The organism is Actinocorallia libanotica, assembly GCF_039525175.1.
In the GTDB taxonomy this organism is placed as follows: Bacteria; Actinomycetota; Actinomycetes; order Streptosporangiales; family Streptosporangiaceae; genus Actinocorallia; species Actinocorallia libanotica.
Map to the genome: position 1 here is coordinate 142,208 of NZ_BAAAHH010000006.1, position 97,050 is coordinate 239,257.

Annotated in this window: 70 protein-coding genes and 2 pseudogenes; 36 read left to right on the forward strand and 36 right to left on the reverse strand. The window is 68.6% G+C overall.

What is annotated here, in order from left to right; all coding sequences use genetic code 11:
• The first annotated feature begins 43 nt into the window (after nt 1-43).
• From ettA to ABD140_RS10725, 3 genes are all read left to right on the forward strand, one after another.
• Nucleotides 44-1,705 (forward strand): energy-dependent translational throttle protein EttA, encoded by a 1,662-nt coding sequence (gene ettA, locus ABD140_RS10715; protein ID WP_344239426.1) that lies wholly within the window; start codon nt 44-46, stop codon nt 1,703-1,705.
• Between the two features lie 125 nt (nt 1,706-1,830).
• Nucleotides 1,831-2,283 carry an acyl-CoA thioesterase gene (locus tag ABD140_RS10720; RefSeq protein ID WP_344239428.1) on the forward strand — a complete coding sequence of 151 codons (453 nt, stop codon included), beginning with the start codon at nt 1,831-1,833 and terminating at the stop codon, nt 2,281-2,283.
• A 310-nt stretch (nt 2,284-2,593) separates the two neighbouring features.
• On the forward strand, nt 2,594-2,965 hold the full coding sequence (locus ABD140_RS10725) for a hypothetical protein (RefSeq protein WP_344239430.1): 372 nt from the start codon (nt 2,594-2,596) through the stop codon (nt 2,963-2,965).
• Between the two features lie 40 nt (nt 2,966-3,005).
• Here the strand turns inward: ABD140_RS10725 and ABD140_RS10730 are convergent, their stop codons facing one another.
• From ABD140_RS10730 to ABD140_RS10750, 5 genes are all read right to left on the reverse strand, one after another.
• Nucleotides 3,006-3,623 carry a hypothetical protein gene (locus tag ABD140_RS10730; RefSeq protein WP_344239432.1) on the reverse strand — a complete coding sequence of 206 codons (618 nt, stop codon included), beginning with the start codon at nt 3,621-3,623 and terminating at the stop codon, nt 3,006-3,008.
• A 38-nt stretch (nt 3,624-3,661) separates the two neighbouring features.
• Entirely contained in the window at nt 3,662-5,158 is a 1,497-nt protein-coding gene (locus ABD140_RS10735; protein ID WP_344239434.1) for a glycoside hydrolase family 13 protein, read from the reverse strand.
• Between the two features lie 18 nt (nt 5,159-5,176).
• Nucleotides 5,177-5,548 (reverse strand): globin, encoded by a 372-nt coding sequence (locus tag ABD140_RS10740; protein ID WP_344239436.1) that lies wholly within the window; start codon nt 5,546-5,548, stop codon nt 5,177-5,179.
• A gap of 22 nt (nt 5,549-5,570) precedes the next feature.
• Nucleotides 5,571-6,473, reverse strand: coding sequence for a mechanosensitive ion channel family protein (locus ABD140_RS10745; RefSeq protein ID WP_344239438.1), 903 nt, complete (start codon nt 6,471-6,473; stop codon nt 5,571-5,573).
• A gap of 351 nt (nt 6,474-6,824) precedes the next feature.
• Nucleotides 6,825-7,106, reverse strand: a complete 282-nt coding sequence (locus ABD140_RS10750) for a hypothetical protein (protein WP_344239440.1) — start codon at nt 7,104-7,106, stop codon at nt 6,825-6,827.
• 361 nt (nt 7,107-7,467) lie between these two features.
• Here ABD140_RS10750 and ABD140_RS10755 point away from each other — a divergent pair, with 361 nt between their 5' ends.
• Together ABD140_RS10755 and ABD140_RS10760 are read left to right on the forward strand one after the other, a co-directional pair.
• Nucleotides 7,468-9,093: an NsdA family TPR-like regulatory protein gene (locus ABD140_RS10755; RefSeq protein ID WP_344239442.1), complete on the forward strand. Its 1,626-nt coding sequence runs from the start codon at nt 7,468-7,470 to the stop codon at nt 9,091-9,093.
• A 4-nt stretch (nt 9,094-9,097) separates the two neighbouring features.
• Nucleotides 9,098-9,634 carry a GNAT family N-acetyltransferase gene (locus ABD140_RS10760; protein WP_344239444.1) on the forward strand — a complete coding sequence of 179 codons (537 nt, stop codon included), beginning with the start codon at nt 9,098-9,100 and terminating at the stop codon, nt 9,632-9,634.
• A gap of 82 nt (nt 9,635-9,716) precedes the next feature.
• Here the strand turns inward: ABD140_RS10760 and ABD140_RS10765 are convergent, their stop codons facing one another.
• A complete protein-coding gene (locus ABD140_RS10765; protein ID WP_425544100.1) occupies nt 9,717-11,789 on the reverse strand; it encodes a prolyl oligopeptidase family serine peptidase in 2,073 nt (690 codons plus the stop codon).
• 330 nt (nt 11,790-12,119) lie between these two features.
• On the opposite strand from ABD140_RS10765, the gene ABD140_RS10770 reads away from it, so the two are divergent.
• Both ABD140_RS10770 and ABD140_RS10775 read left to right on the forward strand, forming a co-directional pair.
• A complete protein-coding gene (locus ABD140_RS10770) occupies nt 12,120-12,632 on the forward strand; it encodes an HNH endonuclease (RefSeq protein WP_344239446.1) in 513 nt (170 codons plus the stop codon).
• 20 nt (nt 12,633-12,652) lie between these two features.
• A complete protein-coding gene (locus tag ABD140_RS10775; RefSeq protein WP_344239448.1) occupies nt 12,653-12,868 on the forward strand; it encodes an FmdB family zinc ribbon protein in 216 nt (71 codons plus the stop codon).
• Nucleotides 12,869-13,007: 139 nt separating this feature from the next.
• Here the strand turns inward: ABD140_RS10775 and ilvD are convergent, their stop codons facing one another.
• From ilvD to ABD140_RS10790, 3 genes are all read right to left on the reverse strand, one after another.
• Nucleotides 13,008-14,879 (reverse strand): dihydroxy-acid dehydratase, encoded by a 1,872-nt coding sequence (gene ilvD, locus ABD140_RS10780; RefSeq protein ID WP_344239450.1) that lies wholly within the window; start codon nt 14,877-14,879, stop codon nt 13,008-13,010.
• Between the two features lie 157 nt (nt 14,880-15,036).
• Nucleotides 15,037-15,789 (reverse strand): nuclease-related domain-containing protein, encoded by a 753-nt coding sequence (locus tag ABD140_RS10785; protein ID WP_344239452.1) that lies wholly within the window; start codon nt 15,787-15,789, stop codon nt 15,037-15,039.
• Nucleotides 15,790-15,976: 187 nt separating this feature from the next.
• A complete protein-coding gene (locus tag ABD140_RS10790; protein WP_344239454.1) occupies nt 15,977-17,107 on the reverse strand; it encodes a SpoIIE family protein phosphatase in 1,131 nt (376 codons plus the stop codon).
• 160 nt (nt 17,108-17,267) lie between these two features.
• On the opposite strand from ABD140_RS10790, the gene ABD140_RS10795 reads away from it, so the two are divergent.
• The 6 genes from ABD140_RS10795 (at nt 17,268) to ABD140_RS10820 (ending at nt 21,370) form a co-directional block, all read left to right on the forward strand.
• Complete coding sequence (locus ABD140_RS10795; protein WP_344239456.1) at nt 17,268-17,972, forward strand: energy-coupling factor ABC transporter permease; 705 nt, start codon at nt 17,268-17,270, stop codon at nt 17,970-17,972.
• Nucleotides 17,972-18,313 carry a PDGLE domain-containing protein gene (locus tag ABD140_RS10800; RefSeq protein WP_344239458.1) on the forward strand — a complete coding sequence of 114 codons (342 nt, stop codon included), beginning with the start codon at nt 17,972-17,974 and terminating at the stop codon, nt 18,311-18,313. The genes ABD140_RS10795 and ABD140_RS10800 overlap by 1 nt, the downstream gene beginning before the upstream one ends.
• Before the next feature lie 25 nt (nt 18,314-18,338).
• On the forward strand, nt 18,339-19,091 hold the full coding sequence (gene cbiQ, locus ABD140_RS10805) for a cobalt ECF transporter T component CbiQ (protein ID WP_344239460.1): 753 nt from the start codon (nt 18,339-18,341) through the stop codon (nt 19,089-19,091).
• Complete coding sequence (locus ABD140_RS10810; RefSeq protein WP_344239462.1) at nt 19,076-19,825, forward strand: energy-coupling factor ABC transporter ATP-binding protein; 750 nt, start codon at nt 19,076-19,078, stop codon at nt 19,823-19,825. Before cbiQ ends, ABD140_RS10810 begins: the two co-directional genes overlap by 16 nt.
• Before the next feature lie 123 nt (nt 19,826-19,948).
• The gene (locus ABD140_RS10815; protein ID WP_344239464.1) at nt 19,949-20,884 is read left to right on the forward strand and encodes an ATP-binding protein; all 936 of its coding nucleotides are present in this window, start codon (nt 19,949-19,951) and stop codon (nt 20,882-20,884) included.
• Nucleotides 20,885-20,902: 18 nt separating this feature from the next.
• Entirely contained in the window at nt 20,903-21,370 is a 468-nt protein-coding gene (locus ABD140_RS10820) for a ribose-5-phosphate isomerase (protein ID WP_344239466.1), read from the forward strand.
• Here the strand turns inward: ABD140_RS10820 and ABD140_RS10825 are convergent.
• Together ABD140_RS10825 and ABD140_RS10830 are read right to left on the reverse strand one after the other, a co-directional pair.
• Complete coding sequence (locus tag ABD140_RS10825; RefSeq protein WP_344239468.1) at nt 21,367-21,579, reverse strand: hypothetical protein; 213 nt, start codon at nt 21,577-21,579, stop codon at nt 21,367-21,369. The two genes, ABD140_RS10820 and ABD140_RS10825, sit on opposite strands and share 4 nt — an antisense overlap.
• Nucleotides 21,580-21,603: 24 nt before the next feature.
• The gene (locus ABD140_RS10830; RefSeq protein ID WP_344239470.1) at nt 21,604-22,218 is read right to left on the reverse strand and encodes a mycothiol-dependent nitroreductase Rv2466c family protein; all 615 of its coding nucleotides are present in this window, start codon (nt 22,216-22,218) and stop codon (nt 21,604-21,606) included.
• A gap of 124 nt (nt 22,219-22,342) precedes the next feature.
• Between ABD140_RS10830 and pepN the strand changes: the two genes are divergently transcribed.
• Nucleotides 22,343-24,889: an aminopeptidase N gene (gene pepN / locus ABD140_RS10835; protein WP_344239474.1), complete on the forward strand. Its 2,547-nt coding sequence runs from the start codon at nt 22,343-22,345 to the stop codon at nt 24,887-24,889.
• Nucleotides 24,890-24,941: 52 nt separating this feature from the next.
• Here pepN and ABD140_RS10840 read toward each other — a convergent pair whose 3' ends face one another.
• On the reverse strand, nt 24,942-25,703 hold the full coding sequence (locus tag ABD140_RS10840) for a hypothetical protein (protein ID WP_344239476.1): 762 nt from the start codon (nt 25,701-25,703) through the stop codon (nt 24,942-24,944).
• Between the two features lie 151 nt (nt 25,704-25,854).
• Between ABD140_RS10840 and ABD140_RS10845 the strand changes: the two genes are divergently transcribed.
• The 3 genes from ABD140_RS10845 (at nt 25,855) to ABD140_RS10855 (ending at nt 29,728) form a co-directional block, all read left to right on the forward strand.
• Nucleotides 25,855-26,574 carry a L,D-transpeptidase family protein gene (locus tag ABD140_RS10845; protein ID WP_344239478.1) on the forward strand — a complete coding sequence of 240 codons (720 nt, stop codon included), beginning with the start codon at nt 25,855-25,857 and terminating at the stop codon, nt 26,572-26,574.
• 444 nt (nt 26,575-27,018) lie between these two features.
• Entirely contained in the window at nt 27,019-28,245 is a 1,227-nt protein-coding gene (locus ABD140_RS10850) for a serine/threonine-protein kinase (protein ID WP_344239480.1), read from the forward strand.
• Between the two features lie 40 nt (nt 28,246-28,285).
• Entirely contained in the window at nt 28,286-29,728 is a 1,443-nt protein-coding gene (locus ABD140_RS10855; protein WP_344239482.1) for a beta-N-acetylhexosaminidase, read from the forward strand.
• Here the strand turns inward: ABD140_RS10855 and ABD140_RS10860 are convergent.
• Nucleotides 29,691-30,365, reverse strand: a complete 675-nt coding sequence (locus ABD140_RS10860; protein ID WP_344239484.1) for a hypothetical protein — start codon at nt 30,363-30,365, stop codon at nt 29,691-29,693. The genes ABD140_RS10855 and ABD140_RS10860 overlap by 38 nt on opposite strands.
• Nucleotides 30,366-30,529: 164 nt before the next feature.
• On the opposite strand from ABD140_RS10860, the gene ABD140_RS10865 reads away from it, so the two are divergent.
• Entirely contained in the window at nt 30,530-31,045 is a 516-nt protein-coding gene (locus ABD140_RS10865; protein ID WP_344239486.1) for a bactofilin family protein, read from the forward strand.
• A 16-nt stretch (nt 31,046-31,061) separates the two neighbouring features.
• On the opposite strand, the gene ABD140_RS10870 is transcribed toward ABD140_RS10865, so the two are convergent.
• Both ABD140_RS10870 and ABD140_RS10875 read right to left on the reverse strand, forming a co-directional pair.
• On the reverse strand, nt 31,062-31,835 hold the full coding sequence (locus ABD140_RS10870) for a hypothetical protein (protein WP_344239488.1): 774 nt from the start codon (nt 31,833-31,835) through the stop codon (nt 31,062-31,064).
• Between the two features lie 66 nt (nt 31,836-31,901).
• On the reverse strand, nt 31,902-33,470 hold the full coding sequence (locus ABD140_RS10875) for a BCCT family transporter (RefSeq protein WP_344239490.1): 1,569 nt from the start codon (nt 33,468-33,470) through the stop codon (nt 31,902-31,904).
• Between the two features lie 142 nt (nt 33,471-33,612).
• Between ABD140_RS10875 and ABD140_RS10880 the strand changes: the two genes are divergently transcribed.
• The gene (locus ABD140_RS10880) at nt 33,613-36,723 is read left to right on the forward strand and encodes an ATP-binding protein (RefSeq protein ID WP_344239492.1); all 3,111 of its coding nucleotides are present in this window, start codon (nt 33,613-33,615) and stop codon (nt 36,721-36,723) included.
• A gap of 31 nt (nt 36,724-36,754) precedes the next feature.
• On the opposite strand, the gene ABD140_RS10885 is transcribed toward ABD140_RS10880, so the two are convergent.
• The gene (locus ABD140_RS10885; protein ID WP_344239494.1) at nt 36,755-37,597 is read right to left on the reverse strand and encodes an ABC transporter permease; all 843 of its coding nucleotides are present in this window, start codon (nt 37,595-37,597) and stop codon (nt 36,755-36,757) included.
• Entirely contained in the window at nt 37,594-38,577 is a 984-nt protein-coding gene (locus tag ABD140_RS10890) for an ATP-binding cassette domain-containing protein (protein ID WP_344239496.1), read from the reverse strand. The genes ABD140_RS10885 and ABD140_RS10890 overlap by 4 nt, the downstream gene beginning before the upstream one ends.
• A gap of 219 nt (nt 38,578-38,796) precedes the next feature.
• Between ABD140_RS10890 and ABD140_RS10895 the strand changes: the two genes are divergently transcribed.
• The gene (locus tag ABD140_RS10895; protein WP_344239498.1) at nt 38,797-39,924 is read left to right on the forward strand and encodes an HNH endonuclease; all 1,128 of its coding nucleotides are present in this window, start codon (nt 38,797-38,799) and stop codon (nt 39,922-39,924) included.
• A gap of 172 nt (nt 39,925-40,096) precedes the next feature.
• Here the strand turns inward: ABD140_RS10895 and ABD140_RS40095 are convergent, their stop codons facing one another.
• Nucleotides 40,097-40,780 (reverse strand): pentapeptide repeat-containing protein, encoded by a 684-nt coding sequence (locus ABD140_RS40095; RefSeq protein ID WP_425544102.1) that lies wholly within the window; start codon nt 40,778-40,780, stop codon nt 40,097-40,099.
• Nucleotides 40,732-40,875: pseudogene (locus ABD140_RS40100) on the reverse strand (pentapeptide repeat-containing protein); the annotation flags it as partial. The pseudogene ABD140_RS40100 and the gene ABD140_RS40095, both read right to left, overlap by 49 nt.
• On the opposite strand from ABD140_RS40100, the gene ABD140_RS10905 reads away from it, so the two are divergent.
• A complete protein-coding gene (locus tag ABD140_RS10905; RefSeq protein ID WP_344239502.1) occupies nt 40,825-41,610 on the forward strand; it encodes a hypothetical protein in 786 nt (261 codons plus the stop codon). The pseudogene ABD140_RS40100 and the gene ABD140_RS10905 overlap by 51 nt on opposite strands.
• 365 nt (nt 41,611-41,975) lie before the next feature.
• Nucleotides 41,976-43,442, forward strand: a complete 1,467-nt coding sequence (locus ABD140_RS10910; RefSeq protein ID WP_344239504.1) for a tyrosine-type recombinase/integrase — start codon at nt 41,976-41,978, stop codon at nt 43,440-43,442.
• A 135-nt stretch (nt 43,443-43,577) separates the two neighbouring features.
• On the opposite strand, the gene ABD140_RS10915 is transcribed toward ABD140_RS10910, so the two are convergent.
• The 4 genes from ABD140_RS10915 to ABD140_RS10930 form a co-directional block, all read right to left on the reverse strand.
• Complete coding sequence (locus ABD140_RS10915) at nt 43,578-43,799, reverse strand: helix-turn-helix domain-containing protein (protein WP_344239506.1); 222 nt, start codon at nt 43,797-43,799, stop codon at nt 43,578-43,580.
• 3 nt (nt 43,800-43,802) lie between these two features.
• Nucleotides 43,803-44,312, reverse strand: a complete 510-nt coding sequence (locus ABD140_RS10920) for a hypothetical protein (protein ID WP_344239508.1) — start codon at nt 44,310-44,312, stop codon at nt 43,803-43,805.
• Nucleotides 44,313-44,552: 240 nt separating this feature from the next.
• Nucleotides 44,553-46,046, reverse strand: a complete 1,494-nt coding sequence (locus ABD140_RS10925; RefSeq protein WP_344239510.1) for a relaxase/mobilization nuclease domain-containing protein — start codon at nt 46,044-46,046, stop codon at nt 44,553-44,555.
• On the reverse strand, nt 46,043-46,468 hold the full coding sequence (locus ABD140_RS10930) for a plasmid mobilization protein (protein WP_425544101.1): 426 nt from the start codon (nt 46,466-46,468) through the stop codon (nt 46,043-46,045). Before ABD140_RS10930 ends, ABD140_RS10925 begins: the two co-directional genes overlap by 4 nt.
• A gap of 1,026 nt (nt 46,469-47,494) precedes the next feature.
• Between ABD140_RS10930 and ABD140_RS10935 the strand changes: the two genes are divergently transcribed.
• The 3 genes and pseudogenes from ABD140_RS10935 to ABD140_RS40105 all read left to right on the forward strand — a co-directional run bounded on the left by ABD140_RS10935 (nt 47,495) and on the right by ABD140_RS40105 (nt 50,396).
• Nucleotides 47,495-48,940 (forward strand): pentapeptide repeat-containing protein, encoded by a 1,446-nt coding sequence (locus tag ABD140_RS10935; protein ID WP_344239514.1) that lies wholly within the window; start codon nt 47,495-47,497, stop codon nt 48,938-48,940.
• Between the two features lie 161 nt (nt 48,941-49,101).
• Nucleotides 49,102-49,885 (forward strand): annotated as a pseudogene (locus tag ABD140_RS10940) (IS5 family transposase); the annotation flags it as partial.
• Nucleotides 49,886-50,114: 229 nt separating this feature from the next.
• A complete protein-coding gene (locus ABD140_RS40105; protein ID WP_425544104.1) occupies nt 50,115-50,396 on the forward strand; it encodes a hypothetical protein in 282 nt (93 codons plus the stop codon).
• Between the two features lie 203 nt (nt 50,397-50,599).
• Here ABD140_RS40105 and ABD140_RS10950 read toward each other — a convergent pair whose 3' ends face one another.
• Both ABD140_RS10950 and ABD140_RS10955 read right to left on the reverse strand, forming a co-directional pair.
• Nucleotides 50,600-50,797: a DUF397 domain-containing protein gene (locus ABD140_RS10950; RefSeq protein ID WP_344239516.1), complete on the reverse strand. Its 198-nt coding sequence runs from the start codon at nt 50,795-50,797 to the stop codon at nt 50,600-50,602.
• The gene (locus tag ABD140_RS10955) at nt 50,794-51,597 is read right to left on the reverse strand and encodes a helix-turn-helix domain-containing protein (RefSeq protein ID WP_344239518.1); all 804 of its coding nucleotides are present in this window, start codon (nt 51,595-51,597) and stop codon (nt 50,794-50,796) included. The genes ABD140_RS10950 and ABD140_RS10955 overlap by 4 nt, the downstream gene beginning before the upstream one ends.
• Nucleotides 51,598-51,844: 247 nt before the next feature.
• On the opposite strand from ABD140_RS10955, the gene ABD140_RS10960 reads away from it, so the two are divergent.
• Nucleotides 51,845-52,237, forward strand: a complete 393-nt coding sequence (locus ABD140_RS10960) for an ATP-binding protein (RefSeq protein WP_344239520.1) — start codon at nt 51,845-51,847, stop codon at nt 52,235-52,237.
• A 167-nt stretch (nt 52,238-52,404) separates the two neighbouring features.
• On the opposite strand, the gene ABD140_RS10965 is transcribed toward ABD140_RS10960, so the two are convergent.
• The gene (locus tag ABD140_RS10965; protein WP_344239522.1) at nt 52,405-53,193 is read right to left on the reverse strand and encodes a hypothetical protein; all 789 of its coding nucleotides are present in this window, start codon (nt 53,191-53,193) and stop codon (nt 52,405-52,407) included.
• A gap of 752 nt (nt 53,194-53,945) precedes the next feature.
• On the opposite strand from ABD140_RS10965, the gene ABD140_RS10970 reads away from it, so the two are divergent.
• The 6 genes from ABD140_RS10970 (at nt 53,946) to ABD140_RS10995 (ending at nt 74,016) form a co-directional block, all read left to right on the forward strand.
• A complete protein-coding gene (locus ABD140_RS10970) occupies nt 53,946-60,248 on the forward strand; it encodes a protein kinase domain-containing protein (RefSeq protein ID WP_344239566.1) in 6,303 nt (2,100 codons plus the stop codon).
• Between the two features lie 41 nt (nt 60,249-60,289).
• Entirely contained in the window at nt 60,290-63,235 is a 2,946-nt protein-coding gene (locus ABD140_RS10975; RefSeq protein WP_344239524.1) for a DEAD/DEAH box helicase, read from the forward strand.
• Complete coding sequence (locus ABD140_RS10980) at nt 63,235-67,407, forward strand: Eco57I restriction-modification methylase domain-containing protein (protein ID WP_344239527.1); 4,173 nt, start codon at nt 63,235-63,237, stop codon at nt 67,405-67,407. The genes ABD140_RS10975 and ABD140_RS10980 overlap by 1 nt, the downstream gene beginning before the upstream one ends.
• A 120-nt stretch (nt 67,408-67,527) precedes the next feature.
• Entirely contained in the window at nt 67,528-69,387 is a 1,860-nt protein-coding gene (locus ABD140_RS10985; RefSeq protein WP_344239529.1) for an ATP-dependent nuclease, read from the forward strand.
• On the forward strand, nt 69,384-71,249 hold the full coding sequence (locus tag ABD140_RS10990; RefSeq protein ID WP_344239531.1) for a UvrD-helicase domain-containing protein: 1,866 nt from the start codon (nt 69,384-69,386) through the stop codon (nt 71,247-71,249). The genes ABD140_RS10985 and ABD140_RS10990 overlap by 4 nt, the downstream gene beginning before the upstream one ends.
• Before the next feature lie 544 nt (nt 71,250-71,793).
• Complete coding sequence (locus ABD140_RS10995; protein ID WP_344239533.1) at nt 71,794-74,016, forward strand: competence protein CoiA family protein; 2,223 nt, start codon at nt 71,794-71,796, stop codon at nt 74,014-74,016.
• A 63-nt stretch (nt 74,017-74,079) separates the two neighbouring features.
• Here ABD140_RS10995 and ABD140_RS40110 read toward each other — a convergent pair whose 3' ends face one another.
• The 6 genes from ABD140_RS40110 to ABD140_RS11020 form a co-directional block, all read right to left on the reverse strand.
• On the reverse strand, nt 74,080-74,262 hold the full coding sequence (locus ABD140_RS40110; protein WP_425544103.1) for a DUF397 domain-containing protein: 183 nt from the start codon (nt 74,260-74,262) through the stop codon (nt 74,080-74,082).
• Nucleotides 74,246-75,559, reverse strand: a complete 1,314-nt coding sequence (locus ABD140_RS11000) for a hypothetical protein (RefSeq protein ID WP_344239535.1) — start codon at nt 75,557-75,559, stop codon at nt 74,246-74,248. The genes ABD140_RS40110 and ABD140_RS11000 overlap by 17 nt, the downstream gene beginning before the upstream one ends.
• A gap of 51 nt (nt 75,560-75,610) precedes the next feature.
• Nucleotides 75,611-76,723 (reverse strand): DEAD/DEAH box helicase, encoded by a 1,113-nt coding sequence (locus tag ABD140_RS11005; RefSeq protein WP_344239537.1) that lies wholly within the window; start codon nt 76,721-76,723, stop codon nt 75,611-75,613.
• A 5-nt stretch (nt 76,724-76,728) separates the two neighbouring features.
• Nucleotides 76,729-78,612 (reverse strand): DrmB family protein, encoded by a 1,884-nt coding sequence (gene drmB / locus ABD140_RS11010; protein ID WP_344239539.1) that lies wholly within the window; start codon nt 78,610-78,612, stop codon nt 76,729-76,731.
• Nucleotides 78,609-81,758 (reverse strand): helicase-related protein, encoded by a 3,150-nt coding sequence (locus ABD140_RS11015; protein ID WP_344239541.1) that lies wholly within the window; start codon nt 81,756-81,758, stop codon nt 78,609-78,611. Before ABD140_RS11015 ends, drmB begins: the two co-directional genes overlap by 4 nt.
• Nucleotides 81,759-81,830: 72 nt before the next feature.
• Nucleotides 81,831-82,748: a sigma-70 family RNA polymerase sigma factor gene (locus ABD140_RS11020; protein WP_344239543.1), complete on the reverse strand. Its 918-nt coding sequence runs from the start codon at nt 82,746-82,748 to the stop codon at nt 81,831-81,833.
• A gap of 837 nt (nt 82,749-83,585) precedes the next feature.
• Between ABD140_RS11020 and ABD140_RS11025 the strand changes: the two genes are divergently transcribed.
• From ABD140_RS11025 to ABD140_RS11035, 3 genes are read left to right on the forward strand one after another with little or no spacing between them, the layout of a single operon-like run.
• Nucleotides 83,586-85,409, forward strand: a complete 1,824-nt coding sequence (locus tag ABD140_RS11025) for an AAA family ATPase (RefSeq protein ID WP_344239545.1) — start codon at nt 83,586-83,588, stop codon at nt 85,407-85,409.
• Nucleotides 85,406-86,659 (forward strand): McrC family protein, encoded by a 1,254-nt coding sequence (locus ABD140_RS11030; protein ID WP_344239547.1) that lies wholly within the window; start codon nt 85,406-85,408, stop codon nt 86,657-86,659. Before ABD140_RS11025 ends, ABD140_RS11030 begins: the two co-directional genes overlap by 4 nt.
• Before the next feature lie 36 nt (nt 86,660-86,695).
• A complete protein-coding gene (locus ABD140_RS11035; RefSeq protein WP_344239549.1) occupies nt 86,696-88,831 on the forward strand; it encodes a UvrD-helicase domain-containing protein in 2,136 nt (711 codons plus the stop codon).
• 57 nt (nt 88,832-88,888) lie between these two features.
• Here the strand turns inward: ABD140_RS11035 and ABD140_RS11040 are convergent, their stop codons facing one another.
• From ABD140_RS11040 to ABD140_RS11055, 4 genes are all read right to left on the reverse strand, one after another.
• On the reverse strand, nt 88,889-90,544 hold the full coding sequence (locus ABD140_RS11040) for an N-6 DNA methylase (RefSeq protein WP_344239551.1): 1,656 nt from the start codon (nt 90,542-90,544) through the stop codon (nt 88,889-88,891).
• A gap of 889 nt (nt 90,545-91,433) precedes the next feature.
• Nucleotides 91,434-93,422, reverse strand: a complete 1,989-nt coding sequence (locus ABD140_RS11045; RefSeq protein ID WP_344239553.1) for a hypothetical protein — start codon at nt 93,420-93,422, stop codon at nt 91,434-91,436.
• Complete coding sequence (locus ABD140_RS11050; RefSeq protein ID WP_344239556.1) at nt 93,419-94,579, reverse strand: 5'-methylthioadenosine/S-adenosylhomocysteine nucleosidase; 1,161 nt, start codon at nt 94,577-94,579, stop codon at nt 93,419-93,421. Before ABD140_RS11050 ends, ABD140_RS11045 begins: the two co-directional genes overlap by 4 nt.
• The gene (locus tag ABD140_RS11055; RefSeq protein WP_344239558.1) at nt 94,576-95,307 is read right to left on the reverse strand and encodes an NUDIX hydrolase; all 732 of its coding nucleotides are present in this window, start codon (nt 95,305-95,307) and stop codon (nt 94,576-94,578) included. Before ABD140_RS11055 ends, ABD140_RS11050 begins: the two co-directional genes overlap by 4 nt.
• 488 nt (nt 95,308-95,795) lie before the next feature.
• On the opposite strand from ABD140_RS11055, the gene ABD140_RS11060 reads away from it, so the two are divergent.
• The gene (locus tag ABD140_RS11060; protein ID WP_344239560.1) at nt 95,796-96,875 is read left to right on the forward strand and encodes an endonuclease NucS domain-containing protein; all 1,080 of its coding nucleotides are present in this window, start codon (nt 95,796-95,798) and stop codon (nt 96,873-96,875) included.
• Nucleotides 96,876-97,050: the final 175 nt, after the last annotated feature.

The window sequence follows — 97,050 nt, forward strand, 5'->3', positions numbered from 1 at the left end:
GCGGGCGGCGTGGGCAAGAGGTCCGAGCCAATAGGCTAGGGGCATGGCCGAGTACATCTACACGATGCAGCGTGTGCGCAAGGCGCACGGCGACAAGGTTGTTCTGGACGACGTCACGCTGAGTTTCCTGCCCGGGGTCAAGATCGGCGTGGTGGGCCCCAACGGCACCGGTAAGTCGACGCTCCTGAAGATGATGGCCGGCCTGGAGCAGCCGTCCAACGGCGATGCGCGGCTGATGCCCGGTTTCAGCGTCGGCATGCTCCAGCAGGAGCCGCCGCTGAACGAGGAGAAGACGGTCCTGGAGAACGTCCAGGAGGGCGTCGCCGAGACCATGACCATGCTCACGCGGTTCAACGAGATCGCCGAGCAGATGGCCACCGACTACAGCGACGCGCTGCTGGAGGAGATGGGCAAGCTGCAGGAGCAGCTCGACCACCGCAACGCCTGGGACCTGGACTCCCAGCTCGAGCAGGCGATGGACGCGCTGCGCTGCCCCGCGCCCGACCTGCCCGTCACCCAGCTGTCCGGTGGCGAGCGCCGCCGCGTCGCGCTGTGCAAGCTGCTGCTGGAGGCACCCGACCTCCTGCTGCTGGACGAGCCCACCAACCACCTGGACGCCGAGTCGGTGAACTGGCTGGAGTCCTACCTGGAGAAGTACGCCGGGACGGTCCTGGCCGTCACCCACGACCGGTACTTCCTGGACAACGTCGCCACCTGGATCCTGGAGCTGGACCGCGGCCGCTGCTTCCCCTACGAGGGCAACTACTCGACCTACCTGCAGAAGAAGGCCGAGCGCCTCAAGGTCGAGGGCAACAAGGACGTCAAGCGCAAGAAGCGGCTGGAGGAGGAGCTGGAGTGGGTCCGCTCCAACGCCAAGGCCCGCCAGACCAAGAGCAAGGCCCGGCTGCAGCGGTACGAGGAGATGGCCTCCGAGGCCGCCAAGACCCGCAAGCTGGACTTCGAGGAGATCCAGATCCCGCCGGGCCCGCGCCTGGGCGGCACGGTGATCGTCGCCGAGGACCTCACCAAGGGCTTCGACGACCGCCTGCTGATGGACGGCCTCTCCTTCAACCTGCCGCCGAACGGGATCGTCGGTGTGATCGGCCCGAACGGCGTCGGCAAGACGACGCTGTTCCGGATGATCACCGGTGAGCAGCAGCCCGACGGGGGCAAGCTGCGCATCGGCGAGACCGTGAAGATCTCCTACGTCGACCAGGGCCGCGGCGGCATCGACCCGGAGGCCAACGTGTGGCAGGTCGTCTCCGACGGCCTCGACCACATCAAGGTCGGCCAGGTCGAGATGCCCTCCCGCGCCTACATCGCGGCGTTCGGCTTCAAGGGCCCGGACCAGCAGAAGAAGGCCGGCGTGCTCTCCGGAGGCGAGCGCAACCGCCTCAACCTGGCGCTCACCCTCAAGCAGGGCGGCAACGTGCTGCTGCTGGACGAGCCGACCAACGACCTGGACGTGGAGACGCTGTCGTCGCTGGAGAACGCGCTGCTGGAGTTCCCCGGCTGCGCCGTGATCACCTCGCACGACCGCTGGTTCCTCGACCGCATCGCCACCCACATCCTGGCGTGGGAGGGCGAGTCGAACTGGTTCTGGTTCGAGGGCAACTTCGCCGACTACGAGAAGAACAAGATCCAGCGGCTGGGCGCCGACGCCGCCCGCCCGCACCGGGTGACGCACCGCAAGCTCACCCGCTGACCCGGCTTCCGCCGTTCCCTCAGGCCCGCGACGCCCGTCGCGGGCCTGAGGCCTTTCCGGGGGACGCCGCGGACCCCTGTACCATCGAGGCGCCCGACATTTCCCCCATCCCCCGAGGCGAGGACATGGAAGACACCGCGACGCTCCACCGGCCCGAGGCCACCGCGTACCGCCACGTCTACGAGTTCCATGTCAGGTTCGGGGACATCGACTCCCAGATGCACGTGAACAACGTGAAGTTCCTGGGCTATCTGGAGGACGCCCGCCTGGCGATGTTCCACGCCGACCCCGTGCGGGCGGGTCTGGCGCCGGTGCGGGGCATGGTCGTCTCCCGGCACGAGATCGACTACAAGGTGCCGCTGTCCGGCGTCATCCACCCCATCCGCGTCGAGACCTGGGTGACCGAGCTGCGCGCCGCCTCCTTCAAGATCGCCTACGAGGTGCGCGACGCCGACAACCTGTACGCCACCGCCACCTCGACGTTGGTCGCCTTCGACGTCGAGAACGCCCGCCTGCGCCGCTACACCCCCGAGGAGCGCGCCTACATCGCCCGCTTCCTCAAGCCCGCCGACGCCTGACGCCCCCGCACCGCCCACCCGTCCGGCACCCGTTCTCGGAGAAGAACCGTCCGGCACCCGTTCCCGAGGAAGAACTGCCGGGAGGCCGGCGGCGGTCAAGGGACGGCCGCCGTCGGACGCCCGTTCTCCGCAAGGTGGTCCACTGCGCGTCAGCGTGCCCAGGCGGCGCGGCCCGGCCGCGTAGGAGGGCGTTCTGGCGGAGCGGCGGTGTGCCGCTCGTCGACGGTTCCGGCGGATTCTCGTCGCGGGGTCTGGGAGCCCTTGATCGGAGCGGGTAGCGTAGGCGTCCTTACCGGCTACGGGAGGTATCTTGCGCCGCATATCGATGATCGTCCTCCTGGTCTGCGGGATGGTGACGGGCACGGCGGCACAGGCCGGTGCGGCCGGGGTCACCTGCGTTCCCCCCAAGGCGCCCAAGGCGTGCGAGGGCGTGAAGCGGTGCGAGTGGGGCGGCGACCCGGACGCGGTCTGGGTGGAGGTCAAGGGCGGCACCCGCAAGCTGGCCCTGGCCCGGGCCGCCCGGGTGCGGGCCAACGTGAAGGCGGCCGAGGTCAAGCCGCGGACGCTCAGCATCCAGGCCCGCCACGGCAGGAAGAACAAGATCGCGCTCTCCCGGAGCTACCGGCTCAAGGGCAAGCACTGGCACTACTCCGCGAAGAAGAACTGCTGGTACGTGCGGTGACGGCCGGTCCCGTCGGCGCGGGGCCGGCCGCAGGGCCCGGTCAGGGCTCTTCCACCCAGTGCTCCCGCAGGTCGAAGTAGGCGGGCTCGCCCACCTCGCACTCCATGAGCTCCTCCATCACCTCCTTGAGCCGCCCGGTCGGCTCCTTGGCCTCGTTCTCCCTGGCCTCCCGCTCGGAGGTGAAGTAGGTGAACTGGGTGTAGGCGTCCTCCGCGGGATGCATCGCGAGGACCGCCCCGAGCAGGTCCGGCCGCCATGCGCGCATGCCGTCCTCCATGCCGTGCATGAGCTCGCAGACCTTGTCGAAGTCCCGCAGCCGCCCCTGCATCACCTGGACGAACCCGGCGTCGCGGAGGAAGTCCGTCCGCCCCCGGGGGAAGACCTCCACCTGCTCGCAGTCGTGGAAGAGGACCTCGCCGCTGAAGTACTTGGCGGTCTCCATCCACCACCGGTGCTGCTCGGGCCGCTCGCTGTTGCGCCGGGCGGCCTCCACCGACTCGAAGCAGGCGAAGGCCAGGAGGGTGTCGTCCGCTGTGAACCCCGCCGTGCCCATCAGCCAGCCGACCGCCTCGGGAGCCAGGTCCCGCTGCCACCTTTCGAAGGACTCCCGCACGGCCGCGGTGTCGGTGACGTGTCCTTGGATGATCTGTGTGAACATGCGCGTCTCCTCGTCGAGAAGCGGATGACGTCAACTGATCAGGTTCTCAGCCAGACCGCACCACCCCCCGCGACGCGCCCTCCCGCCACCGGTCCGCTGGACAGGAGGACCTCTCCTCGCACCTCCACGGGCCCGTCCCCGAAGTTGACCGCGCAGACGAGATCACCCCGCCGGAAGGCCAGCACCTCGGGAGCGTGCCACTCCTGCCATTCCAGGGTAGGCGGCAGGGTTCCCCGAAGGGTCCGCCGCAGGCCAAGGGCACGTCGATAGAAGGAGAGCATCGAGTCCGGATCCGCCTCCTGGGCCTCGACCGTCAGCGGCCCCCAGTCGGCGGGCTGGGGCAGCCAGGGCTTGCCGGAGGTGAAGCCGTAGGGGGCCTCGGTACCCGACCAGGGCAGCGGCACCCGGCAGCCGTCCCGGCCCATGCCCTTGCCCTGGAAGAAGATCGGGTCCTGGCGCGCCTCGTCGGGGATGTCGAAGACCTCCGGCAGGCCCAGCTCCTCGCCCTGGTAGAGGTAGGCCGACCCGGGCAGCGCCAGGATGAGCATCAGCGCCGCGCGGGCCCGCTCGTCGGTGCCGTAGCGGCTGCGGTGCCGGATCACGTCGTGGTTGGACAGCACCCAGGTGGGCGCCCGGCCGCTGGGGGAGTCCAGGCAGGTGGTGATGATCTCGCGGAACTCCCGGGCCGACCACGGGGCCAGCAGCAGGTGGAACTGGAACGCCTGGTGCAGCTCGTCCGGCCGGACGTACAGGGACAGCGCCTCGGGGTCCTCGGTCCACACCTCCCCGACGGCCATGCGCTCGCCGGGGTAGGAGTCGAGGATGGCCCGCCACTCCCGGTAGATCTCGTGCACCTCGGGCCGCCCGTACATGGGGCTGCCGGGCGCGTGGGTGCCCAGCGCGCCCAGGTCGGGCAGGTCGGGGTGCTTGAACAGCCCGGCCGCCACGTCGATGCGGAACCCGTCGACGCCGCGGTCCAGCCAGAACCGCAGGATGTCCTCGAACTCCGCGCGGACCCCGGGGTCGTGCCAGTTGAGGTCCGGCTGCTCGGGCGTGTACAGGTGCAGGTACCACCGGCCGTCGGGGGTGCGGCTCCAGGCCGGGCCGCCGAAGTTGGACTGCCAGTCGTTGGGGACGTCCGGGTGGTCCCGGAAGTGGTACCGGCCGCTTCCCCTGCCCGTCCGCACCGCCTCGGAGAACCACGGGTGGGCCGAGGAGGTGTGGTTGGGGACGATGTCGATGATGATCCGCAGCCCCAGCCGGTGGGCGTCGGCCACCAGGGCGTCGAAGTCGCCGAGGGTGCCGAAGCGGGGGTCGACGTCGCGGTAGTCGGCGACGTCGTAGCCGCCGTCGGCCAGCGGAGAGGTGTAGAAGGGCGTCAACCACAGCGCGTCGACGCCCAGCTCGGACAGGTACGGAAGGCGGTGGCGCAGCCCGTCGAGGTCGCCCTCCCCGTCGCCGGAGGCGTCGGAGAAACTGCGCGGGTAGACCTCGTAGACCACGGCGTCGCGCCACCAGGGGGTTGTCGTCGTCATGGGTGACGACCTACCCGCTCAGTCCTCGGAGTTCACCAGGCTCTGGGCCGCGCGGTAGAGGTAGGTCCACAGCAGCTCGGCCGCCTGGGGGTGGAGGTCGAGCTCGTCCATGGCGTCGCGCATGTGGCGCAGCCACGCGTCGCGCTCGCGCTCGCCGATGGTGAAGGGGACGTGGCGCATCCGCAGCCGGGGGTGGCCGCGCAGCTCGTTGTAGGTCGTGGGGCCGCCCCAGTACTGCATGAGGAACAGGCGCAGCCGCTCCTCCGCGGGACCGAGGTCCTCCTCGGGGTACATCGGCCGCAGCACGGGGTCGGCTGCCACCCCCTGGTAGAACCGGTGGACCAGTCGACGGAAGGTCTCCTCGCCGCCCACAGCCTCGTAAAAGCTCACCTCTTGGCTCATCGGACCCAGCCTATGCCAGACTGCCCAGCGCCACGCCCGCTTCGTCGAAGGCGCGCTTCACCCGCGCCCGCAGCTCCCGGGTGACCTTGTGCTGCTGGTTGGGCGCCGTCTTGATCGTGATCCGGACGACCATCGCGTCGTTGGTGAGCGACTGCACACCCCACACGGTCGGCTCCTCCAGGATCATCTCCTCCCAGTCCGGGTCGGCGACCAGCACGTCCGCGGTCTCCTGCAGCAGCTTGCGGATGACGTCGACGTCCTGGTCGGCGGCGACGGGCACGTCCAGCAGGGCGCGGCCCCAGTTCTGCGACTCGTTGCCCAGCCGGTTGATCTCGCCGTTGCGCACGTACCAGACCACGCCGTTGACGTCCCGCAGCCGGGTGATGCGCAGGGAGACCGCCTCGACGGTGCCCTTGGCCGAGCCGGTGTCGACCACGTCGCCCACCCCGTACTGGTCCTCCAGCAGCATGAACAGGCCGGCCAGCAGGTCCTTGATCGTGTTCTGCGCGCCGAAGGCGACCGCGGCGCCGACCACGGTGGCTCCGGTGAGGATGGGGGTGAGGTTGAGGCCGATCTCACCCAGCACCGTGAAGAGCGCCACACCGTAGATGACCACGGAGGCGATGCTGCGCAGCACCGAGCCCAGCGTCTCCATGCGCTGCCTGCGCCGCTCGCGCATGAGCACGGTGGCCGTGCCCTCGGGCTTGGCGCGGTTGCGTCCCGGCATGGTGCCCGTGGCGATCCGCCCGGTGATCCGGGTGATCAGCCGGTGGACGTAGTACCGGCACACCATCGCGGCGATGAGGGCCAGGACCGCCCAGATCAGCGCGGTGACGAGCCCGTCCAGCCAGTTGTGGAAGAAGCGGGTGAAGTCCTCGCTGCGGGAGAAGTTCCAGGCCGTCCGGCACGCCACGCTGGGCCGGAGGTCGCAGAGGTCTTTGGGTATGGGTTCGCCGATGGAGAACAGAGACCCTCCCCGGGTCGGCCGGCGGTGTCCGCCGAGGTCGTGCGACTTGGTACGGACAGATCGTATGGGACGGACACGATCGGGTCGTACGGTCGCCACGGCAGAAACCCCTGTCGGCCCGGGGAGGGCACGGGCGCGCACCCGGCCCCCTCCGGCCTGAACGGGTGCGCGCCGGGGACGGTCCGGCGGCTGGTGGGTGGTGGGACGCCGCGGACCGGTCAGGCGTGTTTCGGGCGGGCTCCGCGGAGGCTTCGGCCTCCGCGCCTGGTGCCGGGCTCCCGCGGAACCCGCCCGGGTCTAGACGGTCTTCGGCTCCAGGACGCGGGCCACCTTGCGGGCGGCCGCGTCCGGGTCGTCGACCCTGTGAAGACGCTCTCCCCAGCTCCACCAGAAGTAGTGCTCGGCGGATTCGGGGACGGGAGCGCAGGTGACGTTCTCGGTCAGGCTGGCGGCGTCGGGATTGACGACCCGAAGGAAGGCCGGTCCCGAACGGGTCTGCACCACCCGTGCCACCAGACCGCGTGCGTCCAGGGCGTGGACCAGCTCCTCGAGGTAGGCGATCCGCTCGTTACCGGCCACCTGGCACCCCTCTCGGAACTCGGTTGCGAAAGTTTCGTCGTCGGTTGCTGCCAGCAGAGAATTGCAAGCCCGGCAGGGGCGGTCAAGGCCGGGCTTCCGAGCCCCGGAAGGGTTTTCTCCGCCCCAGTGGAACGTTCTTCATCCCGGGTGCCACGATCCTGGTCTGCGGGACGGGTTGTTGCTCCTGATGGGATCCTGATTCTTGATAGACGGTTGGCCGGGCGCGATACGCAGGGTTACGTTGTGAGCGCCGTAACAAGGAATTACGGCGACTGACCGAGAAACCCGGTCACCGACGCTCGGGGGCGTGCAGAGTGGTGACGTTGCACACATCCGGCGAGTGGTGAGGAGGCCGGCACGGATGGCAGAACCCCCCCCGAAGGAAGCAGAGCGGGCGCGCTGGGTGCGTGCCCAGGGCCTGGCCCGCGGACTGAGCACCCCGCAGATCGCGGCGGAGATCGCCGAGCAGTGCGGGCCGATGTTCAGCACGAGCCGGATCAAAGCCCACCGGCTGGCCAATGGGGTGGCTCTGTCGGACGTGGTGGCACAGATGCGGGCGCTCTACGAGATGGACGGCAAGCCGACCCCGAAGATCGGGGAGACCCTGCTGTCCGCCTACGAGAGCGGATACAAACGCCCAGGTCCGGAGTATCTGCACTACCTCTGCCTGGTCTATCGCGTCGAACCCGGCGATCTCGGTTACCAGGGCCCCTGCGTCTGCGGCAGGGGCCACGAACAGCGTTTCGGCGCCGGCACCCAGTTGTCGTCGATCCGGGACGAACCGGAAACCCTGATCGGCGCGGTCCTCGACCGCGGCTGGATCAACCAGCACATCGAGGGGGGGCTTCACCGCGCCGAGGCCTCCGGCTCGATCGACCTAGGAGAGGAGGACGTCGTGCTTCGCCGGACACTACTGCAGTTGCTGGCCGGAGCGGGCGTGGCGCTCGACGGCCAGTTCCTCGGCGCTGTGGACCAGCTCCGCAGGAAGATGGACGACACCCTCGTGAACGCGACGGTGTCGCCCACCATGCTCGACCAGTGGGAGGAGACGATCCTGGGGTACGGGCAGTCGTACCAGTCGACTCCGTCCCTGCGGATGCTCTGCGATGTCCTGCTGGACTTCAGCGAGGTCCGGCGCCTGTGCGATCAGCGGCAGCCGATCGAGCTCCAGGAGCGGCTCTGCCGGATCGCCGCCCAGCTGTCGGGGATCTCCGGGTTGATCATGATCAATCTCGGCGACCACCGACTGGCCCGCTCGTTCTTCCGCACCGCGCGCACCGCCGCGGACGAGACCGGTGACCGGGGCCTGCGCGCCTGGGTGACCGTGCGCGAGTCCCTGCTCCCGCTGTACTACGGCGACCCCCGCGAGGCGCTCCACCTGGCCCGCAAGGCCCAGGACCTGGCGGGCCGCACCCCCAACGTCGCCGCGGCCATGGCCCCGGCCGTCGAGGCGCGCGCCCTGGGCCAGCTCGCCCTGCGCGGCCGCGCCGACGCCGCGCCGACCGCCCGCCGCGCCCTCGTGCGCGGACGCGCGGTGTTCGACCAGCTGTCCAAGAACGACACCACGGACCTGGTCTTCGGCTTCACCGACCGGCAGATGTCCTTCTACGAGGGGGACACCTACACCAACCTCGGCGACCACCAGAAGGGCGAGGAAGTGCTGCGGTACGCGTTGACCCTCTACTCGCCGACGGAGGTCATCGACCGCACCCTGGTCAAGCTCGACCGCGCCGCGTGCTCCATGTACGCCGGCTCCCCCGACCAGGCGGCCGCCCGTGCCCGGGAGGCCATCATGGAGCTCGAGCCCGAGCACCGCTCCGACATCCTCATGCACCGCGCCCGCCAGCTCGCCGCGGCCGTCCAGCAGCAGCACGGCGACCTGCCCGAGCTCCGGGAGCTGCGCGAGGCGCTGGCCGGCCCGAACGTCCAGAGCCCGCTGGAGCCCGGCGGCACGGGCGGACCCGGTTCCCCGGCGGATCAGGTCTGATCGGGTGGAGATCACTGAGAGGGGCACCGGAACGAAGGTCCGGTGCCCGCAGGGAATGCCCGTCCGCTGGTTCGGCGAGCTGCTGGTCCGGCGCTACCTGCCGGAGGACCACGCCGAGGTGCTGACCCTGCACCGGGAGGGCCTGGCCAGGATCGGGCTGCGGCCGGGCGACGGCGTCTACTACGAGCACGACCTGCACCGGCTGGAGGAGCTCTACCTCCGGGACGGCACGGGGGAGTTCCTCGTCGGCCTCCGGGAGGGGGTGCCCGTCGCCATGGGAGGGCTGCGCCGTGTCGACTCCTGGACGGGGGAACTCGTCAGGCTGCGGGTCCGCCCGGAGCTGCAGCGCCACGGGTACGGGGCGGCGCTGCTGACGGCACTGGAGGACCGGGCGAAGGAGCTCGACTACGGCCGGCTCGTCGGTGACACCACCGAGTTCCAGGGGGCGGCGCTGCAGCTGTACCGCAAGTTCGGCTGGAAGGAGACCGGCCGCAGGAACATCAACGGGATCGTCAATATCTACGGGGAGAAGTATCTGTAAGACCCGAAAATGATGTTCGTCCCGTTTTCAGGGCGCCTGTTCCCGACCGAGAGGCCGGGAACAGGCGCCCTGAGCTCTTGCCTCACTCCAGGGTGAGGCCGGTGTGCCGGGCGAGGAAGGACATGGTGTCGACGGACAGGTCGACGCTGCGGCTCAGCGAGCGTGCGCCGTGCCCGACCTCCGCCTCGTTGCGCAGCAGGATCGGGCCGCCGCCGGCCGACGCGGCGGCGTGCTGGAGCGCGGCGCACATCTTGCGGGCGTGCAGCGGGTCGACCCGGGTGTCGCTCTCGAACACCGTGAACAGCGTCGCCGGGTAGGCCGTGTCCTCCTTCACGTGGTGGTAGGGGGAGTAGCCCAGCAGCCACGCGAACTGCTCGGGGTCCTCGGCCGTGCCGTACTCCACGTTCCACGTCTGGCCCAGGCCGAACTTCTCGTACCGCACCATGTCCAGCAGCGGGGCGGAGCAGACGACCGCCGCGTACAGGTCGGGCCGCTGGGTGAGCGCGGCGCCCACCAGCAGGCCGCCGTTGGAGCCGCCGGAGATGGCCAGCTGCTCGGACGTCGTCCAGCCGTCGGCGATGAGCCGCTCGGCCGCGGCGTGGAAGTCGTCGAAGACGTTCTGCTTGGCGCCGAGCATGCCGGCGCGGTGCCACTCCTCGCCCTCCTCCGAGCCGCCGCGCAGGTTGGCGATGGCGTAGACGCCGCCCGCCTCCACCCACGCCAGGATGCCCGCCGAGTAGGCCGGGGTCAGCGACACGTTGAAGCCGCCGTAGCCGTACAGGATGGTCGGCTTCGGACCGCCCTCGAGGCTGCCGAGCACCAGCATCCGCACGGTCGTGCCGTCCTTGGAGGTGTAGGCGATCTGCTGCGCCTGGACGGCGGGGACCTCCACGCTGCCGGGAGGCGCCGCCCACAGCGTCGTCTCGCCGGTGCGGGCGTCATAGCGCTGCACCCCGCCGGGGGTGACGCTGTCGGTGTAGCCGAACCACGCCTCGTGGCCGCCCTCGGGGCGCTCGATCAGCCCGCCGATGGAGCCCAGGCCCGGCAGCGGCACCTCGCCCAGCCGCTCGCCGTCGACCAGGTCGTGGACGGTGATCTCGCTGACGGCGTGCCGCGTCCAGGCCGCCAGCAGCACCGGGCGCTCCAGGTCGTCGAGGATGGCGAAGTCGCTCAGCACCGCCTCGGCGTCCTCGGGCAGGAGGTCGGTCCAGTTCTCGTACGCCAGGTCCGAGGGGTCGGCGACGGCCAGCCGCGCCCGCGGTGCGTCGCGGTCGGTGAAGACGTAGGCGCGCCCGTCGCGGCCGAAGTACACACCCGTCTGGGCGTCCACGTCGAGCTGGACGGGCCGCAGCGCGGGCTCCTCCAGCGGGCTCGCCGTCAGGTCGGCGTACCACAGGTCGTTGCGGGGCGCGGTGCCGCGGGAGGCGGAGATGGTCAGCCAGCGGCCGTCGCGGCTGACCGAGACGCCGTAGTAGTTGGTCTTCTCCCTGCCCTCGCCGAAGACGAGCACGTCGTCGCGGTCCGGGTCGGTGCCCAGCCGGTGCAGGTAGACGCGGCGGTGGTACTGGTCCTCGCCCTCGGGCACCTGGTCGGCGGGCAGCCGCCGCACGTAGTAGAACGCCTCGCCGCCGGGCAGCCAGGCGACGTTGCTGTAGCGGCAGCGGTCGATGGGGCCGTCGACGGTGTCCCCGGTGGCCACGTCCATGACCGACAGCCGCGACTCCTCGTCGCCGCCGACCGACAGCTGGTAGGCCAGCAGCCTGCCCTCCTTGTCGGGCTGCCAGGCGTCCAGGGTGGTGGTGCCCGAGGCGTCCAGCGCGATCGGGTCGATCAGCGCGCGCTCGGTGCCGTCCTCGTCGACGGTGTAGAGGACGGACAGCTCCTGCTCGGCGGTGCGGCGCATGAAGAAGCGCCGCTCGCCGCGCCAGACGGGCGCCGAGACGTTGCCGGAGCCGAGCAGCTCGGTGATCCGGGCGCGCAGGCGCTCCCGGCCCGGCAGCCCGTCCACCCGGGAGTGGAACAACTCGTCCTGCTCCCGCAGCCACTCCTTGGTCTCGGCGCTCTGCGCGTCCTCCAGCCAGCGGTACGGGTCGGCGACCTGGTGTCCGTGGAGCTCTTCGACGATTTCCTGACGGTGCGCTGCCGGGTAGTCCATGGGGCTCAGCCTACTCAGCGGATCGGGGAGTGATCGGCCCCCTGTGGACGGCGTCCAGGCAAGCCTCACCTCCCGGACGGGACTGCGGACGCCTCGAACAGGGCATAAAGGGGTAGCGCGAACCGCTTCTCATTGGTCACACTGTTGGACAGCGTGGGGTCGTCGACTCACTCGCCTGGAGGAGGTCCTCATGGCGGATGTAGCGGATTCGGCCGAGCCAGGTGCCCGGCCTCGGGATGCTCTGTGCGGATCGTCGCGCCCGCGACCATGCCGCGGGCGACGACGAAGGCGGGCTCCGGCCGTCCTCCGCCTCCCGGTGGAGGCGGGCTGATGCGCCAGGTCCTTCTCCTGAACGCGACGTATGAACCACTCACGACGCTGCCCCTGCGGCGGGCGGTCTGCCTCGTACTGCGGGAGAAGGCCGAGGTCGTGCACCACGACTCCTCGGGCGCGCACCTGCGGTCGGCGAACTCCGCCATCCAGGTGCCCTCGGTCATCAGGCTGCGGCGGTACGTCCGCATCCCCTTCCGGACGAGGATCCCGCTGACCCGTGCCGCGCTCATGCGGCGCGACGACTACCGGTGCGTCTACTGCGGCAAGAAGGCCGAGACCATCGACCACGTGCTCCCGCGCAGCAAGGGCGGCAAGCACACGTGGGAGAACTGCGTGGCCTCCTGCACCCCCTGCAACCACCGCAAGGCCGACCTGCTCCTGGAGGAGCTCGGCTGGTCCCTGGACATCCCCCCGGCCGTCCCGCGCGGCGCCCACTGGCGCCTCATCGGGCTGATCGGCGCCGACGGCGATCCCCAGTGGGCGGCCTACGTCACCGAACCCGCCGCCTGAGGGGCGCATAGACTACGGCCATGCCCCGCTACGACTACCGCTGCCGCTCCTGCGGCTCCACCTTCGAGCTGTCCCGACCCATGTCCGCCTCGGCCGACCCCGCGGTCTGCCCCGACGGCCACACCGACACCGTCAAGCTCCTGTCCACCGTCGCGGTGACCGGCGGCGCCGCGGCCCCGGTCCAGCGCCCCTCCGGCGGCGGAGGCGGCTGCTGCGGCGGAGGCTGCTGCGGCTGACCAGCCTGCGGCTGACCCGCCTACGGTCGCTCGTTCACGCTGATCGAGCGCGCGTACCCTCTGCCGCCCCCGCGGGAGAACGGAACGACATGACGAGGCCCCGCCCCCCGAAGGGGGCGGGGCCTCGGTGTTCCGGGGCTCAGCGGGGGGCGGTGCCGAGCTGGGAGACGTCGCGGGCCGCGCCGGTGGAGGCCGAGGTGGCCATGGCGGCGTAGGCCTGCAGGGCGGCGCTGATCGGACGCCGGCGGTCCCGGGGGCGGTAGCCGCCGAGGTCGGCCAGGAGCCTCTCGCGGCGGGCGGCCAGCTCCTCCTCGGGCACGTCCAGCTCCAGGACGCGGCGCGGGATGTCGATGACGATCCGGTCGCCGTCCTCCACCAGGGCGATCTTGCCGCCGCCCGCGGCCTCGGGGGAGGCGTGGCCGATGGACAGGCCGCTGGTCCCGCCGGAGAAGCGGCCGTCGGTGATCAGCGCGCAGGCCTTGCCCAGGCCCCGTCCCTTGAGGAAGGAGGTGGGGTAGAGCATCTCCTGCATGCCGGGGCCGCCGCGCGGGCCCTCGTAGCGGATCACCACGACGTCGCCGGCCTTGACCTTCTTGCCGAGGATGCCCTCGACCGCGTCCTCCTGGGACTCGAAGACCACCGCGGGGCCGGAGAACGTCCACAGCTCCTCCTCGACGCCCGCGGTCTTCACGATCGCGCCGTCGGGGGCGATGTTGCCGTACAGCACCGCCAGGCCGCCGTCCTTGGTGTAGGCGTGCTCGACCGAGCGGACGCAGCCGTTCTCGCGGTCCAGGTCCAGGGAGTCCCAGCGGGTGTCCTGGCTGTAGGCCTCGGTGGTGCGCACCCCGCCGGGCGCGGCGTGGTAGAGCTCCAGCGCGTCGGGCCGGACCTGCCCCGAGCACGGGTCCCAGGCGTCGAGGAACTCGCCCAGCGACGAGCCGTGGATGGTGTGGACGTCGCGGTGCAGGAGCCCGGCGCGGTCCAGCTCGCCCAGGAGGGCGGGGATGCCGCCGGCCCGGTGCACGTCCTCGACGTGGTACTTGGCGGTGGCGGGCGCGACCTTGCAGATGCAGGGGACGCGGCGGGAGAGCTCGTCGATCTCCTTCAGGCCGAAGTCGACGCCGGCCTCGCGGGCCGCGGCCAGCAGGTGCAGGATCGTGTTGGTGGAGCCGCCCATGGCCACGTCCAGGGCCATGGCGTTCTCGAAGGCGTCGCGGGTGGCGATCGACAGCGGCAGGACGGAGGCGTCGTCCTGCTCGTAGTAGCGCCGGGAGATGTCCATGATGACGCGCCCGGCCTCCTGGAAGAGGGCCTTGCGGGCGGCGTGGGTGGCCAGCGTGGTGCCGTTGCCCGGCAGCGCCAGGCCGAGGGCCTCGGTGAGGCAGTTCATCGAGTTGGCGGTGAACATGCCCGAGCACGAGCCGCAGGTCGGGCAGGCGTTCTCCTCCAGCTCGTCCAGAGCCTCCTGGGAGACGGAGTCGTCGGCCGCGGCGATCATCGGGTCGATGAGGTCGAGCTTGCGCACGGTCTTGGCGGTGCCGTCGACGACGGTGACCTTGCCGGCCTCCATCGGGCCGCCGGAGACGAAGACGGTGGGGATGTTCAGCCGCAGCGCGGCCAGGAGCATGCCCGGGGTGATCTTGTCGCAGTTCGACAGGCAGATCATCGCGTCGGCGCAGTGGGCCTCGACCATGTACTCGACGGCGTCGGCGATCAGCTCGCGCGAGGGCAGCGAGTAGAGCATGCCGTGGTGGCCCATGGCGATGCCGTCGTCGACGGCGATGGTGTTGAACTCCCGCGGGATGCCGCCCGCCTCGCGCACGGCCTCGGCCACGACCTGGGCGACCTCGCGCAGGTGCACGTGGCCCGGCACGAACTGGGTGAAGCTGTTGGCGATCGCGATGATCGGCTTGCCGAAGTCCTCGCGGGCGACGCCGGTGGCGCGCAGCAGGGCGCGGGCGCCCGCCATGTTCCGGCCATGGGTGACCGTACGAGACCTGAGCGGAGGCATGAAGGGACTCTCCCAACCGTGGATCATGAAGGTGGGTGGCCCCGGGTAGGGGGCGGCACGAAGGGAACGGTGCTGCCCAGCCTACCGAATGACGGCACCCCGACGGCTCTGGCGGGGTGTCACCGGGGTCCGGGGGTCGCCCCCCGGACGATCGGGTTCAGCCGAACTTCGACGGCAGGACCTTGGACGCGGCGTCGGCGATCCTGGCGACCTCCTCGTCCGTCAGGACCTTGGGGCGTTTGCGCAGGTACGTCTTCGCCTTTCCGCCCGAGTAGACGTCCACGTTCCGCACGGTCATCACCCGCCAGGGCACGGACGGCCCGTAGATCGCCACCGAGGGCTGGACCGGGATCTCCTGGCCCAGCGCCAGGCTGAGCAGGCGGCTCGCCTGGTTGGCCTCCCAGCGCGCCTCGTCCAGCCGGTCCTTCTTCTCGAACGGCCCGTGGAACAACCTGGTGTGCGACAGGGTGCGCACGGGCAGCCGCTTGTCCCAGGACTCGGAGTCGATCGCGAAGACCCCGGTCGGGCCGATCACCAGGTGGTCGATCTGCCCGTCGCTGACGCCGTCGTCGTCGCGGGGGATGGATCTGGCGTGCAGCACCCGCCAGCCCTTCTTGTCCAGGCCGTCCAGCTGCTTGGCGGTCTTGCGCTCGGCCGCCGAGGTGCGCGGGCCGCCGTCCCCGGCCCTGGCCTTGCGGATCGTGTCGGCGATCACCGCGATCACCGCGGCCGTCAGGCCGACGCGGGGATCGAAGACGATCGCGAACAGCACGCCGACGACGGCGGCGAACGCCACCCGCAGCAGCCATCGGCGCACGTCGGGACGGGCGAGGATCTCGCGGAAGTCGAGGCTCCCGCGGTCCTCCGGCGGCTGCCCGCGGGCGTCGCCGGTCTCGCCACGGTCGGTCATGGCCATAGCTCAACCCCTCTTCGACAAACGGACGCTTCGTGATCAGCGGGCCCCGGGGACATGATCCTCTGCGCGCAGAGTAACCAGGTGCGCCCGCGGCCGCCTAGGGGGGTCCGGTTAATACTTTTCTTGCCTGCTCGGGCAGGTTGACAACATTTACTGGCGGGTAAGTTACCCGTTCCGGTACTCATTGCCGCCAGATCAGGACCAGCGCGCAGTCGTCGTCGTGCGCGTCCGACATCGTCTGGACGATCTCCCGCGCCCCCCGGCGGAATCCCTGGGGGACCAGCCGCTCGGCCTCGCCCAGCAGGGCGTCGATGCCGGCGTCCAGGTCGCGGCCGGGGATCTCCACCAGGCCGTCGGTGTAGAGCATGAGCGCGTCGCCCGGGCGGAGGCGGCCCGTCTCCGGCTCGCACTTGAGGTCGGGCACCACGCCCAGCACCACGCCCTTGGCGGTGCCGACCTGCCAGGTGCCGCTGGAGGAGACGAACTTGACGGCCGGGGGGTGCCCGGCGGACTCCACGGTGTACTCCCCGCTCTCCAGGTCGATCACCACGTGGACGGCGGTGACGAAGCCCTCGTCCCAGCGCTGCCGGTGGAGGTAGGTGTTGCAGGCCGACAGGAACGTCTCGGCGCGGACCGAGCCGAGCAGCCCGCCGAACGCGCCCGAGAGCATGAGCGCCCGGGTGCCGGCCTCGATGCCCTTGCCCGAGACGTCCACCAGCGCGACCTCCAGGAGGTCGCGGCCGTCGTCGCAGTGGTGGCGGCAGGAGACCACGAAGTCGCCGCCGAAGGAGGAGCCGCCCGCCTGGGCCAGCTCGACCTTGCTGTCCCAGCCGCGCGGCAGCGCCGGGATCTGGCCCTGGCGGTTGAGCCGGTCGCGCAGCTCCAGCAGCATCGACTCGCCGCGCAGGCCCTGGACGCCCAGCTGCTGGCGGGTGCGCGAGAGCGACAGGCCGAGCAGGGTGGTCAGCGCGAGGGTGATGACGATGCCGGGGGAGAAGCCGCGGTCCAGGACGAAGGAGTCGATGCTCAGCACCACCGCGACCACGACGAGCAGCGCGCTGAAGGCGCGCACCCGCAGCACCAGGCCGCCGGCCAGGACGATGAGCACCAGGGCGCTGGGCGGGAACCAGCGCTGGGAGACCAGGAGCGTTCCCAGGCACATGAGCGCGGAGGCCAGGGCCAGCGCCGCGAAGAGGTAGCGCTCGCGGACGCGCCCGCGCCTCAGCCAGCGGTAGAGGGTCACCAGGAAGGGCACGCGCCTCAGCTGGGCACGTACCTTCGGCGGGAGCAGGTGAACCAGGCGCTGAAGCATGTCGCAGCCACTGTACCGAGCGAAACACGCGCCGGGCGTTAATCCACCGCACCCTTACCTTCATGGCACCGCCTGGCTCTTGTTATTGCGAGTTGCTTGCAATTACTCTTGGTGGGTTCCGGAACGGAACAAAACCCCCTCAGCAGGGAGGAATGTCTCCGTGCACGTTCCCGACGGATTCATCGACGCCCCGGTGTCGGCGGTCGCAGGGGTGATCGCGGTGTCCGGCGTCGCGGTCTCGCTGCGCGGCGCGCGCCGCGAGCTGGACGATCTCACCGCCCCCCTGGCCGGCCTCACCGCCGCCTTCGTCTTCGCCGCCCAGATGCTCAACTTCCCCGTCGCGGGCGGCACCAGCGGCCACCTGCTCGGCGGGGCGCTCGCCGCCATCCTCGTCGGGCCGTTCACCGGGGTCCTGGTGGTCTCGGTGGTGCTCGCCGTCCAGGCGCTGGTCTTCGCGGACGGCGGACTCACCGCCCTCGGGGTGAACATCACGATCATGGCGATCGTCACGGCCGCCGCCGGATACGGGGTGTTCCGCCTCCTGGTGCGGGTGCTGCCGCGCTCCCGTCCGAGCGTGACGGCGGCGGCGTTCGTCGCGGCGCTGGTCTCGGTGCCCGCCTCCGCCCTGGCCTTCGTCGCCTTCTACGTCGTCGGCGGCACCACCGAGGTCCCCCTGTCCACGGTCCTCCCGGCGATGCTGGGCGTCCACGTCCTCATCGGCCTGGGCGAGGCGCTGATCACCGCCCTGACGGTCTCCAGCGTGCTGGCGGTCCGCCCGGACCTCGTCTACGGCGCGCGCGGCACGGCCGAACCGCTCGAACTCGTCGTGAACCCGGCGCGGAAGCCCGAGGAGGCGGCGTCCTGATGAGCCTGAAGAAACTGCTGGCCCTGGGCGTGCTCGTCGCCGCCGTCCTGGCCGGGATCGTCAGCCACTACGCCAGCTCCCACCCCGACGGCCTGGAGCGGGTCGCCGAGGACAAGGGCATCAACGCCAAGGAGGAGGACCACCCGCTGGGCGGCTCCCCGCTGGCCGACTACGGGGTGAAGGGCGTGGCCGACGAGCGCGCCTCCGTGGGCCTGTCCGGGCTCATCGGCGTGGGCGTGGTCCTCGTCGCGGGCTCCGGGCTCTTCTGGCTGCTGCGCGGCCGTTCGGAAGGCGGGGCCGCGCGGGACGGGTCCGGCGGGCGGACCGAGGCGCACCCCTGACATGGGCGCGGGGCACGCTCACCCGATGTACCGGCGGGGCGACTCGCCGGTGCACCAGCTGCCTCCGCACTGCAAGATCCTCGCGGTGCTCGGCTTCGTCCTGGCCGTGGTCGCCACCCCGCGCGAGCGGATGTGGGCCTTCGCGGTCTACGCGCTGCTGCTCGCGGGGGTGACGGCGCTGGCCCGGGTCCCGTACGGGCACGTCGCCCGGCGGGTGCTCATCGAGGTCCCGTTCGTGGCGTTCGCCGTCCTGCTGCCGTTCCTGGCGACCGGCCCCCGGGTGGAGGTGCTCGGCGTGGCGGTGAGCCAGGACGGCCTGTGGGGCGCCTGGAACATCCTGGCCAAGGGCACGCTCGGCGTGGTCGCCTCGATCCTGCTGGCCACCACCACCGAGCCCCGGGTGCTGCTGCTGGGCGTCGAACGGCTGCGCGTCCCGCCGCTGCTCACCCAGATCGCCACCTTCATGTTCCGCTACGGCGACGTTGTGGTGGCGGAGATGCGCAGAATGCGGACGGCCCGCGCGGCCCGCGGCTTCGAGCCGCGCGACCTGCGCGACGCCAGGGTCCTGGGGCGCTCCCTGGGGGCCCTGTTCCTGCGCTGCTTCGAACGGGGGGAGCGGGTGCACCTGGCGATGCTCAGCCGCGGCTACGACGGACGGATGCCCGTCCTGCTGGAGACCGGCGCCTCCGGCGGCCAGTGGGCGGCCAGCGCGGTCCTGCCCGCGACGGCCGCCGCGGTCGCGCTGGCTGCTTGGATGGCGCCATGGACGCTTCTCTGAAGGTCAGCGGGCTGGCCTACGCCTATCCCGACGGGACGCAGGCCCTGTTCGGCGTGGACGTCGCCATCGGCAAAGGCGAGCGGGTGGCCCTGCTGGGACCCAACGGGGCGGGCAAGACGACGTTCGTCCTGCATCTGAACGGGATCCTGCACGGCGGGGCCGGGACGGTGCACGTCGGCGGCATGGCGGTCGACGCCCGTGACAAGAAGGCGCTCAAGGAGGTCCGCCGCCGGGTCGGCCTGGTCTTCCAGGACCCCGACGACCAGCTGTTCATGCCGACCGTCGCCGAGGACGTGGCGTTCGGCCCGGCGAACCTGGGGGTGCGCGGCGCGGAGCTGGAGCGCAGGGTCGCCGCGGCGCTGGAGCGGGTCGGCATGGCGCACGCGGCCGGCCGGCCGCCCCAGCACCTGAGCTTCGGGCAGCGCCGGCGGGTGGCGGTCGCGACGGTCCTGGCGATGGAGCCGGAGATCCTGGTGCTGGACGAGCCGTCGTCCAACCTCGACCCGGCCTCGCGCCGCGAGCTCGCCGAGATCCTGACGTCCCTGGACGTCACGGTGCTGATGGTCACCCACGACCTGCCGTACGCGGCCCAGCTGTGCCCGCGCTCGCTCGTCCTCTCCGGCGGGGTGATCGTCGCGGACGGCCCGACGCACGAGCTGCTGGCCGACGAGCGGCTCCTGGCCGAGCACCGGCTGGAGCTGCCCTACGGATTCGTCGTCCCGCAGCGCTCCTGACCCGTTCTTTCCACGCCGTGACGGTGCGTTCCGGTTGCGCCACCCGCGGTGCCGTACCAGACTGGACATGACAACGGTTTTCATTGTTGTGTCATCAAGGGGCACCGAGCATCAGGGGGAAGCGTGAAGGTCGCTTTCGTGGGCAAGGGCGGCAGCGGGAAGACGACGCTCTCGTCGCTGTTCGTCCGCCATCTGGCGGGGATCGGGCTGCCGGTCGTGGCGGTGGACGCCGACATCAACCAGCACATGGGCGCCGCGCTCGGCCTGGCCGAGGACGCCGCGGTCCCCGCGCTGGGCGACCACCTGGCCGAGCTCAAGGAGTACCTGCGCGGGGACAACCCGCGGATCTCCTCGGCCGCGGCGATGGTCAAGACGACACCGCCCGGGACGGGCTCGCGGCTGCTGCGCGTGCACGGCCCCGACCCGTTCCACACCGCGTACGCGCGCGTCCTGCAGCCGAACCTGACCCTCATGGCCACCGGCCCGTTCACCGACGACGACCTGGGCGTGGCCTGCTACCACTCCAAGACCGGCGCGGTGGAGCTGTACCTCAACCACCTCGTCGACGGTCCGGGCGAGTACGTCGTGGTCGACATGACCGCCGGCGCCGACACCTTCGCGTCCGGGCTGTTCACCCGGTTCGACGTGATGTTCCTGGTGGCCGAGCCGACCCGCAAGGGCGTGAGCGTCTACCGGCAGTACACCGAGTACGCCCGGGACTACGACGTGGCCATCAAGGTCGTGGGCAACAAGGTCCACGACGAGGAGGACGTCGCCTACCTGCGCGAGCACGTGGGGGAGGACCTCCTCACCTGGGTCGGGCACTCCCCGGCCGTGCGGGCGATCGAGCAGGGGCGGCCCGGCGCGGTCCTGGAGGACGCCGGGGTCGCCGCCCTGGACGTGCTGCGCAAGGCCGTCGACGAGCGGGTCAAGGACTGGCCGAAGTACCTGGAGCAGGCGGCGGAGTTCCACCGCCGGAACGCCCGCAGCTGGGCCAACCGGGCGGTAGGGGAGGACCTCCGGGCGCAGATCGACCCCGGATTCGCCTTCCCCGCCTGACCTTGGGAGACTTGCCCCATGCGAGTTCACCTGGGATCCGACCACGCCGGCTACGAGCTGAAGGAGCACCTGGTCGGGTGGCTCAAGGCGGCCGGCCACGAGCCCGTCGACGCCGGACCGTCGGTATACGACGCCCTCGACGACTACCCGCCGTTCGTGCTGCGCGCCGCCGAGGCCGTCGCGGCCGACCCCGGTTCGCTGGGCATCGTGCTGGGCGGTTCGGGCAACGGCGAGGCCATCGCCGCCAACAAGGTCAAGGGCGTGCGGGCCGCGCTGGTGTGGAACGAGGCCACCGCGTCGCTGGCGCGCGAGCACAACGACGCCAACGTCATCAGCATCGGGGCGCGCCAGCACTCGCTGGCGGAGGCCACGCGGTTCGTGGAGGTCTTCCTGGCCACCCCGTACTCCCAGGAGTCCCGCCACACCCGCCGGATCGACATGCTCAGCGCCTACGAGACCACCGGCGAGCTGCCGCCGCTGCCCTAGCCCTGCCCGCCTCGTTTACGGAGTCTGCGAAGACGCCGCCGCTCCTCCCTGGGGGACATCGGCGGCGTCTTCGGCGTCTCGGCCTCCCGCTCCGGCCCGGCGGCCGCGGCCCCCTCGGCCGGTTCGGCGGGGGACCGGCCGGTCCGGGGACGGGAGACGTCCCGCACCCGCATCGCCACCCCCGGGGTGATCCGCATCTGCTGGGCCATGGACCGGCGGTACCCGCCGGGTGACTACTCGAAACTGGGTGAAACGTCTCGGGAGCGCTTGAGCTCAAAGAAACCGGGCGTACCGGCCACAAGGCGCACACCATCCCAGAGTCGGGCAGCGTCCTCGCCCCGCGGGATCGGGGTGACCACCGGGCCGAAGAAGGCGACGCCCTCGACCTCGATGACCGGCGTGCCGACGTCCTGGCCCACCTTGTCGATGCCCACCTGGTGGGAGGCGCGCAGCGCCTCGTCGTACTGCGCGTCGCCCGCCGCCTCGATCAGCGCCGGGTCCAGGCCCGCGGCCTCCAGCGCCTCGGCGACGACCTCGTCGCCGATCCCGCGGCCCCCGTCGTGGATCCGCGTGCCGAGCTCGGTGTAGAGGCGGCCGAGAACCTGCGCGCCGTACTTCTGCTCCGCGGCGATCGCGACCCGCACCGGGCCCCACGCCTTCTTCATCATCTCGACGTACTGCTCGGGCAGCTCGCGCCCCTCGTTGAGCACCGCGAGGGACATCACGTGCCAGCGCGGCTCGATCGGCCGCAGCTCCGCGACCTCGTGGATCCACCGCGACGTGATCCAGGCCCACGGACACATCGGGTCGAACCAGAAGTCGACCGGTACTTTCTCGTTCTCAGACAAGCCGAAACTCCTCGCGAAGGTTGTTCTCCCTGCGCACAACGCGGGAGAACGAGCGGTGAATTCCCGCGGGCCGGGTAGACGTGAAAAGATCCAGAGAGCTACCAGACAGATTTCGGGAGGGCTTGTGGCAGGCAACCTCACGCGCGACGAAGCGCGGGAAAGGGCCCGGCTGCTGACCGTCGAGTCGTATGAGGTGGAGCTGGACATCACCGCCGGGAACGGCGAGGGTGCGGTCTCCACCGGAACCGAGCGCTTCGGCTCGGTCACGACCGTGCGGTTCGGCGCCGAGGCCGGCGCGTCCACCTTCATCGACCTGCACGACGCGGTCGTCACCGAGGCCGTGCTGAACGGGACGCCGCTCGACCCCTCCACCTACGACGCCGAGAAGGGCAGGCTCCCGCTGCCCGCCCTGGCCGAGGACAACGAGCTGGTCGTCAGGGCCGACATCCTCTACTCGCGCTCGGGCGAGGGCCTGCACCGGATGGTCGACCCCGTCGACGGCGGCGTCTACCTCTACACCCAGTTCGAGACGGCCGACGCGCACCGCATGTTCGCGTGCTTCGACCAGCCCGACCTGAAGGCCGCGCACGCCTTCACCGTGACGGCGCCGCAGGCGTGGCAGGTCATCTCCAACACCGCCCCCGAGCAGGACGGCGGCGTCTGGCGCTTCCCGGCGACCGAGAAGATCTCCACCTACATCACCGCGCTCGTCGCCGGCCCGTACCACGTGGTGCGCGACTCCTACGACGGCGGGCGCATCCCGCTGGGCATCTACTGCCGCGCCTCCCTGGCGGAGTTCCTGGACGCCGACGCCATCTTCGAGGTCACCAAGCAGGGCTTCGAGTACTTCGAGCGGGTCTTCGACTATCCGTACCCCTTCGGCAAGTACGACCAGCTGTTCGTGCCGGAGTTCAACGCCGGCGCCATGGAGAACGCGGGCTGCGTGACGTTCCTGGAGGACTACGTCTTCCGGTCGCGCGTGACGGACGCCGCCTACGAGCGCCGCGCCGAGACGATTCTGCACGAGATGGCGCACATGTGGTTCGGCGACCTCGTCACCATGCGCTGGTGGGACGACCTGTGGCTGAACGAGTCTTTCGCCACCTACATGTCGGTGCTGTGCCAGGCCGAGGCGACCCGCTGGAAGACCGCCTGGACGACCTTCGCCAACATGGAGAAGGCCTGGGCGTACCGGCAGGACCAGCTGCCGTCCACGCACCCGATCGCCGCCGACATCCCCGACATCCGGGCGGTGGAGGTCAACTTCGACGGCATCACCTACGCCAAGGGCGCGTCCGTCCTCAAGCAGCTCGTCGCCTACGTCGGGCTGGAGAACTTCCTGGAGGGCGTGCGCCGCTACTTCCAGCGGCACGCGTGGGGCAACACCGTCCTGGCGGACCTGCTGGACGCGCTGGAGGAGACCTCCGGCCGCGAGCTGACGTCCTGGTCCAAGGAGTGGCTGGAGACCTCCCAGGTCAACACGCTCCGCCCGGCCTACGAGGTGGACGCCTCGGGCGCGTTCACGAGCTTCGCGGTGCTCCAGGAGGCGGTGCCGGAGTACCCGACGCTGCGCTCGCACCGGCTGGCGATCGGCCTGTACGACCGCACGGACGAAGGGCTGGTGCGCCGCAAGCGCGTGGAGCTCGACGTCGTCGGCGCGCGCACCGAGGTGCCCGAGCTGGTCGGCGAGCGCCGTCCCGACCTGGTGCTGGTCAACGACGACGACCTCACCTACGCCAAGGTCCGGCTGGACGAGCACTCGCTGAACACCCTGGTCTCCTCGATCGGCCAGATCAAGGAGAGCCTGCCGCGGGCGCTGTGCTGGTCGGCGGCCTGGGACATGTGTCGCGACGCGGAGATGGCCACCCGCGACTACGTGAAGCTGGTGCTGTCGGGCATCGGCGGCGTCAGCGACATCACGGTCGCCCAGACGCTGCTGCGCCAGGCCCGCACCGCCCTGGGCCAGTACGCCGACCCCGCCTGGCGGGAGAGCGGCCTGCGGCTCATGGCCGACGGGCTGTTCGAGCTGGCGCGGGCGGCCGAGCCGGGTTCGGACTTCCAGCTCAACTACGTGCAGGCCTTCACCGGCGCGGCCGTCGCCGGCCCGCACCTGGACTTCGTCAAGGGCCTGCTGGACGGCACGACGGAGCTGGAGGGCCTGAAGGTCGACACCGACCTGCGCTGGACGCTGCTGCGGCGGCTGGTCGTGCGCGGCCGGGCGGGCGAGGCCGAGATCGAGGCCGAGCACCGGCGGGACGCCACGGCGGCGGGCGAGCGCCACGCCGCCGCGTGCCGCGCCGCGATCCCCACGCCCGAGGCCAAGCGGGCGGCGTGGGACCGCGTCATCGCCGGCGACCTGCCGAACGCGGTGTTCCGCGCGACGCTGGGCGGGTTCGTGGAGCCCGACCAGGCCGAGCTGCTGGAGCCCTACACCGAGGAGTACTTCGCCGAGGTCGGCCGGGTGTGGCGCGAGTGGAGCAGCGACATGTCGCAGACGTTCGCCGAGGTCGCGTACCCGTTCCTCAACATCTCGCAGGCGACGATCGACCGCACCGACGCCTACATCGAGGCGGAGAAGCCGCCGTCGGCGCTGCTCCGGCTGCTGTCGGAGGGCCGTGACGGCGTGGCGAGGGCGCTGCGCGCCCGCGCGAAGGACGCGGCCGCGGGCTGACACGTTCGGTGAAGGGGGCCGTCCGGGTGTTCCGGGCGGCCCTCTTGGCGTCTCAGTCCAGTTCGCCGCGGAGCCCTTGGAGGCTGGGCCCGTAGAGGCGCAGCACACGGGCGGTGAGCTCCTGGACGCTCGCCGCGCCGGACCCGCGGGAGCGGCGGTGGATCCAGCTCGGGATGCGCCAGGGGCGCATCAGGATGACGCCGCCCGCCGTCATCCGGGTGTCCTTCGGCTGCCCGCCGTGGATCGCGACGATGATGGACGCCTTGACCGGCAGCCCGAGGTCGCTGGAGAGCGTCTCGGAGACGCTCTGCGCGAGCTTCTCCAGCCCGGCGATCACATGGGCGCGGGACTCCTTGCCGACGAACAGCCGCCCCTTCACCGACAGCAGGGTGTCCTCGGGGGAGTACACCTGGTTCTCCACCAGCCAGATCCGCCCGTCCCCGACCACGAGGTGGGGGAAGGGGCCGTAGCCGGGGACCACCCGCCGGTGCAGCACGGTGTAGCCCCGCAACTCCAGGAGCCTGAGGAGGCGCGCGGTGTGCGCCGCCCCGCTCTCGCCCCGCCGCCACACCCGGGTGGTCAGCCGCCGCTGGGCTTCGAACAGCAGGTCCGCGGCGAGGTAGACCAGTCCGGCGACGACGGCGATGACGGGGTTGGTGAGCCACCAGGCCAGGGCGAGGAGGATGGCCGCGTTCCGCGCCCGGGCTTTCCACCGGCGCTCCCTTCCCTCCAGCCACAACCGTTCGTGCACCTGTTGGGGGGAGTTGCCTACCAGGGCCGCATTGTCGCTCTGGTAGATGTTGTTGCCGAACATACTTCTATGGTCGCTTAGTCACGGTCAAAAGCAATATATCCGAGCGGTAACGGAGAGTTGTCAAGTCACGGGGTGGACTCGACCGTTGACACTCTTCGCCGCGATGTGGTCGTGTTTCTTAAATCGGACCAATCATCCTTGGGGTAGACAAGTGAAGAAAGTCACGCTGGGGGCGGCGTTGCTCGCCGGCTCGCTCGTCCTGGTGCCGCTGGCGGAGGGCGCCTCCGCGGCGCCGGCCGCCGCCGCGCCCGAGGCGGCGCGGGCGGCGGCGGGCGAGCCGAATCTGAAGACGGGCAGCAAGGGGGCGGCGGTCAAGCGGCTGCAGCTCCGGCTGAAGGAGCTGCGCTACGACCCGGGCAAGGCCGACGGGCGCTACGGCTCGACGACCAGGGCCGCCGTCTGGGCGTTCCAGAAGGTGAACAAGGTGCCGGTGAAGGCCTCGGGCCTCGTCGGCAAGAAGACCTGGGCCGCGCTGAAGGACCCGGAGACGCCCAGGTCCGTCACGCCCAGGAGGCTGCGGAAGGCCAACCGGGTCGAGATCCTCATCGGGCGGCAGCTCGTCGTGGTCTACAAGAAGGGCGAGATCGCCCTGATCAGCCACACCTCCACCGGCAGCGGCCGGTACGAGGACGGTGCGGTCTCGCGCACGCCGCGCGGCAACTTCCGGGTCCAGCGCAAGATCAGGGGCGTGCGGGTGGCGCGCCTGGGCACGCTGTACAACCCCATCTACTTCTACGGGGGCTACGCGCTGCACGGTTCGGCGAACGTGCCGCTCTACCCCGACTCCCACGGCTGCGCCCGGCTGCCGTTCGGCACCGACCTGAAGCTGTTCGACATGGTGCCGATCGGCTGGCAGGTCTATGTGAAGTGACACGTCTCCACGTGAGGTGACATGTCGAAGGCCCGGGTCGCCGTTGACCCGGGCCTTTCGCGTGTTGCCGGGGTCCGCGTGCCAGGACCTCCCACCCCTGGGGCTCTTGCACGCGGACCGCCGGTCCGCCGCACGGTTCCCGCGCCGGCCGTCGTCCGTCGAGGAGGAGCCGACGACGATCGGCGCTGTGGTCCGTGCGACCCCGCTGAGCGGAGATGTCTCTAGGTTAGGAAACGAGATCGCACGGGAGGCTACGTCCCGGTGACGTGTTTGTTTCGCGCGCTCCAACTCGCGGGCCTACCGGTCGGCCACGGCGGGATGACGATTCGGTTGCACAGACCACCCCGAAGAGGTGGATAGGGCACCCTTGACCCCGCATGATCTCGGACGACGGAACGGGTGCAGGTGCAAAAGACGCTGCCGGCTGGCATACGACCGCTGACGGTGGAGGATCCCGCGGTGGTCGGCGGCCTCCCGCTGCTGGGCCGCATCGGCTCGGGCGGGATGGGCGCGGTCTACCTCGCCGAGGACGCCGAAGGCGGGCGGGTGGCGGTGAAGACCATCCATCCCCGGCTGGCCGAGGACAAGGCCTTCCGCGCCCGGTTCGCCCACGAGGTGGCGCTGGCCGGGCGGGTCGCCTCCTTCTGCACCGCGCGGATCCTGGGGCACGGCGAGGACGAGGCGCTCCACCCGGCGGGCCTGCCGTACATGGTCAGCGAGTACGTCGGCGGCGTCCCCCTGGCCCGGCGGGTGCACGAGAGCGGGCCGCTGCCCGCCTCGGACCTGCACGGCGTGGCGCTGGGGGTGGCCACGGCGCTGGCGGCCATCCACGAGGCGGACCTGGTGCACCGCGACCTCAAGCCGTCCAACGTGGTGCTGACCCTCTCGGGGCCGCGGGTCATCGACTTCGGCATCGCGCGCGCCCTGGACGCCGACACGTCCTGGACCACGACCGGCACGGTGCTGGGGACGCCGGGCTGGATGGCGCCCGAGGTGCTGGTGGGCGGCAGCGCGTCGCCCGCCGCCGACGTCTTCGCCTGGGGGCTGCTCATGGCCTACGCGGGCACCGGGCGCCAGGCCTTCGGCGAGGGGCAGGCGCTGGACGTGGCGCGCCGGGTGGTGCAGGACGAACCCGACCTCGACGGGCTGGAGGAGGGGGTGCTGCGGCGGCTCGTCCGCGCGGCGCTGAGCAAGGCGCCGCAGGAGCGGCCTTCGGCTCCGGAGCTGATGCTGCGGCTGGTCGGGCGCGACCCGGAGGAGCCGCTGCCCGCTCCCGTGGCGGTCCCCGTCCCCTCGTCCGAGCCCGTTTCCCTCTCGTCCCAGCCCGCCTCCGCTGCGGCCCCGGTCGCGGAGGAGGTCCCGGAGACGGTCTCCGACCGGGTGGCGGACATCCGGCCCGCCGAGGGCACCGCGGCCGCGCCGACCGCGGACGCTCCGCCTGCGGACGCGTCGTCCGGGGCCGCACCGCCCGTGGACGCATCGTCCGAGGCCGCGCCGTCCGCGGAGGATCCGCTCGTCGACGCGGGCCGGCCGGCGCGGGTGGGGCCGGCCATCGCGCTGATGGTGGTGGTCGCGGCGCTGGCGCTGGGGCTGGTGGTGGCGCTCGCGGAGGACGCGCCGCCGTCGCCGTCCCGGGTGCCGGTCCCGGTGACGGAGGTCCCGCTTCCCTGAACCACTGGAACTGTTAAGAAACTTGCCTATTATGGGACGCGTGATCCCCGCGCTGATTCCGGCTCCCCGTGTCCTGGCCGTCCACGACGGCGTCTTCGAGCTCACCGCCGACACCGCGCTGAGCGGTCCGGAGTGCCACGCCACCCGCTTCCTGGCCGCCCTCCTGCGCCGCGCCGCCGGCCACGCGCCGCCGTCCGCCCGCGAGGGCGCGCTCGCGCTCACCCTGGACGGCCCGGCGGACCTGGGGGAGGAGGGCTACCGGCTGGACGTCACCGCCGAGGCCGTCCGGCTCCGCGCCCGCACCGAGGAGGGGCTGTTCCGCGGCGTGCAGACCCTGCGCCAGCTCCTGCCCGCCGAGATCGAGTCCCCGGCCCCGCTCCCCGGCCCGTGGCGCGTCCCGTGCGTCTCCATCACCGACACGCCGCGCTTCCGCTGGCGGGGGGTGATGCTCGACGTGGCCCGCCACTTCTTCGACGTCGCCGCCGTCAAGCGCTTCATCGACCGCGCCGTCCCCTACAAGTTCAACATCCTGCACCTGCATCTCACCGACGACCAGGGCTGGCGCCTGGAGATCCCCTCCCATCCGCGCCTCACCGAGCACGGTGCCACCTCGCAGGTGGGGGAGGGGGACGGCGGCCACTTCACCCGTGCCGACTTCACCGAGATCGTCGCCTACGCCGCCGCGCACCACATGACCGTCGTGCCCGAGATCGACCTTCCCGGCCACACCCAGGCCGCCATGGCCAGCTACCCCCACCTGGCGCCCGAGGGCGTCACGCCGGAGCTCTACCGCGGCATCGACGTGGGCTTCAGCCAGCTGGCCATCCACAATCCCGCCACCTACGACTTCCTGGACGCGGTCTTCACCGAGCTGGCCGCGCTCACCCCCGGCCCCTACCTGCACGTCGGCGGAGACGAAGCCCTCCAGACCACCGCCGAGGACTACGCCGCCTTCATGACGCGCACCCTCCCCCTGGCCGTCCGCCACGACAGGACCGTCGTCGCCTGGCAGGAGGCCGCGGCCGCCCCCGACCTTCCCGAAGGCACCCACCTGCAGTACTGGCGCCCCACCCACGAGCCCGTCCCCGAGCCCCTGGCAGCCGCCGCCTCCCGCGGCCTCCCGCTCATCATGTCCCCGGCGAACCGTGCGTACCTGGACATGAAGTACGACGATGACACCGCTCTCGGCCTCAGGTGGGCGGGCACCGTGGGCGTCCGCCAGAGCTACGAGTGGGACCCCGAGTCCCTCGTCCCCGGCGCGCGCGTCGTCGGAGTCGAGGCACCCCTGTGGACCGAGACCCTCACCACCCCCGACGACCTCGACCACATGCTCTACCCCCGCCTCCCCGGCCTGGCCGAGGTCGCCTGGTCCCCCGCCCCCAAGGACTGGCCCTCCTACGTCACCCGCCTCCGCGCCCACACCGCGCGCTGGGACGCCGCCGGCATCACGTCCTACCACCGCTCACCCGAGCTGGAGGACTGACCGCCCGGGCCGCCGCCACCAGCGTCGCCACGACCGCCGCCTGAAGGGCCAGCTCGCCCAGGTTCCCCAGCCACGGGCGCGAGCCCCCGAGGGCGGCGGCCGCGAACATGGCGACCGCCCCGAGGCACAACCAGGGGCTCCCGGCGGTCCGCCAGATCGCGACGCCGAGCGCGAGCAGCACGAGGATCGTGACGATGGCGGGGATCGGCGGCCCCGCCGCGCCCTCATTGGTGTAACGCACCAGGTCCGCGTACTTTGCGGGCGCCAGCTCCAGCTCGACGACGTCCTCGAAGACCCCGATCGCGACCAGCACGGCCACCAGGACCCCGCCGCCGACGACGGCGACCCGCGAGGCCGCCCACCTCACCCCGAGCCGCGCCGCCATCGACCCGCCCGCGACGATGAGCAGCGGCGTGAGCAGTGCGTGGATCCAGAACCGGGGCGCGCTCACCGCCTCCAGCGTCCCGCCGAATCCCAGCACCCGCCCCGCGGCCACGGCGAGGTTGTCGTAGGCCAGCCCCAGGCAGATCACCGCCACCAGCGGCGCGACCGCCCCCGCCGCCCTGCCCCGCCCCAGCGCCACCCCGGCCAGCACGAGCATGCACCCGCCCAGCACCGCCATCACCCACGAGACCACACGATCCTCGTTTCCCTGAGGAGAACACTGTTTCTCAGGATGGATATCCTGCCCCTTCCCCCGCGGATTATCCAGAGGGCGCCGCGACCGGTTCTCCGTCCCGGATGAGAACCTCCTCATGATGCGCTCATGCGCGGCTCACCCCCCGTGCCGAAGGTGGGGGCATGAAAAAGTTCCTGTTCCTGGCCCCCCTGGCGCTCGCCGCTCCGCTCATCGTCGCCGCTCCCGCGGCGGCCGACGACGACGTCACCTGCCGCGGCACGATCGGCGCCCGCTTCATCGACGGCAACGTGCAGGTCCCCCGCGGCGCGACCTGCCGCCTCCTCGGAACCCGTGTCGACGGTGATGTGAAGGTCCACCGGAACGCGACGCTCGTCGCGCGGGGCCTCCGTGTCGAAGGGAACATCCAGGCGTCCGGACACCGGCGCGTCGACGTCCGCCCCCGCTCCGGCGCCCGCTCTTCCGTCGACGGCAACATCCAGCTCGAACGCGGCGGTCAGGCGCACATCGTCCGCACGGTGGTGAACGGCGACATCCAGCTCTTCGGCAACGGCGCCCGCCAGTTCGTCCAGCGCAACGTCGTCGACGGCAACCTCCAGTGCAAGAGCAACCGCCTGAAGGTCCGCGGCGGCGCCAACCGCGTCGACGGCGACAAGGAAGGGCAGTGCCGCCGCCTGTGAAGGGCGGCGCCGGCGGTCAGGTGAGGCCGGGGGCGGGGGCGGGGAGCGTCGACAGGCCGATCGTGGGGCAGAAGGCGCGGGCGCGGACCGCCTCCCGGCGCGACGCGGCGCGGGAGGACGCGAGGGCCTGGGAGGTGGCCGCCTCCATCATCGGAGAACCGAAGCCCGATCCGCCGAAGCCGAACCCCGACCCGCCGATATTGTTGATCACCGCCATCGAGCCGAGGTGGGAGCTGCGCAACCGGTCGGAGACCAGCACGGCGTGCAGCTGGCCGCGCTGGCGCAGCCGCAGCAGCGCGCGGGCGGCGGGCACGCCGAGGCCGTCGGGCGTACGGGTGGGCAGGAGGGCCTGCGGGACCTCGGTCGGCGAACCGTCCTTCCGGCCGACGTTCTCAGCGATGATCATGCTGGTGTCGTGGTCGACGGCCGAGCGTTCGGCGTGGATCCACCGCAACTCCTCCAGGTCGGCCGGAGACACGGTGATCTGTCGGTAGACGTCGCGGTATTCCGGTGTCATCGCCAGCGCCGCCAGGCCCGGTTCCGCGACGGCCGCGACGCAGTCGTTCCAGCCGAGCGCGACCGCCGCCCGCAGGTGCGCGATTCCGCCCGCGACGTCCCCGAGGCGGCCGCAGACGTCGGCGAGCAGGGCGTGCAGCAGAGCCTCCGTCCAGCGGGGGCCGCGTTCGCCCGCGGCGGACAGCAGCCTTCCGAGGTCGCTCCGCGCCTGCTCGTGGTCGCCGCTGATCATCGCGCCGCACGCCTCGTGCAGCTCTTCGAAATCGATCTCCATGCCGTCCCACGGTAGGGACGCGATGTCCGTCCGGGAGGTGATCGGTGTCCCGTCGGGGACGGGAGATCACCGGGTGTCGTCCTCCCCGCTGACGCGGCGGAGGGCGTCCGGCAGGCCGCGCGGACGGCGGCGGGGGAGCGGCCCCGCGCCGGGGTCCTCGCGCAGTTCCTTCACCAGCGCCACGCAGAGCATGAGCATGACGACCGCGAACGGCAGCGCGATGAGGATCGTCGCCTGCTGCAGCGCCTCCAGCCCGCCGGCCAGCAGCAGCACCAGTGCGACCAGCCCGATCAGCACGCCCCACATCACCACCAGGGGCCGGGCGGGATGGAGGGAGCCCCGGGTGGAGAGCGAGCCGAGCACCAGGGAGGCCGAGTCCGCGCCGGTGACGAAGTAGAGCGCCACCAGGACCGCCGCGACCGCGGTGGTGAGCGCGCTGAGCGGCAGGTCGTCGAGGAGCGCGAACATCGCCGCCTCGGTGCCTTCGGCGAGCTTCGCGGAGAAGTCCGCCGCGCCCGACAGCTGCAGCCACACGGCGCTGCCGCCGCTGATCGAGAACCAGAGCAGGCTGGCGCCGGAGGGGATGAGCAGCACGCCGACGACGAACTCGCGGATCGTGCGGCCCCGGGAGATCCGGGCGATGAAGGCGCCCACGAACGGGGCCCAGGACATCCACCACGCCCAGTAGAAGAGGGTCCACTGGCCGAGCCACTCCTTGTCGATGAACGCGCCCGTCCGCGAGGCCATCGGGATCAGGTCGTTCAGGTAGCCGCCGAGCGAGGCGGGGACCAGGTCGAGGATCGCCACGGTCGGGCCGAAGACGAAGATGAACGCGGCCAGCAGAACGGCCAGGTAGACGTTGAGGGTGCTGAGGATCCGCACGCCGCGGTTCACCCCGGAGGCCGCCGAGAGGACGAACGCGGCGGTCAGCACGACGATGACGGTCACCTCCAGCCGCCGTCCGCTGATCCCGAACAGCTCGTTGAGGGCGTACTCCACCTGGAGCGACCCCAGGCCCAGGCTGGTCGCGGTGCCGAAGGCCGTGGCCAGGATGGCCAGCAGGTCCAGCAGCCGCCCCACGAGGGGCCTGGGCCGCCCGCCGAACAGCGGGGTGAACGCCTCGCTGAACCGGTTGCCCCGCCCCATCCGGAAGGTGGAGTAGGCCAGGGCCATGCCGGTGACCGCGTAGATGGCCCAGGGGTGCAGGGTCCAGTGGAACAGCGAGTACTCCATCGCGGTCCGCGCGGCCTGAGGCGAGCCCGCCGTGATGCCCAGATCCGGAGGCGGGTCGAGCAGGTGCGTCATGGGTTCGGCGACGCCGTAGAACATCAGCCCGATGCCCATCCCGGCGCTGAACATCATCGCGGTCCAGGAAAGGTTGCTGAATTCCGGGACGTCGTCGTCCCGGCCGAGGCGGATCCGGCCGAACCTGCTGAGCGCGAGCACGACGGCCAGGACCAGGAAGAGGTCGGCGGCGACCACGAACAGCCACCCGAAGCCGGCCACCACCCACCCGAGCGCCGCGTCCCCGGCCCTGGTGAGCGACTCGGTGAAGACCGCCCCCCACAGCACCACCGCCAGCAGCAGCCCCACGGCGACGGCCACCAGTGAGAGATCGGGTCTCAACGGCCGCATCACGCCTCCAAGATCACCACTTTGGGTGATCGGAGTAATCCCCTACGTGAAAACCGGCTAACCGGCGTCCGGGCGCACGGTGCACCTTACTAGGTAAAGGCGGGAAGCGGGAAATGTCGCCGAGGAGTCTAGACTCAGGGCCATGCCGATCGATCTGAGCCTGCTCGACGGCGTGCGGTGGCGGGGTCGGCCGGTGGTCGGCGAGCGGGCGCGGACGCTGCTCGCCGCCCTCGCGCTCTCCCGCCGCGCCGTGACCGCCGAACGGCTCGTCGCACAGGTGTGGGGCGAGGACGAACCGGCCAACCCGGCGAAGGCACTGCAGGTCCTGGTGTCGCGCACCAGAGCGGTCGTGGGGGCGGAGGCGCTGGTCACCGAAGGCGGCGGCTACCGGCTCGACGTCCCGTCCGACGGGGTCGACGCCGACCGGCTGCACACCCTGGCGGACCGGGCGCGGGCACTGCTCGCCGAAGACCCGGCCGCAGCGGCCGCGGCGGCGCAGGAGGCCCTCGTGCTGGGCGCCGGAGCGCTGCCTCCCGAGGACGACGGCCCGCTGTCCGAGGTGCGCCGCCGCGCGGAACACGACCTGGCGTCCGCGCGGGCCGTGCTCGCCCGCGCCCGGAGCCGCGGCGGCGACCACGAAGCCGCGCTGCCCGGGCTCGAAGAAGCCGCGCGCGAACACCCCGAGGACGAGGGCCTGCTCGCCGATCTCCTGCACAGCGAGGCGGCGGTGCGCGGGACGGGCGCCGCGCTGGAGCGCTTCGAGGACCACCGATCGGACCTGCGCGAGAGGATCGGTGCCGACGTCGGCCCCGAACTGCGGCGGATCCACCGCGAACTGCTGGCGCTCGACAGCCCCGTACGCGCCGGCGTGCGGTTCGACGCGACGCCGCTGCTCGGCCGCGACGACGACCTCCGGCGGGTGCGGGCACTGCTCACCACGTCCAGGGTCGTCTCGATCCTCGGCCCCGGCGGGCTCGGCAAGACGAGGCTCGCCCACGCCGTCGCCCGCGAGGCCCCGCAGCCGGTCGTGCACTTCGTCGAACTGGTCGGCGTGACGGCGCCCGAGGACCTGGTCGGCGAGATCGGGTCGGCGCTCGGCGTCCGCGACTCGGTGGCCGGACGCCACGCCCTCACCCCCCGGCAGCGCGCCGACGTCCGCACCCGGATCGCCCAGCAGCTCGACCTGGCCCCGACCCTGCTGGTGCTCGACAACTGCGAGCACCTCGTGGGGGCGGTCGCCGACCTCGTCGCCCAGCTCGCCGCCACCACGCGGGAGCTGCGCGTCCTCACCACGACCCGCTCCCCGCTGGCGATCTCCGCCGAACGCGTCTACCCGCTGCCGCAACTGGGCACCGGCGACGCCGTCGCGCTGTTCCGCGACCGCGCGACCGCGGCCCGGCCCGGTGTGCGCCTCGACGAGGAGGACGTCCGCGCTCTCGTGGCCCGTCTGGACGGCCTGCCGCTCGCGATCGAACTGGCCGCCGCGAAGGTGCGGGTGATGTCTCCGGCCGAGATCGCCCGCCGCCTGGAGGACAGGTTCGCGCTGCTGCGCGGCGGCGACCGCAGCGCCCCGTCCCGGCACCAGACGCTGCTGGCGGTGATCGACTGGTCCTGGAACCTCCTCGGCGAGCGGGAACGCCGCGCCCTGCGTCGCCTCTCGGCCTTCCCCGACGGTTTCGCCCTCGACGCGGCCGAAGAGGTACTCGGTGACGGCGCCCTCGGCGACATCGAGGAACTGGTGGAGCAGTCCCTCCTCACCGTCGCGGAGACGGCCGGAGACGTCCGGTACCGCATGCTGGAGACGGTGCGCGAGTTCGGCCGGATGCGGCTGGAGGCGGCCGGCGAGACGGCCGAGGCCCGCGCCGCCGTACGCGCCTGGGCCGTCGGCCACGCCGACCGGCACGGCACCCGGCTGTACTCGCCGGAGCAGGTCGACGCGATGGACCGGCTGCGCCTGGAGGAGACGAACCTCGCCGACGTCCTGCGCGAGCTCCTCGCCGAACCCGACCCGGAAGCGGTGGTGGTGCTGTTTGCGGCGCTGGGCGGCTACTGGTCGGTCTGCGGGGACCACACGCGCAGCGCCGTTCTCATCCCGGTGATCGCGCAGGCCCTGACCGGCTGGACGCCGCCGCCCCGGCTCCTCGACCGCACCCGGACGGCCCTGGGCATCGCGCTGATCAACGCCATCGTCGTCTCCCTCGACGGAGCCGAGGTCCTGGTGGGGTCGCTGGCCGAGCTGGGCGCCGACTCGCCGAACCCGGCGGTCCGGGCCCTGGTGACCTCGCTGCTCGCCATGGCGTCCGACCCCGAGCACGGCATCGAGACGCTGGCCGCCGCGACCGACCCCCTGATCCGCGCGATCGGACTGCACTGGCTGAGCCACGGTCGGGAGAACGCCGGCGACCACGCCGGCGCGATCGAAGCGGCACGCACCTCCCTCGAACTCATCGGCGAGGAAGGCGGCCCCTGGCATCGCGCGATACTGCACACCCAGCTGATCGGACTGTACGCGCAGGTGGGCGACTTCGCGGCGGCCCGCGCGCACGCCGCCGAGGCGCTCCCGGTACTCGACCGCCTCGGGGCGGTGGACGACGCCGTCCAGACCCGTGCCGTCCTCTCCACGGCGGCGCTCGTCGAAGGCCGCCGTGACGACGCCGCGCGGCTGCTCGAAGAGCTGGAGAGGCTGGCCCCGCAGGGCTCCTACAGTGAGGCCCTTTCGGTGGCGGCCTGCCGGGCCCAGCTGGCGCTCGTCGACGGCGACATCGCCGAGGGCCTGCGGCAGTACCGCGAGGGGGCTCGGACACTAAGGAACCTGCGCATCCCGGGCGCGCCGGACAACCTCACCCCGTGGACCGTCGTGGGCGAGGCCATCGCCCTCTCGGCGTTCGCGCAGTACGGCGAGGGCGCCGAGGGCGCGGACCTCTTCGCGTCGCTGCGGGCCGAGATCCCGGCCCTGTTCGACATGGACACCCCCTTCAGGGACTTCCCGGTGGCGGGAATGGCGCTCGTCGGACTGGGCATCTGGGGCCTGCTGAAGGAGGCGCTGCCCGTCGAGGACGCCGTCCGGCTGCTCGTGCTCGCCGAGCGCTTCGCCTACAACCGGTTCGTCCTGACGATGCAGTGGCCGACGCTGTGCGCCCACGCCGAACGCGTCGCCCCCGGCGCCATGGCCCGGATCGAGGCCGGATACGGCGAACGGCGCGGGCCCGACCTGCTCGCCGAGGCCCGCGCCGTCCTGGCCCGGGTGGTCTGACGACCGCCTGGTTCGGGCGGTCCGACGGGCGCTACATCTTGCGCGAGTAGGAGCGGACCGCCAGCGGGGCGAACACCGCGACGACGACCACGCAGCCGGCGACCGCCCAGCCGACCTCGGCCGTCACCTTCCCGTCGTTGAACAGGTCCCGCACCGCGGAGACGACGTGCGACACCGGGTTGACCTTCACGAACGCCTGCAGCCAGCCGGGCAGCGTCTCGGCCGGCACGAAGGCGTTGGACAGGAAGGTGAGCGGGAACATGATCATCATCGAGATGCCCTGCACGCTCTGCGCCGACCGCGCCATCGTGCCCAGCCAGGTGAAGATCCACGCCAGCGACCAGCCCGCGACCACGGTCAGCACCACGCCGCCGACGCAGCCGAGCACACCCCCGCCGGGCCGGTACCCGATGGCCAGCCCGGTGAGGAGCGTCAGCACCGACGCGAGGGCGTACCGGATCAGGTCGGCGACCATCGGCCCCGCCAGCGGGGCGATCCGCGCGATCGGCAGCGACTTGAACCGGTCGAAGACCCCCTTGTCCATGTCCTCGCGCAGCTGGACACCGGTCGCCATGCAGACGGTCAGCGCCGTCTGCGCGAGGATGCCGGGGATCAGGACCGGAAGGTAGTCCGAGACGCTGCCGGAGATCGCGCCGCCGAAGATGAACGCGAACATCCCCGTGAACAGCAGCGGCTGGATGACGACGTCGAAGAACTGCTCCGGCTTGCGCCGCATCTTCTTCAACGCCCGCCACGCCATCGCCAGGACCTGGGTCTGGGTCTCCCGCAGCGAGCTGCGGGACGCCGTACGGGCGACCGCGGCGGCCGGGTCGACGCGCCGGCTGCCGGGTACGGTCGGGGCCAGGGTGGTCATCGGACCGCCTCCATCTCGGGTTCGTTCTTGGATTCGTCGTCGGCGCCGTGTCCGGTCAGCGCCAGGAACACCTCGTCCAGCGTCGGCTTGGCGACGCTCACCGAGGCGATGCCTATCCCCGCCTCCCGCAGCCCGATCAGCACCTCCGCGGCCCGGTTCGGGTCGGGGAGGGAGACGTTCATGCGCCCCGCCTCCGGGGTGAGGACCGGTTCCTCACCCAACGACCGCCGCACGACGCTCGCCGCCGCGGCGATGTCCCCGGCGTCCGCGAGCCCGAGCTGCAGCGTCGAGTCACCCACCTGCGTCTTCAACGCGTCGGGAGTGTCCTCGGCGACCTTCCGCCCCCGGTCGATCACCGCCACCCGGTCGGCGAGCTGGTCGGCCTCGTCGAGGTACTGCGTGGTGAGCAGGATCGTGGACCCCTCGGTGACCAGCTCCCGGATCGTGTCCCACATCTGCCCTCGCGTCCGCGGGTCGAGCCCCGTCGTGGGCTCGTCCAAGAAGATCAACGGCGGCCGCGTGATCAGGCTCGACGCCAGGTCCAGCCTCCTCCGCATCCCCCCGCTGAACTGCGACAACGGCCGGTCGGCCGCCTCCAGCAGCCCGAACCGCTCCAGCAGCTCTCCTGCGACGCCCTTCGCCCGCCCACTGGACAACCCCTGCAGCCGAGCGAACAACCAAAGGTTCTCCCGCCCCGTCAGATCCTCGTCCACCGACGCGTACTGCCCCGTCACCCCCACCAGCTGCCGAATCCGATGCGGCTCCCGCCGAACATCCACCCCGAAGACCTCCGCCCGCCCCCCATCGATGGGAAGCAAGGTGGCGAGCATCTTCAGAGTGGTCGTCTTCCCCGCCCCGTTAGGCCCCAGAACCCCGAAGATCTCCCCCCGCCGCACCTCAAGATCGACCCCGTCCACGGCCCGAAAGTCCCCGAACGTCTTGACCAACCCGTCAGCCCGGACGGCACTGAGATCCGCCATAACGCGCCCCCTCTCCCCGCCGGGCACCTCCCGGCGACAAGAAGAGCTTCCGCGCTCCCGCCTTCACCTTGGCTTCAGGTCGGTTTCACCTTGCCCTGGCCGGTTTCACGGCCTCCTACTCTCGCTCGCGAAGTCCTCGACCCGGTGGATCCCGCTGGACGGCGATGCGATCAGGCAGACAACGGGTGATTTATCGTTGCTTAATGTCAAAGTGTCTGCATGGACCTGACCGCCGCCGCAGTGCACTCGGCCCTCCTCGAGTTCGATGACCTCGGGCGTGAGGCGTTCCTCGCCAAATACGGATTCCACCGAGCCCGGAAGTTCTTCGTCCGCCATGAGGGCCGCGAGTACGACTCGAAGGCCATCGCCGGAGCGGCACACGGCTACCTTCCCGGCACCGCCCCCCTCCGGGCTTCCGAGTTCTCCGGCGGAGAAAGCCATGTGGTCGGCGTGCTGCGGGCACTGGGATTCACCGTGATCGACCGAAGCGCCGACCCCATCCCTCTGGGGCCTTTCGCACCGATCCGCGGCCTGAAACCGAACTGTGTCAAAAGCGGCCCGATGCTCAAGCAGGCCGTCGTCCTGGCCTGGGCCATCGGACGAGCCGTCGAAGGGCACCCCCGCCTGGAACCCTGGGCACAGACCCGAGACCTCCTCCACCCCCTGCTGAAGGAGCACAAACGCGACGGCGAGAGCGACCGTCCGAACCCCGCCCACCCGGTCGCGGCGCTCTACCAAGCCGGCCTATGGGATCTTCAAGGGTTCGACGGCGTGGTGCCGACCGCACACGGACACCCCGAAGACTGGTTCGCTTCCCACCAGCCCCTCGGAGGACTGCCGACCGCATGCCACACCCTCGTCCGGGCATCCGCCACCGCTCGGTTCGAAGTCCTCGACGCCTTGCAGGAGAAGTTCGAACTACCGCTGGAAGAGTACGAAGCACTCCTTTCGGCAGCCGGAATCGATAACGCCCCCAGCCCTGTCGCCGACAGCGATTCCTACGCCCGCCTGTGCCGCCTCGCCGAGGCCAGAGAGCGGCGTGGCCTGCGCAGAACCCAACTCCGAAACGAGCCGGTCAGACTGGACCCCGCCCGCCAGGCCGTCCTCGAACGCAGCGCCGGCCACTGCGAATTCTGCGGCGCCCCCGCCCCTGACGTCACCGACCGCGGCACCCCCGTCCTGGAGATCGACCACATCGAAGGCCTCGCCGCAGGAGGCCGAGACCACCCCGAGCAGATGATCGCCCTGTGCCCGAACTGCCACGCCGTCAAAACCCGCGGAACCAGCCGCCACACCATGACCGAACAACTTCGCATCACAGCCGCCCACTCCACGAACACCACCTGAAACCGAACCACCGACCCAGCCCGGCACCCGACGCGCCATGACCGCCGACGACCTCCCGTCCGCCGTCATCACCGTCGAACCAACCGCCCCATGGGCCCATCGCCGCCCGTCGCCGTCTCGATTCCCCACCCTTCCGGCCAATCGCTCCCAACACCCGCGCGCCGCCGCCTCCTCAAAGCCGGAGGACGATGAAAGCTCGTCCCGCTGAACCCGGTCTTCCCACCGAACCGCGCCCCCTGGAACCGCGCGTTCCCGTTGAGCCGCACCCTGTCGAACGCAGCACCCCACCGAACCGCGTCTCCCCGTTGAACTGCGCCCCGTCGAACGTGATGTCCCCGTCGAACACAGCCCTGCTGAACCAGGCGTTCCCGTCGAACTGAGCCTCCCCGAACCCGGCGTCTCCGCTGACCCGCGCCCCGTTGAACCAAGCGTTCCCATAGAACTGCGCCCTATCGAATTCAGCGTCCCCGCTGATCCGCGCATTGCGGAACCTCGCGTCGCCGCCGAACTGAGCCTCCCCGAACTTGGCGCTTCCCCCGAACCGCGCCTCGTCGAACCAGCCTTCCCCCCTGACCTGAACCTCATCGAACCAGGCGTCCTCACCGACCTGCACCCCGTCGAATCTGGCGTCCCCGCAGCACTCCATCTCGCGAAACCAGGCGTTCCCACTGAACCGCACTCCGATGAACCAGGCATCTCCGCTGACCCGCGCCCTGTCGAACCTGGCGCCTCCGCCGAACCGCGCCTCGCTGAACAGGGCACCCTCACTGAACTGCGTCCTGCTGAATCCGGCCTCCCCTCGAACCGCGTCTCGCCGAACAACGCGTCCCCGCCGAACTGCGCTCCGTCGAACCAGGCGTTCCCGCTGAACCGCGCTTTCGTGAGGTCTATCGAGTGGATGTGGCAGAGAGCGAGGTCGAAGTCGATGAGATGGGCTTCGGCGAGGTCGATGGTGAGGCCCGGCCAGTAGGTATCGGGCGTGTCATTTGGTTTGGTGGTGAGGTGCCGCTTAAGGAGGCGCTGGGCGGCGAGGCGGACTTGGAGTTCCTGGCGCGCCGCGATGTCGGCCTCACTGGACGGCACGTCGGGACCGGACTCGGGCGGGCGACGGTAAGGCATGCGCAGATAGGCGCAGATGACATCGGTGACGGTCTGACGGTGGGCAGAATGGTCCTGGGCGAGGCGCTCCAGGGAGTAAAGGCCACCGAGCCGGACAGCGGCTTTGTCGTGGCCGAGCTGCTCGACGGCTTGGCCGTACAACTCAGTGACACGGCGTTCGACGGCGTCATGAGCCGAGACCCGAGCCACCTGCTCGACATGGGCCTGAGTGAGCCTGGCGACGCGTTCGGCATGGGCCTGGATACGCTCCGCCCGCTCACCGGCGGCTTCGTCGATACGCTGGCGGCGATAGGCGGTGACCAGGGCGACGAGAGCCCCGATACCGGCGACGAGAGCGAAGACGAGCTTCAGCAACTCCAGCTGCGCGGCGGTGTCCAGCGGCTTGGGTTCGGCCCGGGGCGGCGACCCCAGCAGCCAGGCCAGACCGAACCAGGCGGCGACCAACAACAGAACCGCACCGGTAAAGGCGAAGCCGAGCGCCCGCCGGATCGACCACAACCCCAGCGCCCTATGCGCGTCCCTGACCGGCTGAGGCTGCGATACAGCATTCTCATCACTCACATTTGAGGATGATAGGCACACGAATCCGCTATCGCGGGGAATCCATCCCAATAGCCCGTAGGTTTCAAAGGGCCTCGCGGTTGCGCTCACTTCGCCAAGAAGGCCGGCGAAAAGCGAAAGGCCTGGGTCGGGTTCACGGTCTCGACCTGGACCTTCGTGGTGTGGGGCGGCTGACGGGAATCGAACCCGCGTAGCTGGTTTGGAAGCGAGCTCGGGCGTCCGCTTTGCCAAGTCGTGACCTGGGTAGGGATTGATTAACTTGCTGGTCAGAGCCGGTTTTCGTGTTGACCAGTGCAAGATCGTCTCACTGCGTATCAGCATGATCCAGTGACAAATGAGTGACAAATGATCAAGGTGCGAGGAGGTTCTCCGTGGGCTTCACCCGGCAGCGGACCGGCAGGAACGGCAAGATCAGCTACCAGGCTCTGTACGACGACGCGTCCGGGATCCGGCAGACCGCCGGGACCTTCGGGACGCTGAAGGAATCGGAGAGGGCGTGGCAGGCGGCCGAGGCGAAGATCGCCGAAGGCCGAACATGGGATCCGCGACGAGGTAGACAGAAGTTCGGCACGTACGTCATGGAGACGTGGCTGCCGAACCACCGGATCGAGCTCAGCACCAAGCAGGACTACCTGGGGGCTCTGCGGACGCACATCCTTCCGTACTTCGAGAACATGCGGATGTGTGATATCAGCTCCCAGGACGTCCGTTCCTGGGTCACGGGCCTCAAGACGAAGGAGGTGGGCAGGCATCGGATCGCGTACTGCAAGGGCGCGGTTCTGAACGCCATCTTCACGACCGCGGTCAACGACGGGGTCATCCTGCTGCACCCGAGCAGGGGAGTGCCGACCGACCCGATCCCGGAGAAGCCGCGCCGGATCATCACTGCGGACGAGTTCGACCAGATCTACGCGGCGCTCCCTGACGAGACCTCCCGCCTCCTCGTCGAGACGGCCATCGAGAGTGGCCTGCGTTGGGGTGAGCTGGCCGAGCTCCGGGTCAAGGACCTCGACTTCGGGACCAACATCCTGACTGTCAGCCGTGTGGTCCTCTACCTGTCCTCAGAGATCCACCCCGAGGGCAAACGGAACCTGGTCAAGGAGTACCCCAAGGGCCGAAAGTGGCGAAAGCTCAAGCTCAGCGGTCAAATCGTCGCCAAGCTGCAGGACCACGTCAAAGCCGAGAACCTCAAGCGAGACGACCTCTTCTTCTCTCGCCGCCTCGACTACAGGCCGGTTTACGAACCCGTTCAGGATCCCGAGTCCCTCGGCTACACCGAACCCAACGAGAACGGCCGGGTCTACCGGCACGGTACGACCACCGCCTACGGCCTGGGTAAGTGCCGCTGCCAGCACTGCCGAGCCGCCGTTGCCGCTTACCGGGCCAAGCGCCGTGCAGCAGGTAAGGACAGCCCCCGCAAGCCCCGTGTCATCGACCTTGACCCCCACATGAACGCCACCTGGTTCCGCAACGGCACCTGGAGACCGGCCTGCGAAGCCGCTGACCTCGGCTTCAACCCCCGCTTCCAGGACCTGCGCCACGCTCATGCGTCCTGGCTTCTCGCGGGTGGAGCGGACCTCCAGGTCGTGAAGGAGCGCCTCGGCCACGCGAAGATCACGACAACGGAGCGCTACCTCCACACGCTGCCCACCGCCGACGAAACCGCCCTTGCAGCGCTCAAGAAGATCAGGAACATCGAAGTTTCCGAAGATGCGACCACCGCGCTGAAGGCCGAGCTCGAAGCTGCCAACGCCGAGATCGACAAACTTCGCGCGGTCCTCGCCAGGCAGCTCATCGAGCAGCACTTCGGCTCAGGATCCGGAATGAGTTCGGTGTAGCCACCCGAGCGAAGACCCCCGCTGCCGAGCGTGAGTGCAGAGGCCGGTTCCCGAATCATCGGGAACCGGCCTCTCGGTGTCTGGCGGTCACTCAACCGTCAGGAGCGAACGCAGCCGAACGGCTTCGGCCCGTTCTCATGTACCTTTCTGCGCGTCTTCCGGCGGGCTCATGAGCTTGATCAGTTCTTTGAGACTGACCTTGTAGCTCGCCCCGACCACGATCACGTGGCAGGGGAACTTGCCTTTCCGCGCCAACTCGTAGGCTTTGGTCCGTCCGATCCCCAGGATGCCCGCCGCCGTTATCAGGTCGATGAACGGCGGCAGCGAGCCCAGGTCGTCCAGGGTCGCGTGCCCCATGCCTCAGGCCTCCTTCTTGGCCTGGACGTCCCGAGCCTGAGGTTTCCGTCCTTTGCTGGCGTCGCCGGGGGAGGACATCCGCACCGCCTCCGCGACGGTCAGCGGGAAGGCATGACGCGCCAACCTCACGGGGCTGAGTTCGGGCTGTGCGTTGATGGCGTGGAGCGCGTTCTGCGCACGCCCGAGCGTGGTTGCGAGCTTCCTTGTCATCGCCCCGGCGGCGAATATTGCTTCCTGCGCCCGGTGGACATCTGAGGCTGGGCTGTGCCCCAGGTCGTGCCCGAGCTTGCCGGCGTCGAGTTCCTCGCCGAGGAAGCGGTGGAGCTGCCCGAGGCTCTGCTCCAGCCCGTACACGGCGACGGCGAGGTTGCCCAGGACGGTGTAGGCGGTTCCGGGATAGGTCAAACCCGGTGGCCCGGCTGTCGCGTGGTTGAGTTGCCGCACGCCCTCATACAGGTCGCGGGCGATCTGCTCGGTGCGGTCGTCTGCTGCTTGCTGCTTGTTGTTCGTCATCTGCTGCGCACCTCCACGAAGTGGTCGGGGTCGGCGCAGCACAACGCGGTTCGGCTACCGCGCGAGCCCTCTCGGTGCTCGCTCGTCGGGTTCCCGTTTCCTCGACTCAGCCATAGGCGCTCCTTTCTCTTCGATGTCTCCGCGATGCACTGCACGTCATGCTCATTGATCGAGCACTGCCACGCACTTTACCCAAAGCAACGAATGATTACTCGTAGCAATGTTGCCGGGGTGGTGACGTCATCGCCCGCGTCCTCGCCCACGACCTGTGGACGGCCCTGGCCGCGTCGGGGGAGGGTTGCTCCAGACGATCCCGCCCGTCGGTGGCGTGGGGAAGGAAGCGGCGGCGAGCGCTTCGGGCAAGAGCGGTCCCGATTGTGCCAACGTATGCGCACGAGATTTGGTCATGTCCTTCAGCTCCTCCGAAGCTAGGCGTGCGGCTTCGGCCTGGGCGCCCCTTCCCTGGCGTGCGCGGTGTTCGGCCACCGCCTCTGCGAGGTCGGCCAGGCATGAAATCAGCTCGATCAGCGCGACCGTCATCTCGTAGGTCTTTCGGCTCTCGGGCCCCATCGCGTGAGCGAGCAGTCGGCTTGCCGCCCTCAACCCTCGCGAGTAGCCACCCAGCGGCGCCACCCGTCCGTAAGGTTCCCGCCCTGCTCTGGCGTAGATATCCGCGACGTCGCCCAGCCGTGCATTCCCCGTCGCCTGTGCGGCTGTGTACAGCATGCCGGTGGTGGCAGCCGCGATGTCGGCGCGCACCTGTGGGCTGCTGCTCCACCGGAACTGCTGGGCCGTTCGGGTGACGGCCTTCGCGGAAGCCCGGTAGAGCGCCTCCCGCTCGGCCGCGTTCCGTCCGGCTCGCGGACGGAAGGAGAGGTCGACGGAGAGCGCCGGATCAGCCCACCTCCGGAGCAGCTTCGGGAGGCTGAGTTCCGGTGCGAGCTTGCCGCCGGAGAACCAGACCTGCTGCCCGTCCTCGGCGAGGTCACTGGGCAGTCCGACCTTGTATCCGGTCACCTCGGACGCATCCAGCTTGCTGTACCGCTTGGCGACCAGCAGCCCTGCCTCGTCGAGCTTGCCGAAGAACTCCTCCATGCCGCCAGCCCCGGCTGCAGCGGTCGCCACCGCCTTCCGCAACGTCTGCCGGGGAATCTCCCCACGTCCCTGGCGTGCGGCCTTCTCCAGCTCGGCTCGGGTGGGCCGTGGCGTGGCGGTGCGATCAGCCGACGCCGTCCGCCTCAATCCGTACCGCTCTTCAACGGCGAGGCAGGCGCTCCTGACCTTGAGTTTGTCGTTCCACAGCCGTGGTATGTGCCCGTCTTCCCGAGCGAGCGTGACGACGAGGTGGATGTGGTCATCCGCGTGCCGGATCGCGATCCACCGGCATCCGGCTTCATCCTCGGCCCGGACGAGACCGACCCTGTGGAGGGTCTCCTCGGCGATCTCGGCCCACTGCTCGTCACTCAGATACGGGTCTTCCGGTGCGGCCCGCAACGAGCACTGCCAAACGGGCTGCTCATAGCCCGACTCCTGGAGGGCCGTGACCGGCTGACGCAACAAGCTGATCAGCGGTCGAAGATCCCGCTTCCCCTCGCTGATGCTCGGCTCCAACTCCATAGGCGCCCGGAAGCCCGCCACCACATGCGGGTCTTCGTGCACGCTGCTGCGGCCAGGTCCGTACAGGTAGACGATCAGGTTCCCGACGTTCGACCCGCGGGTGATCTTCCCGATCATCGGTGGTCGATCACCTCGTCCAACCGGACCGCCAATGCCTCCAGCTGCACCAGGCCCGCCGCCACCCGCTCCAGGCACCGTCCCAGCTCCGGCGGGCACTCCCCGGACGTGTGAAACCGCATGGTGATCTGGTTGAGGTTTGAGCCCACCCGCCGGACCTGCCGATTGCTCTCCATGACTTCACGCAGCAACGCCCGATCAGCAGACCTCGCCAACGGCATTTCCTCACGCGCCGCCAAGAGAACCGCCTCAGCGGCAAAGAACGTACGGGTCATTCCATTTCGCTCTGCTGCTGCCTTGATCGCCTCGTGCTCGTTCTCGCTGAGCCGCAGGCACAGACACCGCCGCCGCGCACCCTCCCCGCGCCGCCGATACCCCCGCTGACGTGGCGACCTGTCTTCGCCCTGCCCACTGTCTGACACCCCACCTCCAGGCTCGCCGTGTGGACCGCGCCCGGTTCACACCCGCCCAAAGACAAATGTGAGGACCGCGCCCGGCCCTCACATTTGTAGCCACAAAGGCATCATCTTGCACCCGGCGGAGCTGAGCCGATAGGTGACGGTGGAAGCCAAAAACTGTCTTGCTTTCTCGACTGTGCAGGCGAAGTGCTAAAGAATTACGTTTGGTGCTGCAGGCATCGGGTTGAAGCGCTTGAAGTTGAGGCGGACGACGACCACGTTGTTGCCCTCAGGGTCCTGGCTGAGGACGTCGCTTGGTAGCTGATTCTTGGGCTGAGTGCCTATACGTTCCCACACTTGGTGGTCGTTCCTCGAGACGTACTCTGACCGTCAGGTACGTCGTGCCCTGCGTCTTAAGGACCACAGGTTCACTGGCTGACTCGGTGCCAGGCATCCGGCGGCATCACCGCTGAGGCCGCGGGGCGGCTCGTCAGAGTCGAGTTCGTCGACGCAGGAAGCGGAGCGACGACGCTGAGGCAGGTGATCCGTCTAGCGGCCCCGAGAACGACCGGGAGTTGTGGTTGCTCGACCTGCGTTCCGAGGAGGGGGGTTGGCGACATCACAGCCGACTCGCGCTCCATGAACAATCCAGGGCGTCAGCACCGCCTGAAGGGTTCACTGAGCCTAATGGGGGAATTCCACCTTGAAACTATCTGCCGTTCCCGAAACGTCTAGTAGCCTGGAATGGACATTCCTATGCACCCCCCGACGGGGAGGTGATACCCGATGCTGCCGGGACCGCAGATCACGACGGGGTGCCCGAGAGGAAGAAACCAGAAGCCGGGCGGACATCCGCACTTAATCCACAACTCCCGCCAACATCTGCCCCGGAGTTCTCCAATAGCCACTCGGGGTTCAGGGATCTTCACGGACAGAAGCGGCGTCTAAGTGGATGTGAGCGATTTCCCCCCTACCGCACCTGCCGACGACCCTGCACACGGTGAAGGGGATGGTTTGCGACGTCGTCGCTTGGCCCAGGGGGTGCTGGCGGTGATCGGCGGAGTGGCAGTACTCGCGGTGCTGTTCGTCGTTCTAGGGCCGGCAGCGGCTTGGTGGGTGGAGCACATCGACAAGGTGCCGCTTAACGGCCAAGGGGCAGTGGCGGGCAAGGAGCGCCAAGAGGTACTGGACAACGCTCGCGGACGCTTGGCTGGGATTGCAGCCGGACTGCTCGCAGCTGTGGCGATCTTCTACACCGCGACCAACGCGGCCTCTGCTCGCCGTACCGCCGAGGCCTCAGTCCGCAGCTCTGAGGCTGCCCACCGCGCCGCCGAGGCGTCCGAGCGCACCACCCAGGCCGCCTTCCAGAGCGCGGAGGCTGCCCAGGAGACATCCCGTGCCGCCATCCGCACCGCTGCTGCGACTGAGCAGGGCGTGGTGACCGGCCGGTTCACCGCTGCGGTCGACCAGCTCGGCTCCGACAAATCCGCCGTCCAGCTCGGCGGTGTCCACGCTCTAGCTGGCATCGCCAGCGACTTCTCCAGCCTACGTTCAACCTGCATCGACGTCCTGTGTGCTTATCTGCGTCTGCCGTATGATCCCGACCCCGGTGAGGACGGCGACTCCGAGTCTCGCAAGGCTTACCGCGCCTTCCGCGAAGTCCGCCATACCGTCATCCGCCTCATCGGCAACTATCTTCGTCTACCCGCCGAACACCCGCGTTCCTGGCAAGGCCACAGCTTCGACTTCGCCGACGTCGTCTTCGACGGCGGCGATTTCCACCACGCACACTTCTCCGGTGGCACCTTCAACTTCAGGGGAGCGAAATTTACCGGCGGCACCACTAACTTCCGGAACGCACACTTCTCCGGTGGCACTGTCGACTTCGGGGGTGCGGAGTTCGTCGGCGGCACCGTCGACTTCGCGGAGGCAGAGTTCACCAGCGGTGCCGTCGACTTCCTGTACGCAAAGTTCGCTGGCACCGTCAGTTTCGAGGGTGCGAAGTTCGTCGGTAGCACTATTAACTTCAAAGGTGCAGAGTTCACCAGCGGTGGAGTTGAATTCAACAGTGCTGAGTTCGCTGGCGGTAAAGTCGACTTCCAAGGAGCGAACTTCACCGGTAGTACTATTAACTTCTTGTTCGCAAAGTTCGCTGGCGGCAGAATCAGTTTCTGGCTCGCAGAATTCGCTAGTAGCAACGTTTGCTTCCCGAGTGTGAAATTCATCGGAAGCACCGTTGATTTCTGGGAGGCTGATTTCACTGGTGGCATCGTCGAATTCGGAGGTGCGCACTTCTCTGGTGGCATCGTCGACTTCGTGGAGGCGAGATTCATTGGTGGCACCGTTGGCTTTAGAGGCGCAAGGTTTGCCGGAGGCACTCTCGACTTCAGTAGGACACTAGGGGACCGACCGCCGTCGTTGGCCACCGAAAGTCTACGCGGGGTTCTACTGCCGCCAAATTGGGCCCTGTCTCCGACTCAGGAAGAGGACCTCTGATCTTGAATCGGCTCCTGTGAGAGCTGTCGGGCCTGCCCAGCAGGCCCGACAGCTCTCACTAGGCTCATTGAGAGCTCATAACAAAATTCTTCTGTCTCGCGACAAGAGGTGACGACCTGTTGTGTGGTGGTCTCGTGAAGAAGGGCGAGCAACCCCCATGGATCGTCTCCGATGGGCTGTGGGAGCGGATTGAGCCGCTGCTGCCGAAGGTCGAGCGGCGCAGGTGTCACCCTGGTCGGCGGCGGTTGGACGACCGCAAGGTGTTGTGCGGGATCCTGTTCGTGCTGCACACCGGGATCCGGTGGGAGTTCCTGCCCGTGAGCTGGGGTTCGGCTCGGGCATGACGTGCTGGCGCCGGTTGCGGGACTGGCACGAGGCCGGCGTATGGGACGCCCTGCACCAGGCCCTGCTGGTGGAACTGCACACCGCGCGGCAGGTGGACTGGTCGCGGACGGTGATCGACAGCAGTCATGTGCGGGCGCTCAAGGGCGGCCCAAAACCGGCCGGAGTCCGGTCGACCGTGGGCGGGCGGGCTCCAAGCACCACGTCCTGACCGACGGTGGTGGCATTCCGCTGGCCGTCTCCCTGACCGGCGGCAACCACAACGACGTCCCCCAGCTCGTCCCGTTGCTGGACAGGGTCCAACCGGTGCGCGGACGGGTGGGACGGCCCCGCCGACGGCCGGACCTCCTGCTGGCCGACCGGGGCTATGACCAAGACAAATACCGGCGCCTGCTGTGGCAGCGCGGAATCAAGCCCGTCGTCGCCCGCCGCGGCACCCCGCACGGCTCCGGGTTGGGCGCCCAGCGTTACGTCGTGGAGCGCACGATTGGCCTGCTGCACTGGTTCCGACGGCTGCGCATCCGCTGGGAGATCCGCGACGACATCCACGAAGCGTTCCTGATCCTGGGCGCAGCCCTGATCTGCTGGCGACACCTCGCCCGCACTTTGTTAGGGCCTCTTAAGAGGCAAGGTGTACTACTGCGTGATCCTGGACGTCTACTCCCGCCGGGTGGTCGGTTGGGTCATCGACTTGTGCCAGCAAGCCGACCTGGTCACCTAAGCTTTCGAATACATGACCCCGATACAGTTCGAAACTACCCACATGTCGAACCCAATCTCCTCACCAATGAGTCCGTGAAACTGGGGCAACACCACCCTGTTCCGAGAGGACGTGGCAGTTCGGCTCAACCCCGAACACCTGCTTGAACTCGTCGATGAACGCTACGAGTTCTTGTGTGGCCGGTCGAGCTTGGCCGTAAAGACAACCAAAGCGGCCTTGAGGATCTCGTTCGCCCGCTTCAACTCGGCGACCTCGGCACGCAGTTTCTTGATCTCCTCAGCTTCATTTTTCTGGCCTCGAGCTGACCCCCATGAGCACCAGCGTGCTGCCACCGAGGTTGTTGGGACGGGTGAAAGCTACGTGCTCACCACCGGCACCGGTTTTGGCAAGTAGCTCGCCTACATCGTCACGACCGTCGACTGAGTGCTGCGCAAGCGCGGTTAGGGCAGCAGGGGTGGGGGGTGAAGACGATCATCGTCTACGCCATCCAGCGTAGATCGGTTCACGCTTGTCGGCCCGGTTGCGGCCTTTGAACGAGACGCAGTCAGAGCCCCACAAGAATCCCGTGAGGCTCTAGCTGCGGACGGGAAGACGGGTTATTCGGTTGAACGGAGGTGCCGGACGAGATCGCGGAACCTGCCAAGGTGGACGGCGAGCTTGGGGCCGTCGGGATTCTTGCTGTCTCTGATGCCGATCAGCCCGGGAAGGGAAGCGACTTCCACGCACTGGCCGGAGGCGCCGCCGCTGTGGCTGCTCTTATGCCAGGTGGCGGAGTTGAAGTCGGGTTCTGTCATGATTTCTCCATGAGGTCACGGATCATCCGTTCGGTATCCGTGTCTGACAGGGCCTTGTTACGGATCAGCTCGAACAGTACCTCCAGCTCGGCCAGATGTTGACCCGCCTCAATGAGCAACCCCTTGCGACCTGCGCTTTCGACGTAGCCCATCGGGGGACTTTCGGGAGAGCTCAGGATCGCGAAGGCACCTTCGGGGCAGAGCTCAGCGTCTCCGGGAACCATGTGCAGGGCGACCCTTGGTTCGGCGGCCAGCTTGAGCAGATGCTCATACTGCTTGCGCATCACCTCGCGGCCGCCGAACGGGCGATGCAACGCGAACTCGTCGAGCAGCGCGATGAGCATGGGAGGCTCTTCGCGGTACAGGATCGCTTGCCGCTCCACCCTGGTGACCACTAGTCGGTCGATCTTGTCCGGCCGGTTGCCCGCGCTGAGGACGGCACGGGCGTACTCCTCGGTCTGGAGTAGCCCATGGATGACGAAGTTCTCGTACAGCTTGATCATGTTGGCTTCGGCTTCCACATCCGTGTACTCCAAGAAGCCCGCTGGAAGGCCGATCTCCTCCACGACGCGGGGCTGGAGTGCAGTGAAGAACTCGGGGATGCCGAAGTATGCGTCGAACGCGGCCGAGAGTTTGGGGCTCGGGGTGCGGGTGCAGTTCTCGATGCCGCTGATCAGGCTCGCCGATACGTGCACCTTCTTGCCGAGTGTGGGCTGGGAGAGACCATGCTCCTCGCGGAGCCGCTTGAGGTGGAACGCGTACATGCCGCGGGCTGATTCGCGCGGTTCGGGGAGAGTCATCGGAATCCTTCCCAGCCTGCACACGGTGTTGTGTCGGCCTGGCGGCGGCTGTGCTGGCTCGCTCGTGGCCAAGCGTAACCGTGCGAGCACAGGATCGGGGGTGAGTCAGAGAACCCCAGATCAAAGGCCTTCCATGACACCCGATCGACACCTCACGCTGCCAGCGGAGCCCGGCTCATCCGTCTCCCGCACAACCGGGCACGTTCTTCCCGCGCGGCACCTTCCTGATCCGCCCGCGCAGAAGGACGTGATCCTGCGCCTGTACGCCGTGGGGGAGGGCGCCCGCCTGGCCCGCCACCTCGTCCGCTCCGTCATGGCCACCTGGCCCGCGCCTTGCGACACCGACACCGCCGTCACCGTCACGGGCGAACTCTTCGCCAACGCTTGCGCCGCCACCCCCGGCCGTCCCGTCTGGATCTACGTCTCCTGGCACCAGGACGGCGCCCTCGTCTCCTGCTGGGATTCCAACCCGGCCTGCCCGGCCGAGCCCTCCCTCCCAGCCGACCTCCTGAACGAGACCGGCCGCGGCATGTACCTCATCCACACCCTGTCCCTGGCCCACGGCATCACCCCCGAGACCCGGGACTCCATCACCGGCAAGTCCGTCTGGTCCCTCGTCCCGACCCGTCGCTCCTCCTGATCCCCGGCCTGCGCGCCGGGGCACCGACCGGCGCGCAGGCCGGGTCCACGCGTCGGACGACCCCGGCATCGGGCCTCCGTCAGACCGGTGCAGGACAGAGGCGGACCAACTGACCGCCGGCGTTTCTACAGGCACCGGTGCCGGAGAGCCTCCCCGGGCCTGGGCGGTCAGCGGAGCGACGCCAGGGAAGGATGGTCCCTTAGGCCGTCGAGGCCGTGGATCCGGTAGGTCGTGTAGGAGATGAGGCTCGGGAGGGACGGGCCGAAGAGCGCCAAGGGCGCGGCACCGGAGAACTCGAAGACGGCGGACCGGCTTATGGGCTCAGGATGGAAGGCCGTCACGGCGTAGTAGGAGAAGCTCCTCCACTGGCCGGAGACCAGGCAGATCAGCCGCCGGTCGGTCGCTATGACCCGTGTGGTGCACTGGTCGCGCCAGCACTGCATGGCGTCGGCTCGGGCCTGGCTGCGGCGGACGGCGTTGCTGAGGGCCGTCATGGCGACGCCCGCGGCGACGAGCCCCGGATGGCCGAAGAACACTCCGCTGACATGCCGGTACGTGGCCTTCCGGCCGTAGAAGCGTGCGTAGTTCGCCTGGAGGTCGAGATACGCGTGCTCGTTCGCGTCCAGTACGGCTCCCCAGACGGTGAGGGGCTCGAGCGTTCCGCCCGCCAAGAGCAAGGCGGTGAGCTGGCGTCCCTCGTCATGGCCATGCCGCTGGGCGGCGGCGAGTTCGACCCGTTGGGACTCCCGTGCACGTCCGCTCTCTCGCAAGGCCAGAATTCCGAACACGGGAGCCGCGAATGCGCTCAGCAGGCAGATGCCTCCGAGAAGCAGCGCGGCCCGCATGGCCGGGAGACCCTCGCCGTCGGACGAGACAGAGACGAACGCCAGGGCGGCGAAGAAACTGATCGCGCAGACTCGCACCGAGCCGGTGAACCGGGACTGCCACCGCCGCATACCGTCACCGCCTTCCGGAAAACGACCTCCAGCGGCGAGGCTACGACCGGGCCCCACCGGGCGCACGGCGATGCTTCAGATGAGGGAGAGACCGAAGGGATACTTTCCTGAGGCTTTCAGCAGATCCCGGAGACGAGCCGTGTTCTTGGTCGGTCCGACCTACTGTGGATCGGGAGGGTTTGCCGTAAAGCCGATGACGGAGGTCATTTTGCCCAAGCTCGCGCTCACCAAGTCCTGCCTTGCTGAGTACGGGCGCCTCCCGAAGCCGGGGAACATCAAAGAGTCCAGCAACCCGAATCCACCCAACACGGGGCACATCAAAGTCTTTAACGAACCCGGGGCGGTTCACGACGCCATCCCGTATCGTCCATACATCGCCCCCTGTGTACCCCGTCTAGATCGCCTACCCAGCGTACGGATAAAGCAACAGACCGTCCATGCCCGCTCGTTGGAATCGGCCGCTGGCCTCGGGTCCCGTTTGAGGGCCCGGAGCAGCCATGGCTCGACTGGCTGGTCCTGTCCGGCATGAGCACGAAATGGGCGCATCACCGGTTGCCGCCTCCGGGGCGGCACTACCAGATCAGACTCCCATCGCAAGTCTGTTGACAATGTCAACGCGAATATGTGAATCTTGTCAACAAGTGAAGGTGTACACTCCGCGCGGGGCGTACCCACCTTGCACGCGACGGGTGAAACGGGGAGGGGTTGTGAGCCTGGAGACGGTCGACGGACGGTTCCGGATCACAGGGATCGTGGGGCGCGGGAACATGGGCGAGGTGCACCGGGCCGAAGACCTTCAGGCCGTTCCGGGCTCTCCGCACCGGTTGGTCGCGGTCAAGACTGTGTTGCGCGGCCGGACCGGAGTCGCGATTGACGTGTCGGGGTCTGGCAAGGAGATCGACCGCTTCCGCCGCGAAGTGCGGATCATGCGCATGCTCTCCCAGGGCCACCCGAACCTCACCCTGCTGATCGACGGCGGCGTGGACGGGACGCCGGGCGGCAGCGGCCTGCCCTACCTGGCCATGGAGCTGCTGGATGGTGATCCGCTCGCGGACCTCATCGACGAGGAGCCCCAGCTCCCTATTTCCTGGGCCGCCGCCGTTGGAGCGCAGATCGCCGCCGGTCTCGCTGCCGCGCACACTGCTGGGGTCGTCCACCGTGACCTGAAGCCGGCCAATGTGATGTTGACCCGTGACGGCACCGTCAAGGTCCTGGACTTCGGAATGGGCTCGGTCGTCGACGATCCCGACCAAACGCGACTGACCAGCACAGGCGTCAGCGTCGGCACGGCCCGCTATATGGCACCCGAGCAGTTCCGTGCCGAGCGGGTCTCCGCCTCGGCCGACCTCTACGCGCTCGGCTGCATCCTGTACGAGCTGCTGATCGGACGGCCGCCGTTCTCCGCCAAGACCCCGTACGAGCTTTCCGAGCAGCACCAGCACGAGCGGCCGCCCCAGCTAACCCTGGTGCGCCCGGACCTGCCCGCCGAGCTGGTCCGGCTGGTGGACCGCCTCCTGGAGAAGGATCCCGAACTGCGGCCCGAGAACGCCGCCGGAGTCCGTGAGGCGCTCGTCCCACTCGCGCTCGCGCCGGACGACACGGCCGCCTTGCTGGCTCCGCACTGGCAGGTGATGGACCCGGTGGCGCGGCTGCGTACCCTGCTCCCCGAGCCTGCCCCGGCCGCACCCGCGCCCGTCCCGCGCAGGCAGCCGCGCCTGCCCGAGACCATGGACGTCTTCGGCATCCATGCGGACCTGATCAGCGAGTACGAGAGCTTCACCAAGAGCGCGACAGTGATTCGTGATGCCCGGATCGCTGGCTTCGTCGAGGACGACCTGACCGCGAAGTCACAGTGGCCCGACCCGTGGCTGTCGTTGAACCCGTTCTTCGCCGACGGCGGCCAGGTCACCGACCTCGTGCGGGACGGAGTGCTGCACCCCAGGTGCGCGGAGATTTTCCAGGCCAGCAAGAAAGAGACCTCACTCCGCCCGGACGGCCGGCCGCTGACCTTCCACCTCCACCAGCGGCAGGCGATCGAGGCCGCCCAGGCGGGCGACTCCTACGTACTCACCACGGGCACCGGTTCCGGCAAGTCGCTTTCATACATCGTCCCGATCGTGGACCACGTGCTGAAGGAGCGTCAGTCTGCGAGACCGGACGCCGGGGGCCGGGTGCGCGCGATCATCGTCTACCCGATGAACGCGCTGGCCAACTCGCAGATGGAGGAGCTGAAGAAGTACCTGCGCCACGGCTTCGGAACGGGCCGCGAGCCGGTCACCTTTGCCCGCTACACCGGCCAGGAGTCCGACGAGCAACGTCGGGAGCTGCGCAAGAATCCGCCGGACATCCTGCTGACCAACTACGTGATGCTGGAGCTGATGCTGACCCGGCCGGACGACCGGTCCAGCTTGATCCGCATGGCCGACGGGCTGCAGTTCCTCGTCTTCGACGAGTTGCACACCTACCGAGGCCGGCAGGGCGCCGACGTGGCGTTCCTGATCCGCCGGGTCCGTGAGGCCTGCCGAGCCTCCGCGACCCTGCAGTGCATCGGCACCTCGGCGACCATGTCCACCGAGGGCTCCTGGGAGGACCAGCAGCGCGAGGTGGCCAGGGTCGCCGGCCGACTGTTCGGCACGACGGTGCTGCCGAAGCGGGTCATCGGCGAGACCCTGGTCCGGGCGACGGAGGAGGCTCCCGAGACCGTGCCCGCCGAGCGGCTGCGGGTGCCGGCGGCACCCCGCTCGTACGAGGCGCTGACGAAGGACCCACTGGCCCGCTGGGTGGAGTCCCGGTTCGGTCTGGAGCACGAGAAGGGCACGGGGCGGCTGCGCCGCTGTGCCCCGGGCACTGTCGAGAAGGCCGCGGCTGAGCTGGCCGACCAGTCAGGGGTGGCCGAGGAGAGCGTGCGCGAGGCGATCCGCACGACCCTGGAGGCAGGTGCGCAGGCGAAGCATCCGGTGACGGAGCGGCCGCTGTTCGCGTTCCGGCTGCACCAGTTCCTCTCCAAGGGCGACACCGTCTACACGACGCTGGAGGACCCGCTCAACCGGCCGCTGACCCGCACCTACCAGCTGGAGCAGCCGGACAGCGACGGCAAGCCGCTGTTCCCGCTGGCGTTCTGCCGTGAGTGCGGCCAGGAGTACCTGACCGTCTGGCGCACCGAGGAAGGCGGCGCGTTCCGGTACGAGCCGCGTCGGGACACCTCCGCCTCCGGCGGCCGCGAGGGCGAGGGGTACCTTTACCTGGGCATACCCGGGGAAGACTACGAGTGGCCGGCCGATCCACAGAAGGCCGTGGACGACAGACGGTTGCCGGAGTCGTGGCTCGAACCGGACGCGCAGGGCGTGACGGTCGTCAAGAAGTCCTACCGGCCTCGGGTGCCCAAGCGCGTCGTCGTGGACGCCTACGGGAACGAGTCGGGCGAGGGGCTAGTGGCGGCGTTCGTCCCGGCGCCTTTCTTGTTCTGTGTGCACTGCCAGGTCTCCTACGAGCAGACCCGTGGCCGGGACTTCGCCAAACTGGCCACGTTGGATCAGGAGGGGCGTTCCTCGGCGACCTCGCTGATCTCCGCGTCGATCGTGAGATCCCTGCGGGCGGTGCCCGAGGAGAGCCTGAGCAAGGAGGCGCGCAAGCTCCTCACCTTCGTCGACAACCGGCAGGACGCCTCGCTGCAGGCCGGGCACTTCAACGACTTCGTCCAGGTGACTCAGTTGCGCGGCGCCCTGTACCAGGCGGCGTTGCAGGCCAGTGAGGAGGGACTGCGCCACGACGACCTCGCCGAGGCTGTGACCGGGGTGATGGAAGTGTCGCCGCGCGAGTACGCGGCGGGCACGGACCTGACCCCGTCCATGGAGCGCCGGGCGGCGAAGGTTTTCCGGGACGTCGTCGGATACCGCCTCTACCGTGACCTGGAGCGCGGCTGGCGCATCACGATGCCGAACCTGGAGCAGACGGGACTGCTGCGGATCGACTATGAGGATCTGGACTGGCTCGCCGCCCGGCCCGAGCGCTGGCAGTCCGCCCACGCCGTGCTGCGCGACGCCGACCCGGCGCTGCGTGAGGAGATCACCCGTACGCTGCTCGACTTCATGCGGCGTGCCCTCGCCATCGATGTGCAGTACTTCCGCGACGACTTCGACACCCTGCAGCGGGCGAGCGAGGAACGCCTCACCGGGCCGTGGGTGCTGGGCGACAGCGACCAGCCGACCGTCGGAACCGCCTACCCGTACGGTTCACGGCCGGGCATGGAGCGCTCTGCGCTGTTCCTGTCGGCCCGTGGCAAGTTCGGCAAGTACCTCCGGCGGAACATGCCCGAACTGCGCGACCTTCCCCTGGACGATGTCCAGCGCGTCATCGAGGACCTGCTGAAGGTGTTGCGGGACGCGGACTTGGTGCGCGAGGTGGAGGCGGCCCCTGAGCACTCCGGCCCGGCTTACCGCCGCCGTGTGGCGGAGAAGCGCACTGGTTACCGGGTGTCGGCCGCCGCCCTGATCTGGCGGGCCGGGACCGGCGAGCGGGGAGCGGTCGACCCGCTGGCGCGCACCTACAGCAGTGGCGAGGGTCCGCGCGTGAATCCGTTCTTCCGCGACCTCTACCGGACCGCGGCCGCCGAGTTGGCCGGCCTGTTCGCCCGGGAGCACACCGCGCAGGTCACTCCGGAGGACCGGCTGGAGCGCGAGAAGCTGTTCCGTGACGCCGAACTGCCCCTGCTGTACTGCTCGCCAACGATGGAGCTGGGCGTGGACATCTCCTCGCTCAACGCCGTGTTGATGCGCAATGTGCCGCCGACCCCGGCGAACTACGCGCAGCGTTCGGGCCGGGCGGGCCGTTCCGGTCAGCCCGCGCTGGTGACCACGTACTGTGCGACGGGCAACAGCCACGACCAGTACTATTTCCGCCGCTCCCAGGACATGGTGTCGGGGCAGGTGGCCCCACCGCGTCTTGACCTCGCCAACGAGGATCTGGTCCGCTCCCACCTGCAAGGCATCTGGCTGGCGGAGACCGGCATGAAGCTCGGCACCGCGATCCCGGACGTCATTGACGTCGCCTACGACCCCGATGGCGGCGACCGTCCGGATCCGCAGATGCCGCTGCCGCTCCTCTCTCACATCCGCGACCTGTCCCTGGACGAGGGTGCTCGCCGACGCGCGGTTGCGGCCGCCCGTACCGTCCTCGCCCCGCTGATCACGGACTTGGAGTCGACCACCTGGTGGTACGACGAGTGGATCGAGGACCGGATCGAGCGGGCGCCCGAAAAGTTCAACGAATCCTTCGAGCGGTGGCGCCAGCTGTTCCGAGCGGCCGTCATCGACCAATACGAGCAGAACAAGCGTGTCGTCGACCACACTCTCTCCCCGGGTGAGCAGAGCCGGGCGCGCACTCGCCGCCGGGAGGCCGAGACACAGACGAACCTGCTGTTGAACCGCTCCGTCGACAGCAAGTCGGTGATGAGCGACTTCAATCCGTACCGCTATCTGGCCTCCGAGGGGTTCCTGCCCGGCTATAGCTTCCCGCGGCTTCCGCTGGCCGCGTACATCCCGCGCTCGGGCAACCGCCGCAACGCCGACGGCGACTACCTGCAGCGTCCCCGGTTCCTCGCGATCCGCGAGTTCGGCCCCGGTGCGCTCATCTACCACGAGGGCGCCCGCTACCAGGTCACCCGAGTGCAGCTGCCGCCGGACGCCTCAGGCGACCTGGCGACGGCGGAGGCCAGGCGCTGCGACGGCTGCGGCTACCACTACGCCGTCAAACCCGGCACCGACAGGTGCACGATGTGCGATGAGGAACTGAGGAGCAAGCGCACCGGTCTCCTCCACCTGCACACCGTGTACACCACGCCGCGTGAACGGATCTCCTCCGACGAGGAGGAACGCCGCCGGGCCGGTTTCCGCCTGGAGACCTCGTACGCGTTCCAGGACCACGGCGCCCGCAAGGGACGCCTCACCTCGCATGTCACCGACGCCAGCGGCGCGCTCGTCCTCAACCTGGACTACGGTGACTCGGCGACCGTCCGCATCACCAACCTCGGCCGCGTCCGCGACAAGGAGGGCGAGCCGGACGGCTACTGGCTGGACTTGGGCGACGGTCGCTGGCTCAACGACCGGGCCGCCGCGGACGCCATCGAGGGCACCGGCATGCCGGTGGTCGACGAGGACGGCAACGAGAAGCGCCGCAAGAAGCGAGTCCTGCCCTACGTGGAGGACCGCCGCAACATCCTCGTGGTCACTCTGGACGAGCCGCAGCCCGAGCCGGTGGCGTGGTCGTTCCTCTACGCGCTGGAGCGGGGCATCGAGGCGGCGTTCGAACTGGAGGACTCCGAGCTGACCGCGGAGCTGCTGCCTCCGGACGACGGCCCACGCCGCCACATGCTGTTCACGGAGGCCGCCGAGGGAGGCGCCGGTGTCCTGCGCCGGATCCAGCACGATAAGGACGCCCTCGCCAAGGCCGCCCGCACCGCCCTGGAGATCTGCCACTTCGACCCGGACACCGGCGAGGACCAGGGAGGGCCGACGGACGAGGAGAAGTGCGCCCGCGGCTGCTACGCCTGCCTGCTGACCTACGCCAACCAGGCGCACCACCGGCAGCTGAGTCGGCACGCCGCCCACCCGCTGCTGGTGCGGTTGGCCGACGCTGGCACCGAGCGGGAGGATCGCGGCGAGTCCCGTAGCGAACGCTTCCGCAGGCTTGCTCCGGCAGTCGGCAGCGGGGGCGCCGCCCCTGAGAGCATCTCGCTGACCCCGGTGGAGGCGGGACTGGCGGCCCTCGTCGCGCAAGGCGATCTGCTCGGCTGGCTGCGGGCGAAAGGCTACCGGCTGCCGGACGAGGCCGATGTCCTCGTGCAGGAGGCGGGGGCGTGCCCCGATCTGGTGTTCCGCCTGGACGGTGCCAACCTCGCCGTGTTCGTCGACATCCCCGGCCGCACGACCGACTCCACCCGCGATGTCGAGGCCGGCTATCGCCTGGAGGATGCCGGCTGGGACGTCCTGCGCTTCCCGACGGACGCGGACTGGGACGCCATCACGGACAACAACGCCGCCTACTTCCACCTCCGTTGATCGCCTCACCGGCTCCCGACCTTTAGGAACTGAGACATCTCATGAGCCTCACGTACACAGTCGGCTCCCTGGTCGCCGCCCGCGGCCGGGAGTGGGTGGTCCTGCCCGAAAGCGCACCCGACATGCTGGTGCTGCGCCCGCTGGGCGGGAGTGAGGACGACGTCGCGGCTGTTTTTCCCGCCTTCGAGGACGTGCGTTCCGCCGAGTTCACGGTACCGAGCTCGGCAGACCTGGGCGACCAGCGCGCCGCTGGCCTGCTGCGCACGGCGTTGCGCATCGGGTTCCGGTCGGGTGCGGGCCCGTTCCGCTCCTTGGCGTCGATCGCTGTGGAACCTCGCGCCTACCAGCTGGTGCCGCTGCTGATGGCCTTGCGGCAGCGCAATGTGCGACTACTGATCTCGGACGATGTCGGTATCGGCAAGACGGTCGAGGCGGGTCTGATCGCCAAGGAGCTCCTCGCGCAGGGCGAGGCGACCCGGCTGGCCGTGCTGTGCTCCCCGGCGCTGGCCGAGCAATGGCAGGGCGAGCTGCGGGAGAAGTTCGGCATCGACGCCGAGCTGGTGCTGGCCTCCACGGTGTCGCGCCTGGAGCGCGGTCTGGAGCTTGGCCAGTCCCTGTTCGACAAGCACCCGTTCACGATCATCTCGATGGACTTCATCAAGTCGACCCGTCATCGCGAGGACTTCGTACGGCACTGCCCCGACCTGGTGATCGTCGACGAGGCCCACACGTGTGTGGCCGCCGACGACGCCGCGCAGGGTGCCGCGTCATCCTCCTCGAACCAGCTCCGCTACGAGCTGCTGCGGAGGATCTCCGCCGACGCCGACCGTCACCTGCTGCTGCTGACCGCGACGCCGCACTCCGGCAAGGAGTCCGCGTTCCGTAATCTGCTCGGCCTGGTGCGGCCCGAATTGGCGACGGTGAACCTCGAAACCCCGGCGGGGCGGGCGAAGCTCGCCGAGCACTTCGTGGCCCGCAAGCGCGCCGATGTTCGCGACTACCTCACCAAGGAGGACGGCCTCGCCGACGACTCCCTGGCCGAGCGGACTGCCTTCCCTTCCGACCGCTGGACCAAGGACGAGCCGTACAAGCTGACGCCCGCCTACCGGGCGCTGCTCGACGACGCCATCGCCTACGCCAGGGACCGCGTCGAGGCGGCTGGTGAGCAGGGCAAGCGGGAGGCCCGTATCGCCTGGTGGTCGGTGATCGCGCTGCTGCGCTCGATGGTGTCCTCGCCGGCGGCCGCCGCGCAGACCCTGAAGACCCGCTCCGAGTCCGCCGCCGCCCGCACGGCGTACGAAGCGGACGTCCTAGGCGCCCCGGTGGCAGCCGACTCCGCGGACAGCGACCGGCTGGAAGGCATGGACGTCGCGCCGGGCGCTGCCGAGACGGAGGATGCCGGTGCCCGGCTGTTGGAACTCGCCGAGCGGGCCGCGCAACTCGTTGGTCCAGCCGAGGATGCGAAGCTGAAGGCGCTCACGCGGCACCTGAAGAACCTGATCGCCAACGGCTACCACCCGATCGTCTTCTGCCGCTACATCCCCACCGCCGAGTACCTGGCCGAGCAGCTCGACGGCAAGCTCGGCAAGAAGACGAAGATCGCCGCCGTGACCGGCACCCTCTCTCCGCAGCAGCGGCTGGAGCGCATCGAGCAGCTTGCCGCCGAGGCCGCAGAGGCCGACGACCCGGCCGTCCGCCGCGTGTTGATCGCCACCGACTGCCTCTCCGAGGGCGTCAACCTCCAGCACCACTTCGACGCCGTCGTCCACTACGACCTGGCCTGGAACCCGACCCGCCACGACCAGCGCGAGGGCCGCGTCGACCGCTACGGCCAGAAGCGCGACCAGGTCCGCGTCATCACCATGTACGGCGAGGACAACGGCATCGACGGCAAGGTCCTGGAGGTGCTGTTCAAGAAGCACCGCCAGATCAAGAAGGACCTGGGCATCTCCGTCTCCGTCCCCGACGAGACCGCCTCTGGCGTCACCGATGCCGTCGTGGAGTGGCTGCTGCTGCACGGCCGGCAGGGCAGCCAGGAGAGCCTGTTCGACCTGGGCGGCCGCCAGGAGTCGTTCGACCGCATTGAGCGTGAGTGGAACTCGGCCGCTGAGCGAGAGAAGACCTCCCGCTCCAAGTACGCCCAGCGCGCCATCCACCCGGAGGAGGTGGCCCGCGAGGTCGCCGCCGTGCGGTCCGCGCTCGGCGGCGCCGAGGAGGTCCACGACTTCGCCTTGGAGGCGCTGCGTGACCTGGACGCTCTGGTCCGCGACCCGCGCGACGGCAGCGGCGACTTCACCGCCCAGGTCGGCGGCACCCCGGCCGGCCTACGTGACGCGCTCGCCGCTACTCTCGGCGGCCGACTCGTCGAAGAGGACCGCGAGATCCCGTTCCGCAGTACTCCGGCGATCGCCCGCGGCGAGGCCGCGCTGGTCCGCACCGATCCGGCGATAGGGGCCATCGCCTCGTACGTCCTGGACTCGGCGCTGGACGTGAACGCCCTCGGCCCCCGCCCGGCACGCCGCTGCGGTGTGGTCACCACGGACGCGGTCGCCACTCGCACCACGCTCCTCCTGGTCCGCTACCGCTTCCACCTCACCCTGCCGTCCCGCACCGGCGAGCGACAGCTCGTCGCCGAGGACGCTCGCCTGCTCGCCTACGAGGGCATGCCGTCACGCGCCCGCTGGCTGGACGCCGACGCGGCCACCGCCCTCCTCGCAGCCCGCGCTACCACCAACACCCACGAACAGCTCGCCCGCAATCACATCACCCGCGCTCTGGACGGTCTTCCGGACCTCGCCGGGCACCTCACCGAGTACAGCAAGGGTTTGGCCGCCGAACTCGACGCCTCGCACCGCCGGGTCCGAAAGGCCAACGAGGAGATCGTCCGCGGCCTGAAGGTCGTCCCGCAGGAGCCCGCCGACGTCCTCGGCGTGTACGTCTACCTGCCGCAGCAGCCCGTTTCCATCTCGTCGGGAGCCGAAGCCTGATGTCCGCCGCCACCCGCACCGCCCTGGCCTTCACCGCCGTCACCACAGTCGGCGGGCTGCTCCCCGCCGACATGCTGCTGCGCATCGCCGAGGCGCGAAACCTACCGGGCACAAAGCCCGTCGACTACGGCCTACCCGCCTCCGTGCCCATACGCGACGAGGCCGAGCGCGCCTGGGAGTACCTCAAGCCGCTCTGGCGCGACCTGCGTACCACCCTGCCTGCCGACCCCACCACCGGTGCACCCGCCGCCGACCCCACCGGTCGGGCCGACACCGACTGGCTTACCCAGCTCTTCCGCAAGCTGGACTTCGGCGCGCTGACGGAGGTCGGCGCGGCGGGCATCGCGGCTGACTCCGACCCGGAGAAGCGATTCCCGGTCTCCCACCGCCACGGCCTGGCCTTGGTCCACCTGATCCCCTGGAACCAGGAGCTGGACAAGCGCCCGGTCCCCGGCCAGGTCCCCGCGCAGTCCATGCTCCAGGACTGTCTCAACCGCACCGAGGCCCACCTGTGGGCCGTCCTCGCTAACGGCCGCCGACTGCGCCTGCTGCGCGACTCATCGTCCTTCGTCACCGCGGCCTACGTCGAGTTCGATCTGGAAGCCATCTTCGACGGCGAGCTGTTCAGCGAGTTCGTCCTGCTGTATTGCGTGCTGCACGCGTCCCGGTTCACGGTGGCGGAGGGGGCGACAGCTTCGGGGTGCTGGCTGGAGAAGTGGCGCACGGTCGCCATCGAGTCTGGCAGCCGGGCGCTCGACCACTTCCGCAACGGCGTCCAAGCGGCCCTCACTGTCCTTGGCACCGGGTTCCTGAGCCACCCGCACAACAACAAGCTCCGCGAACACCTGGACGTCCACACCTTCCAGACAGCACTGCTCCGGCTCGTCTACCGCATGATCTTCCTCTTCGTCTCCGAGGACCGCGACGCCCTGCTGGACCCCGAGGCCGACGAACAGACCCGCGACCGCTTCACCCGCTATTTCTCGACCGCCCGCCTCCGCCGCCAGGCCTTGCGCCGACTGGGCACCGCCCACGACGACCAGTACCGCGCCCTGGAGCTGCTGATCGGGGCGCTGGGCTCCGAGGAGGGGCGCCCCGAGCTGGGCCTGAAGGGACTCGGCGGCCTCTTCAACGACACCCCCGCCGACGAGCCCCTGCGCGGCGTACGACTGACAAACCGCCACCTGTTCGAGGCCGTCAAGCACCTGGCCCGCGTGCGCGACGCAGGCTCGGCCCGCTGGCGTCCTGTCGACTATCTGCACATGGGCGCCGAGGAACTCGGCTCGGTGTATGAGGCCCTGCTGGAACTGGTACCGAAGCACAGCGTGGCCGACCGCACCTTCGAACTGGTCGACCGCATCGGCAACGATCGCAAGAAGACCGGCAGTTACTACACCCCGACCGCGCTCACCGAGACCCTCCTCGACTCGACGCTCAACCCGGTGATAGACGACGCCGTGAAGCGCGGGGAGCAGAACGCGAGCGCCAACGGCCGTCCGGACCCTACCGACACGATCGTCGAGGAACTGCTCTCCCTCACGGTCTGCGACCCTGCCTGCGGGTCGGGCCACTTCCTGGTGGCGGCGGCCCGTCGTATCGCTAAGCGCGTCGCTGCTGTCCGCGAACGCAACCCCGAGCCCACAGTCGAGGCCGTGCGCCATGCCCTGCACGAGGTCGTCGCACGCTGCGTGTACGGCGTGGACCTCAACCCCATGGCGGTCGAGCTGGCCAAGGTGTCGCTGTGGTTGGAGGCTATGGAGCCGGGCAAGCCCCTCAGCTTCCTGGACGCGCATATCAAGCACGGCAATGGTCTGATCGGCGCGACCCCGGCGCTAATGCGGGACGGCATCCCGGACAGGGCGTTCAAGAAGACCGAGGGCGACGACGAGGCGTGGGCCCGGTCGCTACTCAACCGCAACGCATTGGAACGCGAGGGCCAGGGAGACCTGTTCGAGATCGAGACGGAGACCAAGGTCGCCAACTCCTCCTTCGCACGCGGCCTCCGCCTGATCACCACGGCCCCGGACAACAGTCTCGCCGACGTCCGCCGCAAGGAGACCACCTACCGCGACTGGGCGACGTCGGCCGAGTATCTGCGGGCCCTGCACCTGGCGGATGCGTGGTGCGCGGCGTTCGTCTGGGTCAAGCACGAGGACGCGCCACCGGCCATCACGGACAAGGTGTTCCGGGGGCTGGGGGACCCGGAAGGCGACGCGGCGCCGCAGTCGACGCACGACGAGATCGTGCGTCTGCGCAACCAGTACGCCTTCTTTCACTGGCACCTGGAGTTCCCGGAGGTCTTCCACGTGCCGGAGGATCCCGCTCTGGCCGAGGCTGGGAGAGTGTCCGAGGAGATGGCCCCGGGTACCGGCTGGGCGGGCGGATTCTCGTGCGTGGTGGGCAACCCGCCGTGGGACAAGGTCGACTTCCATGACAAGCAGTACTTCAGCGTGGTAGACCCCAAGATCGCAAATATCTCCGGCACGGCCCGCCGCACTCGCATCGCCGAGTGGGAGGAGGAGAACCCGGAAGCTGGAAAGCGATACCGGCAGGCTCGGCGCACGGTCAAGGGGATGTTCCACTTCGCGGGCGACTCGGGGGTGTTCCCGCTGTGCGCGAAGGGGTTGACGGTCAAGGGTGTCAACTCCCTCCAGACGGACCAGCTCTTCGCCGAGCGGATGGCGAACGTGGTCGCGCCCGAGGGACGTTTCGGCCTGATCCTGCCAACAGCGGTCGCCACGGGTGCAAGCTCCCAGTATCTGTTCGGTGACTTCGCTCGGCGGGGGGTTCTGGCGTCTCTGTACGACTTCGAGAACCGCCGCCCGAAATCACCCACGCTGCCCCAGGGCGGCAGATGGTTCGAGAGCGTGCACTCCAGCTACAAGTTCTGCCTGTTCACCCTCACCGGACGCGCCGCACGCGCGGACGCCAGCCGTGTCGGCTTCTTCCTGTCCGACATCACAGACCTAGAAGACCCGAACCGAGTGTTCGCCTTGGACCCCGAGGACCTGGCTCGGATCAACCCGAACACGGGCACCCTGCCGGTGTTGCGCACGCAGCGCGACGCAGACATCACGGCCGACGTCTACCGGCGCATGCCGGTGCTGTGGAACGAGAAGCGGCGGGACGGCAACCCGTGGGGCATGCGCTTCAAGCACCTCTTCAACATGACCGACGACTCCGACCTGTTCCGCAGCCGCGAAAGGCTTGAGACCGAGGGGTGGAAACCGCAGGGCAACGTCTTCGAGCGAGACGGGGAGCAGATGCTGCCTTTGTACGAAGGCAAGATGGCCCACCTCTTCGACCACCGCTGGAACTCCTACACCGGTACTGGCAACGAGGACCGCCGTCGCATCAGCACCTCGGAGAAGGCAGACCCTGCGGCATGTGCTGATCCCCGGTACTGGATCCTCGAAGGCAGCCCCATCCCCACAGTCCGCCGAGGCAAGGACATTGAGGAACGTGGTGTCGACGAGCGTCTCGCCAACGTGCACTGGACGCACGACTGGCTGCTGGGCTGGCGAGATGTATGCCGTGCGACGGATGAACGCACCGCTATCCCCGCCTTCCTCCCGCGTACGGCCGTCGGCAACACCTACACCCTGATGCTCCCCCGCGTCGCACCCCCGCTGGTCGCAGCCATGGTCGCCACCCAGTCTTCGCTTATTTTCGACTTCGTGAGTCGACAGAAGGTCAGTGACGCTCACATGAAGCCGTTCATCTGGAAACAGCTCCCCATCCCCACCCCCACCTCCCTCGAACCCCACCTCCCCTTCTTCCTCCCTCGTGTCCTCGAACTCGTCCACACTGCCTACGACATGACCCCGCTTGCACGCGATCTGGGCTACGAGGGCAAACCGTTCCGGTGGGACGACGACCGCCGCGCCCAGCTGCGGGCCGAGCTGGACGCGTACTTCTTCCATCTCTACGGCATCTCCCGCGAGGACACCGATTACATCTTGGAATCCTTCCAATCAGAGTCGGGCGGCCTGAAGAACAACGAGATCGCCAAGTTCGGTGAGTACCGCACCAAGCGACTCGTCCTCGCTGAGTACGACCGCATGGCCACTGCCGGACTGACCCTGGAGACCCCGCTCACCGAGGGTGAGTCCGGCACATATCGCTCCACTCTCGTCCCGCCCCCCGGCCAGGGCCCTCGCCATCCCGCCTGACCACGTCAGGTCAACGGCTGGCTCTTCCCAGTGCCTGGCCCCTGCCAAATTGGCAGGGGCCAGAAACGGCGCTTCTCTGCTCGTGCGTACCACGCCTTACCCCGCACCGGAGACCCATCCATGTACCTCGATCAGCTCCGTCTGCAAGGATTCCGCTCAGCCGCCGACACCACGGTCTCCTTCCAGCCCGACGTCACGGTCATCGTCGGAGAGAACAACGCCGGCAAGTCCAACGTGATGGACGCCATCCGCTTGCTGACGCCTCCCCTCGACGGCAAAGGCAGCAGCCTCTACCCGGACCGCGACGACCTCCACCGCGACGGTTGCCCCGAGGGCGGGCATGCTGAAGGGTGCCGCAACACCATCGAGTTGTCCGCCCGGTACAGATCCCAATCACCTGGCGATCTGGACATGTTCAGTCAAGCCTTTGACCGGGATGGAGAAACGGCAAGCTACCATCTCACGATCACTCCCCCTCCGGAAGGTTTCCGGCGAGCCTCACTGTCGTGGCGGGCAGGTGAGGGTGCGACCGCCGATCTCGACCCCGAACCCAAAGCCCGGGAGGGAATCCGTCACCTGTACTTGCCCCCGCTGCGGGATGCCCAGCGCGAACTTGCCTCCAGCAGTGGCAGCCGGATCCAGCTCGTCGTCGAGAGACTTCTCAAGGACGACGCGGACCGCAAGGAGTTCCTCAGCAAGGTCGGCGAGCAGTTCGAGGAGGTCGGCAAGATCTCGCCGCTGCCCGATGCCCTGGACTCCGTCGGCAATCGTCTCGCCCGGCTCACTGAGGGAGCTCTACCGCAGTCGGTCGACCTGGGGTTCGCCGATGCCTCCGTCAGTTCCATCGCACGGGGGTTGCGACTGCGCATGGAGCAGGCCGGACTCGACCCCCGCGACCTGGCCGAATCAGGGCTCGGCTATGCGAACTTGCTGTTCATGGCCACGGTGCTGACCCAGCTCCAAGATGCGGCCGAAGCCGACCTCACCCTTCTCCTGGTCGAAGAACCGGAAGCACACCTGCATCCGCAACTCCAGTCGATCCTCCTCAACTACCTCGTGGAGGAAGCTCGGGAGAGCGGACGTCAACCGGACTCCGGGAGCCCGTGGCGCGGCCAGATCCAGGTCATTGTCACGACGCATTCACCACACGTCGCCACCACGGTTGCGCCCAAGAATCTCGTTGTCCTGCAGCGCAGGCCAAAGCGTCCTGGCGTTGCTGCCGACAAAGCACCTGTGCGCCGCCCTTCGTACGAAACCACTGCGGTCGCGGTCGACCGGTTGTCACTGGACAAGGACGACCACATTAAGCTCCGCAGCTACCTCACCGCCACCCGCAACACATTCCTGTTCGGACAACGTGTTCTCCTCGTTGAAGGCTTGGCCGAAGCCCTCCTCCTCCCCGAGTTTGCCCGGCTTACACTCAGCCGGGAGCGACTTCAACGATTCCTCGGCACCGCGCTCGTCCCGATCGACGGTGTTGACTTTATGCCGTACATGCGCACCCTTTTGACCGTCGACAGTGCGAGTCAGTTTCGGATCGCCCGGCGCGTCGCTGCCATCACTGATGGTGATGCCGGGACCGGAGCCGAGAAGGCCGCCGAGAAACGCATCTCGGAACTCGAGCAGATTATCGCAGCGACCGCCTCCGGAGACCTGGCCCGTGTCTTCCGCAACGAGTTCACATTGGAGCCGGAACTTCTGCGCGCGGGCGGCCCTAACCGCGACATAGTGATGGAGGCTTGGAAGCGACAGAAACCGGTCGCTTGGGAAGGTCACTGGAAGACGGTGGGCACTGGCTCTCCTGCCGAACAGGCCAAGGCTCTGGCCGAGTTGATCAACGGACGGAAACTCATCCGCAAAGGCGACCTCGCGCAGGACATCCTGGCAGTGGCTGCTGATCGACCGCCTAAGGTCGTCCCGATGGCGGTGCCCCAGTACTTGAAGGATGCTCTCCTGTGGGTTACCGAGGAGATGGTGTGACACCTCGTGATCCCAGCACCGCCGCCAGCGCCATCGCTATTCTTCGCGCCGAAGCCGCCGCTGCTCAACGTGCACTGGTGAACATGGAAACCAGTCCCGGCCACATCGTTCGTGCTGAGGCGTGCCCTGGCGCGGGAAAGACCCGTACCATCGTCGAACGTCATCTGATGTGCCCGGCCGGGCCGCGTCAGGGCCGAGCGCTGGTCTCCTTCACCAAGGTCGCGGGCCGCGAGATCAAGAAGCGGTGCGTTGATGAAGGGCGCCCGGAGCTTGCCCAATTTCCCCACTTCATAGGTACTTTCGACGCCTTCGTCTGGCGGCATCTCCTCCGCCCGTATCTGCTGCCCAAGCCCGGCAAGACCTGGCAGCGCCTGGAAGAGTGGAGCGATCACCCGCAGGCTCGCAGGGACGGCGCTTCCCTAGATGACTTCAGCTTCTCGTACGGAGGAGGCGTCGTCCGCATCTCGGACCCGCAACCGATCATCCACCGGCTTCCACACCGGTTCCGGCGCGACGAGGAGGGGCGGCAGAAACTGACTCTGTGGGCTGCCGCTGCGATGCAACGACTGTGGAGCCAGGGCTATCTGTCGGGGGACCAGCTGCGAGACATGGCGCTTCACCTCCTATCCGATGTCGGGCGCCGCAAGCGCATCGCGCGGGTACTGCGCACCCGCTTCTGTGAAATCGTCATTGACGAGTCCCAGGACTGCTCGGATGATGACTTGCGGATCGTCGACATGCTGCGTGAGCTCGACATGCCCTTGCTGCTTGTCGGCGACCCGGACCAGAGCATCTACGGTTTCAGGAACTTGGTCCCACTCACCACGACTGCTGTACCCGAGACGCTCAGCAGTACGGCACCAGATCACCGACTGACGCATAACTGGCGCAGCACACAGGTCATTTGCGACCTCGCGCACACGTTGCGCACGTCCAATGCTCCCTGCGACACCGCGGTGGGCCCCTATCACGCCGAGACAACACCGATCTTGCTCCTTCCCACCACCGGGCGGAAGGAGGCCGAGTGGCTGGGGGACTTCGGTGCGGAGGCAGAGCAGCTCTCCGTCCCTCAGAGCCAACGCCTCGTGGTCGCACACGGCAACTCGACACTACCCAAAGGCCTCACCGGAACACGAGTTCCGCCGTCGGATCAGCTGGGTCGGCTCATTTGGGCTACAGCCGTCCTGCGTTCACCGGGTGCATCGACCAGGCACCAGGAACGCGCCCACAAAGTACTGCGCGAATCCGTTCTTCGGCATTGGTACGGACAACCCGACACCCCTGAGCCTGTCAGTCTTGCCCATCATGGGCTCAGCCCACTCGAACTACACGTAGTCGAGCAGTCAGTCCTTCGCGACCTACCTATGCTGGACATGCACGCAGCCGAGTGGAGCCGGGCGGCACACAGAGTTCTCACGGCGAAGGCCGGCCTGCTCGGTCTTGCGCCCCAGGTGCGGCGCGCCTATCCCTGCAAGAAGAATGACAAAGCAGCATGGCGGATCGTGGGCTTCGGAGCGCCCTCGTCTCCCCACCTCTCCGTCGGACGGGCCAGTACCGTTCATGGAGTGAAAGGCGATCAGGCAGACGCGGTGCTGGTCGTCATCCCGGCTGCAATCTCGGAGGACAACCGTTCGACAGACCTCATCAAAGCCTGGACGGAAGGTCCTGTCCGCGAGTTGTCAGGAGAGACCCGTGAGGCCATCCGGGTCCTGTACGTAGCCGCGACACGCGCCCGTTGCCTCCTCGCGTTTGCGCTGGAAGACGAACACCTGGCGATGATTGCGGCGCTCCTCACCAGGCGAGGTGTCCCATTCCGCGACCTCCGTGAGTCTCAGCAGGAGCAGCTGAGACTGAGTGGCTGACTGCTCAACGCCCAGCGGCAACGGGTACGGCGGCTGTTCAGGCAGATCCTTCTCCTTCTCACCGGACGGAGTCGGGTGCCTATGCCGCACGCGGGGCTGACACGCGCAGTCGCACGGTCAGCGAGACCGAAGGGGTGGACACGCTGACTGTGGGAGCCGCGTCTCGACGGCTTTCCCCGCACCATCGGCGTCAACAGCAGCTGGACGTAATCGGCACGCGAGCAGTAGCTGGCGCCTACTTAGTCGCGACTGGTTCCGTCGGAGCGAGGGCCCCCGGAACCGGAAGGGCCCTGAGGTCCGCAGGGACCTCAGGGCGAGCAGGGAGTGCAAGGCGAACGTGGAGCCAAGGGCGACATGGGAGAGTCCGGTGCCCCTACTGAACCAGCCGCTCTGGACATACCGGACGCAAGTACGGTGGGCTCCGATCTATCCGGTGGCCCGCTCATAAGCTCCGGCACGTGCTCGATCGGAACCTCGCGTTGGGACACTGGTCGTAACCTCTGGCGTAGCACCTGACCCACCACTCCCGTCATCAGGAGCCCTTTTGCCGTACGCAGAGGAAGAAGACACACGCAAGGTCCAGACCGCAGTAATTGGCCAGGCCGAGTCGGACCGGCCGGTGTTCCTGCCGTACGACCATGACGACTTCGACCGGTTCATGCGGAGTCGGACACGCGACGACTTCTACTGCGGCATCCTGCTCGGCGGCTGCGGCAAGAGACTGTCCCCGAAGCGGTACACGGACAAGAAGTGCCACTTCGCGCACCGGCCGCCCGTGCACTGCCGCCGCACGGAGATAGGTGAGGACAGCGCCGATCACCTCTACATCGGGCGGGCCGTCGCCGACTGGCTGAAGCAGCAGGGGCAGCGGGCGATGCAGCCTGTCTACGAGCCCAAGGGGCACCAGGTCCGCGATGTGGTCGACGTGTCGTACGAGGCTGGGCGCCGACTCATACGCGTCCAGCTCGCCCGGCGGTCGAAGCGGGAGTGGGAAGAGGCCGACACGGAGCTTCGAGTCCGGCACTCAGACCTCGACTGGTTCTTCGGGCCCGACAGTCTCCTGGCCAACTGGCAAGTCGAGCGGCAAGGGTACGCCCTTCGCGTGCAGTGCCGGTCACTCGGGGCGATCCGAACCGTGGAGATCGGCACTCAGTTCCCGGACGGACCCGTGGAGTGGACCTCACTCTCGGAGTGCACGCTCACCCCCGAAGGTGTCGTCACCCCGAGTCTCCTGCGCATACCGAGCGGCATCGTTCCACGCCATGCGGACCCCGCGGAACCCACCCCTTCCACGTCCAGCTTGCCGCTCACCCCGACCTCCGTCCTCATCACCGACGTCGCGCTGTCTCGCGCCACCGACACCCGCCGCTGGTTCGATATCTCCGTACGCGTCAATGCCCGCCTGTCGCTCCCCGCCCGAGCGGATTTGCCTGATGCTCACCACGCGTACCTACCGGTGGACGCCGCCCTCTCCCTCGACAGTGATGGCACATGGTTGATCGAGGCCGGTGCACTGCAGCGCATCCAGACCGACACTGACGACCGGCCCTCGGACAGCGCCGAGTCCTCCGCCGACACTCACGATCCCTCGCCCGAAGAACAGTCGCTTCCCACTGACGGTGACGTGGTCACATCCTTCCGTAAAACACTGGAGAACACAGCGCGGAGCAGGAACGTCGTGACCATGGCAACGCTGTGCAGGCGAGCCTGCCTCCACGATCGCGAACTCTCCGTGGAACAGTGGCGAGAGCTGCTCCTCCAGGTCGAACAGCCCCGGATGCCCGGCAAGCCCGTTCTGTCCTCCCTCATCAAAGGGTGGGACGGCGGCCCAGCTCCGTTCTTCAGAGAAGTACTGCGCGGACTCGGCTGGACAAAGGGGTTTTCCGATGCCGAGTTGCTCGACGTCTGGAACCGCGAGCGCCGCCGCGTCCACGCGGCCTACAGCAGAAGTGGCCAGACGAGCCCACCGTCTCTTCCCAGTGGTCGCCAACCACCGGGTCGTGCCGAAGGGAAGCAGGCCGATTCTGCTGACGCTGGGCACCGTGCGGCCTTCGACGCACTGTTTGATCTGGCTCATGAGGCACGGCACGCCGGTGACCTCGATGCCTTGGAACAGAACCTAATTCTGGCGGAAAAGGCAGCGAGGGAGGCGGACCTGTCGGCGGCCACCCACAAGACCCTGTGGAGCCTTACGGACTGGCTGAGGGACCGACGCGCCGACGAGTTGCACGGGACCTGGGAGCGCCTGTCAGCGCTCATCGACAAAATCAACAGCGTCGGAGATGATCTCCATCCAGACCAGTTGCGCCGGGCTCTCAGGAGTGCCGAGGAACTCGCTGAAGAGGTCGGAGACGATCTAGCGGCGGAGGAACGTCGCGACATTGCGCGCTGGCAGCGGCACCTGGAGCGGATGACCGAGCGCCTCACGCTGTCGCAGATACGCGGCCATGCCGTCGCCGTCCGCGTCGCGCTGCGGCAGGCTGCGCGCGAAGGGCGTACGACGACATGGGGCGAACTGGCCCTGCGGATCGGGGCTCCCCTCGCAGCCCTCAACCCGGACGACAAGATCGCCGTATTGGTCGAGGTGGATCGCGAAACACCGGACGACAGGCCCCCGCTGTCCGCATTGGTCACTGCGCACGGACGCGACCGACCGCATCCTCTCTACCAGCAGGTCCTTTTCAACCTGGGCCGGACCGTTCCCCCACTCGAGGCCCTGCTCATGCACTGGCGCATGGCACTGCGTCGTCACTCAGAACTACGGTGAAGCCTGACCGAACCGCCGTCGTGGTCGCGACCGGAAGCGCCGCTATCACGCGTGCCGCTTCGTTCAGGAGCCCGCCACGAACCCCATGAACCGCGACCGCTCCTCACACCCGACCCCGAAGTCGGGGCATGTCACGTTCCTGGAGTCCCGTACGTGGACGGCCTGTTCTACGACTGCGACCTCCGCACAGTCTTTGTCCTGGCTGCCGCTGTAGTGAGCGCGTCTGCGCCTACACGGGCAACGCAGGGAACACGACTACCGAGCCGTCCTTGTCGCGGGCCATCTCGATCGCCACGTCCGTCGTGCGGCTGTTGGCCGTGACGCCGTCGCCCAGCTTACGAATCCGGTATGCCGCGTTCATGAGGCGATCGACTTCACCGGGTGTGAAGACGGGTCGCAAACTGTTCGGGCGTGCCAGCTCCAGGGCCGACAGGCGTACCAGGACACCGGCGATGCTCGATTCCAGTTCGTCGAGGTGCTGCTGGTCGAGCTTGAGTGCGCGGATGAAGTTCTCGAACGGATTGCCGGGATCGCTCTGGGCGTGCTCGACGGCCTGGAGGATGGCGACCCGCCGCTTCAGCGCGATGGCTAGGGAGGTGATTTCGACGTGGGTGCGGAACGTGCCGCCATGGTCGTCGATGCCGGGGAACGACTTGGTCAACGTGCCGAGTTCGACGGCCTTGCCTTCGGGTAGTTCGTCGAGTGCGCTCTGCCATCGGTCAAGGCGGCCTTTGGCCTTGCTCAGCGTCGTGTCGATGGTATGGACCGCCGAGTCGAGTCCCAGCGAGACGCCGAGCTTGCCCTGGTCGAGCAGAATGGCAGTGGCTTTGTCGATGGCGCTGCGGCAGCCGTCGAGTGCGCTGCGCTCGTCGTCAAGCTTATCTTCCTGGAGTTGCTCCAGCAGTTCCGTGATGTGTTCGATGGCCTGCTGGCGCTTGTGGTCGGCGTGTGCGCTCGCCCCCACCGCCACGGCCATGAGCACAAGCGGAGCGGCCACGGTGAGTGCCATACCGCCAGCGGCCGCGGCACCGGCGGTCGCGCCGGCGCCGCCGACCGCGCCTGCCGCTGCCGCTCCGTTGACCGGCACGAACTTCGCATTGGAGGCGATCTTGCCCGACGAGTCCACAAGCGCGCTGTAGATGCCGCCAGTCGCGCCCTTCGACGCCATCGGGCGGACGATGCCCTGCCCGAACTGGGCGGCGACCTTCGCTGGGACCACCATGCGATATAGGTTCTCGCCGGAAGCGGTCGCTTTGGCCGTCGTTAGGGAGCTTCGCGTCGATTGCGTGATGAACTGTGACAGATGCTGCGCCAGGGGACTCGCGGCGTCGAGCGGGATGCCACGGCCGCGGTCGATCCTGTCGGGCAGCGGATGTACCTCAAGCGTGACGATCGGCTCATCAGCCAGGACGGCCAGCACTCCGCGCAGTTCAGCCAGGCGCTCAGCCGTCATCGACTCGCCCGCGGTCAACCTCGGCACCCGGACGTCAGCGGTCGCCAGCGTCCACACGGGCACGATCGTGTTGTGGCCGTCAGTCATCATTTCCCCTTATTTTCCCGCAGCAGCCTACGTTTGACATCGAAAGTGATCCCGTCACCGCGACTCCAACCACTCGTCCAGCCCTTCCAGATGCCGCGGTGTCCGGCTCCCCTGCCAGCCCAGCACCAGCCGCTCCCGGGCGCGGGTGATCATGACGTAGTACGCCATGCGCAGGGTCGCCGACGTGGGGTCGGTACCGGAGTCGGATTCCGCGTCTGCGATGACGACGGTGTCGAAGTCGAGACCCTTGGCGCTGGCGCGGTGGACGAGGACGACGCCGGGGCGGGCGAGGTCGAGGTCGCGATAGCGGCCGGATGAGGCCGTCGAGCTGTAGAGCTGGGGTTCGCGGGCGAGGCCGACGCGTTCCAGGCGGCGCATCAGGTCGGCGGCCGTGCGCAGAGAGTTGACGATGACGCCGATGCGGTCCTGTGGGTGCCGGGCCGCCAGGCTTGCGATGTCGTCGGCGAGGTCCTTGTTGCCGGAATACCAGCGGACCATGGGCAGCGTCCCGCTGCGGAAAGGGGCTTCGGTTTGAGTCCCGCTCGTGCGAAAGCGCTCAGCGAGAGAGGCGATCTCGCGACTGTTGCGGTGGTTCCCGGCGATCTCGACTCGTCCCGTGGAGCGGCCGAGGGCGTCAGCGATCTCGGCAAGGGTGGAGTTCGTCTCCGTGAGGCGCTGGCACTCGTCGGCGAAGACCGTCACAGAGGCGGCGGCAAGGCGTGCCATCCGGTAGAAGCCCGGCGACAGGTCCTGGCCCTCGTCGACGACGAGGTGAGGGGTGGCTGCCTCGTTCTCACCGAGGGCGGCGGCAGCCTGTTGTGTGAGGGCAGTCCAGTCGAACCAGCCGTCCTGAGTGCGCGATGCGCTGTCCCCGAAGCGGCGCAGGACCCAGCCGTGGACGGTGGCGGCCTCGACCGGTGTTCCGGGGACGGTGAGGCCCTGGAGTACGCCGTTCAAGAGCTGGCGCAGCAGGTTGGAGCGGGACAGTAGCAGGGTGGGGCGGCCGGTGAGGGCGAGGTGGACGGCACGGTGTGCGGCGAGCAGGCTCTTGCCGCTGCCGGGCGGGCCGCTGACGACGTGATTGCCCGTCAGCGGCAGGGCGTCCAGGCAGTCGCGCTGGGCGGGGGTGAGGTCGGGGTGGAGCACGGGGGCGTTGGCAGTGATCATGGGTGTCATCCCAGGGCGGTGGCGGCCGCGTATTCGCGGCTCGTGGTGAGGACGTCGGTGAAGTAGCCGGGGACGCGAGCGGAGCCGACAACCAGGGCGCGGTCGAGGAGGGTGTTGCCGGTCTGGCAGCTCGTTTCGGGCAGCAGAGTGCAGGCGTGGCAGGCGGCGCGGTTGAGGTTGCCGAAGCCCTGGCCGGTGTGCTCGGCGCACAGCGGGTCGGCGGAGCACCAGGCGGCTGCTTCCAGCATCCGGATGAGCGTCTCGGCGAAGTGCGGCGCCTCACCCTGCCGTACCAGGCCGCCGAGGGTGCCCTCCGCGTCACCGGCGGCCGTGTAGATCAGCAGTCCGCGCTGGCCGTACTCGGGGCGACCGTACACGCGCTCGCGCAGGCTGGCGGTGGTGTAGCCGGAGTCGAAGGACAGCTGGCGGATGAGCAGGTGGGCGACGGTGTGCAGGAGCAGGAAGCGAGGCGAGAGTTCGCTGCCGGTCGTCTCGGCGAGCTGTTCCTTGCGGAACGACGCGTCGAGGTCGGCACGGATTTCGTGGACGTGGGCCTGCACGCGGGGATCGTTCTCCCAAGCGGTCAGGCGCTGTTCGCCGAGAGTGAGGACGATGCCCTCACCGTAGACTTCGGTCGCGGGGAGCCAGCGCAGGCGGCCGCTGGTGTCGGAGGGGACAAGGGTGCCGCCCGGCGAGTGGCGGCGGAAGCCGGTCAGAGCTCGGACCTCGCGGAGGCGGTCGACCAGGACCACGCCGTCGATGTGCGCATCGAGGGTGGCCCAGGGCTCCTCCTTCTCGTCATCCAGGCCGAGCCCGCCATGGCGGACCGAGAACTCCTTTGTGGGTTCCGGGAATCGGGTGGCGTCGAAGGCGTACCACTCGTCGCGACTCAGATCGATCTTGCCGGACTTTCCGGGCTCCGGCGGTTCGGTGGGCGTTGGCGCGAGGGCACCGGTGGCCTCAGCGACGAGCTGGTCGATGAGGCTGTCGGGGGCGTCGGTGTCCTCCTTGATCATGTCGCGGAAGATGTCGGCCCTGGGCGTGCCGAGGGCGTCGAGCAGGTTCTGCCAGTAGCCGTGGCCCAGGACGGTCTCCGCCATGTCCTGCTCTGCACGCGGAGCTTCGGCGGTCTGGGGAATGTCGAGGGCGGAGTAGACGACCGGGTAGTAGACGTTGCCAGCGGTGCGCTGCACGATATGCACCTGCTGGCCGCAGGAGGCTCTCGCGTCCCAGTGCTGCCAGGGGTTGCGGCCAGAGCAATGGCCGCCCTGGGGGCCGAGGACGTCGAGCAGATCGCGTTCGGCGCCGCAGGGCTTGCCGCCCTTCCCGGTCGCTCCGCAGCGCACCGAGAGCGCTTCGAGTCCGGATGAACGGTCGGCGACGTGGAAGCTGAGCCGGTGTGCCTTCCAGGCGTGCTTCGACTCGGAGCAGGACTGCCGCAGTTCGGGCGCGAGCTTGGAGTGGGCCCAATACCACCAGTCGACGTCGTCGAGATGTCCGTCCGGGCAGATGCGGACGAACCGCATCGGGGTAAGGCGGGGTGCGGCGGCGCAGGACGTACAGACGGGCGGCTCGCCTGGCTTCTCGTTCTCGCGCAAAAAGCGGACCATGGCCCGGCAGGAGCCGCAGAACAGCCAGCCGGGGAAACGCACATAGGGGACGCCGGGCTGGTCAGGCTTGTCGTAGCGGTCGTTAAGAGTGTGGGGCGCGGCGAAGAAACCCATCACGCCGAGTCGGGCGGCGAGCCGTTCGGAGGGGACGGGAGTCTTCAGCTGCGGCCAGTTCTCGATGCCGGCGGCGACGAACGACTCACCCTGGACGTCGAGTACCGCGCCCACGCCGAACGGCAGCACGGTCTGCGCCTGGCGGACCCGGAGTTTGCGCTTCACTTTCCTGCTCCCGTCACGGTGATCTGGCACTCGCGGTCCACGCTGCGCATCGAGTTGAGGGTCTCCCACAAGCCGTAACGCTGCTCGAAGCCCTTGAGCAGGTTGTACTGGCCCTTGCCCTGACTGCGGTAGTAGAGGTCCTTGCCCTCGGCGGCGGCGGTATCGGCCTGCCGGTACCAGTCGTCCAGGAGGTAGCCGAGTTCTGTTCGTACGTCGGCGCGTACGGCGTCGGCGTAGGCTCCCGTGGCGCCACGCTCGGCGGTCGCAGCACGCTCAGCGAGGGCGTCGGCGATCCGGCCTGCCTTTTCCTTGTGGCGGGTGATCTGTCCTGCCCTGTTCTCGGCTGCTAGACCAAGTTGGTGTCGGACCAGGATGACGAGCGCGGCGTGCAGGGCGCGGCGGCGTGCGGGCAGAGACCAGGGGGTGACGCTGGCGGGTTCGACATAGCGGTAGAGCGCCCGGTGGTAGTCCATGAAGGTCTCGTAGTGGGACCGGTCGCGCGGGCGCATGGCGTTGAAGTAGGTGACGACGAGTCCGGGCACCTGGTGGCGGCCGACGCGGCTGGTGGCCTGGATGTACTCGGCGGTGGTCTTGGGCTGGCCCTGCATGAGCATGTAGGCGAGCCGCTTCACGTCGACGCCGACGGAGAGCATGTTGGTGCACGGCAGGAACGACACCGACCGGGGGTCCGTCCAGGGCTTTTCGAGGCGGTCGAGGAGGATGGGCTGATCGGCGCGCTTCACGCTGCTGTCGAGCTGTTGTACCTGCTCGCCGACCAGCTCGCGCGTGCCCGCCCCTTCGTCGAGGCCGCGGAGCTGGGCGGGGATGTCGTCGCTGGCCGCGGTGACGGTACGGCCGAGTTCGCGCAGGCTGTGGTGGTAGGCGACGAGCGTCCAGTAGTCGTCGCGGTGCTCCTCGGAGAACGGGTGGACGCCCTGGAGCATGGCCGCCGTAGTGGAAACGGCGCCGCGGCCCGCGGTATGGCCCTGTGCCATGACGCCGAGGTAGAGGCGTCCGGGGCGGTTGGTGTCGGGCACGGCGAAGAAGCTGTCGCGGGCGTCGAGTCCGGACGGCGGGAAGAGCTGGACGTCCTGGTGGTGCAGGGCGCGGACCTGTTCGGCGGAGCGTCGGATGGTGGCCGTAGCGGCGACGATCTTGGGCGGGCGGCCGTCCGGGCCGGTGCACAGCTCCAGGATGGCTGCCTCGTAGAGGCCGACTGTGGTGCCGAGCGGTCCTGTGAGCAGGTGCAGCTCATCCTGGATGATCAGGGACGGGGGCGGGCTGCCGGTACCCGCGCCGAAAAGGCGGCCGGAGTCGGGCTCCCAGGCGAGCCGGGCGAACTTGTCGACGGTGCCCAGGACGAACGTGGGCGGATCCTTGTAGAGGTGCTGGTCGACGACGGCGACGGGCAGGGCGTCGTGGAAGGCGCACTCGTCACGAGTGCAGTAGAAGGCGAACTCGTCCGCCTCGGCGCGGACTCCGTAGTCGGAGCGGATACTGGACTTGGTCGGTGGCAGGATGCGGGTGCCGCACCACGGGCAGCGGTCGAGAATGAAGACATCTTCAGGGTGGCTGGCATCGCGCTGTTCGTCGAAGGCGTCCTTGGCTGCCTGGAACTTGTTCGGGGTGGTGGTGTCGCCGACCCACAGGCCGATGGTGATGGGTTCGCCGCCGAGGCCAAGTTCGGGTTCGGTGCGGCGGAGGTTCTCCAGGGCGCAGATCGTGGTGGCGGCACGCTGGAACTGCTGGGTGGTGAGCAGGCTGAGAGTGTAGCGACTGAGCACGGTGGTCCCGCCGCCTTCGCCGCGTATCCGGCGCAGGGCGATGGTGAAGGCGGCCAGGAGCAGATACGCCTCGGTCTTGCCACCACCGGTGGGGAACCAGATCAGGTCCGTGGTCTTGCGGTCATGGTGTCCGGGGTCGGCGACGCCGTCGAGGGCGAGGAGGAAGAAGGCCAGCTGGAAGGGGCGCCAGGTGGCCGTGGGGTCGATGGGCGGGTCAATGGCCACGTGGTCCGCGCGGCAGTGCCGTTGACCGGCCTGGTCGGGAGAGGAGTGCCGCATCTGCAGCAGCATGGCGCGCTGGGCGATACGAAAGGCGTCGAGGAGTTCGGGCCGGTCGGGGTCGCATAGGGTACGCACGCCGGCCTCGATGCGGGTGACCGCCTGGCGGACGCGGTCGAGGATCCGCTCCGCGGCTTCCCGGCCCCAGGGTGGCACCTCGATGGATCGCTGGCCCACGTACCAGGCATGGTACGAAGCGGCGAACTCGGCGAGTTCTTCGCGGAGTTGGTTCCTGCCGACAGCCGGGTCGGCCAGGTGGGAGATCGTGAGCGCGGGGGCCTCGAGCGGGCCACCGGCTCGGATGGCGGGTACTTCGGCGCGTGGCAGGGCTTCGGAGACGAGGAGCTCGACATCGCCGTCTTTGCTGTGGGCCTCGCGGACGGCGCAGCCGTGGCCGACGGCGTGGGTGACGATGTGCCGGTACTGAAGGCGCAGTTCGCGTTCCTCGGGATCGCGACTGGCGAGCCGGACGCTGGGATATGGCAGCACGGCGCCATCGGCGGGGCGGACGCTGAGCCGGCATTGGAACAGCATGTCGTCCCAGTCCGGCGCCTTGTCATCGGCAGGGTCATGGTGTTTTTCGTTGACTAGAGCCACGGTGATGAGGGTGCCCGCGCCGTAGGAGCGGCGGGTCAGCTGGATCTTCGCGCGGCCGTCGAAGACCGGCACCTCCTCCCGGTCAGGACCGATTGCGTGTGTCTCGGGCCTGAGGGGAATGCGCTGCCAGCGCCGCCCGCGTCCGGGTCCGTTCCGCTGCGTCTCGTAGCGGGCGGCGGCGCAGCTCACCTCGACGTCTACGGCATCGGTGTAGAAGCTGATGCCAAGGGACGCGGGCAGCCAGCTGTTGGTCTCGGGCACGGGGTCGGGGGCCGGGTCCACGTCGGGGGCGTCCTGCTCGGCACCGGGTGCCTCGGGGTCGTCGGCGGCGAGGTCGAGTCGGCGCTGGCGGTCCGTTTGTTGCGGATAGAGCGTGCCCATCAGGTACTGCCGGTCCGGCGGCGCGTCGAGTACCTCGTCGTCACCGTCGGCGGGGCCGACGAGCTGGCGGGTGAGGTAGTCGACCAGCTCCTGGCGCGGATCCATGTGCGGGTTCCTTCGATCAGGTGGGGGCGTTGAGTGGGAACAGCTGTGGGCCCGCCGTGAGATACGGTCGGTTTAGAGGTGCGACGGGATCATCCTGTGGCGGACCAGCTGGCCACGAAACTTCGACTTGGCCTTCGATTCCACTTGGCGGATGCGCTCACGAGTGACACCGAAGACGACCCCGATGTCCTCCAGCGTGTCCGGCTCGTCACCGTCAAGACCGGTGCGCCGGACAAGGACATGCCGCTCACGTTCGGAGAGATGCTCCAGGACGTGCCGCAGTCGTGCCTGAAGCTCCTTGCGAATCAACACGACAGCGGGTCCGGGCAGTCGGCTCGGCCCGATGATGAGGTCGCCCAGGGCGGTGTCGTCTCCGATGATCCGGTCCAGGGAGTCGGTGGGCCGGCTGATCCTGCGCACCTCCTCCACTTCGGCAAAGGTAAAGCCGGTGGCGTAGGCGACGTTGTCGACGGTTCTGGCTCGGCCCTTACTCAGCAGCTTGCGCTCAGCCGCAGCTACCTTGCTGACCTTTTCGTGCATGTGCACCGGTACACGGATCAGAGTGCCCTCGTCAGCGATGGCCCGAGTGATGGCCTGTTTGATCCACCACGTCGCGTAGGTCGAGAGCTTGTAGCCCTTGGTGGCATCGAACTTGCGCACCGCGCGCATTAGTCCGATGGTTCCATGCTGGACGAGGTCCTCGATGTCCAATCCGTGCCCCTGGTAGCCCTGCGCGATCTTCCGCACGAGCCGCTGGTTGTGGCGGACGAGGCACTCGTAAGCGCGCCACCGCTCGCCATCACGGGACAGCGCGGCGATCTCCTCGGCAGGGATGTCGCGGCTGAGGCGGTCTGTACCGCTCCGCAGAAGAACGGCGAGCCCAACTTCCTCGTCCGCCTTCAGTAGGACCTTGGCTGGCTCCTGCCGCCACCGATCCTCCTCCAGGACGGCCCGAGCCACGCGGACGGCGTCAGCCAGTTGTGCGTCCATGGCGGTGGACGCAACTCGGGCACGCTTCCCACCGATCGGCGGCCTCTGGGGTGTGGCCTTGGACGTCGGAGCAAGTGCAGACGCAGCGGAGCGGGCCTCACGACGCTCCACCGGCTCGGCGGGTACACGGGGCGTTCCAGAGTGAGTGATCGGGAAGTCGACAGTCAGCTCACGCGCTTCGGCAGGGCTGAGCCTGTGGAGCCGTACAACTCCGTCGTGGGCGAGCTTGCTGACGCTCCCGTTGGCGTCGGCGTAGCGGGCCAGCATGCGTCGGGCCTGGGCCAGGCGTCTGGCTGTCTCGGTCGCGGCGAGCCCGGGTTCAGAAGCAACGCTCGGTGGGGTGGATGCCTTCGTCGAGGAGGTCGCCGCCCGCGCCTCAAGGTCGGTGGCGGGAGCGGGGCGGGGATTCACCCGTCCCCGGCGCGACGGCTTCACGTGAATGCCAGCAGCGGCCAGCCCGTTACGAAACCTTCGCTGCTGTTCGTCGGTCCTCAGCCCAAGTCGCTCCGCCTCCAACGCGAAGGTCCGCTGGCTGACAACGCCTGCACGGGACGCGCAGCGCGTCAGTCTCTCGATGACGGATGGCAACTCCGCTTCGATCGTGCGCCGCTCGGTCTCGGTTATGGACTCCCCACGCATAACGCTCCTACTCCAGCGGCCACACGCCAGTTTCGCCCGAAAGAGTTGGCCGGACGGATCCACACTCTAGGATCAGTCTGTTTACGTCGTCAACGCAAAGGGTGGATTTGTTTACAGAAATCATGAGTCGCTTGACAGTGTCAACGGGTAAAGTGTTCGGTGTTCGCGCATGCCCCGCCCTACTTCGGAAGGTCACCCATGCCGCACCCCGACCGCCTCCCTGGCACTCCCAAATTCCGCATCAAGCTTCCCAAAGACGGCGGCGAGGCGTGTGGATATCTGCTCGCGGAGTTCGGCGGCGGTTCACACAAATTTCTCCTGAAGGAGGGTTCGATAGTGGCCGCCGAGGTGCGGCTCGGACTCGGTGACCACGCGCGTCGGTTCCGTGCAGAGTTGCGCGCGAGTAGCGGGCTCGTCGACGCGCATGCCGAGTCTGACCGGCCGGAAGCACCGCAACGTTGGGTGGCGACCCGGGACATCATGTGCAACTCCTCCTCGGCCGCTGCAGCGCTGGTCTACGGCTACGACGCTTCCGGCCCGGAGTCCTGGCGAACTACTGAGGGCCACCCGCTGGCCGACTATCTGTCCATTGGCTGGCGCGCCCCACGCAAGGCATGGCTGGTGCGCGGCTCCAATGTCTCCGGGCGCAACCTGGTGCGGCAGTTGTGGCTGGAGGAGGGGTTCGTCTCGCTCGCGGGGGCTCACTTGCCGCCTCTGGAGGAGACCGATCCGACCAAGAGCGCGCTGCGCCGTTACGTGGAGGAGGGGTACGAGGGGGCAGCCTCGTACAACCAGAAGCGGGGCCTCGTTGACGAGTTGCATGCGTTCCTGACGCAGATGCGCGTGGGCGACACGGTGGCCACCATCAGCGACGGACGACTGCACGTCGGGCGGATCACTGGGGAGGCCACGCAAACCTCGTTGCCGGGCGGGCTGTCAAATCTGCGAAGGACCGTCGGCTGGCTGCCGCAGAGCCATGCGTACGAGGAGCTGCCGGAGGAAGTGCAGCAGAAACTATCCGTTCAGCATGATGTCGTCGATCTGACCGGCGTCCTGGATGCGCTGGACGGGCTCATCGGGCCTACGGAGCGTACGGACCCGGCAGCAACCGACAACGCCGGTGAGTACCCCGCTGTCGAACGGCCAACGCAGCGGGAGCTGTCGCTGCCGGACATCACCGAGGCGCTCGCCGCGGACCTCCTGGTCCACGATCGTGCCTGGCTGGAGGAGATGCGTGAACTGCTTCTCGATGAACGGCAGTTGGTGTTCTATGGCCCGCCGGGCACAGGTAAGACGTATCTGGCGATCAAATTGGCCGAGTACTTGGGCGGCGGCCCGGAGCAGGTCAAGATCGTGCAGTTCCACCCTTCGTATGCCTACGAGGACTTCTTCGAGGGGTTCCGGCCCGTGGAGGATCCCGAGACGAGGGAGGTCGCCTTCCGGCTGACGGCGGGCCCGCTGCGGGAACTCGCCGATCTCGCCTCCCGCGAGGGTAACCGGCACATCCCGCACTTCCTGATCATCGACGAGATCAACCGTGCCAATCTGGCGAAGGTCTTCGGCGAGCTGTACTTCCTCCTGGAGTACCGGACGAGGTCCGTCCGCCTCACTTACTCCGGGGACGACTTCGCGCTGCCGCCGAATCTGTTCGTGATCGGCACGATGAACACCGCTGACCGGTCGATCGCTCTGGTCGACACGGCGATGCGGCGCCGTTTCGCGTTCGTGGAGCTGTCCCCGCGCGCCGAGCCGACCGCCGGGCTGCTCGCGCGCTGGCTCAAGCGCGAGGGCAGGGACCCGGAGCCCGCCCGTTTCCTCGACGCCCTCAACGCCCGCATCGACGACGCCGACTTCGCCATCGGTCCCTCGTACTTGATGAAGCCGGGCGTGTACCGCGACGGCGGCCTCGAACGGACCTGGCGCACGAAAATCCTGCCGCTGCTTGAGGAGCACCACTACGGCGAGGGCCTCGACGTCACCGCTCGATACGGCCTCGACTCGCTGCGCGAGCAGCGCTCGTGACCGTGCCCGTGCTTGAGGTGACGCTGCGCGAGTACGGGCCCGCCGTCTCCGTCCCACTGGGCTCTGAGGCCGGGCGGGCCCTCGCCGCCTCGGACATTCTGCAGAGCGCGACCCCGGATCCCGGCCGGGGCGGGCACTGGCTGCTGCGGGCGGGCAGCCGGGTCGGCGCCGTGCGGACGCCCGGCGGCCCGGTCGTACGGATCATGCCCAAGACCCCCGTGAGCCGGCTGTTCTTTCTCCTCGGGTTCAGTCTCGACCCGGCACGAGCCTGGCGTGACAGCCGGGAGGGCACCGTCGACACCGGAGCGTACGACGACGTCGTGCCCGCACTTGCACATGCCGTGGAGCGGCAGATCGACGCGGCGCTGCGACAGGGGGTTTTGCAGGGCTACCGGGAGGTGGAGGAGTCTGCGCTGGTCGTGCGCGGACGGCTGCGCGAGGCTGAGCAGATCCGGCGGCACTTCGGCCGTACACCGCCCGTGGAGATCGCCTACGACGCGTACACCGCCGACACCGCCGAGAACCGCATTCTGCGCGCCGCCATCGAGCGGTTGCTGCGGCTGCCGGGTGTGCCCGGTCCCGTCCGACGGCGTCTCGCCCATCAGCGCGTACGTCTCGCCGACGCGCTGCCACTGGTACGGGGGCAAGAACTGCCGCGTTGGCAGCCGTCACGCCTGAACTCCCGCTACCAGCCCGCGCTGCGGCTCGCCGAAGCCGTCCTGCGCGGCACCTCACCGGAACACCGGCCGACCGGGTCCGAACCGCTCACTGTCGACGGCTTCCTGCTTGACATGAACAAGTTGTTCGAGGACTTCGTCACGGTCGCCCTGTGTGAAGCCCTTCGGAAGCACGGCCTGACCGCGCGCCTCCAGGACCCCCACCACCTCGACACGGCAGGGATCGTACGGATACGCCCCGATCTCGTCGTCCGCACCGGCGACGGCCGCATTCCGCTCGCCGTCGTCGACGCCAAGTACAAGGTCGAGAAGGCCGACGGACTCCTCAACGCTGACCTGTACCAGGCGCTGGCGTATGCCACCGTGCTCGCTCTGCCTGAGGCGCATCTGGTGTACGCGGCGGGACGGCAGCCCGAGCGCTTCCATGAGGTGCGTGGAACGACGGCAGGGCCGGACGGACGGGGAGTGCGACTGTACCAGCATAGCCTCGACCTCTCCCGCGAACCCGTACAGATCCTGTTGGCTGTGAAGGAGATCGCCGGACGGCTGGCTGGAGCCACCTCGCATCCGTGACCATGAAACACCGCCAGGCAGAAAGGAAGGGACCTCATGCCCCGGCTCGCCTTCGCCCAGAGTTTCTGGGACGGCTACGACACTCTGGAGAAGCAGGTTCGAGCCGGAGTGCGCAAGGCCATGACGAAATTCCAGGCCATGAGCGTCGCCGAACTCAACGCGGACAAGGGACTGCACCTGGAGTCCGTAAAGAACGCCCGTGACCCGCGCATGCGCACCATTCGCATCACCGACTTCTGGCGGGGCGTCGTCCTTGCCCCCGACGACGGCAGCGACATGTTCCTTCTGGTCAATGTCCTGCCGCACGACGACGCCTATACCTGGGCGGCGAAGCGTCTGTACAGCGCGAACTCCGCGACCCGGGCCCTGGAGGTACGCAACGCCGTCGCCCTGGACGAGCTGACACCGCTGTACGAGACGGCCGCACGCACGGCTCCACGGCTGCTGTTCGCGGACGTCTCCGACGGCACACTGCGCGAGCTCGGCATCGACGACCAGGTGCTGCGCGCCGCGCGTTCGCTTGTGGACAAGGCTCAATTGGAGGCGTTTTCCACGCTCCTGCCGGAGGATCAGCTGGAGGTACTGCAGTACCTCGCCGAGGGGTTCAGCCCGGAGGAGGTCTACCGGGACGTCGTGGCTGTCCGTCGGCCCGCCGATGCGCCTGCTGAGCCGGTGGAAGACCTGGCCACGGTGATCACCAACACTCCGGCGCGTATCCGCCTGGTCACCGGGCCGCAGGAGCTGGAGGAGATCCTGGAGAAACCGTTCGATGCCTGGCGGGTGTTCCTCCACCCCTCCCAGAGGCGCGTCGCCTACCGCACCTCGTACAGGGGGCCTGTACAGGTCACCGGCGGCCCCGGGACAGGCAAGACGGTGGCCGCCCTGCATCGGGTCAAGCACCTGCTCAGCCGTTCCGAGGACTGCCGTATCCTGCTCACCACATTCACGAACGCGCTCGCTGCCGGACTGCGTGAGATGCTCGGCCTGCTCCTCGACGAGGACGAGAAGCTCCTGGCCCGGATCGACGTGACGACGGTCGACGCCTATGCGAACGGCATCGTGCGCGCCAAGTTGGCGGCTGCACCCAGACCGATCGGAGAAGGGGAACAGCGGCAGTTGTGGGAGAAGGCCGTCAAGCAGCTCGATCTGCCGTTCACCGCCCAGTTCCTGGCCCAGGAGTACCGGCACGTCATTCTCGGCCAGGACCTCCGCGATCTCGACGCCTACCTCGGCGCAAGCCGCCGCGGCCGCGGCACCGGCCTGGGCCACACTCGCCGCCGGGAGGTGTGGAGCGGCGTGGAGCGGTTCGAACAGTTCCTGCGCGGCCGCGGCAAGACCACACACCTGCGCGTCTGCGCCCGCGCGGCGGAACTCCTCGCAGGCGGGCCGGCTCCGTACGCCCATGTCGTCGTCGACGAGGCACAGGACCTGCACCCCGCACAGTGGCGTGTGCTACGCGCCGCGGTTTCGCCCGGCCCCGACGACCTGTTCGTCACCGGCGACCCGCATCAGCGGATCTACGATTCCCGGGTCTCGCTCGGCTCCCTGGGCATCACCACCGTCGGCCGCAGCTTCCGGCTGCGCGTCAACTACCGCTCAACCGAGGAGATCCTCGCCTGGTCTGCGCGGCTCCTCGCGCTCGTCACCGTCGACGCGCTCGAAGGCGAGGGAACGGACTCGCTGGCCGGGTACCGCTCCCTGCTCCACGGACGCCGCCCCCAGGTGCAGGGGTACGCGACCCGGCAGGAGGAGACAGAGGCCCTGGTGGACCGGGTCCGGGCGTTGCTCGCCGAGGGCCTTGCGCCACATGAGATCGGCGTGTGTGCACGCTTCAACCTTTCGCTGGACGCGGCCGAGGAGAAACTGAAGGCCGCGGGCGTCCCGGTGCTGCGTGTCAAGGGACAGGCCGCGCAGGGGACCGAGGGGGTACGGCTGGCAACGATGCACGCGATGAAGGGGCTGGAGTTCCGCGCGGTGTCCGTCCTCGGTGTCACCGAGGGCACCGTCCCGTTCGCTCGTGAGATCACCCCGCGCGAGGTGGACCCGCTGCAGCACGACGCCGACCTGCTCCGGGAACGCTGCCTGCTCTTCGTCGCCTGCACTCGCGCTCGCGAAGCGCTGAGTGTGACGTGGAGCGGAACTCCGAGCCCGTTTCTGCCACGCGCCGCCTGACCGGCCAGCAGACAGAGTAGGTGCGGGGTCTCACTCCGGAGTTACCCCGCATCTTCCTCACTCCTCCGGGGCCAAGGCGCCCGCGGCAAGGCCGTCGCGGGCGACTTCGGCGAGCTGCCGGCTCAGCTCGTCGACCTTGCGCATTCCTTCCTCGAATGCCGACAGGGCTCGGAAGGCAGAGCCGTACCGACGCTGCTCGCCGATGGGCATGCGGGGAATACGCGAACCCCTACCATCAAGACGGTAGGTCCCACTGGCACTTGTGGACCGGCGGGTGTTGGCGGAGCTGCGCAAGAATCCCTGAAGATAGTCCGTGTCGAGCTGTTCGCTGGCCGAGACTGGTTCCGGACCGTCGTAGGTGACGAGTCCGGCGCGGGCGAGATCCGCGACGCTGGTGGTCGCGGTGTCCAGTGAGCCCGGTCCGCCACCCGCCGCAAGCTCGGGCAGGAGTGCGGCAAGTCGGCGGATCTGCTCCTCCAGCTCCTTGCGCAGGGCGGCGTACTCGCCGAGATAGTCGCGGTGCCGGGACCGGAGATGGCTGCCGGGGGTCAGGTCGACAGTGTCGTCGAGGAGTTCGATCAGAGGCACGTCGATGACCTGTTCGGGGCGTGGTTCCAGGCTGCCGTCGGGGCTGTTGCCGGTCAGGTCGACCATGCGCACGGTGTGGTTCGTATCCGTGCCTCCCGTGTTCTCGGGTCGCCGCAAGCACCACAGATGGACGGGCAGCGCGTGAGAGGTCGCCGTCCCCGGTGGCAGGGCGACTACTTGGCGCACGATGCCCCGGCGTACGAGTTCTGATCGGATGCGGCGGCCTGCCTTGCGGTAGGCGACCGAGGCTGGCATGACCATGAGGACCTGGCCGCCGGGCTCGGTGTGCGCATAGGCATGTTGGAGCCATGCGAGCTCCCCTTCGGCCTTGGACGGGGTACCAAGTTCCCAGCGGGAGTTGAGCAGCAGCTCCTCTCGCCCCCACTCAGTCACGCCGGTCGGCGGGTCGCAGACCACCAGATTCGCTTTGAGGTCCGGCCATTCGTCCGCACGAAGGGAATCACCTGCCACGATACGTACGCCTGATCGGCCCAGGAGGTCGGCGCGGAGCTGTGCGAAACGGGCACTGTCGACATCCATTTCCTGGCCGCAGCAGCGCATCCCGGCTTCGGAGGCAACAGATAGGAGCAGCACCCCGATTCCACAGGCCGGGTCGAAGACTGTGGCGTCGCCTGGCAGCTCGGGGGCGAAGTGGCACACGGCCCTTACCACGCGCTCGGAAGTCACCTGGTCCGATCCCGCACGCCGAGCGGAGTCCGTAAACCGTTCAGTCAGTGCGTTCAGGAGGTCGATGGGCGCTTCGGTTTGAGCGAGCTTCCCTACACGGGTGGCGACGTCATCCGGCAGTCTCGACTCATGTTCTCCGGCCAGCACTGCGGCCACCTCTGCCAGACCAGTGATCATCTGCTCCCCGTACGTGGCCCGCATGGCCTGCCACAGCTCGACCTCGGGTGACACCTCCTGGCCTTTGCGCTGCTTGTTCAGCCATTCCTGGACCTCGGCAAGCGCATAGAGCGGACTGTTCGCGGCACCTCCCGCCGGCGCGGGGAAGTTGTCGTAGCGCCGACGCCAGTTGGAGACAGCGGCCCGAGTGACTCCGGCCAGTCGAGCGATCTCGGAACCGGTGACAAGAGGTCCGACCGATGAAGCGACATTGCCCGTCATAGTTCCAGCGTACACGGGACGTCAATCTCAATCGAGAGTTATGTATGTTGGCGATGTACACGGGTTAGACCGATATTTTCCGTGTACTCGGTTTCTGCTGGGTCGGTGTGACATCAGCATGTCCTCGTCTGAGCTGCCCTCATCCTGTCTCACATCGGAGGGTTGTCCGAGTCTGTCTCACACACCTGCCCTGTCCCGTCCAGTCACGGCCCGAAGGCATCGACGTACCCCGCTCACCCTTCAGTCCTCTCGCTCACTGCTGAGCTGTCCCACGGAGGCGTGCCTTGGCATCGAGCACTGCAGTACGCACCGTTTGCCAGCTGTCCGGCGTCGCCCACCTCGGAAGCTGGGTCGCCCAGAAGGTTCCGGACAGCAGCGCCCTTGCGGATAGGTTCAACCGTCGTTCTCGCCAAAGCTGTCACCCAGCGGTTAGGAATGCGGCCGGCACCGTGATCGTGTAGCCGTGTGGACCGCTTCCCGTTAGGGGAGCTTTTCCAAACCTTGAGCCAATCAAGATCAAAAATCGAGGGTCTTGATTGGCTTTTTGTTATGTCATGGAGGTTCAGTGGGTCGGATCCAGCTGAATATCGGACATTTCTTGCACTGTGCTTCCAAACAGAACAGCTTGTCGGTGACAGAGAGTTCACGGAGCACAGCCAGCCGCGGGAATGGGCAGGCGCAGCAGTAGGAGGCTGTACGTAGACGAGCACGGACCCTTCGCGCCCTGCGTTCTGCCCTGTGGCCCACTTCGCCGGTGAAACTCGCCGGATCTAATGGAGGAGCAGGCATCCTCGAGCCTCCGGCTTCCGCGGGCGGGTCTGTAGAGTTTTCGGTTTTGTCTCCGACAGCTACATCTTCAACGGCTGCGCGCTGGGATGGATGTCGCAGCCTACGCAACGTTCTGTTTGCTTTGCCGCCGTCGTTCCTGTTTGATCCATTGTTTTCCTTCGGCGGCGATCCCTTCCATGACATGGAGGGTGTGGTGGAACCCCGCGGCGTCCAGTGTCACCTCCGACACTGCGCCGTGAGCCTCGTTCATCTGGAGTTCTTCCTGGCCTGGGGTCAACACGTTGAACTTGATCTGCTCGCCGTTGACGAGGGTGAGTTCGAATCTGCATTCGTCGTCGTTCGGCTGGTGCACTCGCACGGCCGCGACCGCCTCATAGCGGTAGTTGACTCGGTTCCAGCCGTGGAGGGTGCCCCGCTCGAAGTCGAGTTCGGAGCTGAGTTGGCGTATCCCGTCGGAGGTGAGGAGAAAGAGGAATAGCCGGTAGCGGCTGTAGCGCCAGGGGCCGTTCTGTACGCGGGCGCGCTTGGTGCGGGGGCCGGGTGTCTCGATGAACGCGTGGGCGATGATGTCGCTCATGGACAGGCCGTAATGGCGCAGCGCCTCGTTCAGCAGCACCTTGCGGTCACGGTCGAGCCAAGCGGCCATCTCCAAGTCTGTGGGCTTGTCGGCCAGCTTCTGCTTCCAGCGCTCGTAAGCCGCCTGGCAGCCTTCCTGCGTCCGTGTGGCCTCGGCTTTGTCAGCCGCGTACCGCCTGTATTCCAGGATGATGTGCTGCCAGGCAAGAGCGGTGATCACTCCGGCCGCCAGGGCCAGGGCCGTCGAACGAGCCGCGCTCAGCGGGGCGAGCCGCATCGCGCTCTCCATGACCTGGGAACCCCCGAACACGGTGATGGCGAGGCCGATCAGCGTCAGGATCTTGGTCGACAGGGGAGTGGCGAGTTCGTATCGGTAGGCGAACAGCGTTCCGTTCTCCCACTGCTTCCTAACCTCGGACACCCGGTACCGGATCAGCCAGCTGATCCTCTCGACGCCGATCCGCTGCTCGCGGTAGACCTCCACGATCTCGTCGCGCAAGCTCTTGCGAATGCCCGCCGTCTCGGCCAGCCAAGTGGCGCGGTCCGTCTGGCGCGGCACGTATCTGCCGAAGTAGCGTCTGAAACTCTGGTCGACCTTGTTCGCGAAGCCGCCGGGCGGTGGCTGAGCCGTACGTGTCCGTGGCGCCGCGTACTCCTGGTCCTTGGCTCTGCACCGCTCGGTGCGAAAGCGCCATTCCAGGCCGCCGCGCGCGGCCAGACAACCACCGGCGATGCTCAGCAGGTATACCGCGAGCGCGTACACCTGGAGCCCTCGCACCAGCAGGTATCCGATGTGGAGCAGCACCACCGCGAGCACAACCGTCGCCACCACCGCCCGCACCCAGGTGCCGACGGGGATATTGGGCGGTCGTGGTTCCTGCTGCCGAGGATTGGCAGGCTCGGGGTGGAAGAACTTCCAGACGCGGTCGGCTCTGTCGCCGTCCATCTGGTCCCGCCTGGCGTCCTGCAGGGCACGATGCCACATCTGGTTCTTGAGCGGTCCGTCCAGGAACAGCTCCAGATGCCGCAGGATCATGGCACGCTGGGGGTCGTAAAGTTCGTCGAAGTCCTTGAGTAGGGGGCCTGGGTCTGTGTTGCCCTGCTGGACGGAGTTCAGCAGGCGGTGCACGATCTCCACCCCGTCCGCCCAGGAATCCCCGGCGGTCACGCGACAGATCGTCGGCGCCTGCCGCAGCCTCATGATGTCCTCGTGCGGCATCTCATGCCAGGTCCTGCCGCTGAGGAGGGCGAGCTGCCAGTGGAAGCAGACCTTGTTGCCAGTGTGACCGTCCACCACGGCCTCGTGGATGAGCTGTCGCGCCTTGCCCGGCATGCCGCCCTCCAGCAACCTGACTCCGGTCGCGAATTTCACCTTGGGCGATGCGTCTACAGGCGATGAGTAGTAGTTGACGTCGCCGTGTACAGTCGTCGCCTGGACTCCGACATGAGCAAAATCCCCTGCGTAGTTGCCCTCCGCGGCGCCCGGCTCGGTGGTGCTGCCCGGCTCGGTCATGTCAAGCCTTGGACGAGGGCGATGATGCTCGTCACTTCGGCAGCGAGGGCGGCCACGTCCCCGACGAGTCCGCGGACCTTCTTGAGAGCCAGCGTCACCGTGCCCATGTCCTGCGGTCCGTTCGACCGCAGCACCTCGCGCGCGGTGGCGAGTTCCTCCAGCGCCGCACTGTAGGTGTTCTCGTCCAATTGTTCCGCCGCATGTGCTTGCTGGAGCCGGGTCTCCAGGGCGGCGATCGCCTCGGCGGGATCGGTCTGCGCATCCTGCCCGCCGTACACGCGGATGCCGCCGTATACCCGGCCTGCCTGCACGCCGACCTGGGCGTTGTCCTTCGCGACGTTGTGGATCATCTCGCTCATCTCCAGGTTCCCTCTCGTTCCGTTTGCCGTCGACCGATCGTGGTCGCGTGCCTCGGCGGCCAGGCTCTCGGCGAGAGCTGTGGTGAACGCCGCTGCATTGGCCACGGCCCTTGCCTGCCACTGCTCTCGGTCGGTGGTCTCCTTGGTCCCGTCGGCCCGGTCACTGACGCCTCGGACCACGACCACCGGAAGCGCCCTGTTCAGATGCGCTGCCTGGGCCACACCGGCGCCTTCCATCTCGATCGCGAGGGCGTCGTTGTAGTGCTGTCGAATCCAGCGGGCATGTGCTGAAACTGCGGAATTGAGGACCACCTCGCCGGCCGTGATCGGCCCGAAGTGCACTTCGGGCGCCCGACGGCCGGTTCGGATCTCGTCCATCCAGGTGCGGTCACGTGCTACATGCCGGGCAATCTGGTCTGCGCCGTGCGAGACCTCCCACACTCGGGGGCGACTCTTGAACCCATCGTCCTCGCTCGTCCCACCGTGGAACGCGTAGACATGGGTGGCCACCACGACGTCCCCGAGGGCGAGATGAAAGTGCAGGGCGCCCGCCACCCCCACGAAGAGCAGCGCAGCCGGGTCAAACTCGGTGATGGCGCGTTCAGCCAGCACCGCCGCAGCCTGGTTGCCCTTGCCGACCAGGCCGAGCGCGATCCGGCATCGACCGCCGACGAGTCGGCCGACCTCGAAACGGGTTCCTTGCGGATGTCGGTGTATTTGCGGGTCGCTCAACTTCTCGCGGACGGCGTCGTACTCCACGTCCAGTGCCGTGAGGACGACGATGAGATTGCTGCTCACTCTTCGCCCCTCGTGTTCGATGTCTCGGTCGGCCGCACCATCGGTGGATACAGGACTTTGCGGGGACCGGCCCGAAACAGCTTGGCCGGCCGCCCGGAGGTGGCCTTGTGTTCCTGATTTGCCGCAACGATGAATCCGTCGGTCTTCTGGACCTTGCGGTAGAAGTTGCGGGGGTCGAGCACGATGCCCCAGACCGCCTCGTAGACCCGCTGAAGGTCGGTGATCGTGAAGGTCGGTCCGCAGAATGCTGTCGCCAGCGCGGAGTATTCGAGCTTGGTGCGGGCACGTTCGACTCCGTCCTCGACGATCTGCCGATGATCGAATGCGAGCTCCAGTTCTCCGGAGAGCACCCGGTCGGCGCGCTGCCATCGGGCGTCGGCCGCGTCCGACCCGGCGATCGGGTCCGGCAGCCTCGGCGCGATCGCCAGATAGGCAACCGACACCACCCGGCCGCGCGGATCACGCCTGGGGGAGCCGTACACACCCAGATGCTCCAGGTGCAGCGTCTCGACATCCATGGTGGCCTCCTCCGCCAGCTCGCGATGAGCCGCTGCGGTGAGGTCTTCCTCGACGTGCTCTAGGAAGCCGCCTGGAAGCGCGAAGGTTCCCTTGAAAGGCTCAACGCCGCGCTCGATGAGCAGGACGTGCAGGCGGGACTCTCGTAGCGTCAAGATCACCAAATCGACCGCGATCATGGCGGCGGGAGGTGTCCAGTGGTCTTCGGTCATGTGGCGAGATTAACTTTTTGTCGACCTGACAAAAAGTAGCTTCCGGGTACGGCGAAGGCTACTGTCCTATTGCTGAAAAGTAAGGCCTGTCGATCCAGATCGCGGTGCCGGTGCCGATGCCGATGCCGATGCATATGCGCCTCGTTGTAGGTGACCTCTTGGGTGTGGTGCAGGGCTTCGACCTGCCAGTGCCTGCGGATCAAAGAGGCGAGCCAGGTGGAGGTGATACGTCCAGGCCGCAGGCTGGTGACGGCGTAGACAGTCCTGATTGTGGTTTTTCCGTTCTTGCAGCCGGTCTGGTGCCGTTTGAGCTGGATGGTCTGGGCGTCATAAGGAACAGCAGACCCGCGCGGCGGGATTCGATGCCGTTCAAGCCTCTTTGGCGAATACAGCTGCCCGCTATGCCCCGTGTGTGATGTGCTCGATAAATCGTGCGGACCGGTAATCCGAGCGGCTCCACAGAAGAATCCATCGAGAGGTGAGGGTTCATGCCGGTAGAGGTAGGGCTATGGCGGGTAGACGGCGACGTTCCTGAACGCATTCGCTCCACGGGTATCGAGCTGGAGACGCAGTTGGAGCGGCTCATCGAGCAGGATCCCGACATTCTCGGTGACCCTCTTCTGATCATCGGCCGCCAGGTGTCCACGAGCACAGGCGGGATCATTGACCTGCTCGCCATCGACGGCGAGGGCAACCTGCACGTCCTGGAACTGAAACGAGACCGAACCCCCAGGGATGTGGTGGCACAAGTGCTCGACTACGGCTCCTGGGTAGCCAGCCTGTCCAACCAGGACGTCCGCGACCTTCATGAGGCTTACGCGGCAGGCGCTGCCTTCGACGTCGCTTTCTCCGAGGTCTTCGGCCAGAGCCCGCCCGAGGACCTCAACTCCTCCCATCACCTGACGGTTGTGGCCCACGATGCCGACGTCGCCACCGAGCGCATCGTCAACTACCTCAGCTCCTACGCAGTACCGGTCAACATCCTGTTCTTTCGTTACTTCGAAGACGACGGGCGCCGCTACCTGGCACGGAGCTGGCTGGTCAGCGAGACCTCAACCGTCTCCCGGACCGCCGGCCGTCGGCGCGGTACCCGCGAAGAATGGAACGGGCAGGACTGGTACGTCTCCTTCGGCGAAGAAGGAGGCCACCGCAACTGGGACGACGCCCGCACCTACGGCTTCGTCTCAGCAGGCGGCGGCCTATGGTTCAGCCGAACGTTGCGTGCCCTCCCTCTGGGAGGCAGGGTGTTCGTCTACATTCCCCAGACCGGATACGTCGCCGTCGGCGAAGTCATCGGCGAAGCACACGCCTTCAGCGAAGCCGAAGTCATCATCGACGGCCAACAGCGACCCTTGCGCGAGCTTCCCTTGCAGGCCTCCTACCGGCACTCAGACGAGGACGACGCCACAACCGCCGAATACGTGGTCCCCGTCCGCTGGATAAGCGCGCTCCCTCGGGAGGAGGCCATCAGCGCTTCCGGTCTGTTCGCCAACCAAAACAGCGCTTGCCGTCTTAGGAACTCTTTCACCATCGAGACACTCACCAAAGCCTTCGAGCTCGACACCTGAGATTGAACCGCTGTGACGTACAGTGAGCCTCTTTCATCCTCGGGCGGCTTGAGCGGTTCGGTGGTTCTGCAGGACGGCGATGGCTTTGACGAGGTGGCCGGCCTTGCCGGGGCTGCACCGCAGCTTCTGCAGGATGCGCCATGACTTGAGCTGTGCGTTCGCGCGCTCGCCGGGC

Excerpts from the sequence above, each read along its gene's own strand:
- ettA (WP_344239426.1), top strand. The coding sequence starts at position 44 with ATGGCCGAGTACATCTACACGATGCAGCGTGTGCGCAAGGCGCACGGC.
- ABD140_RS10720 (WP_344239428.1), top strand. The coding sequence starts at position 1,831 with ATGGAAGACACCGCGACGCTCCACCGGCCCGAGGCCACCGCGTACCGC.
- ABD140_RS10730 (WP_344239432.1), bottom strand. The coding sequence starts at position 3,623 with ATGTTCACACAGATCATCCAAGGACACGTCACCGACACCGCGGCCGTG.
- ABD140_RS10735 (WP_344239434.1), bottom strand. The coding sequence starts at position 5,158 with ATGACGACGACAACCCCCTGGTGGCGCGACGCCGTGGTCTACGAGGTC.
- ABD140_RS10755 (WP_344239442.1), top strand. The coding sequence starts at position 7,468 with ATGGCAGAACCCCCCCCGAAGGAAGCAGAGCGGGCGCGCTGGGTGCGT.
- ABD140_RS10765 (WP_425544100.1), bottom strand. The coding sequence starts at position 11,789 with ATGGACTACCCGGCAGCGCACCGTCAGGAAATCGTCGAAGAGCTCCAC.
- ABD140_RS10770 (WP_344239446.1), top strand. The coding sequence starts at position 12,120 with ATGCGCCAGGTCCTTCTCCTGAACGCGACGTATGAACCACTCACGACG.
- ABD140_RS10775 (WP_344239448.1), top strand. The coding sequence starts at position 12,653 with ATGCCCCGCTACGACTACCGCTGCCGCTCCTGCGGCTCCACCTTCGAG.
- ilvD (WP_344239450.1), bottom strand. The coding sequence starts at position 14,879 with ATGCCTCCGCTCAGGTCTCGTACGGTCACCCATGGCCGGAACATGGCG.
- ABD140_RS10785 (WP_344239452.1), bottom strand. The coding sequence starts at position 15,789 with ATGACCGACCGTGGCGAGACCGGCGACGCCCGCGGGCAGCCGCCGGAG.
- ABD140_RS10790 (WP_344239454.1), bottom strand. The coding sequence starts at position 17,107 with ATGCTTCAGCGCCTGGTTCACCTGCTCCCGCCGAAGGTACGTGCCCAG.
- ABD140_RS10800 (WP_344239458.1), top strand. The coding sequence starts at position 17,972 with ATGAGCCTGAAGAAACTGCTGGCCCTGGGCGTGCTCGTCGCCGCCGTC.
- cbiQ (WP_344239460.1), top strand. The coding sequence starts at position 18,339 with ATGTACCGGCGGGGCGACTCGCCGGTGCACCAGCTGCCTCCGCACTGC.
- ABD140_RS10810 (WP_344239462.1), top strand. The coding sequence starts at position 19,076 with ATGGACGCTTCTCTGAAGGTCAGCGGGCTGGCCTACGCCTATCCCGAC.
- ABD140_RS10820 (WP_344239466.1), top strand. The coding sequence starts at position 20,903 with ATGCGAGTTCACCTGGGATCCGACCACGCCGGCTACGAGCTGAAGGAG.
- ABD140_RS10825 (WP_344239468.1), bottom strand. The coding sequence starts at position 21,579 with ATGGCCCAGCAGATGCGGATCACCCCGGGGGTGGCGATGCGGGTGCGG.
- ABD140_RS10840 (WP_344239476.1), bottom strand. The coding sequence starts at position 25,703 with ATGTTCGGCAACAACATCTACCAGAGCGACAATGCGGCCCTGGTAGGC.
- ABD140_RS10865 (WP_344239486.1), top strand. The coding sequence starts at position 30,530 with ATGAAAAAGTTCCTGTTCCTGGCCCCCCTGGCGCTCGCCGCTCCGCTC.
- ABD140_RS10870 (WP_344239488.1), bottom strand. The coding sequence starts at position 31,835 with ATGGAGATCGATTTCGAAGAGCTGCACGAGGCGTGCGGCGCGATGATC.
- ABD140_RS10875 (WP_344239490.1), bottom strand. The coding sequence starts at position 33,470 with ATGCGGCCGTTGAGACCCGATCTCTCACTGGTGGCCGTCGCCGTGGGG.
- ABD140_RS10880 (WP_344239492.1), top strand. The coding sequence starts at position 33,613 with ATGCCGATCGATCTGAGCCTGCTCGACGGCGTGCGGTGGCGGGGTCGG.
- ABD140_RS10885 (WP_344239494.1), bottom strand. The coding sequence starts at position 37,597 with ATGACCACCCTGGCCCCGACCGTACCCGGCAGCCGGCGCGTCGACCCG.
- ABD140_RS10890 (WP_344239496.1), bottom strand. The coding sequence starts at position 38,577 with ATGGCGGATCTCAGTGCCGTCCGGGCTGACGGGTTGGTCAAGACGTTC.
- ABD140_RS10895 (WP_344239498.1), top strand. The coding sequence starts at position 38,797 with ATGGACCTGACCGCCGCCGCAGTGCACTCGGCCCTCCTCGAGTTCGAT.
- ABD140_RS10915 (WP_344239506.1), bottom strand. The coding sequence starts at position 43,799 with ATGGGGCACGCGACCCTGGACGACCTGGGCTCGCTGCCGCCGTTCATC.
- ABD140_RS10920 (WP_344239508.1), bottom strand. The coding sequence starts at position 44,312 with ATGACGAACAACAAGCAGCAAGCAGCAGACGACCGCACCGAGCAGATC.
- ABD140_RS10925 (WP_344239510.1), bottom strand. The coding sequence starts at position 46,046 with ATGATCGGGAAGATCACCCGCGGGTCGAACGTCGGGAACCTGATCGTC.
- ABD140_RS10950 (WP_344239516.1), bottom strand. The coding sequence starts at position 50,797 with ATGACAGAACCCGACTTCAACTCCGCCACCTGGCATAAGAGCAGCCAC.
- ABD140_RS10955 (WP_344239518.1), bottom strand. The coding sequence starts at position 51,597 with ATGACTCTCCCCGAACCGCGCGAATCAGCCCGCGGCATGTACGCGTTC.
- ABD140_RS10965 (WP_344239522.1), bottom strand. The coding sequence starts at position 53,193 with ATGCGGCGGTGGCAGTCCCGGTTCACCGGCTCGGTGCGAGTCTGCGCG.
- ABD140_RS10975 (WP_344239524.1), top strand. The coding sequence starts at position 60,290 with ATGAGCCTCACGTACACAGTCGGCTCCCTGGTCGCCGCCCGCGGCCGG.
- ABD140_RS10980 (WP_344239527.1), top strand. The coding sequence starts at position 63,235 with ATGTCCGCCGCCACCCGCACCGCCCTGGCCTTCACCGCCGTCACCACA.
- ABD140_RS10985 (WP_344239529.1), top strand. The coding sequence starts at position 67,528 with ATGTACCTCGATCAGCTCCGTCTGCAAGGATTCCGCTCAGCCGCCGAC.
- ABD140_RS11000 (WP_344239535.1), bottom strand. The coding sequence starts at position 75,559 with ATGATGACTGACGGCCACAACACGATCGTGCCCGTGTGGACGCTGGCG.
- ABD140_RS11005 (WP_344239537.1), bottom strand. The coding sequence starts at position 76,723 with ATGATCACTGCCAACGCCCCCGTGCTCCACCCCGACCTCACCCCCGCC.
- ABD140_RS11015 (WP_344239541.1), bottom strand. The coding sequence starts at position 81,758 with ATGGATCCGCGCCAGGAGCTGGTCGACTACCTCACCCGCCAGCTCGTC.
- ABD140_RS11020 (WP_344239543.1), bottom strand. The coding sequence starts at position 82,748 with ATGGACGCACAACTGGCTGACGCCGTCCGCGTGGCTCGGGCCGTCCTG.
- ABD140_RS11025 (WP_344239545.1), top strand. The coding sequence starts at position 83,586 with ATGCCGCACCCCGACCGCCTCCCTGGCACTCCCAAATTCCGCATCAAG.
- ABD140_RS11035 (WP_344239549.1), top strand. The coding sequence starts at position 86,696 with ATGCCCCGGCTCGCCTTCGCCCAGAGTTTCTGGGACGGCTACGACACT.
- ABD140_RS11040 (WP_344239551.1), bottom strand. The coding sequence starts at position 90,544 with ATGACGGGCAATGTCGCTTCATCGGTCGGACCTCTTGTCACCGGTTCC.
- ABD140_RS11045 (WP_344239553.1), bottom strand. The coding sequence starts at position 93,422 with ATGACCGAGCCGGGCAGCACCACCGAGCCGGGCGCCGCGGAGGGCAAC.
- ABD140_RS11055 (WP_344239558.1), bottom strand. The coding sequence starts at position 95,307 with ATGACCGAAGACCACTGGACACCTCCCGCCGCCATGATCGCGGTCGAT.
- ABD140_RS11060 (WP_344239560.1), top strand. The coding sequence starts at position 95,796 with ATGCCGGTAGAGGTAGGGCTATGGCGGGTAGACGGCGACGTTCCTGAA.